Source organism: Cellulomonas edaphi (assembly GCF_030362815.1).
Lineage (GTDB): Bacteria > Actinomycetota > Actinomycetes > Actinomycetales > Cellulomonadaceae > Cellulomonas > Cellulomonas edaphi.
In genome coordinates this window covers 54435-167570 of sequence record NZ_JAUCGR010000004.1, presented here as the reverse complement: position 1 = coordinate 167570, position 113136 = coordinate 54435, and the positions used below count along the sequence as shown (strand labels likewise).

At 72.6% G+C, this 113136-nt stretch carries 106 protein-coding genes and 1 other RNA gene (1 of these 107 cut by a window edge); 41 read left to right on the top strand and 66 right to left on the bottom strand.

What is annotated here, in order from left to right; genetic code table 11:
• Positions 1 to 789 carry the 5' portion of a ferredoxin reductase family protein gene (locus tag QRT05_RS14355; protein WP_289448022.1) on the bottom strand. It extends 570 nt beyond the left edge of the window, so the window shows 789 of its 1359 coding nt (coding positions 1–789); it begins with the start codon at positions 787 to 789; its stop codon lies beyond the left edge, outside the window.
• A 107-nt stretch (positions 790 to 896) separates the two neighbouring features.
• On the opposite strand from QRT05_RS14355, the gene QRT05_RS14350 reads away from it, so the two are divergent.
• The gene (locus QRT05_RS14350) at positions 897 to 1532 is read left to right on the top strand and encodes a TerD family protein (protein ID WP_289448021.1); all 636 of its coding nucleotides are present in this window, start codon (positions 897 to 899) and stop codon (positions 1530 to 1532) included.
• A gap of 50 nt (positions 1533 to 1582) precedes the next feature.
• On the opposite strand, the gene QRT05_RS14345 is transcribed toward QRT05_RS14350, so the two are convergent.
• Positions 1583 to 2989, bottom strand: coding sequence for a dicarboxylate/amino acid:cation symporter (locus QRT05_RS14345; RefSeq protein ID WP_289448020.1), 1407 nt, complete (start codon positions 2987 to 2989; stop codon positions 1583 to 1585).
• A gap of 68 nt (positions 2990 to 3057) precedes the next feature.
• Complete coding sequence (locus QRT05_RS15560) at positions 3058 to 3141, bottom strand: putative leader peptide (protein ID WP_407650369.1); 84 nt, start codon at positions 3139 to 3141, stop codon at positions 3058 to 3060.
• A gap of 166 nt (positions 3142 to 3307) precedes the next feature.
• Between QRT05_RS15560 and QRT05_RS14340 the strand changes: the two genes are divergently transcribed.
• The 3 genes from QRT05_RS14340 to QRT05_RS14330 all read left to right on the top strand — a co-directional run bounded on the left by QRT05_RS14340 (position 3308) and on the right by QRT05_RS14330 (position 4589).
• Entirely contained in the window at positions 3308 to 3619 is a 312-nt protein-coding gene (locus QRT05_RS14340) for a DUF5808 domain-containing protein (RefSeq protein WP_289448019.1), read from the top strand.
• A gap of 118 nt (positions 3620 to 3737) precedes the next feature.
• Complete coding sequence (locus tag QRT05_RS14335) at positions 3738 to 4124, top strand: hypothetical protein (RefSeq protein WP_289448018.1); 387 nt, start codon at positions 3738 to 3740, stop codon at positions 4122 to 4124.
• 27 nt (positions 4125 to 4151) lie between these two features.
• Complete coding sequence (locus QRT05_RS14330) at positions 4152 to 4589, top strand: hypothetical protein (RefSeq protein WP_289448017.1); 438 nt, start codon at positions 4152 to 4154, stop codon at positions 4587 to 4589.
• Between the two features lie 47 nt (positions 4590 to 4636).
• Here the strand turns inward: QRT05_RS14330 and QRT05_RS14325 are convergent, their stop codons facing one another.
• Positions 4637 to 4915, bottom strand: a complete 279-nt coding sequence (locus QRT05_RS14325; protein ID WP_289448016.1) for a GlsB/YeaQ/YmgE family stress response membrane protein — start codon at positions 4913 to 4915, stop codon at positions 4637 to 4639.
• A gap of 91 nt (positions 4916 to 5006) precedes the next feature.
• Here QRT05_RS14325 and QRT05_RS14320 point away from each other — a divergent pair, with 91 nt between their 5' ends.
• Positions 5007 to 5663 (top strand): LuxR C-terminal-related transcriptional regulator, encoded by a 657-nt coding sequence (locus QRT05_RS14320; RefSeq protein ID WP_289448015.1) that lies wholly within the window; start codon positions 5007 to 5009, stop codon positions 5661 to 5663.
• 19 nt (positions 5664 to 5682) lie between these two features.
• On the opposite strand, the gene QRT05_RS14315 is transcribed toward QRT05_RS14320, so the two are convergent.
• The 5 genes from QRT05_RS14315 to QRT05_RS14295 are packed head-to-tail and all read right to left on the bottom strand — an operon-like array spanning position 5683 to position 11719.
• Positions 5683 to 6498, bottom strand: coding sequence for an HpcH/HpaI aldolase/citrate lyase family protein (locus QRT05_RS14315; RefSeq protein WP_289448014.1), 816 nt, complete (start codon positions 6496 to 6498; stop codon positions 5683 to 5685).
• Positions 6495 to 6971: a MaoC family dehydratase gene (locus tag QRT05_RS14310; RefSeq protein WP_289448013.1), complete on the bottom strand. Its 477-nt coding sequence runs from the start codon at positions 6969 to 6971 to the stop codon at positions 6495 to 6497. The genes QRT05_RS14315 and QRT05_RS14310 overlap by 4 nt, the downstream gene beginning before the upstream one ends.
• Complete coding sequence (locus QRT05_RS14305; protein WP_289448012.1) at positions 6968 to 8143, bottom strand: acyl-CoA dehydrogenase family protein; 1176 nt, start codon at positions 8141 to 8143, stop codon at positions 6968 to 6970. The genes QRT05_RS14310 and QRT05_RS14305 overlap by 4 nt, the downstream gene beginning before the upstream one ends.
• Positions 8121 to 10106 (bottom strand): acetyl/propionyl/methylcrotonyl-CoA carboxylase subunit alpha, encoded by a 1986-nt coding sequence (locus QRT05_RS14300; protein WP_289448011.1) that lies wholly within the window; start codon positions 10104 to 10106, stop codon positions 8121 to 8123. The genes QRT05_RS14305 and QRT05_RS14300 overlap by 23 nt, the downstream gene beginning before the upstream one ends.
• Before the next feature lie 5 nt (positions 10107 to 10111).
• Positions 10112 to 11719 (bottom strand): carboxyl transferase domain-containing protein, encoded by a 1608-nt coding sequence (locus QRT05_RS14295; RefSeq protein WP_289448010.1) that lies wholly within the window; start codon positions 11717 to 11719, stop codon positions 10112 to 10114.
• A gap of 103 nt (positions 11720 to 11822) precedes the next feature.
• Between QRT05_RS14295 and QRT05_RS14290 the strand changes: the two genes are divergently transcribed.
• Entirely contained in the window at positions 11823 to 12425 is a 603-nt protein-coding gene (locus QRT05_RS14290; RefSeq protein ID WP_289448009.1) for an SACE_7040 family transcriptional regulator, read from the top strand.
• 31 nt (positions 12426 to 12456) lie between these two features.
• Here the strand turns inward: QRT05_RS14290 and QRT05_RS14285 are convergent, their stop codons facing one another.
• From QRT05_RS14285 to pdhA, 3 genes are read right to left on the bottom strand one after another with little or no spacing between them, the layout of a single operon-like run.
• A complete protein-coding gene (locus tag QRT05_RS14285) occupies positions 12457 to 13884 on the bottom strand; it encodes a dihydrolipoamide acetyltransferase family protein (protein ID WP_289448008.1) in 1428 nt (475 codons plus the stop codon).
• Positions 13881 to 14888 carry an alpha-ketoacid dehydrogenase subunit beta gene (locus tag QRT05_RS14280; protein WP_289448007.1) on the bottom strand — a complete coding sequence of 336 codons (1008 nt, stop codon included), beginning with the start codon at positions 14886 to 14888 and terminating at the stop codon, positions 13881 to 13883. Before QRT05_RS14280 ends, QRT05_RS14285 begins: the two co-directional genes overlap by 4 nt.
• Positions 14888 to 16048 (bottom strand): pyruvate dehydrogenase (acetyl-transferring) E1 component subunit alpha, encoded by a 1161-nt coding sequence (gene pdhA / locus QRT05_RS14275; protein WP_289448005.1) that lies wholly within the window; start codon positions 16046 to 16048, stop codon positions 14888 to 14890. Before pdhA ends, QRT05_RS14280 begins: the two co-directional genes overlap by 1 nt.
• Positions 16049 to 16190: 142 nt before the next feature.
• Between pdhA and QRT05_RS14270 the strand changes: the two genes are divergently transcribed.
• Positions 16191 to 16955, top strand: a complete 765-nt coding sequence (locus QRT05_RS14270; RefSeq protein ID WP_289448004.1) for a CoA transferase subunit A — start codon at positions 16191 to 16193, stop codon at positions 16953 to 16955.
• Positions 16952 to 17650 (top strand): CoA transferase subunit B, encoded by a 699-nt coding sequence (locus QRT05_RS14265; protein ID WP_289448003.1) that lies wholly within the window; start codon positions 16952 to 16954, stop codon positions 17648 to 17650. The genes QRT05_RS14270 and QRT05_RS14265 overlap by 4 nt, the downstream gene beginning before the upstream one ends.
• 1 nt (position 17651) lies before the next feature.
• Here the strand turns inward: QRT05_RS14265 and QRT05_RS14260 are convergent, their stop codons facing one another.
• Entirely contained in the window at positions 17652 to 19082 is a 1431-nt protein-coding gene (locus tag QRT05_RS14260) for a glycoside hydrolase family 18 protein (RefSeq protein WP_289448002.1), read from the bottom strand.
• 224 nt (positions 19083 to 19306) lie between these two features.
• On the opposite strand from QRT05_RS14260, the gene QRT05_RS14255 reads away from it, so the two are divergent.
• Positions 19307 to 20518 carry a GNAT family N-acetyltransferase gene (locus QRT05_RS14255; protein WP_289448001.1) on the top strand — a complete coding sequence of 404 codons (1212 nt, stop codon included), beginning with the start codon at positions 19307 to 19309 and terminating at the stop codon, positions 20516 to 20518.
• Here QRT05_RS14255 and hutI read toward each other — a convergent pair.
• From hutI to hutH, 5 genes are read right to left on the bottom strand one after another with little or no spacing between them, the layout of a single operon-like run.
• Positions 20515 to 21657, bottom strand: a complete 1143-nt coding sequence (hutI, locus tag QRT05_RS14250) for an imidazolonepropionase (RefSeq protein ID WP_289448000.1) — start codon at positions 21655 to 21657, stop codon at positions 20515 to 20517. The two genes, QRT05_RS14255 and hutI, sit on opposite strands and share 4 nt — an antisense overlap.
• Positions 21654 to 22970 carry a formimidoylglutamate deiminase gene (locus tag QRT05_RS14245; RefSeq protein ID WP_289447999.1) on the bottom strand — a complete coding sequence of 439 codons (1317 nt, stop codon included), beginning with the start codon at positions 22968 to 22970 and terminating at the stop codon, positions 21654 to 21656. The genes hutI and QRT05_RS14245 overlap by 4 nt, the downstream gene beginning before the upstream one ends.
• A complete protein-coding gene (locus QRT05_RS14240) occupies positions 22967 to 24142 on the bottom strand; it encodes an allantoate amidohydrolase (protein ID WP_289447998.1) in 1176 nt (391 codons plus the stop codon). The genes QRT05_RS14245 and QRT05_RS14240 overlap by 4 nt, the downstream gene beginning before the upstream one ends.
• Positions 24139 to 25797: a urocanate hydratase gene (gene hutU / locus QRT05_RS14235; protein WP_289447997.1), complete on the bottom strand. Its 1659-nt coding sequence runs from the start codon at positions 25795 to 25797 to the stop codon at positions 24139 to 24141. The genes QRT05_RS14240 and hutU overlap by 4 nt, the downstream gene beginning before the upstream one ends.
• Positions 25794 to 27323: a histidine ammonia-lyase gene (hutH, locus tag QRT05_RS14230; protein WP_289447996.1), complete on the bottom strand. Its 1530-nt coding sequence runs from the start codon at positions 27321 to 27323 to the stop codon at positions 25794 to 25796. The genes hutU and hutH overlap by 4 nt, the downstream gene beginning before the upstream one ends.
• Positions 27324 to 27410: 87 nt before the next feature.
• Between hutH and QRT05_RS14225 the strand changes: the two genes are divergently transcribed.
• On the top strand, positions 27411 to 28145 hold the full coding sequence (locus QRT05_RS14225) for an IclR family transcriptional regulator (RefSeq protein ID WP_289447995.1): 735 nt from the start codon (positions 27411 to 27413) through the stop codon (positions 28143 to 28145).
• Between the two features lie 37 nt (positions 28146 to 28182).
• A complete protein-coding gene (locus QRT05_RS14220; RefSeq protein WP_289447994.1) occupies positions 28183 to 28644 on the top strand; it encodes a phage tail protein in 462 nt (153 codons plus the stop codon).
• Between the two features lie 8 nt (positions 28645 to 28652).
• Here QRT05_RS14220 and QRT05_RS14215 read toward each other — a convergent pair whose 3' ends face one another.
• The 4 genes from QRT05_RS14215 to QRT05_RS14200 form a co-directional block, all read right to left on the bottom strand.
• Complete coding sequence (locus tag QRT05_RS14215) at positions 28653 to 30806, bottom strand: bifunctional polysaccharide deacetylase/glycosyltransferase family 2 protein (RefSeq protein ID WP_289447993.1); 2154 nt, start codon at positions 30804 to 30806, stop codon at positions 28653 to 28655.
• Positions 30807 to 30811: 5 nt separating this feature from the next.
• The gene (locus QRT05_RS14210) at positions 30812 to 31447 is read right to left on the bottom strand and encodes a hypothetical protein (RefSeq protein WP_289447991.1); all 636 of its coding nucleotides are present in this window, start codon (positions 31445 to 31447) and stop codon (positions 30812 to 30814) included.
• A 126-nt stretch (positions 31448 to 31573) separates the two neighbouring features.
• Positions 31574 to 33931 (bottom strand): beta-glucosidase BglX, encoded by a 2358-nt coding sequence (bglX, locus tag QRT05_RS14205; protein ID WP_289447990.1) that lies wholly within the window; start codon positions 33929 to 33931, stop codon positions 31574 to 31576.
• A gap of 213 nt (positions 33932 to 34144) precedes the next feature.
• The gene (locus QRT05_RS14200; protein WP_289447989.1) at positions 34145 to 35440 is read right to left on the bottom strand and encodes an alkaline phosphatase; all 1296 of its coding nucleotides are present in this window, start codon (positions 35438 to 35440) and stop codon (positions 34145 to 34147) included.
• A gap of 380 nt (positions 35441 to 35820) precedes the next feature.
• On the opposite strand from QRT05_RS14200, the gene QRT05_RS14195 reads away from it, so the two are divergent.
• Positions 35821 to 38484: a discoidin domain-containing protein gene (locus QRT05_RS14195; RefSeq protein WP_289447988.1), complete on the top strand. Its 2664-nt coding sequence runs from the start codon at positions 35821 to 35823 to the stop codon at positions 38482 to 38484.
• 57 nt (positions 38485 to 38541) lie between these two features.
• On the opposite strand, the gene QRT05_RS14190 is transcribed toward QRT05_RS14195, so the two are convergent.
• Positions 38542 to 39438 carry an SDR family oxidoreductase gene (locus tag QRT05_RS14190; protein WP_289447987.1) on the bottom strand — a complete coding sequence of 299 codons (897 nt, stop codon included), beginning with the start codon at positions 39436 to 39438 and terminating at the stop codon, positions 38542 to 38544.
• Between the two features lie 297 nt (positions 39439 to 39735).
• Between QRT05_RS14190 and QRT05_RS14185 the strand changes: the two genes are divergently transcribed.
• The gene (locus QRT05_RS14185) at positions 39736 to 40695 is read left to right on the top strand and encodes an HNH endonuclease (protein ID WP_289447985.1); all 960 of its coding nucleotides are present in this window, start codon (positions 39736 to 39738) and stop codon (positions 40693 to 40695) included.
• A 123-nt stretch (positions 40696 to 40818) separates the two neighbouring features.
• Here QRT05_RS14185 and ssrA read toward each other — a convergent pair.
• Positions 40819 to 41188: a transfer-messenger RNA gene (ssrA, locus tag QRT05_RS14180) on the bottom strand.
• 73 nt (positions 41189 to 41261) lie between these two features.
• Complete coding sequence (locus QRT05_RS14175; protein WP_289447984.1) at positions 41262 to 42311, bottom strand: S1C family serine protease; 1050 nt, start codon at positions 42309 to 42311, stop codon at positions 41262 to 41264.
• 123 nt (positions 42312 to 42434) lie between these two features.
• On the opposite strand from QRT05_RS14175, the gene QRT05_RS14170 reads away from it, so the two are divergent.
• Positions 42435 to 43493 (top strand): ATP-dependent DNA ligase, encoded by a 1059-nt coding sequence (locus QRT05_RS14170; RefSeq protein WP_289447983.1) that lies wholly within the window; start codon positions 42435 to 42437, stop codon positions 43491 to 43493.
• Positions 43494 to 43865: 372 nt separating this feature from the next.
• On the opposite strand, the gene QRT05_RS14165 is transcribed toward QRT05_RS14170, so the two are convergent.
• The 5 genes from QRT05_RS14165 to ftsE form a co-directional block, all read right to left on the bottom strand.
• Positions 43866 to 45182: a DUF2207 domain-containing protein gene (locus QRT05_RS14165; RefSeq protein WP_289447982.1), complete on the bottom strand. Its 1317-nt coding sequence runs from the start codon at positions 45180 to 45182 to the stop codon at positions 43866 to 43868.
• 72 nt (positions 45183 to 45254) lie between these two features.
• Positions 45255 to 45725, bottom strand: a complete 471-nt coding sequence (gene smpB / locus QRT05_RS14160) for an SsrA-binding protein SmpB (RefSeq protein WP_289447981.1) — start codon at positions 45723 to 45725, stop codon at positions 45255 to 45257.
• An 86-nt stretch (positions 45726 to 45811) separates the two neighbouring features.
• The gene (locus QRT05_RS14155; protein ID WP_289447980.1) at positions 45812 to 47203 is read right to left on the bottom strand and encodes a M23 family metallopeptidase; all 1392 of its coding nucleotides are present in this window, start codon (positions 47201 to 47203) and stop codon (positions 45812 to 45814) included.
• 2 nt (positions 47204 to 47205) lie between these two features.
• Entirely contained in the window at positions 47206 to 48120 is a 915-nt protein-coding gene (ftsX, locus tag QRT05_RS14150; RefSeq protein ID WP_289447979.1) for a permease-like cell division protein FtsX, read from the bottom strand.
• 9 nt (positions 48121 to 48129) lie between these two features.
• A complete protein-coding gene (gene ftsE, locus QRT05_RS14145; RefSeq protein ID WP_289447978.1) occupies positions 48130 to 48819 on the bottom strand; it encodes a cell division ATP-binding protein FtsE in 690 nt (229 codons plus the stop codon).
• Between the two features lie 222 nt (positions 48820 to 49041).
• On the opposite strand from ftsE, the gene QRT05_RS14140 reads away from it, so the two are divergent.
• The 4 genes from QRT05_RS14140 (at position 49042) to QRT05_RS14125 (ending at position 54420) form a co-directional block, all read left to right on the top strand.
• Positions 49042 to 50256 carry an ROK family transcriptional regulator gene (locus QRT05_RS14140; protein ID WP_289447977.1) on the top strand — a complete coding sequence of 405 codons (1215 nt, stop codon included), beginning with the start codon at positions 49042 to 49044 and terminating at the stop codon, positions 50254 to 50256.
• A gap of 115 nt (positions 50257 to 50371) precedes the next feature.
• The gene (mmsA, locus tag QRT05_RS14135; RefSeq protein ID WP_289447976.1) at positions 50372 to 51919 is read left to right on the top strand and encodes a multiple monosaccharide ABC transporter ATP-binding protein; all 1548 of its coding nucleotides are present in this window, start codon (positions 50372 to 50374) and stop codon (positions 51917 to 51919) included.
• Between the two features lie 29 nt (positions 51920 to 51948).
• Positions 51949 to 53241: a multiple monosaccharide ABC transporter permease gene (mmsB, locus tag QRT05_RS14130; RefSeq protein WP_289447975.1), complete on the top strand. Its 1293-nt coding sequence runs from the start codon at positions 51949 to 51951 to the stop codon at positions 53239 to 53241.
• 63 nt (positions 53242 to 53304) lie between these two features.
• Positions 53305 to 54420 (top strand): substrate-binding domain-containing protein, encoded by a 1116-nt coding sequence (locus tag QRT05_RS14125; protein WP_289447974.1) that lies wholly within the window; start codon positions 53305 to 53307, stop codon positions 54418 to 54420.
• Positions 54421 to 55146: 726 nt separating this feature from the next.
• Here the strand turns inward: QRT05_RS14125 and prfB are convergent.
• From prfB to QRT05_RS14075, 10 genes are all read right to left on the bottom strand, one after another.
• Positions 55147 to 56262, bottom strand: coding sequence for a peptide chain release factor 2 (gene prfB / locus QRT05_RS14120; RefSeq protein WP_289447973.1), 1116 nt, complete (start codon positions 56260 to 56262; stop codon positions 55147 to 55149).
• Positions 56263 to 56322: 60 nt separating this feature from the next.
• A complete protein-coding gene (locus tag QRT05_RS14115; protein ID WP_289447972.1) occupies positions 56323 to 56784 on the bottom strand; it encodes a hypothetical protein in 462 nt (153 codons plus the stop codon).
• Between the two features lie 5 nt (positions 56785 to 56789).
• Positions 56790 to 57227, bottom strand: a complete 438-nt coding sequence (locus QRT05_RS14110) for a pilus assembly protein (protein WP_289447971.1) — start codon at positions 57225 to 57227, stop codon at positions 56790 to 56792.
• Between the two features lie 14 nt (positions 57228 to 57241).
• On the bottom strand, positions 57242 to 57592 hold the full coding sequence (locus QRT05_RS14105; RefSeq protein ID WP_289448247.1) for a TadE family protein: 351 nt from the start codon (positions 57590 to 57592) through the stop codon (positions 57242 to 57244).
• A 35-nt stretch (positions 57593 to 57627) separates the two neighbouring features.
• Entirely contained in the window at positions 57628 to 57879 is a 252-nt protein-coding gene (locus QRT05_RS14100) for a hypothetical protein (RefSeq protein ID WP_289448257.1), read from the bottom strand.
• A gap of 132 nt (positions 57880 to 58011) precedes the next feature.
• Positions 58012 to 58944 carry a type II secretion system F family protein gene (locus QRT05_RS14095; protein ID WP_289447970.1) on the bottom strand — a complete coding sequence of 311 codons (933 nt, stop codon included), beginning with the start codon at positions 58942 to 58944 and terminating at the stop codon, positions 58012 to 58014.
• Positions 58941 to 59804, bottom strand: coding sequence for a type II secretion system F family protein (locus QRT05_RS14090; protein WP_289447969.1), 864 nt, complete (start codon positions 59802 to 59804; stop codon positions 58941 to 58943). Before QRT05_RS14090 ends, QRT05_RS14095 begins: the two co-directional genes overlap by 4 nt.
• A 12-nt stretch (positions 59805 to 59816) precedes the next feature.
• A complete protein-coding gene (locus QRT05_RS14085; protein WP_289447968.1) occupies positions 59817 to 61043 on the bottom strand; it encodes a CpaF family protein in 1227 nt (408 codons plus the stop codon).
• 146 nt (positions 61044 to 61189) lie between these two features.
• Positions 61190 to 63925: a hypothetical protein gene (locus tag QRT05_RS14080; protein WP_289447966.1), complete on the bottom strand. Its 2736-nt coding sequence runs from the start codon at positions 63923 to 63925 to the stop codon at positions 61190 to 61192.
• Complete coding sequence (locus QRT05_RS14075; RefSeq protein ID WP_289447965.1) at positions 63922 to 65142, bottom strand: hypothetical protein; 1221 nt, start codon at positions 65140 to 65142, stop codon at positions 63922 to 63924. The genes QRT05_RS14080 and QRT05_RS14075 overlap by 4 nt, the downstream gene beginning before the upstream one ends.
• A gap of 131 nt (positions 65143 to 65273) precedes the next feature.
• On the opposite strand from QRT05_RS14075, the gene QRT05_RS14070 reads away from it, so the two are divergent.
• Positions 65274 to 66182, top strand: a complete 909-nt coding sequence (locus QRT05_RS14070) for an aldose 1-epimerase family protein (RefSeq protein WP_326522655.1) — start codon at positions 65274 to 65276, stop codon at positions 66180 to 66182.
• Positions 66183 to 66308: 126 nt separating this feature from the next.
• Here QRT05_RS14070 and QRT05_RS14065 read toward each other — a convergent pair whose 3' ends face one another.
• The 3 genes from QRT05_RS14065 to QRT05_RS14055 all read right to left on the bottom strand — a co-directional run bounded on the left by QRT05_RS14065 (position 66309) and on the right by QRT05_RS14055 (position 70703).
• Complete coding sequence (locus QRT05_RS14065; protein ID WP_289447963.1) at positions 66309 to 67958, bottom strand: D-alanyl-D-alanine carboxypeptidase family protein; 1650 nt, start codon at positions 67956 to 67958, stop codon at positions 66309 to 66311.
• A 361-nt stretch (positions 67959 to 68319) separates the two neighbouring features.
• A complete protein-coding gene (locus QRT05_RS14060) occupies positions 68320 to 69375 on the bottom strand; it encodes a hemolysin family protein (RefSeq protein ID WP_289447962.1) in 1056 nt (351 codons plus the stop codon).
• Entirely contained in the window at positions 69372 to 70703 is a 1332-nt protein-coding gene (locus QRT05_RS14055) for a hemolysin family protein (RefSeq protein ID WP_289447961.1), read from the bottom strand. Before QRT05_RS14055 ends, QRT05_RS14060 begins: the two co-directional genes overlap by 4 nt.
• Positions 70704 to 70919: 216 nt before the next feature.
• Between QRT05_RS14055 and QRT05_RS14050 the strand changes: the two genes are divergently transcribed.
• From QRT05_RS14050 to QRT05_RS14040, 3 genes are all read left to right on the top strand, one after another.
• Entirely contained in the window at positions 70920 to 71696 is a 777-nt protein-coding gene (locus QRT05_RS14050; protein WP_289447960.1) for a response regulator transcription factor, read from the top strand.
• A 4-nt stretch (positions 71697 to 71700) separates the two neighbouring features.
• The gene (locus QRT05_RS14045; RefSeq protein WP_289447958.1) at positions 71701 to 72795 is read left to right on the top strand and encodes a HAMP domain-containing sensor histidine kinase; all 1095 of its coding nucleotides are present in this window, start codon (positions 71701 to 71703) and stop codon (positions 72793 to 72795) included.
• 295 nt (positions 72796 to 73090) lie between these two features.
• The gene (locus tag QRT05_RS14040) at positions 73091 to 76888 is read left to right on the top strand and encodes a multifunctional oxoglutarate decarboxylase/oxoglutarate dehydrogenase thiamine pyrophosphate-binding subunit/dihydrolipoyllysine-residue succinyltransferase subunit (protein ID WP_289447957.1); all 3798 of its coding nucleotides are present in this window, start codon (positions 73091 to 73093) and stop codon (positions 76886 to 76888) included.
• A 49-nt stretch (positions 76889 to 76937) separates the two neighbouring features.
• Here QRT05_RS14040 and QRT05_RS14035 read toward each other — a convergent pair whose 3' ends face one another.
• On the bottom strand, positions 76938 to 77897 hold the full coding sequence (locus QRT05_RS14035; RefSeq protein ID WP_289447956.1) for a GlxA family transcriptional regulator: 960 nt from the start codon (positions 77895 to 77897) through the stop codon (positions 76938 to 76940).
• A 92-nt stretch (positions 77898 to 77989) separates the two neighbouring features.
• Here QRT05_RS14035 and QRT05_RS14030 point away from each other — a divergent pair, with 92 nt between their 5' ends.
• Together QRT05_RS14030 and QRT05_RS14025 are read left to right on the top strand one after the other, a co-directional pair.
• Complete coding sequence (locus QRT05_RS14030) at positions 77990 to 78124, top strand: hypothetical protein (protein WP_289447954.1); 135 nt, start codon at positions 77990 to 77992, stop codon at positions 78122 to 78124.
• 69 nt (positions 78125 to 78193) lie between these two features.
• Positions 78194 to 78787: a GDSL-type esterase/lipase family protein gene (locus QRT05_RS14025; protein ID WP_289447953.1), complete on the top strand. Its 594-nt coding sequence runs from the start codon at positions 78194 to 78196 to the stop codon at positions 78785 to 78787.
• A gap of 34 nt (positions 78788 to 78821) precedes the next feature.
• Here QRT05_RS14025 and QRT05_RS14020 read toward each other — a convergent pair whose 3' ends face one another.
• The 3 genes from QRT05_RS14020 to QRT05_RS14010 all read right to left on the bottom strand — a co-directional run bounded on the left by QRT05_RS14020 (position 78822) and on the right by QRT05_RS14010 (position 81454).
• Positions 78822 to 79427, bottom strand: coding sequence for a PadR family transcriptional regulator (locus tag QRT05_RS14020; RefSeq protein WP_289447952.1), 606 nt, complete (start codon positions 79425 to 79427; stop codon positions 78822 to 78824).
• A complete protein-coding gene (locus tag QRT05_RS14015) occupies positions 79427 to 80230 on the bottom strand; it encodes a DUF4097 family beta strand repeat-containing protein (RefSeq protein ID WP_289447951.1) in 804 nt (267 codons plus the stop codon). The genes QRT05_RS14020 and QRT05_RS14015 overlap by 1 nt, the downstream gene beginning before the upstream one ends.
• Before the next feature lie 135 nt (positions 80231 to 80365).
• Positions 80366 to 81454 carry a type IV pilus twitching motility protein PilT gene (locus QRT05_RS14010; protein WP_289447950.1) on the bottom strand — a complete coding sequence of 363 codons (1089 nt, stop codon included), beginning with the start codon at positions 81452 to 81454 and terminating at the stop codon, positions 80366 to 80368.
• 183 nt (positions 81455 to 81637) lie between these two features.
• Between QRT05_RS14010 and QRT05_RS15555 the strand changes: the two genes are divergently transcribed.
• Complete coding sequence (locus QRT05_RS15555) at positions 81638 to 81712, top strand: 50S ribosomal protein bL37 (protein WP_123371254.1); 75 nt, start codon at positions 81638 to 81640, stop codon at positions 81710 to 81712.
• 84 nt (positions 81713 to 81796) lie between these two features.
• On the opposite strand, the gene rsrA is transcribed toward QRT05_RS15555, so the two are convergent.
• Positions 81797 to 82105 carry a mycothiol system anti-sigma-R factor gene (rsrA, locus tag QRT05_RS14005; RefSeq protein WP_289447948.1) on the bottom strand — a complete coding sequence of 103 codons (309 nt, stop codon included), beginning with the start codon at positions 82103 to 82105 and terminating at the stop codon, positions 81797 to 81799.
• A complete protein-coding gene (locus QRT05_RS14000; protein ID WP_407650356.1) occupies positions 82102 to 82896 on the bottom strand; it encodes a sigma-70 family RNA polymerase sigma factor in 795 nt (264 codons plus the stop codon). The genes rsrA and QRT05_RS14000 overlap by 4 nt, the downstream gene beginning before the upstream one ends.
• A gap of 166 nt (positions 82897 to 83062) precedes the next feature.
• On the opposite strand from QRT05_RS14000, the gene QRT05_RS13995 reads away from it, so the two are divergent.
• From QRT05_RS13995 to QRT05_RS13975, 5 genes are all read left to right on the top strand, one after another.
• Positions 83063 to 83548: a DoxX family membrane protein gene (locus QRT05_RS13995; RefSeq protein WP_289447946.1), complete on the top strand. Its 486-nt coding sequence runs from the start codon at positions 83063 to 83065 to the stop codon at positions 83546 to 83548.
• Positions 83549 to 83618: 70 nt separating this feature from the next.
• Positions 83619 to 84908, top strand: a complete 1290-nt coding sequence (gene aroA, locus QRT05_RS13990; protein WP_289447945.1) for a 3-phosphoshikimate 1-carboxyvinyltransferase — start codon at positions 83619 to 83621, stop codon at positions 84906 to 84908.
• A gap of 21 nt (positions 84909 to 84929) precedes the next feature.
• Complete coding sequence (rsgA, locus tag QRT05_RS13985) at positions 84930 to 86003, top strand: ribosome small subunit-dependent GTPase A (protein ID WP_289448246.1); 1074 nt, start codon at positions 84930 to 84932, stop codon at positions 86001 to 86003.
• Positions 86004 to 86223: 220 nt separating this feature from the next.
• Positions 86224 to 87027: an inositol monophosphatase family protein gene (locus QRT05_RS13980; RefSeq protein ID WP_289447944.1), complete on the top strand. Its 804-nt coding sequence runs from the start codon at positions 86224 to 86226 to the stop codon at positions 87025 to 87027.
• Positions 87024 to 87755 carry a class I SAM-dependent methyltransferase gene (locus QRT05_RS13975; RefSeq protein ID WP_289447943.1) on the top strand — a complete coding sequence of 244 codons (732 nt, stop codon included), beginning with the start codon at positions 87024 to 87026 and terminating at the stop codon, positions 87753 to 87755. Before QRT05_RS13980 ends, QRT05_RS13975 begins: the two co-directional genes overlap by 4 nt.
• Here the strand turns inward: QRT05_RS13975 and QRT05_RS13970 are convergent.
• From QRT05_RS13970 to QRT05_RS13935, 8 genes are all read right to left on the bottom strand, one after another.
• A complete protein-coding gene (locus tag QRT05_RS13970) occupies positions 87724 to 88506 on the bottom strand; it encodes an HAD family hydrolase (protein ID WP_289447942.1) in 783 nt (260 codons plus the stop codon). The genes QRT05_RS13975 and QRT05_RS13970 overlap by 32 nt on opposite strands.
• A complete protein-coding gene (gltX, locus tag QRT05_RS13965; protein ID WP_289447941.1) occupies positions 88503 to 90005 on the bottom strand; it encodes a glutamate--tRNA ligase in 1503 nt (500 codons plus the stop codon). The genes QRT05_RS13970 and gltX overlap by 4 nt, the downstream gene beginning before the upstream one ends.
• A gap of 31 nt (positions 90006 to 90036) precedes the next feature.
• The gene (locus QRT05_RS13960) at positions 90037 to 91083 is read right to left on the bottom strand and encodes a hypothetical protein (RefSeq protein WP_289447940.1); all 1047 of its coding nucleotides are present in this window, start codon (positions 91081 to 91083) and stop codon (positions 90037 to 90039) included.
• Between the two features lie 2 nt (positions 91084 to 91085).
• The gene (locus QRT05_RS13955) at positions 91086 to 91985 is read right to left on the bottom strand and encodes an N-acetylneuraminate synthase family protein (protein ID WP_289447939.1); all 900 of its coding nucleotides are present in this window, start codon (positions 91983 to 91985) and stop codon (positions 91086 to 91088) included.
• On the bottom strand, positions 91982 to 93220 hold the full coding sequence (locus QRT05_RS13950; protein ID WP_289447938.1) for an acylneuraminate cytidylyltransferase: 1239 nt from the start codon (positions 93218 to 93220) through the stop codon (positions 91982 to 91984). Before QRT05_RS13950 ends, QRT05_RS13955 begins: the two co-directional genes overlap by 4 nt.
• Positions 93221 to 93345: 125 nt before the next feature.
• Positions 93346 to 94131 carry a fumarylacetoacetate hydrolase family protein gene (locus QRT05_RS13945; protein WP_289447937.1) on the bottom strand — a complete coding sequence of 262 codons (786 nt, stop codon included), beginning with the start codon at positions 94129 to 94131 and terminating at the stop codon, positions 93346 to 93348.
• 28 nt (positions 94132 to 94159) lie between these two features.
• Positions 94160 to 94987 (bottom strand): methyltransferase domain-containing protein, encoded by an 828-nt coding sequence (locus QRT05_RS13940; RefSeq protein ID WP_289447935.1) that lies wholly within the window; start codon positions 94985 to 94987, stop codon positions 94160 to 94162.
• A 75-nt stretch (positions 94988 to 95062) separates the two neighbouring features.
• Entirely contained in the window at positions 95063 to 95449 is a 387-nt protein-coding gene (locus QRT05_RS13935) for a DUF1304 domain-containing protein (protein WP_289447934.1), read from the bottom strand.
• A gap of 54 nt (positions 95450 to 95503) precedes the next feature.
• On the opposite strand from QRT05_RS13935, the gene QRT05_RS13930 reads away from it, so the two are divergent.
• A complete protein-coding gene (locus tag QRT05_RS13930) occupies positions 95504 to 96415 on the top strand; it encodes a 3-methyladenine DNA glycosylase (RefSeq protein WP_407650355.1) in 912 nt (303 codons plus the stop codon).
• Between the two features lie 286 nt (positions 96416 to 96701).
• On the top strand, positions 96702 to 97304 hold the full coding sequence (locus QRT05_RS13925; protein WP_289447933.1) for a flagellar brake protein: 603 nt from the start codon (positions 96702 to 96704) through the stop codon (positions 97302 to 97304).
• A 15-nt stretch (positions 97305 to 97319) separates the two neighbouring features.
• Here QRT05_RS13925 and QRT05_RS13920 read toward each other — a convergent pair whose 3' ends face one another.
• Complete coding sequence (locus QRT05_RS13920; RefSeq protein ID WP_289447931.1) at positions 97320 to 98048, bottom strand: glutamine amidotransferase; 729 nt, start codon at positions 98046 to 98048, stop codon at positions 97320 to 97322.
• A 91-nt stretch (positions 98049 to 98139) separates the two neighbouring features.
• On the opposite strand from QRT05_RS13920, the gene QRT05_RS13915 reads away from it, so the two are divergent.
• The 6 genes from QRT05_RS13915 to QRT05_RS13890 all read left to right on the top strand — a co-directional run bounded on the left by QRT05_RS13915 (position 98140) and on the right by QRT05_RS13890 (position 104055).
• Positions 98140 to 98982, top strand: coding sequence for an SDR family NAD(P)-dependent oxidoreductase (locus tag QRT05_RS13915; protein WP_289447930.1), 843 nt, complete (start codon positions 98140 to 98142; stop codon positions 98980 to 98982).
• Positions 98967 to 99479, top strand: a complete 513-nt coding sequence (locus QRT05_RS13910; protein WP_289447929.1) for a GNAT family N-acetyltransferase — start codon at positions 98967 to 98969, stop codon at positions 99477 to 99479. The genes QRT05_RS13915 and QRT05_RS13910 overlap by 16 nt, the downstream gene beginning before the upstream one ends.
• A 53-nt stretch (positions 99480 to 99532) precedes the next feature.
• Positions 99533 to 102079 carry a DEAD/DEAH box helicase gene (locus QRT05_RS13905; RefSeq protein ID WP_289447928.1) on the top strand — a complete coding sequence of 849 codons (2547 nt, stop codon included), beginning with the start codon at positions 99533 to 99535 and terminating at the stop codon, positions 102077 to 102079.
• Positions 102080 to 102175: 96 nt separating this feature from the next.
• Positions 102176 to 102808 carry a VIT1/CCC1 transporter family protein gene (locus tag QRT05_RS13900; RefSeq protein WP_289447926.1) on the top strand — a complete coding sequence of 211 codons (633 nt, stop codon included), beginning with the start codon at positions 102176 to 102178 and terminating at the stop codon, positions 102806 to 102808.
• A gap of 22 nt (positions 102809 to 102830) precedes the next feature.
• Positions 102831 to 103322, top strand: coding sequence for a Cys-tRNA(Pro) deacylase (gene ybaK / locus QRT05_RS13895; RefSeq protein WP_289447925.1), 492 nt, complete (start codon positions 102831 to 102833; stop codon positions 103320 to 103322).
• Positions 103323 to 103341: 19 nt separating this feature from the next.
• Positions 103342 to 104055: a YggS family pyridoxal phosphate-dependent enzyme gene (locus tag QRT05_RS13890; protein WP_289447924.1), complete on the top strand. Its 714-nt coding sequence runs from the start codon at positions 103342 to 103344 to the stop codon at positions 104053 to 104055.
• 65 nt (positions 104056 to 104120) lie between these two features.
• Here QRT05_RS13890 and QRT05_RS13885 read toward each other — a convergent pair whose 3' ends face one another.
• Positions 104121 to 104258: a hypothetical protein gene (locus tag QRT05_RS13885; RefSeq protein WP_289447923.1), complete on the bottom strand. Its 138-nt coding sequence runs from the start codon at positions 104256 to 104258 to the stop codon at positions 104121 to 104123.
• 70 nt (positions 104259 to 104328) lie between these two features.
• Here QRT05_RS13885 and QRT05_RS13880 point away from each other — a divergent pair, with 70 nt between their 5' ends.
• Positions 104329 to 104694 (top strand): YidH family protein, encoded by a 366-nt coding sequence (locus QRT05_RS13880; protein ID WP_289447922.1) that lies wholly within the window; start codon positions 104329 to 104331, stop codon positions 104692 to 104694.
• The gene (locus QRT05_RS13875; protein ID WP_289447921.1) at positions 104691 to 105002 is read left to right on the top strand and encodes a DUF202 domain-containing protein; all 312 of its coding nucleotides are present in this window, start codon (positions 104691 to 104693) and stop codon (positions 105000 to 105002) included. The genes QRT05_RS13880 and QRT05_RS13875 overlap by 4 nt, the downstream gene beginning before the upstream one ends.
• On the opposite strand, the gene QRT05_RS13870 is transcribed toward QRT05_RS13875, so the two are convergent.
• The 4 genes from QRT05_RS13870 to cimA form a co-directional block, all read right to left on the bottom strand.
• Positions 104991 to 105392, bottom strand: coding sequence for a YccF domain-containing protein (locus QRT05_RS13870; RefSeq protein WP_289447920.1), 402 nt, complete (start codon positions 105390 to 105392; stop codon positions 104991 to 104993). The two genes, QRT05_RS13875 and QRT05_RS13870, sit on opposite strands and share 12 nt — an antisense overlap.
• 4 nt (positions 105393 to 105396) lie before the next feature.
• Positions 105397 to 106473 (bottom strand): lipoate--protein ligase family protein, encoded by a 1077-nt coding sequence (locus QRT05_RS13865; RefSeq protein ID WP_289448244.1) that lies wholly within the window; start codon positions 106471 to 106473, stop codon positions 105397 to 105399.
• A gap of 20 nt (positions 106474 to 106493) precedes the next feature.
• Positions 106494 to 107342: a sensor domain-containing protein gene (locus tag QRT05_RS13860; protein WP_289447919.1), complete on the bottom strand. Its 849-nt coding sequence runs from the start codon at positions 107340 to 107342 to the stop codon at positions 106494 to 106496.
• A gap of 123 nt (positions 107343 to 107465) precedes the next feature.
• Positions 107466 to 109079 carry a citramalate synthase gene (gene cimA, locus QRT05_RS13855; protein WP_289447918.1) on the bottom strand — a complete coding sequence of 538 codons (1614 nt, stop codon included), beginning with the start codon at positions 109077 to 109079 and terminating at the stop codon, positions 107466 to 107468.
• 414 nt (positions 109080 to 109493) lie between these two features.
• Between cimA and QRT05_RS13850 the strand changes: the two genes are divergently transcribed.
• Complete coding sequence (locus QRT05_RS13850) at positions 109494 to 110141, top strand: DUF6069 family protein (protein WP_289447916.1); 648 nt, start codon at positions 109494 to 109496, stop codon at positions 110139 to 110141.
• A 56-nt stretch (positions 110142 to 110197) separates the two neighbouring features.
• Here QRT05_RS13850 and QRT05_RS13845 read toward each other — a convergent pair whose 3' ends face one another.
• From QRT05_RS13845 to QRT05_RS13835, 3 genes are all read right to left on the bottom strand, one after another.
• Positions 110198 to 111307, bottom strand: a complete 1110-nt coding sequence (locus QRT05_RS13845) for a branched-chain amino acid aminotransferase (protein WP_289447915.1) — start codon at positions 111305 to 111307, stop codon at positions 110198 to 110200.
• A gap of 103 nt (positions 111308 to 111410) precedes the next feature.
• A complete protein-coding gene (locus tag QRT05_RS13840; RefSeq protein ID WP_289447914.1) occupies positions 111411 to 112469 on the bottom strand; it encodes a 3-isopropylmalate dehydrogenase in 1059 nt (352 codons plus the stop codon).
• Positions 112470 to 112524: 55 nt separating this feature from the next.
• Positions 112525 to 113136, bottom strand: a 612-nt coding sequence (locus tag QRT05_RS13835) for an ASCH domain-containing protein (RefSeq protein WP_289447913.1), incomplete at its 5' end; no start/stop codon positions are given.

The window sequence follows — 113136 nt, the reverse complement described above, 5'->3', positions numbered from 1 at the left end:
GCCCTGCGCCGCGAAGCGGGCCACGTCCGTGCCGGTGACCCACACGCTCACCATCCCGGGCCCCTCGGGCACCACGGCCTCGACCCGCAGCCCGTGGCGTCCGTGCTGGACGACCGGCAGGAGCACCCGCCACACCAGCACCGCAGCGGCCGTCGCGCTGTACAGGACGATCCAGGCGGCGCGCGCAGGCGGCGAGGAGACGAAGTGCGTCCCGCCGGCCACCTGGTGGAAGAAGGCGAGGAAGATACCCGCGTAGATCGTCACGTGGAGGGCGAACCAGACCTCGTAGCACAGCCGCCTCCGGGCGAGCCGCGCGCTCGACAGCCCCACGGCGAGGAACAGGCCCGTGCCGACCACCGCCCACCACAGGTAGGGCTGCGTCCGCAGCACGCCGGGCACCTCGGCCCACACCGAGACCCCGTCGAGCAGGGCGCCGCCGACGATCATGAGCAGCACGTGGGTGACCACCAACAGCACCACCGTCGTGCCGAGCGAGCGGTGCCAGGAGACCAGCCGGTCGAAGCCGACCGACCTCTCGAACCACGGCACCCGGGCGACGAGCAGCACCTGCACGCACACCAGGAACGACGCGAGCAGGCCCGCCAGCTCCCCCACGCTCGTGAGCGCGCCGCCCGGTGCGGAGGCGACGGCCGGCGAGACGGCCTGCCACCAGAAGGCGAGCACCGCGAAGGACCCGAGCCAGGTGCCGACCAGGGCGCCCGAGACCCGGCGAGGCGCGGGAGCGGACCGCAGGGCGGCGCCCACGGGGGCGATGCGCGTCGTCGTCATGACGGGAATCCTGGCGCGAGACCCTCCGAGGGCGCCGAGTACACCCTGTGCGCCGGCTATGAGCCCTACGGTGATCCGGGTACCCGTTCACGCACCGAGGAGTCTCGATGGGCCTGTTCTCCCGCTCGCAGCAGCCCGCTGCCCCCACCCCGGCCGCGCCGGTGCAGGCGCCCGCCTCCGGGGACGGCCCCGTGAGCCTGAGCAAGGGCGCCCGGATCACCCTGACCAAGTCGCCCACCATCGAGGCGAGCAACGGGTGGACCGCCGCCGGCAAGGACTACGACCTCAAGGCTCTGGTCCGCTACCGGGACGGCCGCGTGGTGTACGTCGGTGCCGCCAACGCCGACGAGGTGCTGGCGACCGCCGACGGCGCGGTGCGGCACTCGGGCGACATCCGCCAGGCGGGTGCGCTCGAGACCGTGACGATCACGTGGCACCCCGACATCGCGTCGGTGGCGCTGTCGAGCTACTCCGCGCTCGAGAACGGGATGGGCAGCTTCCGCAAGTACGGCTGCTACGTGACCATCACCAACGGCGGTCAGGTGGTCGGCCTGGCGGCGGCCGACGCGAGCGCGAAGTGGAGCCAGTACACGCTGTGCTTCGGCGAGGTCCTCCTCAACGAGGACCGCACGTTCACGGTGGTCAACCTCGAGCTCTACTCCAAGAAGCACTCCGAGCACCGGATCGGCTACGTCGGCGACGTCGTGACGATGGACATCGGGCCCAAGGGCCAGAAGAAGTAGGCACCGACGACGATGCACCCGCCGCGGGGCGGGTGCATCGTCGTGGTCGGTCAGCGTGCGGGCTCGAGCTCCCGGTCGGCCGACTCAGCCGGTGCGTCCGTCACCGCGTCGTCCTTGAACAGGTCCTCCGCGGATGCGGACTCGTACTGCTGCAGGTCGAGGATGCCCTCGCGCTTGGCCACGACGGTCGGCACGAGCGCCTGCCCCGCCACGTTGACCGCGGTGCGGCCCATGTCGAGGATCGGGTCGATCGCGAGCAGCAGACCCACACCGGCCAGCGGCAGGCCCAGGGTGGAGAGCGTCAGCGTCAGCATGACCACCGCACCGGTGAGGCCGGCGGTGGCGGCCGAGCCGACCACCGACACGAACGCGATCAGCAGGTAGTCGGTCAGCGACAGGTGGATGCCAAAGATCTGCGCCACGAAGATCGCGGAGATGGCCGGGTAGATCGAGGCGCAGCCGTCCATCTTGGTGGTCGCCGCCAGCGGGACGGCGAACGAGGCGTAGGACCGCGGCACGCCGAGGTTCCGCTCGACCACGCGCTCGGTCAGCGGCAGCGTGCCCACCGACGAGCGGGAGACGAACGCGAGCTGGATGGCCGGCCACGCGCCGCGGAAGAAGCTGGAGATCCGCAGGCCGTTGGTCCGCAGGATCACCGGGTAGACGACGAACAGCACGATGGCGAGGCCGACGTAGATCGCGGCCGCGAACGAGCCGAGCGGGGCCAGCAGGTCCCACCCGTACGTGGCCACGGCGCGGCCGATCAGGCCCAGGGTGCCCAGCGGGGCGAGGCGGATGACCCACCACAGCACCTTCTGGACGATCGCGAGAGCCGACCGCGTGAAGCCCAGGAACGGCTCGGCGGCCTTGCCCGTGCGCAGCGCCGCGATGCCGACGACGATCGCGATGACGACGATCTGGAGCACGTTGAACGAGATCGACGTCTTCGCGTCGACCGCGCCCGCGGTGACGGACGCGTCCGTGCTCGCGCCCAGGCCCAGGAAGTTGCCCGGGATGAGCCCGTCGAGGAAGTCGAGCCAGCTCGCGCTCACGCCCGCCTCCTCGCCCGCCTCGGCGCTGAGCGTGGAGTGGGCACCGGGCTGGAACAGCAGGCCCAGGCCGATGCCGACCGCCACGGAGATCGCCGCGGTGATGGCGAACCACAGCAGCGTCTGCCACGCGAGCCGCGCGGCGTTGGTGACCTGCTGCAGGTTGGCGATCGAGGTGACGATTGCGAGGAACACCAGCGGCGGCACGATGGCCTTGAGCATGGTGACGAACGAGGAACCGATGGTGTCCAGCGTGGTGGTCAGCCAGTTCGGGTCGCCCGAGGCCGTCTCGCCCATCTGCAGGGCGATCCAGCCCAGGAGCACGCCGAGGCCGAGCCCCAGCAGCACCTGGACGGTGAAGGACGGAAGACGAAGACGCCGCGTGGGCGCGGTGGTGGTGTCAGACACGGTGGCCTTTCGGTGGCGCGCCGATGGGCTGCGCCGAGAGGTCTGTTCGGGGGACGTGTGCGCTGGGGTCAGCGAGAGGTGCGCGGACACAGCGCGCTGGCGACACGACGCAGGTCGACGGCGCGACGCTCGGTCAGGTTCCACGTGCTCACGTGGTGCGGCTCCCGGGTGTGGGTGACAGGTGCCGGTCTTCTCCGGCCGTTGGTGCCCAACGCGAGCCCGTGGGACCTTCTTCCCAGATCGACCCGACGAGACCGAGGTCACACACGGGCCCCCCGGGTGGATAGTGGAGTCCTCCGACCAGCGCAGGGAGCCGAGATGTCCTCGAACGACAAGCACCGCAAGAAGCCGCGCGACCTGCAGCGGCTGATCCGCGTGGTCACCTTCGGCCTGGCGCTCGCAGCCATCGCCAAGGAGGTGCGCACCCCCGCCGACGAGCGCGAGTGGCACGGGGTGGTCGTGGGCTTCGTGCCCTACGACTTCCGCGTCCCCACGCTCGCCCGGGCCAAGCAGCGCCTGTGGGATCCGGAGGGCTCGCGGGTCATCAACCCGAAGGTGTTCGGGGTTGGCTGGACGCTCAACGTGGGCAAGCTCGTCTCGGTCGCGCGCAAGCGGATCGCGGCGGCCTGACCGCCCCGGCGACCCGCCGGATCCACCGTCACGCCGCCCCTGCCGGCGGCGCTCGGGTTGCGCACACCCTTCCGCGGCACTCCAATCGAAGGAGCCAAGGTCAAGGGAGGCCGGTCTCATGGACAACCCCATCGTGTGGATCGTCATCGCGGTCGTCGTCGTGCTGCTCGTCGTCGCCGCGGTCGCGTGGAGCCGGCGCCGGGGGGCACGCCGCGTCGAGGTGGAGCGCGCCCGCGCCCAGGAGATCCGCGAGAAGGCGGCCGTCGACCAGGTCGAGGTCCAGCGCCGCGAGGCCGAGGCCGCGCGGCTCGACGCCCAGGCCCGGCTCGCGCAGGCGGAGGCCGACGCCCGTGCCGCCGACGCGGCAGCCCTGCAGAACGAGGCGCGCGCCCGGGGCGAGGAGGCCACGGGGGCGCGGTCCGAGCTCGACGACCAGCTGCGCAGCGCCGACCGGATCGACCCCGACGTCGTCGTGGACGAGCAGCGGGGCGACCGCACGACCTGAGCGGCGCGCAACCGGAGGAGCGATCGCATGGTGTGGTCCAGCCTGGCGAAGACGCTGGCGTGGCCCATGGCCAAGAAGTCGGCGGTGCGGATCGCGGCCTTCATGGCCGCCAACCCGAAGCTGCAGGCGAGCGTGCAGCAGCAGGTGACGCTGGCCTCGAGGCGCATCGCCGAGGCGCAGCGGGCCCGCACGCCCGAGGAGAAGGTCAGCCGGGCGATGGTCTCGGTGCGCGAGCAGGCCGAGTGGGTGCTCGTGCACGAGCCCTCCGAGCACGACGAGGCCCGCGCGCGCGGCTGGCTCGCGCGGGCAGACAAGGTGTCCCAGGCGCTCACGCTCGTCCAGCACCTGCACCGGCGCGAACGGCAGGAGCCGCTCGCCAAGGTGACCGCCTCCGCCGACGCGCTCGTGGCGGAGGTGCTGCTCTCCCTCGTGGACGACGACCCGCCGTCGATCGAGGGCCGGTAAGGGCCCGCACCCGGCCGCACGGGGCGGCCGGGTACGGAACCCCTCGGTCAGCCGGTGATCGAGCGCCGACCGGAGAACCGGATCCACAGCAGCAGCACGATGATCGCGCCGATGAACGAGCCGAGGATGCCCGCGGGCTGCAGGAAGCCGTCGTCCCCGTCCTTGTGGAACAGCAGGTAGCCCAGGAAGCCGCCCACGAACGAGCCGATGACGCCGATCAGGATCGTCATGCCGATCGACATGTCCTGCTTGCCCGGCACCACGAGGCGCGCGAGGGCGCCGGCGATGAGCCCGATGACGATGACCGTGATGATGAGTCCCAGCATGATGACGCCTCTCGATGGTCGGAATGTTCCCTCGACCGAACCACCCCTAGGGCTGGTGCAGTACACCCCTAAGGGGGTTTATCGTGCCGGGATGGCCACGCCCCTCACGGTCGCCCTCGTCGACGACTACGACCTCGTCGTCATGGGCGTGGCCAAGATCCTCGACCAGTACCGTGACCGCGTCGTCGTCGCAGAGCTGGACACCAACGAGCCGGTGCGCGACGTCGTCGACATCGTGCTGTACGACTCGTTCGCGCAGCCCGAGTCCGACCAGCAGGAGCTCGCCGTGCTGGTGCGCAACCCGTGCGCGCGCCGGGTGGTCGTGTTCACGTGGAACTTCCACCCCGACCTGATCGCCGCCGCTCGCGAGCAGGGTGTCCGCGGCTACCTGTCGAAGTCGTTGCCGGCGCGGGAGCTCGTCGCGGCGCTCGAGGCGGTGCACGCGGGCGAGTTCGTGCTCAGCGAGCCGCGCGGCCGGGTCCGGCCCGCCAACGGCCTGGACTGGCCCGGCCGCACCGAGGGGCTGAGCGACCGCGAGGCGGAGATCCTGGCGCTCATCACGCAGGGCATGAGCAACGCGGACGTCGCGATGCTCACCTTCCTCAGCCCCAACACCGTCAAGTCCTACATCCGCTCGGTGTACCGCAAGATCGGCGTCGAGAGCCGGACCCAGGCCGTGCTGTGGGGCGTCGACCACGGGTTCACGCCGGACCACCGGCGCATCGAGCACTGGCGCGGCGGCCCGTAGCCGCGCGCGTCTGCCGGGCTCAGGAGCCCGTGCTCGCACGCGCCAGCACGTGCTCCGCGTGCTTGAGGATCGGGCCGTCCACCAGCCGACCTTCCCACCGGAAGGCGCCGTGCTGCCCCACGGCGGCCGCGAGCACCCCGCGCGCCCAGGCCACCTCGGCCTCGGAGGGGCGGTAGGCGGCGCGCACCACCGGCACCTGCGACGGGTGGATGCATGCGGTCGCACCGAACCCGCTGGCCGCCGCGTCGGTGGCCTCGGCGGCCAGACCGTCGACGTCGTCGATCTCGACGTGCACGGCGTCGATGGCCACCTTGCCGACCGCGCGCGCCGCGAGAAGCACCGTCGAGCGCGCCTGGACCGCCACCGCGCGGTACGCACCTGCGGCGTCGCGGCTCGCGGTCCCGCCCATGGACGCGACCAGGTCCTCGGCCCCCCACATGAGGCCCACGACGTTGGGCACCGCGGCGATCCCGGCGGCCTCGACCACTCCGACGGCCGTCTCGACGAGCGCGACGACGTCGTAGCTCGCCAGCTCGTGCACGTCGGCGGCCCCGGCGGTCTTCGCGAGCATGACCGTGCGGTACGGCGTGCCGACGAGGGCGTGCAGGTCCTCGAGCAGGTCGTCGGTGCCGGCGGGGTTGACCCGCACGATGGTCCGCGCGGGATCGAGGCCCGCGCGCGCAAGGTTGCGTCGGGCCTCCGGCTTGGCCTCCGCCGTCACCGCGTCCTCGAGGTCGAGGATCACGGCGTCGGCGCGGGCCGCCGCCTTCGCGAACCGGTCCGGGCGGTCCGCCGGGCAGAACAGCAGCGCCGGCCCCATCGCGAAGCCCGTCACGGCGCCGCCTCCCGGCACCAGAACAGCACCGAGCGCGTCGCGGTCGCCACCACGACGTCGTCCTGGTTGCGGCCGGTGTGCTCGAGCGTCACGACGCCCTGGCCGGGACGGGACGACGAGAGCCGCTTCTGCGTGACCACCGTCTCGGAGTAGAGCGTGTCGCCGTGGAACAGCGGCTGGGGGAAGCGGACGTCGGTGAATCCGAGGTTGGCCACGATGGTCCCCTGCGTGAGCTGGTCGACGGAGGCACCGACGAGCACCGCCAGGGTCATCATCGAGTTCACCAGTCGCTGCCCGAACGGCTGGCCGGCCGACCACGCCGCGTCGAGGTGCAGCGCCTGCCCGTTCATCGTCAGGGTGCTGAACAGGACGTTGTCCGCCTCGGTCAGCGTCCGGCCGGGCCGGTGCAGGTACCGCACGTCGAGCTCGAGCTCCTCGTAGTACAGCCCCCGCTGCTCGACGTCACGCGTCATCGGGCCGCCCCCACGAACCCCAGCTCCCGGGCGATGACCATGAGCTGGATCTGGCTGGTCCCCTCCCCGATCTCCAGGACCTTGGAGTCGCGGTAGTGCCGGGCCACGGGGTTCTCGTTCATCAGGCCGTAGCCCCCGAAGATCTGCGTCGCGTCGCGTGCGTTGTCCATCGCGGCCTCGCTCGCGATGAGCTTGGCGACGCTCGCCTCGAGCTTGAAGGGTCGGCCAGCGACGATCCGGTGGGCGGCGTCCAGCCAGGCGAGGCGGGCCGCGTGCACGCGCGCCTGCATGCGGGCGATGGTGAACGCGATCTGCTGGTTCTCCCCGATGGGGTGGCCGAACACGTTGCGGCTCTTGGCGTACCGCACGGCCTCCTCGAGGCAGCCCTGAGCGGCCCCGGTGCCCAGCGCCGCGAACGCGACCCGGCCCTCGTCGAGCGTGCGGATGAACGCGGCGAAGCCCCGTCCGCGCTCGCCCAGCAGGTTCGCCTCGGGCACGCGCACGTCCTCGAACCGCAGGGGGTGGGTGTCCGAGGTGTGCCACCCGACCTTGTCGTACGCCGGCAGGACCGTGAAGCCGGGCGTGCCGCTGGGCACCAGGATGGCGGACAGCTCCTTGCGCACCGAGCCGTCGGGCCGCTCGCTCTCCCCCGTCACCGCGGTGATGGTCACGAGGCGCGTGATCTTGGAGCCGGAGTTGGTGATGAACTGCTTGCTGCCGTTGATCACCCACTGCCCGTCGTCGAGCACCGCCGTGGTGCGCGTGCCCGCGGCGTCCGAGCCGGCGTCGGCTTCCGTGAGCCCGAAGCCCGCGAGCGCCGTGCCCGCGGTCAGCATGGGCAACCACTCCTGCTTCTGCGCCTCGGTGCCGTCGCGGTAGACGGGCATGGCCCCGAGCCCGACGCCGGCCTCGAGCGTGACCGCGATGGACTGGTCGACGCGCGCGAGCTGCTCGACGGCGAGGCACAGGTCGACGTAGTCCCGGCCCTGGCCGCCGTACTCCCTGGGGAACGGCAGCCCGAACAGCCCCATCTCGCCCATCTGGGCGATGATCTCGTAGGGCAGCTCGCGCAGCGTGTCGTACTTGTAGGCCGCCGGGGCGACCACCGTGTCCGCGAAGTCGCGCACCTCGTCGCTCAGCCGCTGCTGCTCAGGGGTCAGTCCGTGGCTCATGCCGGGTCCCTTCGTGGGGGGTGGACGTGATGGTGGCGACCACGTGGTCGAGGGCCACCTGCTCGGCCGGTCGGACCGAGAGCGTGACGGCGCCGTCGCAGGGCGCAGTGATGCGGTGCTCCATCTTCATCGCCTCGATGGTCAGAAGAACCTGCCCCGCGACGACCTCGTCGCCGCTGGCCACGTCGATCGAGACCACGGTGCCGGGCATCGGCGCGCGCACCTGGGGATCCGCGGGAGCGTCGCCCCGCGCGCGCGACAGCAGCTGCTCCGCGAGCCACTCCCGGCGCGTGCGGACGCGCAGGGCGAAGGCCGACCCCTGCTCCCCGACCCACGTGACCGGGCCGTCCGTCACCACGGGAAGCCGGTGCACGACACCGTCGAGCTCGAACGAGCCGGGCGCCAGGGGACGCAGGGACAGCGGCCCCGCGTCCCCCACCGTGACCGTGGCGTCGGACCCATCCGTGGCCGGCCCACCCATCACGGAGACCGGCACGCCGCCGACGTCGTACCGGACCGGGCACGCGTCGCCCAGGCGCCAGCCGTCCCCGCGCCACGCAGACCCGGCGCCGCGGCGCGCGTCGCCGCGCCGCGCCAGCACCGCGGCCACGGACGCGGCGGCCGAGGGGGCCCGAGGCACGAGCGTGGGGATGAGCCGGCCCAGCAGGCCGGTGTCGAGCCGTCCGGCGCGGACGTCGGCGTCGGCCAGCACGGCGCGCAGGAAATCGACGTTGGTGCGCAGCCCGAGCACCGTCGTGCGGGACAGCGCAGCGTCCAGCCGCGCGATCGCCTCGCCGCGGGTGGGCGCCCACGCGACGACCTTGGCGAGCATGGGGTCGTAGGCGGGCCCCACGTGCAGGCCCTCGACCAGCGAGCTGTCGACCCGGACGCCCTCGCCCGTCGGCTCCTCGAGCAGCAGCACGGTGCCGGCCGACGGCAGGAAGTCGCGCGCCGGATCCTCGGCGTACACGCGCGCCTCGACGGCATGCCCGGTCAGCACCACCTGCTCCTGCTGCAGGGCCAGCGGCTCCCCGGCCGCGACCCGCAGCTGCCACTCCACGAGGTCGAGCCCGGTGACGAGCTCGGTGACGGGGTGCTCCACCTGCAGGCGCGTGTTCATCTCCATGAAGAAGAACTCCGTGGGCGCCTCGTCGGAGACCAGGAACTCGACCGTGCCCGCGCCGACGTAGCCGACGCTGCGCGCGACGTCGCACGCCGCCGCCCCGATCCGCACGCGGGTCTTCACGTCGAGCAGCGGTGAGGGCGCCTCCTCGATCACCTTCTGGTGGCGCCGCTGCAGCGAGCACTCGCGCTCCCCGAGGTGGATCACGTGCTCGAACCCGTCGGCCAGCAGCTGGACCTCGATGTGGCGAGGCGACCGGACCAGGCGCTCGAGGAGCAGCGTGTCGTCGCCGAACGCCGCCGCGGCTACACGTCGGGCACCCGCGAGCGCCGCCGGGAGGTCCGCGGGGTCGTCGACGACCACCATCCCCTTGCCGCCGCCGCCCGCGGACGGCTTGACCAGCAGCGGGTAGCCGAGCCGCGCGGCCGCCTCGTCGTCGCCGGTGCCGGTGAGCGCGACGCCCGGGATCACCTGCACGCCCGCCGCGGCGACGTGCTCCTTGGCGCGGACCTTGTCCGCCATGACCTCGAGCGCCTTGACGCCAGGGCCCACGAACACGAGTCCCGCCGCGTCGCACGCCCGCGCGAGGTCCGGGTTCTCCGAGAGGAAGCCGTAGCCCGGGTGGACGGCCTGCGCCCCGGAGGCCGTCGCGGCGCGCACCACCTCGTCGATCGACAGGTAGCTCTCGACGAGCAGCGCCTCGTCGGCGCGCCGGACGTGCAGCGCGCCGCGGTCCGCCTCGGTGTAGACGGCGACCGCCCGCACGCCGAGCCGATGCAGCGTCGCGACCACCCGGCAGGCGATCTCGCCCCGGTTCGCCACGAGCACGGTGTCGAACACGGCGCTCACATCCGGAACAGGCCGAGGCGGGACTCGCCGAGCGGCACCCGCGCGCACACGTCGAGCGCCATGCCGAGCACGCGCCGGGTGTCGGCCGGATCGATGATCCCGTCGTCCCACAGGCGCGCGGTCGCGTAGTACGGGCTGCCCTGCGCCTCGTACTGCGCGCGGACGGGCGCGCGGAAGGCCTCCTCGTCGTCCGCGGACCAAACCTCGCCGCGGCCCTCGAGCTGCTCGCGACGGACCGTGGCCAGCACCGACGACGCCTGCGGGCCGCCCATCACGGAGATGCGGCTGGCGGGCCACATCCACAGGAAGCGCGGCGAGTAGGCACGCCCGCACATGGAGTAGTTCCCGGCCCCGAACGAGCCGCCGATCACGACGGTCAGCTTGGGCACGCGCGTCGTGGCCACCGCGGTGACCATCTTGGCGCCGTGCTTGGCGATGCCGCCCGCCTCGTAGTCGCGGCCGACCATGAAGCCGTTCACGTTCTGCAGGAACACCAGCGGGATGCCGCGCTGGTCGCAGAGCTCGACGAAGTGCGCGCCCTTGAGCGCGGACTCGGAGAAAAGCACGCCGTTGTTCGCGACGATGCCGACCGGGTGGCCGTGCAGGCGCGCGAACCCGGTGACCAGCGTCGTCCCGTACTCGCGCTTGAACTCGTGCAGCTCGCTGCCGTCCACGAGGCGTGCGATGACCTCGCGCACGTCGTACGCGGTCTGCAGGTCGGTGGGGACCACGCCGTACAGCTGGGCCTCGTCGGCGGCGGGTGGTCGGCTCTCCCCCACCGGCCACGCCGGTGCGGGGGGCGGCGGGAGGGTCGCGACGATGTCGCGCACGATCGCCAGGGCGTGCGCGTCGTTCTCGGCCAGGTGGTCGGTCACGCCGGACGTGCGGGAGTGCAGCTCGCCACCGCCCAGCTCCTCGGCGGTCACGACCTCGCCCGTGGCCGCCCGCACCAGCGGTGGGCCGCCGAGGAAGATGGTGCCCTGGCCGCGCACGATGACGGTCTCGTCGCTCATGGCCGGCACGTAGGCGCCGCCGGCGGTGCACGATCCCATCACGCACGCGATCTGCGGGATCCCCTCGGCCGACATCCGCGCCTGGTTGAAGAAGATGCGCCCGAAGTGGTCGCGGTCCGGGAACACCTCGTCCTGCTTGGGCAGGAAGGCGCCGCCCGAGTCGACGAGGTACAGGCACGGGAGCCTGTTCTCGAGCGCGATCTCCTGCGCGCGCAGGTGCTTCTTCACCGTCAGCGGGTAGTACGTGCCGCCCTTCACGGTCGCGTCGTTGGACAGCACCATGACGTGCCTGCCGTGCACCAGGCCGATGCCCGCGATCACCCCGGCACCGGGCGCCTCACCGTCGTAGAGGTCGAACGCCGCCAGGGGCGCGATCTCCAGGAACGGGCTGCCGTCGTCCAGGAGCACGTCGATCCGCTCGCGGGGCAGCAGCTTGCCCCGGGCGACGTGACGCTCGCGCGACCGCTCGGGACCGCCCTGGGCGGCCGTGCGGAGCCGGTCCCTGAGCTGTGTCACGAGCGCGCGCTGCGCGTCGTCGTTCGCGCGGAACGCATCCACGCCGGGGCTAACCGTGCTGGTGAGCATCTCCATCGACGCGGTCTCCACGGGGTGCTGGGAGAAGGCAACTCAGTTAGTGGTGACTAACTCAAATGAGGTTACAGTTCTCGCAGCGCGTTGTCCACGAAGGAGCCCGATGGCCCAGCCGCAGGAGATCGAACCGACCCTCCGGGTCCGGGCCAAGGCCGAGCGCCGCGCCGCGCTGCTGTCGTCGGCCGCCCGACTGTTTGCCCGCCGCGGGTTCGACGGCGTGTCGATCGAGGACCTCGGGTCCTCGGTCGGCGTGAGCGGCCCGGCGGTCTACCGGCACTTCGCGAGCAAGCAGGCCGTGCTCGCCGCGCTCCTGGTTGGCGTGAGCGAGGGCCTGCTCACGGGCGGCCGCGAGGTCGTCGACGCGGCCGGCTCCGACGCGACCGCGGCGCTCCGCTCGCTCGTGCAGTTCCACGTCGACTTTGCGCTGCGCGAGCCCGACGTCATCCGCGTGCAGGACCGTGACCTGGCGGCCCTCGCCGTCCCGGACCGCGCCGCGGTCCGGGACCTGCAGCGGCGCTACGTCGACGTGTGGGTGGACGTGCTGCACCGGCTGAGCCCGACGACGGAGCGCCCTGAGCTGCGCCTGCGCGCGCAGGCCACCTTCGGGCTGCTGAACTCCACGCCGCACAGCGCGCGCTCGGTGACCGTGGCCCGCACCCGGGTGCTGCTCGAGGAGATGGCGCTCGCGGCGCTGGGCCGGCCGTAGCGCTGGCTCGCCACCGCGGGCGGCCCTTCGGTCACACCATCGTCAGCACCGACCCCGGCCGGGCGAGGATGCCGCCGACGTCCGCCAGGAAGCGGGCCGCCTCCGCGCCGTCGACGACGCGATGGTCGAACGACAGGCTGAGCGTCATGATCTGCCGCAGGGCGATCTCGTCCTGGAACTCCCAGGGCCGGCGTCGAACCGCACCCATCGCCAGGATCGCCGCCTGACCCGGCACCAGGATGGGCGTGCCCGTGTCGACGCCGAAGACGCCGATGTTGGTGACGGTGATCGTCCCGCCGGCCAGGTCGGCCGGCGTCGTCCTGCCCGCACGGGCCGCATCGGCCAGGGCGTCGATCGCGTCGGCCAGCTCGGCCAGGCGCAGGCAGTCGGCGTCCTTGATGCTCGGCACCAGCAGCCCGCGCGGCGTGGCGGCGGCGATGCCGAGGTGGACGTAGCCGAGCTCGACGATCTCCCCCGCGCGCTCGTCCCAACGCGCGTTGAGCGACGGGTTGCGGCCCAGGGCGAGCGTCATGGCCTTGGCGACGAGCGTGAGGATGGTCAGCCGGTGCCCGGCGAACGCGCGGTCGGCGCGCAGCTGGTCGAGCAGCTCCAGGCTCGGTGTGACGTCGACCGTGAGCGACGTCGAGGCGTGCGGAGCCGTGAAGGCGCTCGCCACCATGGCCGCGGCCGTCTGCCGGCGCACGCCCGCCACGGGGATCCTGCGCTCGCGGGCCGCCTCGGGCGCCGGGCGCTCGGCGGGTTGCGGGCGCGGGGTGCCACTCGCCGCCCGCGGGACGACCGGCGCCGTGCGGTCGGGCGCCACGGCGGTCCTGGCGCCGGTCCGGTCGCCGGTCCTGTCGCCCGAGACCACGTGTAGGACGTCCTCCCGGGTGATCAGGCCGTCCTTGCCCGTGCCCGCCACGCGGTTGAGGTCGACGCCGAGGTCGTGCGCCAGCTTGCGTACCGGGGGCAGCACGCGCGGCCCGGTCGGGCGGCCCGCGAGCGCGACGTGGACGGCCTCAGGCTCGGCGTGGGCCGCCGACCAGGCCGCTGACCGCGCACGCCGCCTCGGTCGCGCGGACGCCTCGACCAGCGGGCCGTAGCCCACGAGCACCGCGGTCCGCTCGGGGGCCGCGCTCGGCTCCTCGCTCGTCAGGGGCTCCGCGTGCTCCGCGTCGGTCGCGCCCGGCTCGGCCATCGCGGTCTCCGCGGCGACCGGCGCGTCGACCAGGATGGTCAGCAGCGGCGCCCCGACGGGCACCGTCGACCCGGCCTCGACCAGCAGCTCGGCCACCACGCCGGCGAACGGCGACGGCAGCTGGACCAGCGCCTTCGCGGTCTCCACCTCGGCCACCACCTGGTTGAGCGCGACCGTGTCGCCCACGGCCACCGTCCACTCGACCAGGTCGGACTCGGTCAGCCCCTCCCCCAGGTCCGGGAGCGTGATCGTCTGGATCATGACGCCCTCCATCCGGTCAGGGAGCTGGCTCTGCCCATCACCTGGTCGACCGCGTCCAGGAGCCGGTCCAGGTCGGGCAGGAAGTGGTCCTCGACCTTGGCGGCGGGATACGGGACGTCGAAGCCCGTCACGCGCAGGGGCGCCGCCTTGAGGACGTCGAAGCACCGCTCGACGATGCTCGCGGCGATCTCCGCGCCCAGCCCGCCGCTGCGCTGCGCCTCGTGCGTGACCACGAGCCGGCCGGTCTTGCGCACCGACGCCTCGAGCGTGTCGAGGTCCACGGGTGACAGCGAACGCAGATCCACGACCTCGATGGAGAGCCCCTCGTCCTGCGCTGCGAGCGCGGCGTCCCGGGCGGTCACGACGAGCGGCCCGTAGGCCGCCAGCGTGACGTCGGACCCGGGCACCACGACGCGGGCCCGGCCCAGGGGAAGCGGATCCCCCAGATCCTCGTCGACCTCGCCCTTGACCCAGTACCGGCGCTTGGGTTCGAGCAGCACCACGGGGTCGTCGCAGGCGATCGCCTGGCGGATCATCGTGTGCGCGTCCTGCGGGTTCGCGCACGTCACCACGCGCAGCCCGGGCGTGTGGGCGAAGTAGGCCTCGGGCGACTCCGAGTGGTGCTCGACCGCGCCGATGCCGCCGCCGAACGGCACGCGCACCGTCACGGGCATCCGGACGGCGCCGCCCGTGCGGTAGTGCACGCGGGCCACCTGCGTCACCAGCTGGTCGAGCGCGGGGTACACGAAGCCGTCGAACTGGATCTCCACGACCGGCCGGAACCCCCGGTACGCGAGCCCGACCGCGAGGCCCATCATCCCGGCCTCGGCGAGCGGGGCGTCCATGACCCGGTCGGGGCCGAAGTCGCGCTGCAGGCCGTCCGTCACGCGGAAGACGCCGCCCAGGCGGCCGATGTCCTCGCCCAGCAGCACCACGGTGTCGTCGTCGTCGAGCGCGCGCCGCAGGCCGGAGTTCAGCGCGCCGACCATCGTCATGGTGGTCATCACCGCTCACCGCCGGTGAACATCGCGAGGTACGCGGCGTGCTCGCTGCGCTGGCGCTCGAGCGTCGGGGACGACTCCACGAACACGTGGTCGAACAGGCTCATCGGATCGGGGTCCGGCAGGCCGTAGCAGCCCTCGCGCATCTCGGCGGCGAACGCGTCGGCCGTCGCCGTGATCTCCCGCGCGCGCTCGTCGGACCACGCGCCACGCGCGCGCAGCAGCCGCTCGACGCGGGCGATCGGGTCCTTGGCCGCCCACCGCGCCGCGTCGGGCGGGTCGACGTACCGGGTCGGGTCGTCGGAGGTCGTGTGCGGGCCCATGCGGTACGTCACCGCCTCGATGAACGTCGGGCCGTCGCCGCGCCGGGCGCGGTCGAGCGCGATGCGGGTGGCCGCCATGACGGCGAGGACGTCGTTGCCGTCGACCCGCATGCTGGGGATGCCCATGCCGGGCGCCCGGTCGGCGACGGGCCGCTGCGCCTGCAGGCCGACCGGCTCGGAGATCGCCCACTGGTTGTTCTGGCAGAAGAAGATGACGGGCGCCGCGAGGCTCGCCGCGAAGACCATCGCCTCGTGCACGTCGCCCTTGCTGGTGGCGCCGTCGCCGAAGTAGGCGATGGCGACCGAGTCGGTGCCGGCCTTGGCGCACCCCACGGCGTAACCGGTCGCGTGCAGCGACTGCGCGCCCACCATCACCTGGGGCGTCGCCATCCCGATGCTGCGCGGGTCCCAGCCGGTCAGCGCCGTGCCGCGCCACACCCGCACCAGGTCCACGGGCCGCGCGCCCCGGCAGTACGCGACGGCGTTCTCCCGGTAGCTGGTGAACACGAAGTCGTCGGCGCGCAGCGCGCGGGCCGACCCCACCTGCGCGGCCTCCTGGCCCAGCAGGGGTGGCCACAGCCCGAGCTGCCCCTGCCGTTGCAGGGCGACCGCCTCGGTGTCGAACCGGCGGACCACCACCATGTCCTCGTAGAGGGCCGTGAGCCGCTCGTCGTCGACGTCCGCGACCACCGCGTCGTACGCGGGCTCCTCGCGGCGCACGCCGTCGGGCGTCACGAGCTGCACGGGGTCGTCGGCCCGCGGGGGCGGGCTGGACGGGGTCTTGCTGGACGGGGTCTTGCTCGACCGGGCACGCCCGGGTGACACATCTGAACGCAACATGTTTCGCTCCGTCTGGTGGCGGAGCCGTCGCTCTTGTGAAGCTAGGCCCCATTGCCTGATGTCCCGCCAACGTAGCCCCGCACCTGTCTCGGCGCGAGCCTCGACACGGCGGAGCACAATGACCTCGTCGAAGGAGGCAGTGATGGACAAGGTCGTCCAGTCCGCCGTCGAGGCGGTAGCCGACATCCCCGACGGGGCGACCCTCGCGGTCGGTGGGTTCGGCTTGTGCGGTATCCCGAGCGTGCTGATCCACGCTCTGCTCGAGTCCGGCGTCACGGACCTGGAGGTGGTGAGCAACAACTGCGGCGTGGACGACTGGGGGCTCGGGCTGCTGCTGCAGGCCGGGCGCATCCGGCGCATCATCGCCTCCTACGTGGGCGAGAACAAGGAGTTCGCGCGGCAGTACCTGGCCGGCGAGCTCGAGGTCGAGCTGACGCCGCAGGGCACGCTCGCCGAGCGCCTCCGCGCCGGGGGCAGTGGCATCGCCGCGTTCTACACGCGCACGGGCGTGGGGACGCTGGTCGCCTCGGGCGGACTGCCGTGGCGGTACGCCGACGACGGCTCCGTGCTCGTCTCCTCGCCGCCCAAGCCGGTGGAGACGTTCGCGGTGCGCGGCGTCGAGCACGAGTTCGTCCGGGAGACGGCGATCACGGCGGACTACGCGCTGGTGCGGGCCACCGCGGGCGACCGCCTGGGCAACCTGGTGTTCCACGCGTCGGCCCGCAACTTCAACCCGCTGTGCGCCGCGGCCGGAGCGGTGACCATCGCCGAGGTCGAGACGCTCGCGCCCGTCGGCTCCCTCGACCCGGACGCGATCCACCTGCCGGGCATCTTCGTCGACCGGGTCGTGGCGCTGTCGCCCGACGAGGCGGCGGACAAGCGGATCGAGCGGAGGACGGTCTCGTGAGCCTGACGCGGGAGCACATGGCGCGCAGGGCGGCGCTCGAGCTGGTCGACGGCTCGTACGTGAACCTCGGCATCGGCCTGCCCACGCTCGTGCCCAACTACGTCCCGGCGGGCGTCGAGCTGGTGCTGCAGTCGGAGAACGGCGTGCTCGGCACAGGCCCGTACCCGTCGTCGGCGGACGTCGACCCCGACCTGATCAACGCGGGCAAGGAGACCATCACGGTCGCCCCCGGCGCCTCGTTCTTCGACTCGGCGCTGTCGTTCGCGATGATCCGCGGGGGCAAGGTGGACGTCGCGATCCTCGGGGCGATGCAGGTGTCGTCGGGCGGGGACATCGCCAACTGGATGATCCCCGGCAAGATGGTCAAGGGCATGGGCGGCGCGATGGACCTGGTCCACGGCGCACGGCGCATCGTGGTGCTCATGGAGCACGTGGCCCGCGACGGGTCGGCGAAGATCCTGCCGCAGTGCACGCTGCCGCTGACCGGGGTCGGCGTCGTCGACCGGGTCATCACCGACCTCGCGGTGCTCGACGTGACGCCCGACGGCCTGGTGCTGCGCGAGTGCGCCCCCGGTATCTCGGTCGCCGACGTGCAGGCGGCCACCACCCTGGTGCCGCTGCGGGTGGCGCCCGACGTCCGGGAGATGGAGCTGGGTGGGGCCGACCCGGTCGGTTCGGCCCCACCCGTTCCGTGAGCTACTTCAGCAGCGGCGACAGCGCGCTGATCAGCGCGTGGTCGTTCGAGTCCTGGCTGATCTCCCACGCCATCGCGCCGCGCAGGTTCAGGGCCTTGATCAGCGTGGTCCGCTCGCCGATCGACCGCGGGCTGGAGTAGGCGATCACGGTCGGCACGGTCGCGGCGCCGGTGGTCAGGTTGGGGTGCTCCGCGGCCGGGTTGAAGAGGTAGGGCTCACCCGCGAGCGGGTTCCAGAAGGCCGTGTAGCCCGCTCCGCCCACGGTGCCCGCCGAGTTCACGTACCCGCCCTCGTCCACCAGGGCGTGGTACGTGGGCTGCGGAGCGACGTCGACGACCAGCGAGTTCGAGTCCGTGCCGGTGTTGTCGAACGCCGAGTACAGGCCGTTGTTCTTCGTCGAGGTGCGCAGGTACTGCTGCGCGTAGAACGGGACGCCCACCACGATCTTGTTCGCGGGCACGCCGTGCAGCAGGTAGTACGCCACGGTCCCGGCCGTGTTCCAGGTCGGGTTCTGGTGGTTCGGATCGCGCGGGTCAGGCGTGAAGAGCGTGTTGTGCGCCGCCACGGGACCGCTCGCGACGTTGAAGTCGTACGTCATCACGTTGTCCCAGTCGAAGTACTTGGAGATCTGCTTGAGCTCGAAGTACTTCGTCGCGCTCGTCGCCGCCGGGAGGGCCGCGGTGAGCAGGTAGTGCTTCCCCGTGGTCTTGCCGTAGGCGTCGAGCTGGCGGCGGAACTCGGCGGCGAGCAGCGTCGCGTTGTGCCGGTCGGCCGGCCCCGGGTTCACGTTCCCGTCGGCCACCTGGGTGGGGTACTCCCAGTCGATGTCGATGCCGTCGAAGATGCCGGCCGCCGCGCCCGGGCCGCCCGCGCCCTCGGGCCAGCCGCCGGCGGGGAGGTTGCCCTTGATGAACGTGTCGATGCACGACGACACGAAGTCCCGACGCAGCTGCGGGGTCGAGGCCAGCGTGGAGAACCACGTCGACTTGGTCCAGCCGCCGAGGGAGATCTCGACCTTGAGGTGCGGGTTGGCGGCCTTGAGCTTGCGGAGCTGGTTGAAGTTGCCGAACAGGTGCTGGTCGGGGTTGCTCGGGTCGTCGGCGACGCCGTCCACGGTGTTCTCGCCGCCCCAGTAGACCTGCTGGTAGTCGGCCCAGGGGTCGAGCACGTCGCAGCTGGCCTTGCCCGTCGCCGGGTCGTAGCCCGGCACGCCGAACGCGTACTGGATGACGTTCAGCTTCGTCGCCGGGATGTCCTTGACGTAGTAGCCGCGACCGTAAACGTCCCAGTCGGCGAAGTAGGCGGTCACCACCTTGCTGGGCCCGTCGGGTGCGGGTTTCGGCGCGGCCTGCGCGGACTGCGGGACGACGAGGGCCACGGTCGCGCCGAGGGCGACCGCGGCCAGCATGGACAACCGGCGGGGACGGAGCATGGGGGTTCTCCCTGACGCTGGATTAGTAAGTATCCCTGCGTTATTGCAGTACCCCCACGATATGGCCCGCTGTCCGATTCGTGTCAAGAGTCCGGTTCGCGCGTCGTCGCCCCCCGCTACGCCGGACGGTCGGCGCCTCCTCCCTTGCGGTGCTCCATTCCCGCGCAACACACTGGCTGCAGCCCCCGGGCACCGTGGCCGGGGCCACTCGCGGAGGCGATCGGATGGGTGACCTCGACCTGGGCCCGTCGCAGTACATCGCCGCCCTGGCCCTCGTGGCGTCCGCCGTGTCGCTCGTGCTCTCGTGGCGCGCGGGGCGGCGCACCGCGCGCATCACCACCTACCGCAGCGCGACCGACCTGGTGCTCGACATCGACCGGATCTTCATCTCCAACCCGCAGCTGCGCCCCTACTTCTACGACGGCGTGGACGTCGACGACCAGGCGGACGACTCGAACCAGATCGCGGCCGTCGCCGAGTTCATGCTCGACTGCTACGAGTGCATCTGGGACATCCGCGGCACGTTCTCGCCCGAGGACCGGCGCTCGTGGGGGTGCTTCGTCCTGGACATGCTCGACGCGTCGCCCTCGCTGACGCGCATGTACGGCGAGCGCAGCGTGCAGGACTGGTACCCCGCGCTGGACAACCTCATGGCGGCGGAGAGGTCGGGCCAGCTCCGCCCCGCCGCCTCCCCGACCGCGGCGGTGCCGATGGCCCCCGAGGCCGACCTCGAGCTCGTCCCGCTCGGCGCCGCCACGGCGCGCCAGGTGTGGGAGTTCCACGACGCGTTGCTGGCGCGCACGTTCCCCGCCGACGAGCTCGAGTCCTTCGAGGAGCTCGCGCGCTCGCTGGGCGACGGGACGGGTGGCACTCTCGCGCTCGACGACGGCCGGGTGGTGGGCGGCGTGGTCGACGAGCGGTACAACGACGCGCGCGTCCGGCTCCTCAGCTACCTCGTGGTCGACCCGAGCACGCGCGGCCACGGCCTGGGTGCGCGGCTGGTGCACCTCAGCGTCGCGGGCGCGCAGGGTGCGCTCGTCGTCGGCGAGATCGAGGACCCGCGTCGGTGGCCGACGACCGCCACGAGCGACCCGGCCGCGCGCGTGCGCTTCTGGGCGAGGCTGGGCTGCCGGGTGCTGCCCCTGCCGTACGTGCAGCCCCGCCTCGCGCCGGGCGGCGACCGGGTGCGGCACCTGCTGCTCGTCGTCATCCCGCCCGAGGGCGACGCCGCGCCGGAGTCCGTTCCCGGGCCGACGGTGGCGGCGTTCCTGCGGGAGTACTTCTGCGTGACCGAGGGGGTCGAGCCCGAGGACGACGAGTACCGCGGACTCGTCGACCGGTGCGCGGTGCCCTCGCTCCGTTTGTGGCCGCTCGACGAGCTCGATGCCGCCCTGCCGCTGGAGCAGGAATCCGGGCTCGAGCACCGGGCCGGCTAGAGCACCATTCCGCGCGCGATCGGGACGCCCGGCCGGTAGGCCAGGTGCCGGTGGCTCGGGGCGTCGAGCACCGCCAGGTGGGCGCGCGCGCCCACGCGCAGGTGGCCGAGGTCGTCGCGCCGCAGAGCCCGGGCGCCGCCGAGGGTGGCCGCGCGCACCGCCTCGGCGGATGTCATCCCCATCTCCCGCACCGCGAGGGCGATCATCAGCGGCATCGACGTCGAGAAGCACGTCCCCGGGTTGCAGTCGCTCGCCAGCGCGACCTCCACGCCCGCGTCCAGGAGCCTGCGCGCATCGGGGTACGGGGACCGGGTCGAGAACTCGACCCCGGGCAGCAGGGTCGCGACGGTGTCGCCCTCGGCGAGCGCCGCGACGTCGGTGTCCCCGAGGAACGTGCAGTGGTCGACGCTGGCCGCCCCCAGCTCGACCGCCAGCCGGACCCCGGGTCCCGGGCCCAGCTGGTTGCCGTGCACCCGCAGGCCCAGGCCCGCGTCGCGGGCGGCGCCCAGCACGGCACGCGCCTCGTCGCCGTCGAAGGCCACGGGCGAGCCGGGCTCGCAGAAGACGTCGGCCCAGCGCGCGTGCGGGGCGCACGCGGCGAGCATCGGCCCCGTGACCAGTGCGAGGTAGTCCCCGCGGTCGATACCCGGCGGCACGACGTGCGCCCCGAGGAACGTCGTCTCGTCGGTGACCTCGCGCGCAAGCCTCAGCAGCCGGCGCTCGTGCTCGACGTCCAGGCCGTAGCCGCTCTTGATCTCGAGGGTGGTCGTGCCCTGCGCGCGCGCCTCGTCGGCGAGGGCCCGCAGGCGCGCCCGGAGCTCGTCGTCCGAGGCCGCCCGGGTGGCCGCGACCGTCGTTGCGATGCCGCCGCCGGTGTACGGGGTGCCGGCCATCCGCGCCTCGAACTCGGCGCTGCGGTCGCCGGCGAACACGAGGTGCGTGTGGGAGTCGACGAAGCCCGGGACCACCGCCGCGCCACCCAGGTCGGTGGCGCGGTCGGCGGGCGGGGCGTCGGCCGCGCGCCCGACCCAGACCACGCGGCCGTCCTCCGCGACCAGCGCCGCGTCCTGCAGCGGGCCGCCCCAGCGCTCGTCGTGCGTGACCAGCTCGCCGATCCCCGTGACCAGGTGCGACGTCATCGGGTCCCCTCCCACGCGGCGTCGATCGCCCTGCCCAGCATGGCCCCCACGTCGCCCAGTACGTGGCGGCCGCCCTCGACCCGCAGCACCCCGTCCACCACGACGGTGTCCACGTCGGCGGAGCCCGCGACCATGACGAGCTGCGCGGGGTCGGCGCCCGCGGTGCGGGGCGTGTCGGTGCGGACCGCGACGAGGTCCGCGGGTCCCCCGGGCGCGAGGCGACCGCCCGTGGGGTCGCCCAGGCTCGCGCGCCCGCCGCGCGTCAGCAGCTCGACGAGCTCGGCCGGCGTCAGGACGCCGCGTGTCTCCCCCGCGAGGCGCTCGTGCAGCTCGACCGACCGCGCCTCGGCGAGCAGGTCGGTGCGCACGTGCTGGTCGCTGCCCACCGACAGGCGTGCGCCCGCGGCGCGCATCGCAGCCCCCGGGGCCATCCCGTCGCCCAGGTCCTGCTCGGTGGAGGGGCACAGGCACACCCCGGTGCGGGTGGAGCCGAGCGCCGCCACGTCGTCGGGATCGAGGTGCACCGCGTGGACGGCGGTCGTCGCCGGGCCGAGCGCGCCCGCGTCGGCCAGCAGCCGCGTGGGCGTGGCTCCGAAGGCGGCCAGGGCCTGCTCGTTCTCCAGGCGCTGCTCGGACAGGTGGACGTGCAGCGGCCGGCCCGCGGCCGCGGCGGCGATGCGCGCAAGGTCGTCGAGCGGAACGGCGCGCACGGAGTGGATCGCGGCCCCCACGGTGAGGGTGTCGTCGGGGCGGATGGCGGCCACGCGGGCGGCCCACGCGTCGGCGTCGGCGTCCCCGAACCGCAGCTGCGCGCCCTGCAGAGGAGTGCCGATGCCACCGGCGAGGTACGCGGTGTCCAGCAGCGTGACGCGCAGGCCGGCGTCGCGGGCCGCCTGCCGCAGGGCCTCGGCCATGACGTTCGGGTCGTCGTAGCGCGCGCCCCCGGGCGCGTGGTGCAGGTAGTGGAACTCCCCCACCGCCGTGACCCCCGCGAGCACCATCTCGGCGTAGGTCGCGCGCGCCAGGTCGAGGTACGCGTCGGGCGTGAGGGTGTCCGCGAGCGCGTACATCTGCTCGCGCCAGGTCCAGAAGCTGCCGCCACCGCCGTGCGTGCGGCCGCGCAGCGCGCGGTGGAAGGCGTGCGAGTGGGCGTTGGCGAAGCCGGGCAGCACCACGCCGGGAAGCCGGTGGTCGCCGGGCTCGGCCGGGGTGCCCGCGGTGACCGTCGCGAACCGCCCCTGGTCGACGACGAACCGCACGTCGTCGGCGAGGCCCTCCGGGAGCCACGCGCGCGCCGCCCAGTACGCGCTCACGCCAGCAGCCGTTCCAGGGCTGCCGCGAGCGCGTCGATGCCGGCCAGGCAGTCGGCCTCGTCGGCGTCCTCGGTGGGGGCGTGCGAGACACCGGTCGGGTTGCGCACGAACAGCATCGCCGTGGGGATGCCCGCCGCGGCGAGGATGCCGGCGTCGTGGCCCGCGCCCGTGCTCAGCCGCGGCGAGCCGCCGAGCACGCCGGAGACGGCGCCGGCGACCGTGTCGGCGAGGTCGGCGTCGAGCACCGTGGCCGGGGTCCAGGACTCCTGCGCGGGCGCGTAGTCCGCGAGCGCGGCGAGCACGGCGTCGACCGCGTCGGCGGACTCGGCGCGAACGTCGAGCCACGCGGTGACCTGCGACGGGATGGCGTTGACGCCGTTGGGGTCCACGCGCACCTTGCCCACGGTCGCGAGCGCGCCGTGCTGCTGCGCGGCCTCGCGCGCGTGCCCGACGAACGCCGCGAGGTCGAGCATCGGGTCGCGCCGGTCAGCCAGGGGCGTGGTGCCCGCGTGGTTCGCCTCGCCGCGCAGCTCGACCCGCCAGCGTCCGTGCGGCCAGATCATCCGCCCCACACCCACGGGATCGTCGCCGTGCACCAGGCCGCGGCCCTGCTCGACATGCAGCTCGACGAACGCCGCGACCCGCCGCAGCGCCTCGTCGTCCGGCCCGAGCGTCCCCGGGTCCCGGCCCGCCGCGCGCCACGCGTCGGCCATCGTGACCCCGTCGGCGTCGCGTAGTCCGAGTGCGCGGTCGGCGTCGAGCACCCCCGTGATCAGCCGAGAGCCGGCGCACGCGACACCGAAGCGGGCGCCTTCCTCGTCGACGAAGTTCGCGATGCCCAGCGGGCGCCGCGGGGTGACCCCGCGCTCCCGCAGCTGGTCGAGCGCGGCGAAGGCGCTGACCACCCCCAGCGGCCCGTCGAACGCGCCGCCGCCCGGCACCGAGTCCAGGTGGCTGCCGGTCACGACCCCCGGCGTCGCGTCGGGATCGCCCCACCACGCCCACTGGTTGCCCGCGCGGTCGGTCATCAGGTCCAGGCCCCGCGACGACGCCTCCCCCGCAAACCACTCGCGCAGGGTGTGGTCCTCCGCGGTCCACGCGAACCTGCGGTACCCACCGTCGTCGGCCCGGCCCACGGGAGCCAGGTCGGCCCAGGTGCTCGCGAAGCTCACGAGCCCTCCCGCATGGGCACGCGCAGCCCGTGGTCCGCCGCAACCTCGTCGGCGCGCGCGTACCCCGCGTCGACGTGCCGCAGGACGCCCATGGCGGGGTCGTTCGACAGCACGCGCGCGAGCTTGCGCGCGGCCAGGTCGGTGCCGTCGGCCACGGACACCTGCCCCGCATGGATCGAGCGGCCCATCCCGACGCCGCCGCCGTGGTGGATCGACACCCACGTGGCGCCGGACGAGGCGGCGACCAGCGCGTTGAGCAGCGGCCAGTCGGCGATCGCGTCGGACCCGTCGGCCATGCCCTCGGTCTCGCGGTAGGGCGACGCCACCGAACCCGCGTCGAGGTGGTCGCGCCCGATGACGAGCGGCGCACTGACCTCCCCCGAGGCGACCAGCTCGTTGAACCGCAGCCCGGCGCGGTCCCGCTCGCCGTGCCCGAGCCAGCAGATGCGCGCGGGCAGCCCCTGGAACGCGACCCGATCCTGGGCCGCGCGGATCCAGCGGCGGAGGTGCGCGTTCTCGGGGAACAGGTCGAGCACGGCCTCGTCGGTGACGGCGATGTCCCGCGGGTCGCCCGACAGGGCCGCCCAGCGGAACGGGCCCTTGCCCTCGGCGAACAGCGGCCGGATGTACGCGGGGACGAATCCCGGGAAGTCGAACGCCCGCTCGTAGCCGCCCTGGCGGGCCTCGTCGCGGATCGAGTTGCCGTAGTCGAACACCTCCGCACCCGCGTCCTGGAAGCCGACCATCGCCTCCACGTGCCGCGCCATCGACTCGCGCGCGCGGTCGGTGAACTCCTCGGGCTTGGCCGCCGCGTAGTCCGCCCAGTCAGCCACGTCGACACCGACGGGCAGGTAGGACAGCGGGTCGTGCGCGGAGGTCTGGTCGGTCACCACGTCCACCTCGACGCCCCGGCGCAGCAGCTCGGGCAGCACCTCGGCGCTGTTGCCGACGACGCCCACGGACAGCGCCTCCCGGGCCTGCTTCGCCGCGGTGACCAGGGTGATCGCCTCGTCGAGGCTGCCGGCCACCTGGTCGAGGTAGCGCTCGCGCACGCGCCGGTGCAGCCGCTCGCCGTCGACGTCCACGATGAGGCAGGCGCCGCCGTTGAGCGTCACCGCGAGCGGCTGCGCGCCGCCCATGCCGCCGCACCCGCCGGTCACCGTCAGCGTGCCGGCCAGCGTCCCGCCGAACCGGCTCGCCGCGACGGCGGCCAGTGTCTCGTACGTGCCCTGCAGGATCCCCTGCGTGCCGATGTAGATCCACGACCCGGCGGTCATCTGCCCGTACATGGTCAGCCCCAGCTGCTCGAGCCGCCGAAACTCGGGCCAGGTCGCCCAGTCGCCCACGAGGTTCGAGTTGGCGATGAGCACGCGCGGAGCCCATTCGTGCGTGGTGAGCACGCCGACGGGCTTGCCCGACTGCACCAGGAGCGTCTCGTCCTCGCCGAGCGTGCTCAGCGTGCGGACGATCGCGTCGTACGCGTCCCACGACCGCGCCGCCCGACCGGTTCCGCCGTACACGACGAGGTCGTCCGGGCGCTCGGCCACCTCGGCGTCGAGGTTGTTCATGAGCATGCGCAGCGGGGCCTCGGTCTGCCAGCTGCGCGCGGTCAGGGTGGTGCCGCGCGGCGCGCGGACGGGGCGGGGACCATTCACAACGAGGCTCCTGTCAGTGCGGCGTCGGCGACCGCGCCCTCGCGGACGGCGTCGGCGGCGGTCTCGAGATCGGGCGAGAGGTAGGTGTCCGGCCCGGGACCGGGGATGCCGCGCGCGCGGAGCAGGTCGCGGACAGCGCCCGTCGCCGGGGACGGCTGCAGCGGCGCCCGCAGGTCGATCGCGCGCGCCGCCGTGAGGACCTCGATGCCGAGCACGCGGGCCAGCGCGTCGATCGAACGGCGGAGCTTGCGGGCCGCGTGCCACCCCATCGAGACGTGGTCCTCCTGCATCGCCGACGACGGGATCGAGTCGACGCTCGCCGGCACCGCCAGCCGCTTGAGCTCCGAGACGAGTCCCGCGGCCGTGTACTGCGCGATCATCAGCCCGGAGTCGACGCCCGGGTCGTGCGCGAGGAACGGCGGCAGCCCGTGGTTGCGCGCGACGTCGAGGAAGCGGTCCGTGCGGCGCTCGGACATGCTCGCGACGTCGGCCACGGCGATCGCGAGGAAGTCGAGCACGTAGGCGACCGGTGCGCCGTGGAAGTTGCCGTTGGACTCGACGCGTCCGTCGGGCGTGATGACGGGGTTGTCGATGGCGGCCGCGAGCTCGCGCTCGGCGACCACCCGGGCGTGCGCGAGCGTGTCGCGCGCCGCGCCGTGCACCTGCGGGGCGCACCGCAGCGAGTAGGCGTCCTGCACGCGCGTGCAGTCCGGCGTCTTGTGGCTCGCCATGATCCCCGACCCCTCGAGGACGGCCCGGATGGTGGCGGCCGAGGCGGCCTGCCCGGGGTGCGGCCGCAGCACCTGGAGGTCGTCGGCGAACACCGCATCGGTGCCGAGCAGCGACTCGACGGACATCGCGGCGGCCACGTCGGCGGTGGTCAGGAGCAGGTCGAGGTCGTGCAGCGCGAGCGTGAGCATGCCGAGCATGCCGTCGGTCCCGTTGATGAGGGCGAGCCCCTCCTTCTCGGTCAGGGTCACGGGCGTCAGCCCGGCCTGGCCCGGCGTCATGCGCGCTCCGGCCGCGTCCCGCACCTCGCCCTCGCCCATCAGCGCGAGCGCGCAGTGGGCCAGCGGGGCGAGATCGCCCGAGCAGCCCAGCGATCCGTACTCGCGCACGATCGGCGTCACGCCCGCGTCGATCATCGCGGCGTACGCGGCGGCCACCTCCGCGCGGACGCCGGTGCGGCCGGTCGCGAGCGTCGACAGCCGCAGCAGCATGAGGGCCCGGACCACCTCGCGCTCGACCTCGGGCCCGGTGCTCGCCGCGTGCGACCGGACGAGGCTGCGCTGCAGGTCGCGCCGCCGCTCGGCCGGGATCGACACGGTGGCCAGGGCGCCGAAGCCGGTGGAGATGCCGTAGTGCGGCTGGGTGTCGGCGGCCAGCCGGTCGACGACGTCGCGGCCCTGCTCCATGGCCGCTCGCGCCTCGTCGGACAGCTGCACTCTTGCGCCGTGCCGCGCCACGGCGACGATCTCGTCGACGGCGACCGGGCCGGTGCCCACGACGACTGTGGTGGTCTGCATGGTTCATGACACCGCCGGTGGAGCACCCGCGCGAAGACCGCGTCGAGCGATACTGTCTGGGATCTCAGACACTCACCGGAGGGCATCGTGAGTTCCGTGCCGGCCGCCGATGCGACCCTGCGCCTGCTCCGCCACCTGTCCCGCACCGGCCCGCTGCCCGCGGCCTCGCTGGCCGCCGCGCTGGAGCTCCCCCGCTCGACGACCTACCACCTGCTGACCGTCCTGGCGGAGCACGGGTTCGTGGTCCATCTGCCCGAGGAGCGCCGCTACGGGCTGGGCCTCGCCGCGTTCGAGCTCGGCTCCGCCTACTCACGCCAGGCGCCGCTGGCCCGCGCGGCCCGGCCGGTGCTCGCGCGGCTCGTCGACCAGGTGGGCGAGAGCGCCCACCTCGCGGTGCTGCACGGCCGCGACGTGCTCTACGTGGTCGAGGAGCGCGCCGTCGGACGACCCGTCCTGGTCACCGACGTCGGCGTCCGCCTGCCCGCCCACCTCACGGCGAGCGGGCGCGCGATCCTCGCCGACCTCCCGTCCGCGCAGGTCCGCGCGCTGTTCCCCTCGCGCGAGGCGTTCGTCGACCGGACGGGCGTCGGGCCCCGGCGGCTGTCCGAGCTGCGGACCATCCTCACCGCGGTGCGGCGCGACGGCTGGGCGTCGGAGCACGGCGACGTGACTCCCGGCTTCGCATCCGTCGCCGTGGCCATGCGCGACCGGACCGGGCACCCCGTCGCCGGGCTCGCCGTGACGTTCGCGCAGGGTGCGGACCCCGCCACCTTTCTCCGCCTCATGCGCGGAGCAGCCACGGAGCTGGCCCGCAGGGTCTAGTTTCGTCGGTGTCCGCTTCGCGATCTGGGGGGTTCACGTGTCGTACGTCGTCGACTTCACCGAGGTGTCCACGGTCGGGCTGGAGTCCTCACCCGTGGCCGACGCGCTCGCCGGCCTGCGGGCCAACGAGGCGCGCTACTTCAAGAACAAGTACGACCACGTCTTCACGACCTTGCCCGCGGCCGCCGCACGGGAGACCGTCGACTGGGTGCACGGCGTCCTCGCCTCCGAGCGCGACCTGGTGATCGCCTCCCCCGCGCTCGAGGCCACCGAGTTCGAGGTGGACGGCGTGCGCTGGGCGTACGTCTTCTACGAGTCCGGCCTGTCGGTCAACGTGCTCTACACGCTCGAGGACGGCGGGAAGCGCGCCGTCGGGTTCAAGCTGTCCGACGGCATGGACGTGCCCGACGAGCTGTCCGCCTTCAAGTTCGCGCGGCAGAAGTCGAAGCTCGCGGGGACCATCCGCGGGTCGTACTTCGTGATCAAGGGCGAGCACTGACCCACGCGTCAGGCGCGCACCACGACCTCGCCCGAGCGGTGCAGCTTGTGCCACGGCAGCCGCACGCCCGCGACGGCACTGGCGATCGACTGGATGACCACCAGGTAGATGAGCTGGCGGTAGAACACCTGCTGGAGCGGCTGGCTCCACATCGGCCGCAGGGTCTCGCCGTCCAGGTGCAGCCCGTAGGCGGTCACCGCCATCTGGAGCACGGCGAAACCTAGCCACACCGCGAGCACCGGCCCGGCGTTGCCCGTGAGCAGGCCGTAGAGCGCGAACAGGTCGATGGCGGGCGCGACCAGCGGCATGAGCACCTGGAAGAAGACGAGGTACGGGATGCCGATCCAGCCCAGCCGGCGCCCTGAGGTCGTGGAGTCGAGCACCGCGCGGCGGTGCTTCCACATGCTCTGCATCGTGCCGTAGCTCCACCGATAACGCTGGCGCCACAGGTCGTTGACGCTGCCGGGGGCCTCGGTCCAGGCGCGGGCGCGCTCCTCGTGCACCACGGTGTACCCGGCGCGCAGGATCGCCATGGTGAGGTCGGTGTCCTCGGCGAGGGTCTCCGAGCTGAGCCCGCCCGCCTCCTCGACCGCCTGCCGCCGGAAGGCACCCGCGGCGCCGGGCACGGTCGTGATGCAGCCCAGCAGGTCCTGCAGACGCCGGTCCAGGTTGAAGCCGGAGACGTACTCCAGGTGCTGCCAGCGCCCCAGCAGTCCCGCGCGGTTGCCCACCTTGGTGTTGCCGCTCACGGCGCCGACCGCGGGGTCCCGCAGCGCCTGGACGAGCAGGCGGATGGTGTCGGGCTCGAACACCGTGTCGCCGTCGAGCATCACGAGGACGTCGTGCGACGCCGCGGCGGTGCCCGCGCGCAGCGCGGCGGCCTTGCCCGCGTTCGCCTGCCGCACCAGCCGGACGCCCGCGAGCCCGAGCGACTCGACGACGTCGCCCGTGCCGTCGGTGGAGCCGTCGTCGATGACGATCACCTCGAGGTCCGGGTAGTTGCTCGCCACCAGGGAGCGCACCGAGCGCTCGATGCCCACCGACTCGTTGTAGGCGGGGACCAGCACGGAGACGGGAGGCAGCGATTCGGGCCCGGCGACGCGGCGCGCCGAGACCCGCACGTGCCGGCGCGCCAGCGCGACGACCATCACCGTCCGGATCATCGTCAGCGCACCGAAGATCAGCATCGACCAGGCCATCACGACGACGAGCCACGACGACGCGTGCACGGCGACCCCCAGCACGCGACCCTGCAGGCTCGGGAGCGTCTCAGCCGGGCGGTTGGCGCCACCCGCGAGCCCGAGCCCGTCGGACACGGTGGTGAACCGGTAGCCCGCCGCACGGTACTTCTCGATGAGCCCGGGCAGCGCCGCGACGGTCTCGGCGCGGTCGCCCCCGCCGTCGTGCAGCAGGACCACCTCGCCGTCGGTGCCGGTCGGGCCGCCGTTCGCGACGATCTGCTCGACCCCCGGGCGGCGCCAGTCCTCCGAGTCCCGGTCGGTCAGCACCACCAGGTACCCGGCGTCCGTGGCGCGCTCCACGGCGCGCAGCTGGGCCGCGTCGAGCGCCCGCGGCGACGAGGAGTAGGGCGGCCGCAGCAGCGAGGTGCTCACGCCCGCCGACCCGGCGAGTCCCAGCTGGCCCAGCGAGAGCTCGAGGTTCGCCCGCCACGACGGCACGGTCGCGAGGTCGGCGTGCGACCAGGTGTGGTCGCCCACCTCGTGCCCGCCCGCCACGATCTTCCGGATGAGCGCGGGGTCCTCGACGGCGCGGGAGCCGACGACGAAGAAGGTGGCCGGCACGTGCTCCCGCGCCAGCACCTCCAGGACCTTCGCGGTCCACACGGGGTCGGGGCCGTCGTCGAACGTCAGCGCGACCGTGCGCTCGGGCAGGGCCACACCGGCCAGGTGGTCGCCGTCGCGCACGATGACCGCGCCCCCGCCCGACGGCGCCGGCACGGGAACAGCCGCCTCCGGCTCGACGGTGCCGGGCTCGCCGACGCTCGACGAGATCGTCTGGAGCCCCAGCGCGAGCGTCAGCACGCCCAGCACCGCCACGAGCAGCACCCAGTGCGCGACCGCCCGGCGCGGCGTCGCGTACTCCGCGTGCACGGCCCGGCGGCGCGAGGGCGCAGCCGAGAGCTCGACCAGCTCGTCCAGCACGCCGGTCAGCCCTTCGTGGGGTGCGGGTGCGGCGTCTTGGTCGCGGCCGGCTGAGGCTTCGCCGTGGGCTTGCCCCCGCCGCGGTCGCCGGAGTGGCCCGGCGCGGTCCCCGAGGCGCCCGGGCGTGCGCTCGGCGTCGCCGACGGCGTGCCGGACGGCGAGGGCGTCGTGGTCGCGGCGGGCGACGGCGTGGCCGTCGCCGGTGCGGTGGGCGACGCGCTGCGCGTCGGGCGCGCGCTGGCGGTCGCCCGAGGACGCGCGGTGGCCTCCGCGGTGGTGCGATCCGTCGTCGCGATGGTGCGGGCCTGTGGTGCCGCACCGCCGCCCGACGCGTCCTCGTCGTCCGATGCGGAGCGGGTGGACGGCGCGCCCGACGGCGTGAGCAGGCTCGACGGCGACCGGGAGTCGGGCCCGGCGTCGGCCAGCGCGGGCGCGACGGGACCCGGAAGCAGCGGGCCCAGGCCGGGGATCACGAGCCGGTTCAGGCCGACCGGGAGGAGGAGAGCCACCACGACGAGCACGGCGTAGAGCCCGCACAGGCCGCCGGCGGCCCACATGATGCGGCGCACCGTGCGCCCACGACGGCCCGAGGGGTCGACGAACACCGGTCGCGACGATCCCGACTCGCCCTGCATGCTCACCTCCCGGCTCAATGACCGCGAGATTCTGCCACGTCGGCGCAAGACAGGGCGATTCGCCCAGGTCAGCGCACGACAGCGGCCCTCGTCGGGACGAGGGCCGCTGCGCGACGCGACGGGCCTAGCGCGTCACTTGACCGTGAACGAGGCGGTCTCGGTGGCGGCGGACGAGTCCCCGCCGAACACCTGGATCTCCCCCGGCTCCACCACGAACTTGCCCCGGTTGTCGTAGAAGCCGAAGTCGCTCTTGTCGAGGGTGAACGTCACCTTCGTGGACTCCCCGGCGTCGAGCGTCACGCGCTCGAAGCCGCGCAGCCGGCGCACCGGCTGGGACAGGCTCGCGACGGGGTCGTGGATGTAGAGCTGCACCACCTCGTCGCCGGCTCGGTCGCCCGTGTTCTTCACGTTCATGGAGACCGTCACGCTGCCGTTGCGCCCCACCTTCGTCTTGCTCAGGGCCGGCTTGGAGATGTCGAACGACGTGTAGCTCAGGCCGTAGCCGAACGAGAACAGCGGCTCGCACGTGGGCAGGTCGCGGTACCGCGAGTTCCACTTGAAGGTCGGGTCGCACGGACGTCCCGACGGCTCGTGGTTGTAGTACGTCGGCACGGTGCCCACGCCCCGCGGGAACGTCACGGGCAGTTTGCCGCCGGGATTGACCTTGCCGTAGAGCACGTCGGCGACGGCGTTGCCGCCCTCGGTGCCCGGGAACCAGGCCTCGAGGATCGCCGCCGGCTTGTCGACGACCCCCGTGAGGTCCAGCGGCCGGCCGTTGAACAGCACCACCACGACGGGCTTGCCCGTGGCGGCGACCGCCTTGAGCAGGTCCTCCTGGTAGCCCGGCAGGTCCAGCTGGCTGCGGGCGTTGGACTCGCCGCTCATGAACCCGCTCTCGCCGAGCGCGAGCACCACCTGGTCGGCGTCGTTCGCGGCGTTGACGGCGTCCTGGATCGACGTCCCGTCCTCGCCGGGTCCGGCGCACACCTCATCGTCGGGCGTCAGGGGCGGGACCGCGTTGTTGGGCGGGTCGAAGTTGTGCGCCAGGTTGCACGCCGCCGTGTACGTCACCGGCGCCGAGCTGGCCGCCTTCAACCCGTCGAGCAGCGTGACGAACTTGGGGGCGAGCTCGTCCGAGCCCCGGCCCGACCACGGGCCGAGCATCTCGTCGACCGTCTGGCCGAACGGGCCGATGAGCGCCGTCGACTTGGTCGTGTCGAGCGGCAGCGCCTCACCCTCGTTCTTCAGCAGCACCATCGAGCGACCCGCGGCCCAACGCGCCTTGGCGAGGTCGGCCGGCTTGCCGTAGCTCGCGGCGTTGCTGGCCTTCTCGACGTCGACGTACGGGTGCTCGAACAGGCCCGCGCGGAACTTGACGCGCAGGATGCGCTTCACCGCGTCGTTGAGGCGGGTGATCGAGATCTTCCCGTCGCTCAGCAGCTCCTTGCCGTAGTCGCGCAGGTAGGTGCTGACCATCTCCGAGTCGGTGCCGGCCATCAGTGCCGCGGCGCCCGCGTCGGGGCCGTCGGCGGCGATGCCGTGGCCGCACGGGCCCTCGTCGGGCTTCACCGGCGGGCAGGCCCGCAGCTCGGCGACGGCGGTGTAGTCGCTCTCGATGAAGCCGTCGAAGCCCCACTCCTTCTTCAGGATGTCGGTCTCGGTGTACTTGTTGGCGCACCCGGGAACCCCGTTGAGGGAGTTGAAGGAGCACATCACCGTGTCGGCGCCGGCGTCGATGGCGGCCTTGAACGGCGGGAGGTACAGGTTGCGGAGCCGCTGCTCCGACATGTCAGTGGTGTTGTAGTCACGCCCGCCCTCGGGCTGGCCGTAGCCGACGTAGTGCTTCACGCTCGCAACGACCTTGTTGCGCGCGCTGTAGTCGGTGCCCTGGGTGCCCTTGACGCGGGCCGCCGCGAACACCGAGCCCAGGTACGGGTCCTCCCCCGCGCCCTCGACGATGCGGCCCCAGCGCGGTTCGTGCGAGACGTCGACCATGGGGCTGTAGACCTGCTTGAGGCCCTGGATGGCGGACTCCTTCGCGCCGACGGCGGCGTCGGTGCGGCCCACGGCGGGGTCGAAGGAGCTCGCGGCGCCGAGAGGCACCGGGAAGATCGTCCGGTAGCCGTGGATGGTGTCGTAGGCGAACAAGATGGGGATGTGCAGCCGGGACTGCTCGACGGCGACGTGCTGCAGGTGGTTGATCTGCTCGGCGTCGACGAGGCTGAACACCGATCCGACGCCGGCCTTGGCGTCGGCGTCGGTGACCTGACCGTCGGAGAGTAGCTGGACCTGCTGGAGCTTCTCCTGCGTGGTCATGCGCGCCAGCAGCCGGTTGACCCTCTGCTCGATCGTCTTGGCGGCTGGTTGCCGCGTGGGTGCCAGCGCCTGGTCCTCGCTGGACACGTTGGCCGCGATGGCCGTTCCACCCGCCGCGAACGCCAGCGCGAACGCCGTCCCGATCGCGGCGGTCCTTCGTCCGATCCTTGCCATGGGGAACACCTCCCTGTGTATTTGTTGTGAGTCCCCCCGGACTTGTCACTGTCGTCCTGTCGGGCGAATCGCGCACTTTGCGGGGGCCTGCGTCCTCCGGCGCGGGGGCCATGCGCGGCACCGCTCGGGCAACACCCGCGCAGCGCACCCGCGACGCCGAGGCGGCCGACGAGCTCGTCGACCGCCTCGGGCTCCTTCAGTTGGCCTGCGGGGCTACTTCTTCCCGCGCATGGCATGCAGCACGACGTCGAACACGTTCGTGTTGTCCTGCACGCGCGCGAGCCGCTCCGCCCCCGGCCCCTGGGCCGTCAGAGGCGTCGCGGCGCCGGTGTGCGCGCCCGTCGTCCAGTCGATCGTGAACTGCAGGTTGCTGTTCGCGATGTCGAACGGCCCGTCCTCGAGGCTCTGCACCACGCCGGGCTTCGTGCTGGCCGGGTCGCCGGACTCGTCGTCCGCGCTGACGTTCTCGATGGCCAGGCCGCCGGTCTCGTGGTCGCCCACCACGACGATCAGCGTCCCGGGGTGCCGCTTCGCGAAGCTGGTCACCAGCGCCACCGTGTCGTCGAGCGCTTCGCCGGCCTTCAGCGTGAGGCCCGCGTTGTTGGCGTGCTCCATCTCGTCGATGCCCTCCTCCTCCACCATGAGGAAGAAGCCGCGGCGGTGGTCGGACAGCACGTCGAGCGCCTTGGCCGTCATCGTCGCCAGCGGCACCACGGGCGCGTACTCGTCGCCCTGTCCCTCGGGCGCCTGCTCGAACATCTCCTCGTTCGCGAACAGCCCGAGGATCTGGTGGGAGCGCGTGGCCCTCAGCTGGGCGGCGGTGCTGACGTAGGTGTACCCCTCGCGCTTCGCCAGCGTGACGAGGTTGCCGATCTCGCTGCGGCTGACCTCGGGTCGCGGGTCGGCGGGGTCGTCGGGGTAGGCGCCCGGGTTGCCCGTGGGGTACCACCAGTCCTCGCCGCCGCCGAGGATCACGTCGGGCTTGGTCTCCTCGATGAACTGCCGGGCGATCTCGCTCTGGTCGCCACGGTCGGGCACGTGGGACCCGAACGCGGCCGGTGTCGCGTCGGTGACCTGGGCGGTGGTGACCAGCCCGGTCGCCTTGCGCAGGTCGTTGGCGTGCTCGAGCAGCGTCTTGACCGGGTTGCCGTCCACGTCCACCGAGACCGCGCCGTTGTAGGTACGGACGCCGGTGGCGAACGCGGTCGCCGCCGCGGCCGAGTCGGTGACCGCCTCGTCGGGGTCCAGGGAGTCGGTGTGGGTCCAGCCGGCGTAGCGCAGCGAGTCCATCGCCAGCTCGCCGTCCTTGCCGACCGAGTGGAGCCGGATGGCCTCGCGGGCGGCGATGCTCATGCCGTCCCCCACCATCAGGATCACGTTCTTCGCCGCGGTGGCGTGGCCGCGGTCCTTGCCATGGTCGTGGCCGCCGATCCCCCCGGCGGCCAGCCCCGTCGCGAGCGCCCCGGCAGCCGCCGTGGCGATCCACGCGCGTCGTGCGTTGGTCTGCATCGTGCACCCCCAGCCGGACGACGTTGTCCGGGTTGGTGTGGGCGTCGGCTTCTTGGCGCCCGATGGTCCATCGTCGGGCGCTCGCCCACGGCGCGCATCTCCGGGCCCGCGTGCGCGCCCGAGCCGGTTCCGTCCCCCTCTGGCGCGAAAGGGGGGTTTGCACTTACTGTCCTGTCAGTAGCCAAACGGACGAGGCAAGGTCGCCCCGTCCGGCTGCCGGTAGTACCGGACTCACAAGCAGTACCGGACTCACAAGCAGTACCGGACTCACAAGGTCGTGATCGTCCTCACGCGGGTTGACCCCCGTGCACCTGCTCCTCCCTTGCACCGACGCGTCCCGCGACGCGCCGGCCTCCTCCGACCTCCAAGGAGCCTCACCCATGTCCCCATCCACTGGGGGCGCCACGCACGTGGCACCCACGTCGCTCTCGCGGCGCCTGATCGTCGTCATGCTCACCGCGGTGGCGTTGCTCGTGTCGCTCGTCACCGTCACGCCGCTCGTCCCGGCCGCGCACGGCGCCGGACCGCTGATCTCCCAGGGCAAGCCGGTCACGGCGTCCTCGGTGGAGAACGGCGGGACCGCCGCGGTGAACGCCGTCGACGGCAACACGGGCACGCGCTGGTCCAGCGCCGCATCCGACCCGCAGTGGATCCAGGTCGACCTGGGCTCGACGGTCGCCATCGACCAGGTGGTCCTCAACTGGGAGGCGGCCTACGGGCGCGCCTACCAGATCCAGGTCTCCGACTCCGCCACGGGCCCTTGGACCAACGTCTACTCGACGACCACCGGTGACGGCGGCGTGGACACCCTCGCGGTGACCGGCTCGGGCCGCTACGTCCGCATGAACGGCACGCAGCGGGCCACGGGCTACGGCTACTCGCTGTGGGAGTTCCAGGTGTTCGGCGCTGGGACCCCGCCCACCACCACGTGCGACACGAGCGTGAACGCGGCCCTGAACAAGCCCTCGTCGGCCTCGTCGACGGAGAACGCGGGCACCCCGGCCTCCGCCGCCTTCGACTCGAGCACCACCACCCGCTGGTCCAGCGCGGCCTCCGACCCGCAGTGGATCCAGGTGGACCTGGGCAGCACGCAGAGCATCTGCCGCGTCGTGCTCAACTGGGAGGCGGCCTACGGCCGCGCGTACCAGGTCCAGACGAGCGACTCGTCGACCGGTCCGTGGACGACCATCTCCTCCACCACCACCGGTGACGGCGGCATCGACTCGCTGGCGGTCACCGGCAGCGGTCGCTACGTGCGCCTGACCGGCACGACGCGCGCCACGGTCTACGGCTACTCGCTGTGGGACGTACAGATCAACACAGGAGGCGGCACCACGAACCCGACCACGTGCGCGGCCCAGCCGACGGTCCCCGACTTCGGCCCCAACGTCCGCATCTTCGAGGACAGCACGCCCGACGCCACCATCCAGGCCTCGCTCAACGAGGTCTTCGAGGCGCAGAAGGACACGCAGGCCCACCAGTTCCACGACCGGCGTGACGCCTTCCTGTTCAAGCCGGGCTCGTACAACGTGTACGCCAACATCGGCTTCAACACCTCCATCCAGGGCCTGTCTCAGAACCCCGACGGCACGACGATCAACGGCGGCGTCACCGTCGACGCGTTCAACGCCAGCGACGCGGGCAACGCGACGCAGAACTTCTGGCGCAGCGCCGAGAACCTGACGATCAACACCAACGGCGGGCGCAACCGCTGGGGCGTGTCCCAGGCGGCGCCGTTCCGCCGCATGAACGTGCTCGGCGGGCTCGACCTGTTCCCGGCGTCGTACGGCTGGTCGTCGGGCGGCTACATCTCCGACACCCGAGTCTCCGGCTCCGTGGAGTCGGCCTCGCAGCAGCAGTGGTACAGCAAGGACAGCACGTTCGGCAGCTGGAGCGGCTCCAACTGGAACATGGTCTTCTCGGGCGTGAACGGCGCCCCGGCGACCAACTTCTCCACCTCGCCCAGCGGCGTGCACCACACGAACGTGGGCAGCACGCCCACCTCGCGTGACGTCCCGTACATCTACTTCGCCAACAACGAGTACCGGCTGTTCCTGCCGGACCTGCGCACCAACGCGAACGGCCCCAGCTGGGCCGTCGGCGCGCCGACCCCGGGCACGTCGGTGAGCTTCAGCCAGGTGTTCGTGGCTCGTCCGTCGGACAGCGCCGCGACCATCAACGCCCGCATCGCGGGCGGCTGCCACGTCGTGTTCTCGCCCGGCATCTACAACCTCGACGCCCCGATCGTGGTGAACCGGGCCAACACGGTGCTGCTCGGCATGGGCTACGCCACGCTCGTCCCGCAGGGCGGCGTCACGGCCATCTCGGTGGGCGACGTCGACGGCGTCCGCGTCAAGGGCATGTTCATCGACGCCGGCACCACCAACAGCACCTCGCTGATGACGGTCGGCACCACTGCGGGCATCGGCACCAGTCGCGCCGCCAACCCGGTGACCGTGCAGGACGTCTTCTTCCGCATCGGCGGCCGCGTGGCCGGCAAGGCGACCAACTCGCTGGTGGTCAACAGCAGCAACACGATCGTCGACCACACCTGGATGTGGCGCGCCGACCACGGCAACGGCGGCACCGTCGGCTGGACGATCAACACGGCCGACACCGGCCTGGTGGTCAACGGCAACAACGTGCTCGCGACCGGCCTGTTCGTCGAGCACTACCAGAAGTACGAGGTCATCTGGAACGGCCAGGGCGGACGGATCATCTTCTTCCAGAACGAGAAGCCCTACGACCCGCCGAACCAGGCCGCGTGGATGAACGGCTCCAACCAGGGCTACGCGTCGATCAAGGTCGCAGAGTCGGTGACGTCGTTCCTCGGACAGGGCCTCGGCAGCTACGTGTTCTTCCAGGCCAACCCGGCGGTGAACCTGTCGCACACGTTCGAGTCGCCCGTGAATGCGAACGTGCGCTGGCAGAACATGGCCATCGTGTCGCTCGGCGGGGTGGGAAGCATGTCCCACGTGATCAACGACGCCGGGCCGGGGGTGAACAGCTCGACGAACAATGCGTACATGCTGAGCTACCCGTGATATTCCTCAGGTGACGGACGCCGGCCGGCCCGCATTGGCGGGTCGGCCGGCGTCTTGTCACGGCACGTTCGCGCCGCCGTTGACGTTGATGACCTCGCCCACCACGAAGCTGGACTCCGGCGAGGCGAGGAACACATACGCCGGCGCCTGCTCCACCGGTTGGCTCGTCCGACCCAGCCAGGACGACTCCCCGAAACCATCCAGCTTCTCGCTCGGCTGCCCGTCGGTGACCTGCAGCGGCGTCCACACCGGCCCCGGCGCGACGGCGTTCACGCGGATCCCGCGCGGCGCGAGGTCCGCGGCGAGCGCCTTGGTGAAGCCGATGATCGCGAACTTGGTCGAGGCGTAGTTGATGATCATCGGCGAGGGGTTGTACCCCTGCACCGACGTGCTGTTGATGATCGTCGACCCGGGCGGCAGGTGCGGCAGCGCCTCGCGCGTGATCCAGAACATCGCGTAGACGTTGGTCTGGATGGTGCGGTCCAGGTCCTGCTCGTCCAGCTCGTCGAACGACTGGTGATACACCTGGTGCGCGGCGTTGTTCACCAGGATGTCCAGCCCACCGAGACCCTCCACCGCATCGGCAACGAGCGAGCTGCAGAACTCGCGGTCGCGGATGTCCCCGGGCAGCAGCACCGCCTTGCGTCCCGCCGCCAGCACGTGGGCCGCGATGGCCTCCGCGTCGACCTGCTCCTCCGGCAGGTAGCTCAGGGCCACGTCCACGCCCTCGCGCGCGAACGCGATGGCGACGGCTGCGCCGATCCCGGAGTCGCCGCCGGTGATGAGAGCCTTGCGCCCCGGGAGCCTTCCAGTGCCGCGGTAGGTGGTCTCGCCGTGGTCGGCCTTGGGGTCGAGCTCGGCGTCGAGGCCCGGGAGCGGCTGCCAGGAGGCGTGCGGCTTGATGTGCGCGTGGCGCTCGACCGGGTTGTCGAAGGTGAGTTGGTCCGGCGACATGCGGGTCTCCTTCGCGGCAGTCGGCATGACGCGGAGTCGCATCGATGCCCTGCGCGTGACGATAGTGGCGAGCAGGACACGAGTGCTCGGGTGCCTCCGTGGGTGATGCATCGGCTTGACGGCTTGGACGTCACCAAAGCCCGCGCCGGCCATCGTCTCTCCCAGTACACAGACGATCGGTCGGCTCTCTGCCGCGCTATCTGGGGAGATCTCGCGTCCGCCGCCGACACCCGCCGACGGACCCGTGCCAAGCTTCGTCCCATGGAGAGTGGGTCCCCGCGTCGCGCCTGGTTGCTCATGGCGGCGGGCGACGACCGGGGCCACGGCGGGAACGTCGGCTACGACGACCAGGTCGACGCCTACTACTCCTGGGACAGCAATGTCCCCAATCACAAGAATCTCGCCGTCGGGGATCCGATCGCCCTATGGGACAAGCAGCGCTTGCTCGGGATCTCAGCTATCGAGGCGATTGAGTCGTCTCCCGGCACCAAGCTGCTCAGCCGATGCCCGGAGTGCGGCACGACGCGGATCGGTTCGCGAAAGAATTCCGTGCCGCAGTTCAGGTGCATGAAATGCCGTCACGAGTTTGCGACGCCGCGCGGCGACCTAGTCGAGGTGACGCTGTACACCGCGCGGTACGACGCAGCCTGGACGTCTCTGGAAGGCGTCTTGAACGAGCGAGAGGTTCGAAGCCTCGCCGTCAACTCTCGCGAGTTCAACGCGATGCGCCCGCTCGACTGGGCAGCGTTGCGTCAGGCGCTTCTCACGAAGGACGCGGACCGCGCAGTCGCTCGCGTGACCGCACGCGCCGACCTCAGCTGGCATTCACCGTCGGACGCGGGCGTCGGACTCGTTCACGGCTTCGGTCGGGCACTTGTTCGAGTCCGCCGGGGCCAGCAACAGTTCCGGTCGAGCCTGCTCGCCACCCAAGGCAGCGTGTGCGCGTTCACGGGCGCGGCCCCGCCTCGCGTCCTGGAGGCCGGGCATCTGTACAGCTACGCCCAGGTCGGCACGCACCACAAGCACGGCGGGCTCATGCTGCGACGGGACATCCACCGCCTGTTCGACGACGGCATGCTCGCGGTGGAGCCAGCGAAGCTCCGGATCGACGTAGCGCAGCCCCTGGCCGCCTACCCGCAGTACGCCCGGCTTCACGGCGAGCGTCTGACGCTGCGACTGCAAGACGAACAGGTCGACTGGCTCGGCAAGCACTGGGACGAGCATCGAGCGGCCGGAGGTCAGCGCATCTTCGGGTAACAAGCCCGAGCGCGACGGTAGAGGCGGCTTCCGGACTTCCGAACACGCCAGAGTGCTCGGGCAATGCTCTGCGCCCGTACGCATACGAATGCCCGGCCTCCGAGGGAGGCCGGGCATCGCACGACGTGGAGGTGGCGGGAATCGAACCCGCGTCCGATGACGAGAAACCAGGACTTCTCCGGGTGCAGTCTGCTGATGATTTTCTCGGCCCCCATCTCCCCGCAGACAGGAAGATGGACGGGCTCAGTCAGCTAAGAGTCCCGGCCGTCACACTGACGATGACGACCAGCAGTGGCTCTCTAAATGACGCTGGTTACTGAGTCGAGAGCGTACTCAGGCCAACGGACTTCGAAGACTCGCTCAGGCGGCGAGTGCGAAGTCGGTGCGCTTGGAATCGGCACCTATTGGTTTGCACGGATCGTTTACGAGATAACCGTGCATCCTCGACCCGCTTCTCCTGGTTCGACGATCACCGTCGAAACCGATCACCCCCATGTTCAGTTTTCAAGCGACCCCGAGGGGCCGTCGCCCAGTCTACCCGCACCAGCGCGACCGGTCATCGTGAATCACACCACCGCGCCGACGTCGAGGGCCGGGTCGAGCCGAACCGCCACCGCGAGGGCGTCGGCGATCGAGATCGCGTAGGCCACGGTGTACCGGCCGTCGGTCGCCATCGCCGTGGTCATGCCCACCACCTCCCCCTCGTCGTCCAGCACGGGGCCGCCGGAGTCGCCCTCGACCACCGGTGACGAGAACGCCAGCAGGCCGGAGACCGACTCGGTCGACGTCGTCACCGTCTGGTCCAGCGCGAGGACCGAGCCCGACGCGGCCACCAGCGAGCCGGCGCCCTCGGCGTTGCCGACGGCGGTCACCGCGTCTCCCACTGCCGCGCCGGAGTCGTCGTCGAGCGTGACGGTGGCCAGGTCGGAGGCGTCGGCGAGCTGGAGCACCGCGACGTCGGCGCGGGCGTCGGTCGCCACCACGGTCGCGGTCCAGGCCTGGCCGGTCGACGGGTCCGCCACCTCGATCGCAGTGGCGCCGTCGATGACGTGGTTGTTGGTCAGCACCACCCCGTCGGGCGTCAGCACCATCGCGGTGCCCGCGGAGACGACCTGGCGGGCGTCGGCCGTCGCGGTGACCGTCACGACGCCCGCCGCCGAGACCGTCGAGACCCCCGGCCACGACGGCGCCGCAGGAAGGTCGGCGGGCACGTACGCGGGGGTCTGCGGGTCGGACTCGGCCGACGAGGGTGTCGAGGGGCTGCGTTCCAAGGCGATCGCGCCGCCCGCGCCCACAGACAGGCCGACGACGAGTGCCGCGCCGATCGCCGCCCCGCGCTGCAGACGCCCACGGCCGGATGCACCGACAAGCACCGGCGCGGGAACTGGAGCGTCCACGCCGGCCAGCAACGAGGCGGGCAGCGACGACGGCGACGAGCCCGACGACGCGGTCAGCGAGACGACAACCGGGGCCGGGACGGCAGAAGGCCCAGGCGGTGACCCGGCGTTGGGCAGTGACGCCAGCAGCGGCGCGAGCATGCCACCCTCCGGCACGTCGTCGTCCCACCGGGCAGCTGGATCGCCTGTGGGCTGAGTGGGTTCGCGGTGCTCGTCCATCGTCCCGGCCTCCTTTCCGGCGCCCCGGCGGCGCCGTCAGGGAACAGACAACTGCGCGAACCCGGCAAACCTCTGGGGCGAACCCGTGAGAATCCTGTGGGTGATCCGGTGCAGGATGACGGGATGGACCTTCCCGTGATGCCGCCGGTCGCGCCGATGCTCGCCAAGTCCGTCAAGGAGATCCCCGACGTCGGGCACGTCGAGCCCAAGTGGGACGGGTTCCGCACCATCGTGTTCCGCGACGGCGACGAGGTGGAGCTCGGCAGCCGCAACGAGAAGCCGATGACGCGCTACTTCCCCGAGCTGGTCGAGTCGATCAAGGCCAACACCCCGGACCGGTGCGTGCTCGACGGCGAGATCATCATCGTCACGGGCGACCGGCTGGACTTCGACGCGCTCCAGCAGCGCATCCACCCCGCCGCGAGCCGGGTGAAGCTGCTGTCCGAGCAGACCCCGGCGAGCTTCGTCGCGTTCGACGTGCTGGCCCTCGACGACGAGGACCTCACGCACACGCCGTTCGCCGAGCGGCGGCGCCGCCTGGAGGACGCCCTCAAGGACGCCAAGGCGCCCGTCCACATCACGCCGGCAACCAGCGACCTGGCGACCGCGCAGCAGTGGTTCACCCAGTTCGAGGGCGCGGGGCTCGACGGGGTTGTCGCCAAGCCCGTCGACGGGATCTACCAGCCCGACAAGCGGGCCATGTTCAAGATCAAGCACGAGCGCACCGCGGATTGCGTGGTCGCCGGGTACCGGTGGCACAAGAGCGGCGACATCGTCGGCTCGCTGCTGCTGGGCCTCTACACCGACGACGGTCGGCTGCAGCACGTGGGCGTCGTCGCGAGCTTTCCGATGGCCCGGCGCGCGAGCCTGGTCGAAGAGCTGGCGCCGCTGCGCACCGAGATCGAGGACCACCCATGGGGCCAGTGGGCCGACCAGAGCGCGCACGAGGGCAAGCGCATGCCCGGCAGCGTGAGCCGCTGGAACGCGGGCAAGGACCTGTCGTTCGTGCCGCTCAATCCGGAGCTGGTGGTCGAGGTGGCCTACGACCACATGGAGGGCGACCGCTTCCGGCACACCACCCAGTTCCGCCGCTGGCGCACCGACCGCGACGCCGAGAGCTGCACCTACGACCAGCTCGAGGAGCCGGTCCGCTTCGACCTGGCCGACATCCTGCGCGGCTAGGGCGGCGCCCCGAGGCTGCGGTTGCCACCAGTCAGGCGCTCCGTCGCCTCAGCGACCGGACGTCCGGCGCTCAGTCGCCCCCTCCGCCGCCACCGTCGGAGCAGCCGCCATCGAACCCGCCGTCACCACCCCCGTGGAATCCGCCGAAGCCGTGGTCACCGCCGAACCCGTGATGCCCGCCGAAGCCGTGCCCGCCGCTCCCGTGATGCCCGCCGGCCGCGCTCCCGGTGCCCCAGCCATCTGACCCGCCACCCCCGAACCACACCCCGCCATGGCCCGACCCGCCGTCACGCCGTCCGACCGACTTCTGCCCGGACGACTGGCGCACCAGCCCGATCACCACGAGCACGACGGCCATGGTGATGACCAGCCCTACCACGACCCACCGCCTCCCCCGCCGGCTCCCCCGCCTGCACCGGCATCGCCGCCGAACCCGCCGCCACCGCCGGCCCCCATCCCGGAGCTGAACGAGGAGTGGTGCGACGGGCTGAAGGAGGAGTGGTGGTGGTGCATCGGCGGCCGCACGTGGTTCCAGAAGACCGGGAGCATCCCCGCGAAGAACATCGCCTGGTGCCACGCACGCTCTCGCGCGGACATCGCGTCGTCGGCCGGCCTCAACGGCACCATGCTCCAGTTGGCACGCCCGCGCGGGCCGGACGGCGCCACGGGGTCCATGCGCAGGTACCCCTGCGCGGCGAGGGACATCACCTCCGCGGGCGGCTCGCCCGGGCCGGACCCCCTGCGCACCATGGCAATCACGATCGCGACGACGACCCCGACGACCCCGAGCCCGATCACGACGCCAACCCCTGCCGCCGCGCCCTCGACGCCAACTCCGCCGCTCGACTCCTCGACCCACTCCCCATCAGGGCCCAGCACGAACGACGGCGGCAACCCGTCGTCGCCCAGTTCCAGGTCGCCGGAGGGAAGCCCCTCCTCGGCCCAGGTATCGTCCGAGCCGCCCTCGGACGGCTCGAACACCGCCGAAGCCCCGGGGAACGTCCCCGCGGGCCACCCGGCCACCACGGTCAGCGCCTCCCCCGGCTCGAGCGCGTCCTGCGTGAACGTCGCGCCATCGGCCGTCACGTCCGACGACGAGCACGACGCGGTGGTCCCGAGCTCGCCGGCGAAGCAGCGCGCCCGCTCGACGGCGGCCGGCCCGCTGACGGTCACCGACACGTCGGACAGCGGCAGCTCCCAGTCCGGCCCGATCGGGTCCCAGTAGAGCTGGTCGCCGTCGCCCGTGGTCTTGGCGGTGTTCACGAGGTCGGTGACCGTGTACTCGACGTGGTACTGCTGCAGCCCGGCGACGTCCCCCTTGGCCGGGTCGCCGATCCGCACCTCGACCGCGTCGCCCGTGTCCCGGACGTCGAGGCCTGCGGGCGCGCCGGTGGGGCTGGATGCGCTGAAGTCGTCGATCCCGTACACGCGCACGCGGCCGTCGTCGGTCGATTCCCGCTCGGGGATCGTGAGGAACGGCCCGTGGCCGGGGGTGTTCGCGAAGTCGAGCGTCAGGTCGAGCTCGACGTGCGCGGTGCCGTCGGCGTCGAGCGCAACGGACTCCGCGTAGTGGGTGATCTGCTGACCACCATCGGCGGCAGAGGCGGCAGAGCCGGCAGTGGCAGCCGAGGCGGCCGACGGCAGCAGCACGCCGACCAGCCCAGCGACCGCGACAGCGACGCTTCTCATTCTTTCCCCCTCGCGTCCGCCAACGGCGGTTACGCGAAAGGTAAAGGCGGGACCAGGTTCGTGTCTAGCGACTCACCGGTCGCGCTTCTCCCGCATGGCCTTGATCGCCTCCATGTTGTCCTGGCGCTCGCGCAGGGCCTGCCGCTTGTCGTACTCGCGCTTGCCTCGCGCCAGGGCGATCTCGATCTTCGCGCGGCCGTCCAGGAAGTACAGGGACAGCGGGACGATCGTCTGCCCCTTCTCGCGGGTCTTGGCCTCGAGCCGGTCGATCTCCTCGCGGTGCAGCAGCAGCTTGCGCTTGCGTCGCGGGGCGTGGTTGGTCCAGGTCCCCTGCGAGTACTCGGGGATGTGCACGCCGTGCAGCCACAGCTCGTGGCCGTCCACCTCGCAGAAGCCGTCGATCAGCGACGCGCGACCCATGCGCAGGGCCTTGACCTCGGTGCCGGACAGGACGATACCCGCCTCGAACACGTCCTCGATGGTGTAGTCGTGCCGGGCCTTGCGGTTGGAGGCCACGAGCTTGCGCCCTGTCTCATTGGCCATGATCGTCGTCCCTCGCGTCAACAACGGCGCCCAGCGCGCCAGCGGACGAGCCTACCTTCGCTGCACCGCAACCACGCGAGCGGAAATCAGAGCCCCAGGTAGGGCCGGGGGTTGGTGGTCGCGCCGTTGATGTACACCTCGAAGTGCAGGTGGCATGCGGCCGACGTCCCGGTGTTGCCCGCGTAGCCGATGAGCTGCCCACGCTCGACGTACTGCCCGGAGCTGACCACGCCGCGGTTGAGGTGGTTGTAGCTCGACATCAGGGAGTTCCCTTGGTACGAGCCGTGGTCGATCATCACCTGGTTGCCGTACCCGGTGCGGAACCGGTCCCAGAGCACGATCCCGTCGCGGCCCGCGTACACCTTGGTGTCGCAGTACGTGCGCAGGTCGATCCCGGCGTGCAGGCGCACGTAGTGCAGGATCGGGTGGAAGCGCATCCCGTACTCGGACGTCACGTGGATGGGGTTGACGCTGGTGGGGTTGCTGAACACCGCGCCGGACGGGGTCACGGTCGAGCCGCCGCCGCCGCCGCCGTTGCTGGCGGGGGGCTTGTTGTGGTGCTTCTTCGCCTCCTCGGCCGCCTTGCGCGCCGCCTCGGCCTTCTTGCGCGCGATCTCCCGGTCGCGAGCCCTGGCCTGCGCGGCGAGGTGCTTGAGCTCGCTCTTGATCCGGCCGGCCTCGGCGTCGGCGGCCCGGATCTGCTGGAGCACCTGAGCACGCTGCGCCTCGAGCGACGCCTGCTTCGTCTTCTGCTCGGCCAGCAGCTGATCCAGCTCGGCCCGGGCCTGCGCCGCCTTGGTCGCGGCCGTCTTGGCGGTCGCCAGCTTCTGGTCCGCCTGCTGCTTGAGCTCGCCGATGCGCACCTGGACCGCACCCAGGCGCACGTGGGCGCCCTTGTTGGTCGCCTCGGAGGTCTTCAGGCTGTCGAGCACCTGGGCCTGGGTGCGCAGCGCGGTGGTCATCTGGCCGTAGCGCTCGATGAAGTCGTCGGTGCTGCTCGCGTCGAGCACCACCTCGATGCCCGACACCGTGCCGCCCGTGCGGTACGCCTCGCGCGCCATCTGGCCGATCGCGGCGCGGGTCTTGGCCGCGTCGTCGGAGTCCTTCTTGATGGTCTGCGCGAGGCTGACCTTCTGGTCCTTCGCGTCCTGCAGGCGGCCCGCGATGATCTGAGCCTCGCGCTGTGCCTTGTCCCGCACGGCGTTCGCGGCGTCCAGCTTGGCCTGCGCCCCCGGGATCTTGCCTTTGATCTCGAGCAGCCGGTCCGACGTCACCTGGATGGCGGCGTTGACGCCCTCCATCGCGTCCTCGGCGTCGGCCCGCTCCTTGGCGTTCTGCGCCCGGGCCCGCTCGGCGGCCGCGCGCTTGTCGTCGATCGAGTCGCCCGCGGCCGGCGAGGCGGTACCGGCGAACACGAGCGTGGCGGCGACGGCCGCGGTGGCCAGACCCGCGACGAGACGAAGCTGAGGACGGCGCATGCTCACACCTTCGTGTATCGACTGAGCGTGACCAGGGAGGAGATCGCGGCGAGCAGGATGGCCGCCCCGATCAGGAACGGCGCGACCGTCATGACGTCGGCCGTGGTGACGTACGGGATCCAGCCCACCGACGTGCCGAGCCAGTCGGTGATGAGGTACTCGACCCCCAGCCACAGCCCACCGACAGCGAGCAGCGAGCCGATGGTCGCCGCGATGGCTCCCTCGAGCATGAACGGCAGCTGGATGAACATGGTCGAGGCGCCGACCAGGCGCATGATGCCGGTCTCGCGGCGACGCGAGAGCGCGGAGAGCCGGATGGTCGTCGTGATGAGCAGCACCGCGGCGACCAGCATCACCGCGGCCAGGCCACCGGCCAGCAGCGTCGCGCGGTCGAGCACCAGGAACAGGCGGTCGAACAGCCGGCGCTGGTCCTCGACCGCCTCGACGCCCTGCTTGCCGGTGACCACCTCGGAGACCACCTGGTACTTCTCCGGGTCGGTCAGCTTGATGCGGAACGAGGAGTTCATGTCGTCGGCCGTGGTCGCCGAGGCCCAGAACTGGTCCTTGAACTGACGCTGGAACGAGGCGAACGCCTGCTCCTTGGTCTCGAAGTAGATCTTCTGGATGTACGGCTTGACCTCGGGCGCGTCCAGAGCGTCCCGGATCTCCTGCTTCTGCTCCTCGGTCACCTCACCGCCGGCGCAGGTCTTCTCCGAGGAGTTGGACGGGCACAGGAAGACGGAGACCTCGACCTTGTCGTACCAGTCGTCCTTCATCTTGCCGATCTGCATCTGCAGCAGCGCGGCGCTCCCGACGAAGGTGAGGGAGACGAACGTGACGAGGATGACCGAGATGGTCATCGACAGGTTGCGACGAAGACCGATCCCGATCTCGGACAGGATGAACTGAAGGCGCACCGCTCCCCCTCAGCGATCCGAGCCGTACACGCCGCGCGACTGGTCGCGCACCATGGAGCCGGTGCTCAGCTCGACGACCCGCTTGCGCATCTGGTCGACGATCTCGTCGTCGTGCGTGGCCATGACCACGGTGGTGCCGGTGCGGTTGATGCGGTCGAGCAGGCGCATGATCCCCAGGGAGGTGGTCGGGTCGAGGTTTCCCGTGGGCTCGTCGCACAGCAGGATGGGCGGACGGTTGACGAACGCGCGCGCGATGGCCACGCGCTGCTGCTCGCCGCCGGACAGCTCGTGGGGTCGCCGCTTCTCCTTGCCGGCCAGGCCCACCATCTCGAGCGTGTCGGGCACGGTGGTCAAGATGTGGTGGCGCGGCTTGCCGATCACCTGCAGGGCGAACGCGACGTTCTCGAAGACCGTCTTGTTGGGCAGCAGGCGGAAGTCCTGGAACACGGCGCCGATCTGGCGACGCAGCTGCGGGACCTTCCACGACGAGAGGGTGCCGAGCTCCTTGCCCGCGACGAACACCTTGCCCGCGGACGCCCGCTCCTCGCGCAGCACGAGTCGCAGGAAGGTCGACTTCCCGGAGCCCGACGAGCCGACGAGGAAGACGAACTCGCCGCGCTCGACGTCCAGGGACACACGGTCAAGCGCCGGTCGGGCGCCGCGCGCGTAGACCTTGGTGACATTCTCGAAACGGATCACAGTGCTCGGCTCGCTCGGGGACTCGGGGTACGGCCACGGGCAGCGCGACGCCGAAGCACGCGCGGCCGAATCGAGGGTAGGCACAGGCATCCGACCACCCCGCCGATGACACGCCGCAACCCACCTGTGAGTGCAAGCACCCATGCGTGCACGCTCCGTACGCAAATGTCGGAACAGCGTTCAAGGCTTGACGACAGCAAACCCGCGGCGTAGACATACGCCATGCCTGCGACCTCAGGCGGCAATGTGGCCGCTTCTCGTGACACGGGCTCGCAGAAAGCGCTCCGTGAGCGCAACACGCAGCTCGTGGTCACCACCCTCGGCGCCAACGGCCCGCAGACCCAGGCGGCGCTCGCGCGTCGCACGGGTCTGTCCACCGGCACCGTGTCCAACATCGTCCGCGACCTGACGGCCCGCGGCCGGGTCACCACCAGCAGCGTCATCAGTGCCGGGCGCCGCTCGATCGAGGTGACGCTCGTTCCCGACGGTCGCGTGGTGGTGGGGGTCGACGTGGGTCGCACGCACCTGCGGGTCATGGGCCTGAACACCGCGCGCCAGGCGTTCGGCATGCGCAGCGCCGCGTTGAGCGAGTCGCACCGGCCCGCGGACACGCTCCCGATGGCACGCCGGATGCTGGACGCGATGCTCGAGGAGCACGGCATCGACCGCGCCGACGTGATGCTGTGCGGCCTCGCGTTCCCCGCCTCGCTCGAGCCCTCGACGGGCGCGGTCGTGCAGGCCAGCGTGCTGCCGCACTGGGCCGGCCTCAACCTCATCGAGGCGACCACCAGCGCCTTCGCGCTGCCCGTGGTGCTCGAGAACGACGCCAACCTCGGCGCGCTCGCGCACGCGGGGAACGGGCGGTTCGTCGACACGCACTGCCTCGTCTACCTCAAGGTCGGCACCGGGATCGGCGCGGGTCTCGCGCTCGACGGCCGGCTCTACGAGAGCCTGTCGGGCATCTCCGGAGAGATCGGGCACAGCCAGGTGGTCGACGGCGGAGACGTCTGCACGTGCGGCAACCGTGGCTGCCTGGAGACCGTCGCCTCCACCCGCCGGCTCATCGCGGACCTCGCCTACATCCGGCCCGGCAGGCGCGTCGACCTCGACGAGGTGATCGATGCCGCCACCGCCGGGGAGCCCGCCGTCCTGCGCCTGCTGCACGACGCGGGCGTGGTGATCGGCAAGGCCCTCGCGCCCATCTGCAACCTGCTCAGCCCCGATGTGGTGGTGGTGGGTGGACCCATGGCGCGCGTAGGAGGACCCTTGCTCGAGGGGCTGGTCCAGTCGGCCCGCCAGCGTTCCCTGGCAGCAGCCACGGCGCACACCGAGTTCGTCCTGTCCGACCTGGCAGACGATGCCGAGGTCCACGGCGCCTGTCTCCTGGCGCTCCGCAAGGTCCTCACCGAAGGTGACGATTTGGTCTCAAACAGATGAGGGTATGGACACGGTCGTGTGTTCATAGGTTGACCGCAAGACCAGCCGTGTCTAGTGTCTGTCCCGGCCCGAAGATGGGCTTCCGAAATGCAGAGTCGCGTCAGGAGTTGTCTAGATGACGTCAGGACCGGTCATCCTCGAGATGAGGGCCATCACCAAGCTGTTCCCGGGGGTCCGCGCTCTCGACGAGGTCTCCATGACCGTCGCTGCCGGCGAGATCCACGCGATCTGCGGCGAGAACGGCGCGGGCAAGTCGACCCTCATGAAGGTGCTGTCCGGGGTGTATCCGCACGGCACCTACGAGGGCCAGATCATCTACCAGGGCGAAGAGGTCCGCTTCAAGGACATCAACGCCTCGGAGCACGCGGGGATCGTGATCATCCACCAGGAGCTCGCGCTCATCCCCGAGCTCTCCATCACGGAGAACATCTTCCTGGGCAACGAGGTGCGCGGGCGCTTCGGCATCGACTGGGACGAGGCACGCCGCCGCGCCGTCGAGCTGCTGGCCCGCGTGGGCCTGCGCGAGTCGCCCGACGAGATCATCAAGAACATCGGCGTCGGCAAGCAGCAGCTCGTCGAGATCGCCAAGGCGCTGTCCAAGGACGTCAAGCTGCTCATCCTCGACGAGCCCACCGCGGCCCTCAACGAGGACGACTCCCAGCACCTGCTGGACCTGCTGCGGGGTCTGCGCTCCAAGGGCATGACCTGCATCATGATCTCGCACAAGCTGAACGAGATCGAGGCCATCGCCGACTCCATCACGATCATCCGTGACGGCAAGTCGGTCGAGACGCTCGACGTCGCCGGCGGCGGCATCAACGAGGACCGCATCATCCGCGGGATGGTGGGCCGCTCGCTCGAGTCCCGCTTCCCCGACCACACGCCCAAGATCGGCGAGAAGTTCTTCGAGGTCCACGACTGGACGGTCGAGCACCCGCTGGTGCCGGGCCGGCTCGTCTGCAAGAACTCGGACTTCTTCGTCCGCCGCGGCGAGATCGTCGGGTTCGCCGGCATCATGGGCGCCGGCCGCACGGAGCTGGCCCGGTCCATCTTCGGACGCTCCTACGGCCGCTTCCTGCGCGGCACGGTCAAGATCAACGGCGAAGAGGTCAACCTCCACACCGTCCAGCAGGCGATCGACCACAAGATCGCCTACGTCCCCGAGGACCGCAAGGCCCTGGGGCTCAACCTGCTGGACAGCATCGAGGAGACGATCATCGCCTCCGGGCTGAACAAGATCACGCGCTACGGCGTGATCGACCCGGACGCCGGCCACGCCGCCGCCGAGTCCTACCGGACCTCGCTCAACATCCGCACGCCCAGCGTCGCGCAGGGTGTCGCCAAGCTCTCCGGCGGCAACCAGCAGAAGGTGCTGCTGGGCAAGTGGATGTTCCCCGACCCGGACCTGCTCATCCTCGACGAGCCCACCCGAGGCATCGACGTCGGTGCCAAGTACGAGATCTACGGACTGATCCAGCGTCTGGCCAACGAAGGCAAGGGCGTCATCGTCATCTCGTCGGAGCTGCCCGAGCTCCTCGGCCTCGCCGACCGCATCTACACCATCTTCGAAGGGGCCATCACCGGCGTCGTCGAGAAGGAAGACGCGACCCAGGAGAACCTCATGCGACTGATGACCGGCTCCTCGTCGGCCCAGGCCAGCTGACCCCGCGCACCGACAGGAAAGATGAACCGATGAAGGAAGCATTCAAGCAGTTGCTGGGCGGCGGTATCCGTCAGTTCGGCATGGTGATCGCGCTCGTCGCGCTCCTGGTGTTCTTCCAGTGGCGCACCGACGGCAAGGTGCTCACGCCCACCAACGCCCAGAACATCATCAACGGCAACTCGTACATCCTGATCCTCGCGGTCGGCATGGTGCTGGTGATCATCGCCGGGCACATCGACCTGTCGGTCGGATCGGTCGCGGCCGTGACCGGCATCGTGGTGGCGCTCGCCATCCGTGACTGGGGCATCTCGTGGTGGGTCGGCGTGCTGCTCGGCCTCGGCGTCGGCCTGGTCATCGGCATGTGGCAGGGCATGTGGGTTGCCTACGTGGGCATCCCAGGCTTCATCACCACCCTCGCAGGCATGCTCATCTTCCGCGGTGCCCAGCAGGTCATCGGCAAGAGCAACTCGGTGCCCGTCCCCGAGGGCATCCAGAAGATGGGCTCCGGCTACCTGCCCGAGTGGGGTCCGAACACCGGCCTCAACAACTCGACGCTGCTGCTGGGCATCCTCGCGATCGCCTTCATCATCTGGTCCGCGCTGCGCCAGGTCGCCAAGATCCGCCGCAACAACCTCCAGGACGTCGCGCCCATGGCGGTCATCCTGCGTGCGGTCATCCTCAGCGCCGTCGTCGCCTACCTGACCTACCTGTTCGGCTCGGGCCGTTCGGGCACGTCGTTCCCGATCTCGGGCTGCATCCTGCTCGTCCTGGTGATCGTCTACAGCTTCGTCGCCAACCGGACCATCATCGGCCGCCACGTCTACGCCGTCGGTGGCAACCGCTCCGCTGCGGCGCTCTCCGGCGTCAACATCAAGCGCGTCAACTTCTTCGTCATGGCCAACATGGCCGTGCTCGCCGCGCTCGCCGGCATCGTCTTCACCGGACGCTCCACCTCCTCCGGCCCGTCCGACGGCGTCGGCTGGGAGCTGGACGCGATCGCGGCCGTCTTCATCGGTGGCGCCGCCGTCTCCGGCGGTGTCGGCACCGTGGTCGGGTCCGTCATCGGTGGTCTGGTGATGGCCGTCCTCAACAACGGCTTGGCGCTCCTGGGTGTCGGGTCCGGGCAGACGCAGATCATCAAGGGTCTGGTGCTGCTCGCCGCCGTCGCCTTCGACGTCTACAACAAGGTTCAGGGTCGCCCGTCAATCTTCGGATTGATCTTCAAGGGCAAGAACAAGCGTGCTGAGGAGCTCGTCTCCGAAAGCAACGAGGAGTCCGCCTCGGTCGCAGTGGCCGATGGCGAGACGGCCGCTCGCGGCTGAGTCACCACCCGAACGGAAAGACACCCTGCACCCAGTCCGGGTGCCCAACAGAAAGTAGTTCCCATGAAGAAGATCGCCGTAGCGCTCATCGCTGCGAGCACGGTCGGAGCACTGGCGCTCACCGGGTGCTCCTCTGACGACCGCGACTCCGAGGCGACGCCGACGTCGTCCGGCTCGGCCGCGGCCCTGCCCGGCTTCCCGGCTGACGCGACGATCGGTGTTGCTCTCCCGCAGAAGACCTCGGAGAACTGGGTGCTCGCCGAGCAGCTGTTCAACGACGGTCTGAAGGACGCCGGCTTCAAGCCGATCGTCCAGTTCGGCAACTCGGGTGTTCCGGAGCAGCAGAACCAGATCCAGGCCATGACCGAGCAGGGCGCGAAGGTCATCGTCGTCGGTGCCATCGACGGTTCGCAGCTGGGCAGCCAGCTGCAGGCGGCCAAGGACGCTGGCGCCTACATCATCGCCTACGACCGCCTGGTGAAGAACACGCCCGCCGTCGACCAGTACATCGCGTTCGACAACTTCAAGGTCGGCGAGCTCCAGGGCCAGGCCCTGCTCGACGGTCTGGGCAAGCTCAAGGGTGACAAGCCCTACAACATCGAGCTCGTCGCCGGTTCGCCCGACGACGCCAACGCCACGCCGTTCTTCGAGGGCGCCATGAGCATCCTGCAGCCGAAGATCGACGACGGCACGCTCAAGGTCGTCTCGGGTCAGACCACGTTCGACCAGGTCGCGACGCAGGGCTGGAAGGCCGAGAACGTCCAGAAGCGTTTCGACACCATCATGTCGGCCAACTACGCGGACGGCACGGAGCTCCAGGGCGTCCTGTCCCCGAACGACACCCTGGCCCGCGGCGTGCTGACCTCGGTCAAGCAGGCTGGCCAGACCGAGGTCCCGGTCATCACCGGCCAGGACTCCGAGGTCGAGTCGGTCAAGCTCATCATGCAGGGCGTGCAGTACTCGACGATCTACAAGGACACGCGTGAGCTGGTCGCCGAGACCATCAAGGCGATCCAGGCCGTCCAGAAGGGCGAGCAGCCGGAGATCAACGACACCAAGTCCTACAACAACGGTGTCAAGGTCGTCCCGTCCTACCTGCTCGAGCCGAAGATCGTGACCAAGGACAACGCTGCCGAGGTCTACGCGAACGACGCGACGCTGGCCCCGCTCACCAAGTGAGCTGACCAGTAGCACGTAGGAAGGCCCCCCGGCGCTGCGGCGCCGGGGGGCCTTTCTCGTTGTGCCTGGCTTCCGGGCGACCTTGTGGTTGTCCGCGGTTGGCGGGCCGAATCCGTGGACAACCACCGGTTCGATTGGATCCGGGCTCCTGCCCGCGGGCCCGACGATGCCGACCCCGTGGTTGTCCGCGGTTACGGACTCGGGTCCGCGGACAAGCACCGGTTCGCGCACTCGGAGGCCGCTCCCCCACCGGCGCGGCCGACCTCGTGGTTGTCCGCGGTTACGGCCCTCCGTCCGTGGCCAACCACCCGTTCGCACGCACTCGCACGCCGGCTCCCCCGCCGACGCGGCCGACCTTGTGGTTGTCCGCGGTTACGGACTCGGGTCCGTGGACAACCACAGGGTCGAGTGGATCCGCACGCCGGCTCACGGGCCGACGATGCCGACCCGGTGGTTGTCCGCGGTGACGAACTCGGATCCGTGGACAACCACCGGTTCGCGCACTCGGAGGCCGGCTGCCCCGCCGACGCGGCCGACCTTGTGGTTGTCCGCGGTTGCCGGGCCGAATCCGTGGACAACCACCGGCTCGGCAGGTGCCCCTCCCCCGGTCACGCGCGGCCAGGCACGTCGGCATGGCCGCAGATGGGAGCGACCCCGCCGTCGTCCGCGCGGCCCGTCTGGGCGCGCAGGCGACGACGGGGTCGTCGGGGATCGCGGAGCGGGCGATCAGCTGGCGGCCATCTCCTGCTCCTTGCGCCACCGGATGCCTGCCTCGATGAAGTCGTCGATGTCGCCGTCGAACACCGCGGCCGGGTTGCCCACCTCGTGCTCGGTGCGCAGGTCCTTGACCATCTGGTACGGCTGGAGCACGTACGAGCGCATCTGGTCGCCCCAGCTGGCCTTGATGTCGCCGGCCATCTCCTTCTTCTTGGCGTCCTCCTCCGCCTTGCGCACCAGCAGCAGGCGGGACTGGAGCACGCGCAGGGCCGCGGCGCGGTTCTGGATCTGCGACTTCTCGTTCTGCATGGAGACCACGATCCCCGTGGGGATGTGCGTCATGCGCACGGCGGAGTCCGTGGTGTTGACGGACTGGCCGCCGGGGCCTGACGAGCGGAACACGTCGACCTTGATCTCCGACTCCGGGATCTCGACCGAGTCGGTCTGCTCGATGAGCGGGATCACCTCGACCGCCGCGAACGACGTCTGGCGACGCCCCTGGTTGTCGAACGGGGAGATGCGCACCAGGCGGTGGGTGCCCGCCTCGACGGACAGGTGCCCGAACGCGTAGGGCGCCTTGACCTCGAAGGTGGCGGACTTCAGCCCGGCCTCCTCCGCGTAGGACGTGTCCATCACGGTGGTCGGGTAGTTGTGGCGCTCAGCCCAGCGCAGGTACATGCGCAGGAGCATCTCGGCGAAGTCGGCGGCGTCGACGCCACCGGCACCGGCGCGGATCGTCACGACCGCCTCGCGCTGGTCGTACTCACCGGCGAGCAGCGTGCGGACCTCGAGCTCACCCAGGTCCTTGCGGATCTTGACGAGCTCGGCCTCCGCCTCGGCGAGGGTGTCCTCGTCGTCCATCTCGACGGCCATCTCGACGAGGGTCTCGAGGTCGTCGATGCGCCCGCGGAACTTGCTCACGCGGTCGAGCTCGGACTGCGCCGCGGACAGCGCGCTCGTGACCTTCTGCGCCGCCTCGGGGTCGTCCCAGAGGTTCGGCACGGAGGCCTGCTCGGACAGGGCCGCGATCTTGGCCTTCAGCGTCTCGGGGTCGCTCACTGCCTGGATGGAGCCCAGGGTGGTGCGCAGATCGCGGAGCTCGGCGGGGAAGTCGGTGGTGGCCACAACCGTCCAGGTTACCCGCTCGGGGCGGGCTCGCCTGCGCCGACTCGGAGTGACGTCGCCTCACCGTGCGCTGGCGTCGGACTCCGCGGAGATCGTGATGCCGTCCTTCCACGGCTTGAGCACCCAGGACCAGAAGACCGGGTGCACCACGGCCACGAGCTCGACGTGCGCCGTCGCGCCGTCGTCGACCGCGCTCGCGTCGTAGGCGAACCGGCTCCACCGTGTCGCTGCCGCCGGGTTGTCGTGCAGGTAAGCGCCGACCGCGCGGCGGACGCTCGCCGTCGAGACCTCTGCCGGCTCGGTGCGCGGATCCCCGCGGCCCGCGCCGGAAGCGAAGTAGGCGTCGTCGTCGACCGCGTCGGCCGCCTCCAACGCCATCACGTCGGCGAGCGCGAGCAGCCGCTTGCGCTCCAGGTGCACGCCCGCCGCCGACACGACGACGGACACGAGGAGCATCGCGACCACGACGAAGCCGAGCGTGAGCAGCATGATCTGCCCGTCGTCGCCGCGCCGGGCCCTCATCCCGCTCATCCCGCCGCCACCCGGAAGTCGTCGACCGGTGCGGCGCGGGTCGCGCTGACGGGGATCTCGAGGGGCACCACGTCGCGGACGAATCCGGGGACGAACGGCAGCCCGACGACGACCTCGACGCGCGCCTCGACATCGCCGCCCGGCGTCAGGCACGGGTGCCGCGTGCAGCTGATCTGCAGGGCATCGGCGGGCGCGTCGTCGAAGCCCTGGTCCGCGAGCGCGATGCCCACCGACGCGAGGGCACCATGCACCGCCTGGCTCGTGTCGTCGGACCGGACGTAGACGCGCGCCGCCTCGCGCGCCGCGCCCTCGGCGGCGAACGTGGCGGCCTCGACCCGGCCGAGCACCAGCACCAGGTACACGAGCGGCACCAGCAGCACCAGCGTCACGCCCAGGAACTCGACGATCGCGCTGCCGTCATCTCCGCTCGCCACAGCACCCCACGGCCTCACGGGACCTCCGCCAGGGCATGTCCGTGGATGGTGAGCGATCCGCCCGAGCCGATCAGTCCGATCAGCGGCCGCGGGGCGTGCACCTCGACCTCGACGAGCTCGAGCCCGTCGCGGTGCACGCGGGCCGCGCTCACGTCCTGGCTGAACCTCGCCGACAGCGACTGGCTGAGCAGCGCGCGTGTGCGAGACGCGGCATCGGCGGGGTCGTTGCCCGCGAGCGCCCCGTACCGAGCGCCTTCGCTCGCGCAGTCGACGAGCGTGTTGCGCACGTGGAGGACCAGCGTCAGCTGCAGGACGGAGACGAACACGACCGTCACGAGGCCGCCGATGAGGGCGAAGTCGACGATGGCCGAGCCGGCGTCGCCGGTCGGAAAACTCCGTGTCAGGGCGCGACGTCGCTGAGGGCGTCGGAGAAGACGTCGCCCAGCGTCGTCTTCGCGAGCGCCCACAGCACGGTCACGAGGCCGGCGGTCATCAGCGTGACGAGCACCCATCCCGGGACGTCGCCTCGGTCGTCGTCGCGCAGCGCGTGCAGCCGGTGGGTCAGCGTGACCCAGGCTGTCGCGGCCAGCGCGTGCGGCCGCAGCCGCGCGAGGCGGCCCTGCGGGGGCGGGGTGGTGGTCTGCGTCGCCATGGTGGTCCTTCGTCTCGTCGGTGGTGGCCGGTCCGGCGTGGCGTGCCAGGGGCGTGTCGTGGTGGTGCCGAAGTGGATCTCGTCCCCGCGAGGCGGGGGTGACCCCGACGGGCGCACGCGCGCGGCGGCCGCTCACAGGCCCATCCGCAGGACGACGGCGGACGGGAAGACCGCGAAGATGACCGTGACTGGGAGGATCAGGAAGACGACAGGAATCATCATCACCAGCTCGCGCTTCCCGCCCGACTCCATGAGCGCCCTGCGCCCCTCCTCGCGTACGTCCTGCGCCTGCGCGCGCAGCACGTCGGCCAGCGGCGTCCCCCGCTCGAGCGCCACGGCGACGCCCTCGGCGAAGCGAGCCAGAGGTGACAGCCCGGTGCGAGCCGCGAGCCGGTCGAGAGCCGTCGTCACCGGCGTGCCCGACCGCGCGTCGGCGAGCGTGCGTGCCAGCTCGGCAGTGAGCTCGCCGTGCGAGGTGCGCACCACGCGCTCGAGAGCGCCCACCGCGCCCTCCCCGGCCGTGACGGCGAGGGCGATCAGCTCGGCCACGGTCGGCAGCTCGGCGAGCATCCTCGCCTCGCGGGCGCGCACCTGCCGCGTGAGCGCCCAGTCCCGCGCGAGCAGCCCGGTGACTCCGCACACGCCGACCAGGACCACGAGCGGCGGGAGGTCCGTGTGGCGCGACGCGGCCAGCACCAGGGCGAGCGCGAGTCCCACGGCGAGGCCGAGCACGCCGCCCACCACCTGCCCCGCACGGAACTGCTCGACGCTCTCCGCACGGCCGGCCCGCGCCAGACGTCGCCGCAGGTCCGCCGTCGGCGACCCGATGCGCGTCACCAGGCGGATGCCGTCGGCCATGACGGGTGCCGCGAGGCGCTCGAGCGCGGTGAGCGGTCCCCGCGCCACCGGCTCCCCCAGCAGACCGGAGGACGTCCGCTGCGGTCGCAGGTACGGCGCGAGCCGCTGGTCCAGCGTGATGCGCCGCGAGCGCAGGCGGGACACGACGAGCGTGAGCCCGAGACCGCCGAGCATGCCGATGGCGGCGCCCGTCACCGCCGGGCTCACCGCAGCACCCGTGGTTCCTCGGGAAGCCGCGCCACGCGGAGCATGAGCAGATAGGCGACGAGCGTGCACGCGCCCCCGAGCACGAGCACCGCGAACCCGGCGACCGTGTCGTAGGCCTCCGCGGCCTCGGTGCGCGTGGAGAGGAGCGCGAGCACCAGCCACGGCGCGGCTACCGCCAGGCGCGCGGCGTTGACCGTCCACGACTGGCGTGCCTCCAGCTCGCCACGGGCGCGCAAGTCGTCCCGCAGGAAGGTCGACAACGTCCGGAGCAGCCGCCCGAGGTCGGTACCTCCCACGTCGCGGGTCAGCCGCAACGCCTCGACGATCCGGTCCGCGACGGGATCGGCGAGCCGAGCCTTGAGCCGGTCGAGGCACGCACCGAAACGGCCCGTCGCGCGGTAGTCCTCCGCGAACGCCCGGAACGGTGCCTGCAGCTCGGCGGGCCCGCGCTCGGCCAGCTGCGCGACGGCCTCCGGCAGCGACAGGCCCGCGCGGATGCCGGACCCGAGATGGTCGACCACGTCGGGCCAGAGCTCGCGCAGCCGTACCCGGCGCCGTCGGGCGCGGCCGCGCAGGATGCTCCACGGGCCGAACGCGGCGAACGTCGCGAAGCAGACCGCGATCGAGGGCGTCCGCGTCACGGCCAGGCCGGTGGCGAGCACGACGACCGCGAGCAGCGCACTCGCCGCGACGAATCCGCCGGGTGTGACCCCGGTGACGCCGGCCTGCACCAGCGTGTCCTGGGTGCGGGCACGCCAGGTGGGCGCCAGCCCTGCGTCGACCGAGGCCTCCCGCGGCCAGAACGACCACCACACGCAGGCGAGGCCCGCACCGAGCACGAGCCCGACGACCACTCCCATCCGCTGCCGCCCTCAGTCCCGGGCGCGCAGCAGCGCGGCGAGGTCGATGCCGAGCCGCGCGAAGCGCTCCGCATGGGGCGGGAATCCCTCGCCTCGGACCAGCCGCTCACCGCGGGTCACGAACAGCTCGGCCGTCTCGACGACCCCCTGCTCCACGCGCCCGGGCACCGCCACGATCTCGCGCACCGCACGGCGACCGCCGGCATCCAGGTCCAGGTGCACCACGAGGTCGACCGCGGCCGCGACGGTGGGCACCACGAACCGGTCGGAGACGTTCTCCCCCGCGAGCAGCGGCAGGGTGCACAGCTTGGTGAGCGCCTCGCGCGCCGAGTTGGCGTGGACGGTGCACATCGCCGGCACCCCTGCGTTGAGCGCGATCAGCAGGTCGAGCGCCTCGGCCTCGCGCACCTCCCCGACGATGAGGCGGCTGGGGCGCATGCGCAGAGCCTCCTTGACCAGGCGGCGCAGCGGGATCTCGCCCGTGCCCTCCAGGCTGGGCTGGCGGCACTGCATCGCCACCCAGTCGCGAGCCGTCAGGCGCAGCTCGAAGACCTCCTCGCAGCTGATGACCCGCTCGCGCGGCCCGATCGAGCCCGCGAGCGCGTTGAGGAGCGTCGTCTTTCCCGCCTGCGTGGCCCCCGAGACCATGACGTTCAGCCCCGCGCGGACCGCTGCGGACAGGAACGCGGCGGCGTGCGGCGTGATGCTGCCGAGCCCGACGATCTCGTCGAGCGACGACGCCCGCACCACGTACTTGCGGATGTTGACCGACCAGTCGCGCCGGGTGATGTCCGGGATGACCGCATGCACGCGCTCGCCGCCGGGCAGCGAGGCGTCGACGAACGGGCTGGACAGGTCGAGCCGCCTTCCCGAGGCCTTGAGCATCTTCTCCACCAGGTCGCGCACCTGCGCGTCCGTCAGCATGGTGGTGGTGAGCTCAGACTCGCCCTTGCGCGCGACAAACACCTGGCTCGGGCTGTTGATCCAGATCTCCTCGACCTCGGGGTCGTCGAGATATCGCTGCAGCGGCCCGAGCCCCGCGACGGCGTCGACCACCGCCTTGTGCGCCGCGGCGGGATCCGGCAGCGGCGGCACGGAGCCGACGACCGAGCGCTCGTCGTAGTCGGCCATCGCGTCCGTGACCAGGGCGTGGACGCCCGGACGGTCGCGGACGGGGTCGAGCCCGCGACGGCGGATGAGCTCGCGCACCTCGCCCTCGAGAATCGCCACGCCGTCCATCGGCCCCCCGCCCGGTTCCTACCCATTCGCCCCACTACGTGGTGCCGAACCCTAGGGGAACCGAAGGCCCCGCACGGCCCGTTGTCCACAACCGGCGACAACGTCACCCTCGCGGGTGAACGCCATCAATGCGAGCGAGCGAACGCCTACCGCGCCGCCGGTGCCCACAGCACGGCCGTCCGTCCCACGCCCGCCAGCCGCCGCGCCTCCTGCGCGGTCCGCGTGCTCGCCCTCCCCCGGGCCAGCGCGTCGAGCGGCTCCGGGAGTGCCACGCGCAGCCCGCACCGCTCGGCGATCCCCGCAGCGATCTCCAGCAGGGCGACCCCGCCGCGCAGGACGCGCAGCACGGGCAGGCAGGTCACCACCGCGGTGAGCACCGCCAGCTCTCCGTGCTCGTCGATGCGGGCCGCGTCGGCGAGCGTCGCGGCGATGCGCGTCAGCTTGGGCGGCTCCGGCTCGAGGTGGAACGAGCTCTGCAGGAACGGACCGGCGCCCGGCCCCACGAGGCGCAGGATGCCCTCGCCGAGCACACAGCCGTCCAGCACGCCCCCGCGCGCGGCCGTCGCGATGGCCTCGGCGGAGGCGGCCCGGGTGCGCGCGCTGCGGTACGACCCGGCCCACAGGAGCAGGTCGGTGGCGGGCCCGCCGAGAGGCACGCGCCGGTCGGCCATGGCCCGCAGGACTCCACCGAGGTCGGCGTCTGGGTCCTCGATCGACGTGATCACCTCAGGCTGGAGGTGCACGGCAGCGACGTCGGGGTGCGACGGCAGGTGCAGCAGCGCCGAGCTCGAGGCGCCGTGGCCGCGCCGCCCCCAGACGAGGTGACCGCCCCAGTGGTCGACCACGGTGCTCGTGTCGAACCACCAGCGCACCGGGTCCTCCGGCCGTCCGTCGGCCGGTTCGGGCGTCGCCGCGGTCCACAGCGCGAGCGGCCCGACGGTCGTCGGCCCGTTCACCCAGGTGTGCGGCTCGTTCGCACCCCACTGCCAGGTCCGGGAGGCCTCGGTGCGGTCCAGCCAGATGAGCGCCTGCTCGCCGAGCGCGCCCGACGCCCGCAGCGCGGCTCGGTCGGCCGGGTCGACGCGCATGATCGCCGTCGCCACGTCCCGGCCCGTCAGCGGTGCACCGGCGTCGACCTGCGCGCGCAGGCGTGCGAGGAACGCGTCGACGGACACCGTGCCATGACCCGCGGTCGGCAAGGCGAGGATCCCGACGGGCGGCCCGGAGAACAGGCGGCCCAGCTCGTGCAGTCGCGCCCCGACGAGATCGCTCGGCAGCCACCGCTCCACGGTGTGCTCCCACGACCAGCTCACCGTCTTGTGCTCGATGTAGGTCCCGTCCGCCTGCAGGAAGCGGGACATCGGGTAACCCTCGTACCGCTGCGACGGCACACCGGGCGGGATCGTGGACGGGTCGTGGGTGTACGCGATCCGCCTGACGGAGCCGAAGTCGTGCGTCGTCGTCGGCTGCTCACCCAGCCACCTGCCCACCAGGTACGACAGCCCGTCGTCGCTCCGCGGCAGGGCGTGCCCGACGCCGGACGGGACGTCCCTCAGCCGCACCATGCCGTCGACGGCCCGCTCGACCTCGAGCGGATCACTCGGGTCGTGCAGGACGTGCACGAGCAGGTCGACGAGCTCGTCGGTGGTGCGCACCGGCTCCACGGGCCGCGGCGCCACGTCCACCGGCACGGGCGGCGTCCACGCCTCCGTGACAGGTGCGGGCGCCGAGCTGGTGGTGCCGCACAGCGCGAGCAGGCGCTCGACGACCGGGCCGACGCCGCTCGGCACCTGGTCAGCGACCGGAGCCACGACGGCGCCGCACGCGGCAGGGTCGACGAGCCCGGACTTCACCGCGGAGGTCAGCAACGCCAGGTGCTCGCGCACGGCCCCCTTCTCGGGCCGCACCAGCACATCGGGCGTGACATCCAGGAGGGCGCCGGGGTCGAGCCGCCCGGCGCGGAGCAGCAGCGCCGCCTGGGCGCGCCCGATCGCGGCCGACGGGGGCGCCCCGGCGGCGACCAGGTCGAGGTAGGCGGCCTGCCGCTCGCACGCCTCGTCGAGCGTCACCTGGATACGGCCGTGCACCAGAGCCCAGCCGCGCAGGTCTCCCGTGCGGGTGCCGCCCGCCCCGGCCAGCGCCGCGAGGCACCCGTCGACGACGGCCGGGCGCCGCGCGGCATCGTTGGCGCCCCACGCGTCGAGCAGGCCGGCCCACTCCTCCTCGCTGTGCACGCTGCGGTCCGGCGCGAGCTCCAGGTTCCGCGCCCACGTCCCGTCGCTGCCGTATGCGTCCCCGATGCGGCGCCCGACGTCCGGGATGCTCCACAGGCGGTGCAGCAGCTCGTCCAGCGACGGATCGGCGGCGCGTGCTGCGGGCAGCGACGCCCAGCGCATGCCGCCCAGCAGCCCGCTCGCGTACAGCGGATCGTCGGGCGCTTCAACCAGCCCGGTCAGCACCAGGTGGTGCACGGGCCCCCAGCTGACGGCGCGGCCGTGCAGCAGGCTGCCGACGAGCTTCGCGCGCCACGCCGGCGGGTGCGGCTCGACGAGCGCGCACACCTCCTGCCCCGGCTTGTCCTCGGCCACCCACCACGCCGACGCGATCTCGGTGGCCACCTGGGCGGGGGCCGCGGCGAGCGCGGCGCGGACGATGAAGAGCGCGGCGCGAGCCGGCCACTCCTGCGAGGGCACCCCGCGAGGATCGGCGCCGGAGAACCTCCAGTCGTGGTCGAACAGCGGGGCCACCGACTCGAGCGCGGCCAGGACGGCGGCCTTGCGCGCGGGCGGCACCTCCCGTGCGGCAGCGAATGCGCCGGGCAGGTCCGCCGCGCGCAGGGCGCTGCAGATCCGGGCCAGGTCGTCGCCCACGGGCTCGCTCATGCGCCCTCCTCCCGCCACAGCCGCGCAGCCAGCACGTGGGCGCACGGTCCTCTGTCGCCCCGATGCTCCGCGTACCACCGGCACGTGCACGTCTCCTGGCCAGACGCGAGGTGCACGGCGTGCTCTCCGTAGGAGCCCGCCACGAGGATCCGGTCGCCCTCGGCGCGTACCTTGCCCGCTGCGACGAGCCGACGCGCCTTGCTCGCGCGGGGCGCCTCGTCGAGCACGGAGCGCCCGAACGGCAGCGCGCGCGCGAAGTACCGGCCCTGCGCCAGGTCGTACCCGACCAGCCCCCGGCGCGCTAGCTCCACCTGAGGGTCGTCGGCCGACAGGTCGTCGAGCAGAGCGCCCTCCCCCGAGAACCCGCGGGACGCCGCCGGGCTCAGCCCCAGTCCCAGGCGCGCACCGGGCAGCGTGACCTCCCACCACGAGGCCGCGCTGGACCGCGACGTGGTGCCGAACACCCGCAGCGCGGTGGCGTGACGCAGGACCGGCTCGAGCACCCGCAGCCGGTGCGGCGCTCCCACCGAGGCGGCCCCGGGGACCGGGCTGCTGCCCAGCCGCAACCCGCCTCCCACCGGCTGGGCCCACAACGGCTGGTCGCCCACCCGGGCGGGCAGCGAGCGCAGGAACGCGCGCGCCTGCGACGCGTCGAGCTCGGCCAGCAGCGTCATCCGGGACGCCAGCGCCTGCAACTCGGCCAGCGAGCGGAGCCATCGCGAGGGCAAGTCCACGATGCGCTCGTGCGCCTGCCCGTCCAGCGTCGCCACCTCCAGCCCGGTCCGGCCGACGACGATGCGGAGCGGATGCTGGCGGCGGACACCGGCCAGCAACCGCCGCACCGTGGGCCCGAGGTCGACGTTCGTGGTGCCCGACGCGCGGGTGGTGGAGGTCAGCGCCTCGTCGAGGAGGTCGAGCCGGGCCGCCACGCCGCAGCAGGCGGACAGCGACTCGAACCGGACGGTGCCGTCCTCCACGGTGATGATGGGGTCCGCGAGCGCGATCTTGGCGCGGATCGCTGACGGATGCTCGTAGAAGCGGGTCGCGGCCACCTCGCCCACGCGCAGCAACCCGCTCGCGACCACGTCGGCACGCTCCGCGAACGCATCGAGGAACGTCCCGGAATCGGTGCTCGCCAGCCCGAGCGCCGCGTGGTCACCCTCCGCCCGGAGCGTGGACGACGTCGCGTACCGGTAGTCGACGAGCACGGAGGCCATGCCTGGTCATCGGCCGTGCGGACGCCCGACTTGACCGAGCCGGGCGACTGCCGGCGTCACCCGCCCGGACGGCTCGCCGACGCGGACGAACAAGCGGGCACGGCGGCGCGCGCGGCCACTACCGTGTGGGCGTGACCAACCCGACCGGCCTCCAGCACACCCTCCGTCTCGGCGATCAGCACGCCGTCGTCACGGCCGTCGGCGCCAGCCTGCGCGAGTACCGCGTCGGCGCGCGGGACGTGGTGCTGCCGTTCGACGAGGACGCCATCGCCCCCGCGTTCTCGGGAGCCGTGCTCGCGCCGTGGCCCAACCGCCTCGCCGACGGCGAGTTCGACCGGGACGGTCGCACCTATGAGGTGCCGGTCACCGAGCACGGCCGGCGCAACGCCCTGCACGGCCTGGTCGCCTATGTGGCCTTCGACGCCGTCGAACAGGCCGACGACGGCACGTCCGTCACCCTCGAGCACACGATCGTGCCCACGCCCGGCTACCCGTGGGCCGTGCGCGTGCGCGTCACGTACACCCTCACGGCCGACGGCCTCGTGGTGCACACCGCGGCGCAGAACCTGAGCCCCGGGGTCGCGCCGTACGGCGTCGGCTTCCACCCGTGGCTGTCACCGGGCGAGGCCTCGGTCGACGGGTGCACGCTCACGCTGGGCGCCTCGCGGCACGTGACGGTCGACGAGCGCCTGCTCCCCACGGGCCACGAGCCCGTCAGCGGCGTGTTCGACCTGCGCGGCGGGACCGCGCTGCGCGGCATCGCCTTCGACGACGCCTGGGTCGAGCCGGACCGGGACGACGACGGCCTCACCTGGGCGCGCCTGGCGTCGGGCGACGGGCGCACGGTCGCGATGTGGGCCGACAGCGGCTGCGCGGCGTGGCAGGTCTGCACCGGCGACGGGATCCCGCTCATCGAGCGACGGGGCGTGGCGGTCGAGCCGATGTCGTGCATCGCGGACGCGTTCCGCACGGGCGACGACCTGGTGGAGCTGGGCGGGGACGACGTGCACGAGATCACCTGGGGCCTGCGCCTGGAGTGAGGCCCGACGGGGGTCCGGGCGACTCAGCCCAGGCCCCCGTCGGGGTCCGGGCGCCCAGCCCAGGCCCGATGGGGGTCCGGGCGACTCAGCCCGGCGGCATGCGCACCGCGCGGTCCGACGGCCCGATCAGCCGTAGTACTCCCCGTCGGCCTTGACACCCTTGAGGTACTCCCAGTGCCAACGCTCGTACGGGCCGCTGCCGCCCGGGCGAGCCCACGAGGGGTTCTCCCAGCCGAAGGCCTTGGCGTTCTCGTTGAGCCAGTCCCACCGCTCGCCCGACGTGAGCGTCCCGCAGAAGTCGACGGCGAGACCCCAGCCGTGGTTCGACTTGCCCGGGGTCGCCGCGAAGCTGCCGCGGCTCGCCTTGACGCTGCGCTGCTGGGCCAGGGTCCGGTAGCCGGACACGAGGCACATGTCCGCGCCGAAGCGGGCGACGTAGGCGGCGTTGAACTCCGCGAGGCTGGAGGCAGCGTCGGCCCGCAGCTGCGTGTGCGAGTCCCACAACGTGCACAGGAACGTCTCGGGCAGCAGGCCGTTGCTCGCGCCCTCGTGCCCGGCGTTCGGGTTGCAGCCCGGGAGCGGCGAGCGGACCTCGCTGCGGCTGGCCGCGGCCGCCAGGGCCCGGACGGGGACGCCACCGTCGACCGGCATGAGCGAGGCGGGCGGCAGGAGCGAGGCGGGAGCGGCGGTGAGCGCGCTCACCGTGCTGGGCAGCGTGGCGTTGGTCAGCGGCTCGCCCGACAGCACCTCGGCGCCGGCGATGGCGCCCTGGCTCACGGGGATCACGACCGTCACGCCGGCGAGCGCCGCGAGCACGCCGAGGCGCATGGCGGCACGGCCCGGGCGCCGACCCGGGTGCGCGGGGATCGGGTGCGACGAGGCGCGGGGCGCGCGACGGGTGCGCGCTGCCGCCACCTCTCGCGCCGGCGCGGGAGCGGACTGCGCGGCCTCGATGACGCCAGCCGCCGCGGGCTCGCGGACCCCGGAGGGCGCGGCCTGCTCGGGCGCGGGAGCGAACTGCTCGTCGGCGGCGAGCGCCGGCGCCTCGTCGTGCTCGGTCAGGGCCGGGAGGGCGATCGTCGCGGGCTCGTGGGACGCCTCGACGTCCGCGCGCGGCGTCTCGGGCTCGCTCAGTCGCTTGTCCACCGGGCGGATGTCGGACAGCCACGAGCCGCCGACCTGCCCGGGCACCATGCCGGCGGGGGCGGCGGTGGACGGTGCAGCCTGTCCCGCGTGGGACGGCACGTAGCGGGCCGCCTGGAAGGCGGTCATCGGCCGCTCGGCCGCCGGGGCCGTGGCGGCGGTTGGCGCGGAGGTGTCGCGCACGAGCGCGTCCTGCAGCGGCGTCTCCCGAACCGGCGTCTCCCGCACCGGCGTCTCCCGCACGGGCATCGCCGCGCGGGCGTCCAGCGGAGCGGTGACGCCCCCGGCGCGCACGGTGTGCCCCTGGGCCGTGCCGCGCGGCGGCTGCTCCTGGGGGCGGGGTGCGCGGGCGGGGTGGTCGACCACCTGCCGCACCGTGTTGTGGTGCTGCTGGGCCGGCGCGGCCGGCTGCGGCGTCCGGCCCGCGGTGATGGCCGCGCCGGAGGTCCAGGAGGGCACCCGGGCCGCCGTGTCGACGGTCGCGCGGGGCTGCGCGCTGCGGGGCTGCTGCACGGACTGGGCCGACGGGGCGCGGCGGGTCGCGGGCTGCGGTGCGACGCCCGGCGCGGAGGCGTTCGCGGCTGCCTGCTCCTGCGCGCGCCGCTCCGCCTCGCGGATCTCACGACGGGTCATCGGCGCTGCGGGAGACACGTTCTCGGTCGACCCCACAGCACCTCCCGTTCGTTGAGCGGGCCGCACGACGCACGACCCCTGACTGACTCGACGCTGACGCAGTCCGGGCTCCGCCTCGACCTCCGTCCGGCACGGCGCGAACCGCACCCGCCGACGTCGACGCCGGCGCGATCACGAAACCATAACGGCTCGTGAGATCGGTTCCAAGCCCCTGGACGGGTGTCCAATGGCCCCCCGAGGCATCCGATCGGCGCGGCGATCGCGACACGCCGCACGACACGCCGCAGATCGCGCGACAGCCCGGCCCTTGCCCCTCCGATCGGGACACATCGGGCCATTTGTGAAGGGTCTGTAGAACTCGTCAGCGGCGAGCGCCGGGACCCTGCTCGCGCTGCATGGCGTCGCGCACCTCGCCCACCAGTTCCTCGAGGATGTCCTCCAGGAACACGACGCCGACGATCACGCCGTCGTCCTCGACACGGGCCAGGTGGGCCCCGGACCGCTGCATGGCGGCCAGCGCGTCCTCCACCTCGTCGTCCGGGCCCACCACGGCCAGCGCTCGCACGCGCCACGGCGGCACGGGCTCGTTGCGGGTGGACGCGTCGGCGTACAGGACGTCCTTGAGGTGCAGGTAGCCGACCGCGGCGCCCCCGTGGTCCACCACGGGGAACCGCGAGAAGCCGGTGCGAGCCACGAGGTGCTCGACGGCGTCCGGGGTGGCGCCCAGCGACAGGGTGGTCAACGCGTCGGTCGCGACCATCACGTCGCGGGCGGTGCGGTCCGAGAACTCGATCGCGCCGCGCAGGAGCCCCTGCGAGTCCTCGAGCAGTCCCTCGGCCTGCGACCGCTCGACGATGGACTGCACCTCCTCGGCCGTGAACGCCGAGGAGACCTCCGCCTTCGGCTCGACTCCGACCGCGCGCAGGGCGTGGTTGGCGAGCCAGTTCAGGCCCAGGATGATCGGGCGCACCACGCGGGCCACCCACACGAGCGGCGGGCCGAACATCAGCACCGCACGGTCCGGCCCCGCCACCGCGAGGTTCTTGGGCACCATCTCGCCCAGGACCACGTGCAGGTAGACGACCAGGAGCAGCGCGACGACGAACGCGATGGGGTGCGTGAGGTCGGGGCTGAGCCCCAGCGCCTCGAGCGGCTCCTCGATGAGGTGCGCGATGGCCGGCTCCGCCACCACGCCGAGGCTCGTCGAGCACACGGTGATGCCCAGCTGCGCGCACGCGAGCATGAGCGAGACGTTCTCCATCGCCCAGAGGACCGTGCGGGCGCGGCGGTCGCCCGCCTCCGCGCGCGGCTCGATGGCGCTGCGGCGCGCGGAGATGATGGCGAACTCCGCGCCGACGAAGAACGCGTTCGCGGCCAGCAGGGCCGCGGCGATCAGAAGAGCAGTGGTGCTGCTCATGCGCCCTCCCCCTGCTCCGGGCCCGACTCGTCGTCATCGAGCGCCACCACCCGCAGGCGCTCCACGCGCCGGCCGTCCATGCGCTCCACCTGGAGCAGCACGCCGTCGACGTCGATCGCGTCGCCCTCGGTAGGGATGCGGCCCAGGCGGGCCATGAGCAGGCCGCCGAGCGTCTCGTACGGTCCCTCGTCGGGCACGCGCAGGCCGGTCGTCTCAGTGAGCTCGTCGGGCCGCAGCACGCCGGGCAGGTGCCAGGACCCGTCGGCCGCGCGCGCGGCGGACGTGCGCCGGCGGTCGTGCTCGTCGGCGACGTCCCCCACCAGCTCCTCGACGACGTCCTCGAGCGTCACGACGCCCGAGGTGCCGCCGTACTCGTCGACCACGACGGCCATCTGCAGGCCCTGCTCGCGCAGCTCGACCAGCAGGGGACCCAGGTGCACGGTCTCGGGGACCTGAGGGGCGTCGACCATGAGCGCGGCCGCGGGCACGTCGGCGCGGCGCTCGAACGGGACGGCAATGGCCCGCCGCACGTGCACCAGCCCGACGATGTCGTCGTTCGAGTCGCCGATCACCGGGAACCGGGAGTGGCCCGTGGCGCGTGCGAGGGCCGTCACGTCGGCCGCCGAGTCGTCGCGGCGGACCACGACGAGCCGCTGGCGGTCGGTCATGACGTCGACCGCCGTGAGCTCGAAGAAGTCGATCGAGTTGGTGAGCAGCGTCGCGGTGGACTCGTCGAGCGTGCCCTCCTTCGCCGACCGGCGCACGAGCGCCGCGAGCTCCTGCGGCGAGCGCCCGCCCGAGAGCTCCTCCCGCGGCTCGATGCCGAAGCGTCGCAGCAGGGTGTTGGCGCTGCCGTTGAAGAAGGTGATGACGGGGTGCAGGGCCGTGGTGAACCCGCTCTGCAGCGGCACCACCGCGCGCGCCGTGGCCATGGGCCGGGCGATGGCGAAGTTCTTGGGCACCAGCTCGCCGATCACCATGGAGAACCCGTTGACCAGCACGAGCGCGAGCACGACGGCCAGGACGCCGCTGAGCGCGGCGCTCACCCACCCGTCGAACCAGCCGCGCAGCATCCGGGCCACCGCGGGTTGCGTGGTGTAGCCGAGCAGGACCGTGGTCAGCGTGATGCCCACCTGGGCGCCCGACAGCTCGGTGGACAGCCGGCGCAGCGCGCGCAGCACGCTCTGGCCACGGCGGTCCTCGCGGGAGGTCTGCTTCTCGACGACGCCAGGGTCCAGCGTCACGAACGAGAACTCCCCGGCGACGAACACCGCGGTGCCGAGGGTGAGGAGGATGCCGAGGGCGACGAGGAGCCACTCGCTCAGCACAGTGGGCCCCGGCTGCTCGGGGCGGCGGACAGTTCAGTGAGGTGGCCGGCATGGTCGAGCGCGAGGACGTGGCCTCGGGCGCGACGCCGGCAGCGACTTGAGCTGCTCATGGTGGTGCCCATCATAAGTGGGCGCACCCGCGCCGCCAGCGTTCGTCCACGGGCGGGACCGCCGCGGCACCGCTCGCGCTCCCCGGCGCTGTGCCACTCTGGGCTCATGATGACCACGAACGGGGCGAAGGCGCCCTCGTCCGCCCGGCCCGGCACCACGGTGCTCGTGGTCGAGGACGAGCCGGCGATCGCGCAGGCGATCGCCCGACGGTTCACCGCCGAGGGCTGGGCCGTCGAGGCGGTCGGCGAGGGGCTGGCCGCGGTCAGCGCCGCTGCCGCGCTACAGCCGGACGTCGTCGTGCTCGACGTCATGCTGCCCGGCATCGACGGCCTCGAGGTCTGCCGCCGCATCCAGGCCGACCGGCCTGTGCCCGTGCTCATGCTGACCGCGCGCGACGACGAGACCGACATGCTCATCGGCCTGGGCGTGGGCGCCGACGACTACATGACCAAGCCGTTCTCGATGCGCGAGCTGGTCGCGCGCACGAAGGCCCTGCTGCGCCGCACCGAGCGCGCCGCGCGCGCGGCGGAGATCGCGCAGGCGTCGCAGCCGGACCCGCCCGTCGCGATCGGGGACGTGGTGATCGACCGCGCCCAGCGACGCGTGCAGCGGGCGGGCGCCGAGGTGCACCTGACGCCCACCGAGTTCGACCTGCTGCTCGCCCTCGCGGCGACACCGCGCACCGTCCTCACGCGTGAGCGCCTGCTCGCCGAGGTCTGGGACTGGGTGGACGCCAGCGGCACCCGGACCGTCGACTCCCACGTCAAGGCGCTGCGCCGCAAGCTCGGCCCGGACCTGATCCGCACGGTGCACGGCGTGGGCTACGCGTTCGAGCCCGCGGCGGCCGACGGGGCTGCCGGCGACGGCCAGGACGGCGCCTGAGCGCATGCCTGCGCCTCGTCACGTGCGCGGGCAGCAGCGGCTGCCCGACGTGCGCCCGCTCGACCGGTTCCGCTCCATCAAGATCAAGCTGGGCATCCTCGTCGCGGCCACGGTGACGCTCGCGTCGTTCATCACCTGGGTGGGCCTGTCACGGCACCTGGGGCCCACGCGCACGCTGCCCCTGGCGATCGCGATCTCGCTGGTCGTCACGCAGGTGCTCGCGCGCGGCATGACCTCGCCCCTGCGCGAGATGACGTACGCCGCGCGCCAGATGGCGTCGGGCGACTACTCCTGGCGCGTGCGGGCCACGAGCGCCGACGAGGTGGGTCAGCTCGCCTCGGCGTTCAACACCATGGCCGACGACCTGCAGCAGTCCGACCAGTTCCGCCGCGAGCTGGTGGCCAACGTCTCGCACGAGCTCCGCACGCCCGTGACCGCGCTGCAGGCCCAGCTGGAGAACATCGTCGACGGTGTCGACGAACCCGATCCCGCCACCATGGAGGCCGCGCTCGCCCAGACCGAGCGCCTCGGTCGGCTCGTGACCTACCTGCTGGACCTGTCCCGGCTGGAGGCCGGCGACGCCCCGCTGGACATCAGCCAGGTGCGGCTGTCGGAGTTCCTGCAGGAGGCGGCCGACGGCGCGCAGCTCGTCGGCGCGGCGAAGCGGTTGCGGTTCACGGTCACCGTGGAGCCGGCGGACCTGACGGTCCCGGGCGATCCCGAGCGCCTGCACCAGGTGGTGGCCAACCTGCTGCACAACGCGGCGCGGCACTCCCCCGTCGACGACGAGGTGCGCCTCGTGGCCAGCCGCGTGGGCGGCGACGTGCGCATCGACGTGATCGACAACGGGCCGGGGATCGCCGCCGCGCAGCGCGCGCAGATCTTCGAGCGGTTCGTCCGCGGCAACAACCCGGCCACCACCGGGCAGACCTCGACGGGCGGCACGGGGCTGGGCCTGGCGATCGTGCGGTGGGCCGTCGAGCTGCACGGCGGACGCATCGAGGTGGCCGACACCGAGACCGGCTGCACCATGCGCGTCACCCTGCCCGCCGCGGGCGCCCCACCCACGGGCGAGATCGCGCTCACGACGCTGTCGTAGGCCTGTCGTAGGCCCGTCGTAGGCACCGTCTCGCGCGGGCGGCGAAGACATGACCTGGCAAACGCGCCGCCGACCCGCGCTTGAGCAGGGCAAAGGCCGATCCTTGCCCGGCTTTGACCCGCGTGTGTCAAGGGAGTGAAGAGCGCTGGTCCAGCGTCCAGGTTGGCCCTCTCGGGCGACGTTCGGGCGGTCGGAGGCCGTAGGGTTGAGAGCAACAGAACCGGCAACGACGCGGACGAGCTCCGCAGCGGAAGTGGGCGATCCTCGCGTGTCCCAGAAGGCGGAGCCTGACTCGATGCGCGCCGATTTCGGCGCCAACGAATGGCTCGTGGACGAGTTGTACGAGCAGTACCTGAAGGACAAGAACGCGGTGGATCCCGCGTGGTGGGACTTCTTCGAGGGGTACAAGCCCGCGGAGAGCGACGGCCAGTCCGAGGGTGCGAGCACCGACGGTGCAGGGCAGGACGGCAAGGTCGCCGCCCCGAAGCCCGCGCCGCAGCCGCCCGCCCCCGCGGCCCCGACCGGCGCCCAGCGCGCGGCGACGCCCCCGGGCGCGCCCACCGCGCCGGACGCCCAGCAGCCGACCGCGCAGCAGCCGACCCCGGTCGCGAAGCCGTCGCAGGAGCCCGTGCCGCACACCTCCCCCGTCGCCACGGCCCAGCCGGCGACCGCGCCGTACGCTCAGGCCGCGCTCAAGTCCACGCCGCAGGCCGACGAGGCCACGGACGCGGTCGAGAAGCTGCGCGGCCCCGCGGCACGCGTCGTCGTGAACATGGAGGCCTCGCTCGAGGTCCCCACGGCCACCTCGGTGCGCGCGGTCGCGGCCAAGCTCATGGTCGACAACCGCATCGTCGTCAACAACCACCTGGCCCGCGGACGCGGCGGCAAGATCTCCTTCACGCACCTCATCGGCTTCGCGCTGGTCGAGGCGCTCGAGCAGATGCCGGCCATGAACGCCGCGTACACGCCGATCGACGGCAAGCCCGGCGTCACGCAGCCGGCGCACGTCAACCTCGGCATCGCGATCGACCTGGCCAAGCCGGACGGCTCGCGCCAGCTCATGGTGCCGTCGATCAAGAAGGCCGACACGCTGGACTTCGCCCAGTTCTGGGCCGCCTACGAGGACGTCGTGCGCCGCGCCCGCGGCAACAAGCTCACGGTCGACGACTTCGCGGGCACCACCATCTCGTTGACCAACCCCGGCACCATCGGGACGGTCCACTCGGTCCCGCGGCTCATGCAGGGCCAGGGCACGATCATCGGCGTCGGCGCCATGGACTACCCCGCGGAGTTCGCGGGCACGTCCGAGGACCGTCTCAACAAGATGGGCATCTCCAAGGTCCTGACGCTGACCAGCACCTACGACCACCGGATCATCCAGGGCGCCCAGTCGGGCGACTTCCTGCGGATCCTGGGCGTCAAGCTGCTGGGCGAGGACGGCTTCTACGACCGTGTGTTCGCCTCGCTGCGGGTGCCCTACGAGCCCGTCCGCTGGGTCCGGGACACCTCGAGCGACCCCGACGCCGAGGCGATCAAGCCCGCGCGGATCGGGGAGCTCATCCACGCCTACCGCTCGCGCGGTCACCTCATGGCGGACACCGACCCGCTCGCCTACCGCCAGCGCAAGCACCCGGACCTCGACATCCAGAACCACGGCCTGACGCTGTGGGACCTGGACCGGTCGTTCCCCACCGGCGGCTTCACGGGCAAGCCCAACGCCAAGCTGCGCGACGTGCTCGGCCTGCTGCGCGACTCGTACTGCCGCACCACGGGCATCGAGTACATGCACCTGCAGGACCCGCGCCAGCGCCGCTGGCTCCAGGAGCGTCTGGAGTCGGGCTGGGCCCGCACGCCCCGCGAGGACCAGCTGCGCATCCTGCGCCGCCTCAACGCCGCCGAGGCGTTCGAGACGTTCCTGCAGACCAAGTACGTGGGCCAGAAGCGGTTCTCGCTCGAGGGCGGCGAGTCGGTGATCCCGCTGCTGGACGCGATCCTGTCCAAGGCGGCGGACAACGGCCTCGACGAGGTCGGCATCGGCATGGCCCACCGCGGTCGCCTCAACATCCTGGCGAACATCGCGGGCAAGTCCTACGCGCAGATCTTCAGCGAGTTCGAGGGCAACGCCGACCCCAAGTCCGTGCAGGGCTCCGGCGACGTCAAGTACCACCTCGGCACCGAGGGCACGTTCGTGGCGGAGTCCGGCGCGACCACCCAGGTGTACCTGGCGGCGAACCCGTCGCACCTCGAGGCCGTCGACCCCGTGCTCGAGGGCATCGTGCGCGCCAAGCAGGACCGCATCGACCTGGGCGGCGACGGCTTCTCGGTGCTGCCGATCCTCATCCACGGCGACGCGGCCTTCGCGGGCCAGGGCGTGGTGTTCGAGACCCTCAACCTGGCGCAGCTGCGCGGGTACCGCACGGGCGGCACCATCCACGTCATCATCAACAACCAGGTCGGCTTCACCACGGGCCCCTCGTCGTCGCGGTCCTCGCAGTACGCGACCGACGTGGCCAAGGGCCTGCAGGTGCCGATCTTCCACGTGAACGGCGACGACCCCGAGGCGTGCGTGCGCGCCGCGGAGCTCGCGTTCGAGTACCGCGAGCAGTTCGACCGCGACGTCATCATCGACATGCTGTGCTACCGCCGCCGCGGGCACAACGAGGGCGACGACCCGTCGATGACCCAGCCGCTCATGTACAACCTCATCGAGGCCAAGCGCTCGGTGCGCAAGCTGTACACCGAGACGCTGGTCGCCCGCGGCGACCTGACCATCAGCGACGCCGAGCAGGCGCTGCAGGACTACCAGCAGCAGCTCGAGCGGGTGTTCGCCGAGACGCGCGAGGACGGCTGGACCCCTCCCCCCGCCGAGGCCGAGGCCGTCGCAGGCCTCGAGCGCCCCGAGTCGCAGCTCGAGGACGCGGGCGTGATGGTCGGCTGGAAGACGGCCGTCGACGCCGGGATCCTGGAGCGGATCGGGCGCGCGCACGTGCGTCCGCCCGAGGGCTTCACGGTGCACCCCAAGCTCGCGCAGCTGCTCACCAAGCGCGAGCAGATGTCCCGCGAGGGCGGCATCGACTGGGGCTACGGCGAGCTGCTCGCGTTCGGGTCGCTGCTGGTCGAGGGCACGCCCGTGCGGCTGGCCGGCCAGGACTCGCGGCGCGGCACCTTCGTGCAGCGCCACGCGGTGATGCACGACCGCGAGACCGGCGCCGAGTGGACCCCGCTGCTCTACCTGTCGGGCGACCAGGCCAAGTTCTGGGTGTACGACTCCTCGCTGTCGGAGTACGCCGCACTCGGCTTCGAGTACGGCTACTCGGTGGAGCGTCCCGACGCGCTCGTGCTGTGGGAGGCGCAGTTCGGCGACTTCGTCAACGGCGCGCAGACGATCATCGACGAGTTCATCTCCTCGGCCGAGCAGAAGTGGGCGCAGCGCTCCTCGGTGGTGCTCCTGCTCCCGCATGGGTACGAGGGCCAGGGGCCGGACCACTCGTCGGGCCGCATCGAGCGGTTCCTGCAGCTCTGCGCTCAGGACAACATGTTCGTCGCGCAGCCGTCGACGCCCGCGTCGCACTTCCACCTGCTGCGTCGCCAGGCCTACCAGCGCCCGCGCAAGCCGCTCGTGGTGTTCACGCCCAAGTCGATGCTGCGCCTCAAGGCCGCCTCGTCCGCGGTGGAGGACTTCACGACGGGCACGTTCCAGCCGGTGATCGGCGACGAGCTGGCGGCCGCGAAGGCCTCGCAGGTCGACCGCGTGCTGCTGTGCTCCGGCAAGGTCTACTGGGACCTGCTCGCGCAGCGCGTGAAGTCGGGCGACGAGCGCACGGCGATCGTGCGCTTCGAGCAGCTCTACCCGCTGGACGCCGAGTCGGCCCGTGCGGCGCTCGCGCCGTTCGACGGTGCCGAGCTGGTCTGGGTGCAGGACGAGCCGCGCAACCAGGGCCCGTGGTCGTTCATCTCGATGCACCTGCCGCAGCTGCTGAACCGCACGCTGCGGGTCGTCTCCCGCGACGAGTCCGCGTCGCCCGCGGCCGGCTCCGCCAAGAAGCACCAGGCGCAGCAGGCCACGCTGGTCGAGCAGGCGTTCGCTCGCTGACGGCAGCCGCCGCCTGAGGGGCCGCACCCGATCGATCGGGTGCGGCCCCTCAGGCGTTCGCGGGCTCGCAGGAGAAGGTGCGGCGGTACGCCTGCGGGCTCGTGGACAGCGTGCGCGCGAAGTGGTGGCGGAGAACGGCGGCCGTGCCGAAGCCCACCAGGCGCGCGATCTCGTCGATGCCGATCGAGGTCTGCTCGAGCAGCTCCTGCGCCCTGACCACCCGCTGGCGCGCGATCCACGCCGCCGGCGTGGTGCCCGTCTCGGCGCGGAAGCGGCGCGCGAACGTGCGCTCCGACATCAGCGCCCGGCCGGCCAGGTCGGGGATGGTGAGCTCGGTGTCGAGGTTCTCGACGATCCACGTGAGCAGCGGGGCCAGCGTGTCCCCGTCGCAGGGCAGCGGGGTGTCGACGTACTGCGCCTGGCCACCGTCCCGCTGGGGCGGCACCACCATCCGCCGGGCGATGTTGGCCGCCGTCGCGGCGCCCAGCTCGCGCCGCACCAGGTGCAGCGCCGCGTCGATGCCGGCCGCCGTGCCCGCGCTGGTGATCACACGGTCCTCGTCGACGAACAGGACGTCGGGGTCGACCCGGGCCGACGGCGTCTGCAGCTGCAGGTTCGCGGCGTGCATCCAGTGCGTGGTGCACCGCCGCCCGTCCAGGAGCCCCGCCTCACCCAGGGCAAAGGCCCCGCTGCAGATGCTCATCACCCAGGCGCCGCGCGCGTGGGCGTCGCGCAGCGCCTCGAGCACCGGCTCCGGCACGGGCCCGGGCAGCTCGCCGTAGGCGGGCACGACCACCAGGTCGGCCTCCCGGGTGGCCTCGAGCCCGCGGTCGATGACCAGGGCGAACCCGGTCTTGGAGGCGACCACGCCGGGCTCGGGCGTGCACACCGTGAAGTCGAACCGCGGGCCGCCGGTGTCGCTGCGGTCGATGCCGAACACCTCGCACGCGACGCCCAGCTCGAAGGGCGCCACACCGGGCAGGACGATCACGGCGACGGAGTGCAGCATTCCGTCAGGATGTCCGACGGATGGCAGGAAATCAATGCCTGGCGACGTTCCTGCCACTCGATGCGACGGGCCTCCGGACGAAGACTGCACACATGACCTTCGTCGGGATCGTGATCGTCCTGCTGCTCGCGTGGGCCGCGGTGCGGACGGTGGCACGGGTGCGCGGCGACGGGCTGCGCGACGAGCCCCACGTCGCGCGCTGCCCCCGGTGCGGCGACACGCGCTGATCGCGCCGCCTGTGCGTCGGGCCCCTGAGAGACTGGGGGCCGGTTCGGCTACGCGAAGGAGTGGTGCAGGTGGGTGAGCTGCGGCTCGTGGTGATCGGCGACGAGCTCGTCGCCGGGGCCGGGGACCCCAAGGCGCTCGGCTGGGTGGGGCGGGTAGCAGCCCGTACCGCCGCGCCCGAGCGACTGACCACCATTGCGCTCGCGGTGCCCGGCGAGACGACCACCGCGCTCGGCTCCCGCTGGGAGGACGAGGTGCGCCGCCGGCTCGACCCGGCCGCCGACAACCGCCTCGTCGTGGGCCTCGGTCGCGCGGACCTGGGCGCCAACCTCTCGCTGGCGCGCAGCCGCCTCAACCTTGCGAACATCCTCGACGTCGCGGACCAGTGGAAGCTGCCCGCGTTCGTGGTCGGTCCCCCGCCCGGATCCACGGCCGACGGCGACCGCCTGGGCGACCTCTCGGCCGCCTTCGGCGACGTCGCGACCCGGCGCCGCGTCCCCTACGTCGACACCTTCACGCCCCTCGCCGCCCACGAGCAGTGGCTCGGCGACATGGCCGCCGGCGACGGCGAGCTGCCCAGCCAGGCCGGATACGGGCTCATGGCCTGGCTCGTGCTGCACACCGGCTGGCACTCCTGGCTCGGGCAGCCCGACGACAGCGTGTAGCAGGAGCGCCACGAGCACGGGTCGGTACATCGGCTCAGCGCAGCGCGTCCCGCAGCACGCGGCGCGCCTCGTCCAGCGTCCGTCGCACCGCCTCGAGAGCCTGCGTGTCGATCGTGCCGTGCGCGGAGGCGCGTCGCAGGTCGGCCCGCACCTCGTCCCGGAACCGCGTGAGCAGCCCGTCCGCCTCGGCCAGCCGCGCGTGCGAGTCGCGCCGGGCGGACTCGCCCGACGAGTGCCCCGGCACCGCCGTCGCGCGCGCCTTGCGCGCCTGGGCCTCCAGGTCGGCACGGAGCCCACGCATGGAGCCGCGTACGTCGTCGCGCACCTGGAACGCGCGGTCACGCACGGTCTCGGAGATGCCCTCCTCGAGGTCGGTCAGCTCGTCACGCCGCTGGGCCAGCTCCGCGCGGCCCGCGTCCGTGAGCGCGTACGTGCTCTTGCGCTCCTCGTCGGTGCGCGTGACCAGGCCCTCGTCCTCGAGCCGGGACAGCCGCGGGTAGATGGTGCCGGCGCTGGGCCGGTAGGTGCCGCCGAACCGGGCCGACAGCTCGGTGATGAGCTCGTAGCCGTGCTTGGGGCCGGGCTCGAGCAGCGCCAGCAGGTACAGGCGCAGCTGGCCGTGCGCGAAGACCGGTGCCATCACTGCGCGCTCCGCAGCACCGTCACGTGGCCCGAGACGGTGTTCGCCGAGACGTAGCAGCCGCCGTCGCCGGTGGTCATGTCGACCTTGCGCTGCGCGGGCTTGCCGTCCTTGTACTCGTGACCGTCGATCACCAGCCGCCCGGACACGGACTGCGCCTGCACGCGCACGCCCTGCTCGGCCGGCACGCGCACCGTGACGTCGCCCGACACGGTCGAGGCCGAGATGGTCGACGCGCCCGACGTCACGTCGAACGTCAGGTCCCCGGACACCGAGTTGGCCTGCACCTGAGTGAGGTCGCCCGACGCCGCGAGCTCGCCGGACACGGTGTTGAGCTTAAGCGCGCCCGTGTGCGCCCGGACGACGATCTCGCCCGAGACGGTGTTGGCGTGCAGGTGGCCGCGCGTGACGTCCGTGACGAGCGAGCCCGACACGGTCGAGACCTGCGCGTCCTCCACGACCCCCGCGAGCAGGCCCTCGGCGCTCACCGTGCCGACCTTGGCGCGCACCGCACGCGGGATCGCGATGTGCACGTCGGCCCGGTCCTTGTCGCGGAAGTTGCGGAACTTCTCGACGAAGCCCTCCCAGCCGCCCAGGGTGAACGAGTACCCGACGCGCAGCTCGCCGTCACTGAGCGTGACCTCGAGCGGTCGCCCGTCGACGGCGTGCACCTCGATCCGCGTGGTCGGCTCGTCGTGGGCGACCACGTCGACGCGGCCTCCCACCAGCTGCACGCGCAGCGCCTCGACCTGCTCGACCTCGATGATCTGCGGGCCGGCGACGACCCAGGACTCGGTTGGCATGGCGCCTCTCCCCTTCGCGATATATCTCGTCTTCGCAAGACACGTTATATCGCGTCTCACGCGAGGGCAACCCCCGACGACGAACGCCGCGCGGCCCGGAGGCGGCGCGGCGTTCGAAGGGGTGCGAGGCGACGGCTAGGAGACCAGTCCCGCGCCGCGCAGCTCGACGAGCAGGTCGTGCGGGTTGGAGGAGGCGCTGACGGCCTCGTCCTGCGTGATGACGTCGTCGCGGACGAGCTCGAACAGGTGCTGGTCGAACGTCTGCATCTTGTAGTAGTCGCCCTCGCGGATGAGGTCGATCATCGGCGGCGCCTCGGACGGGTCGAGGATCGCCTCGGCCGTGCGGCCGGTGTTGATCATCACCTCGATGGCCGGGCGACGGCCGTTGCCGTCCGCGCGGCGCACCAGGCGCTGGGAGACGATGCCGCGCAGCGCCTGCGCGAGGGCCACGCGCACCTGCTTCTGCTCGTGCAGCGGGAAGAAGTCGACGATGCGGTTGATCGTCTCGGGGGCGTCGATCGTGTGCAGCGTCGAGAGCACCAGGTGGCCGGTCTCGGCGGCAGACAGGGCCGCGCGCACGGTCTCGATGTCACGCATCTCGCCGACGAGGATCACGTCGGGGTCCTGCCGCATCGCGGCTCGCAGGGCGGCGGTGAAGTCGGCGGTGTCCTGGCCGATCTCGCGCTGGGAGACGATCGCCTTCTTGTCCTGGTGCAGGATCTCGATCGGGTCCTCGATCGTGACGATGTTGACCTCGCGGTAGGTGTTGATGAGGTCGACCATCGACGCGAGCGTCGTCGTCTTGCCCGAACCGGTGGGGCCCGTCACCAGCACGAGGCCGCGGGGCTCGAGCGCCAGCTCGCCCACCACCTCGGGGACGTGCAGGTCACCGAGCGACTGCGCACCCACGGCGACCCGGCGGAAGACGAGGCCGTAGGTGCCGCGCGCCTGGTAGGCGTTCACGCGGAACCGGCCGACGCCCGGCAGCGAGTACGCGAAGTCGGCCTCGTGCGTCTCCCGGAAGTGCGCGACGAGGTCGTCGGGCAGCACCTCCTCGAGCATGCGCTCCGTGTCGGCGGGCTTGAGCTCGGGCACCTGGAGCTTGCGCAGTCGGCCGTCGACCCGCACGCGCGGGGACGAGCCCACCTTGCAGTGCAGGTCGGAGCCGCCCGTGCTCGCGAGGGCGTGCAGGAACGGGATCACGGACTGGGTCTGCTGCGTCACCCCCCATGAATCGGTCAGCGGGGCGCACGACTTGAGCGTCGCGCGGCGCCCGACGTCGGCCGCCGTGGACGATTCCCCTCTGCGCCGGGGTGTGTGGGAGGATGCAGGGTCGTCGTGCACGCCGTGCGCCCGACCCTGCAACTGGCAAGCCGCCGGCAAGATGCACAACCCAGAGGAGATCCCATGAGCAAGCGTGGTCGCAAGCGCCGCTCCCGTGCCGGGAGTTCCGCGAACCACGGCAAGCGTCCCAACGCCTGAGGCGTCGGGCGCGGCCGTCCGCGAACTGGTGAAGGCCCCGGAAGCGCAGCAGCGCACCGGGGCCTTCGTCGTCCGTTCAGAAGGTCAGCTCTCGCTCACGATCGTGGTGCGCACCTGCACCGTCACGAGCTGCGCGCGGATCTTGTCCCGCAGCTGGTCGGGCGCCGACTCGTCCTGCGCGTAGCACCGGCGCACCAGCTTCTTCACCACGAGCTCGATGTCGTGCTCTTCGAGGCAGCCGCCGCACGCCTGCAGGTGGCTGCGCACCCGCTCCGCGTCCGGCTCCTCGAGCTCGGCGTCGAGATAGGCCCAGAGCTCGCTCACGGCCTCGTCGCAGCCGCAGTCCTGCGCGACCGGGTCCGTGACGGATCCGGGTTCGGTCCACTCACTCATCGTTCACCCTCCGTGCCAGCCGGAGCAGCGGCAACCAGACCACGTCCTCGCGCGTAGTCGGCGAGCAGCTCCCGCAGCTGCCCGCGCCCCCGGTGCAACCGCGACATCACGGTCCCGATGGGCGTGCCCATGATCTCGGCGATCTCCTTGTATGCGAAGCCCTCCACGTCGGCGAGGTAGACCGCGATGCGGAACTCCTCGGGGATGCGCTGGAGGGCGTCCTTCACGTCGGAGTCGGGCAGGTGGTCGAGCGCCTCGGCCTCGGCCGAGCGCAGGCCCGACGACGTGTGCGACTCGGCGCGCGCGAGCTGCCAGTCCTCGATCTCCTCCGCGTGCGACTGCTGCGGCTCGCGCTGCTTCTTGCGGTAGGAGTTGATGTAGGTGTTGGTGAGGATGCGGTACAGCCACGCCTTGAGGTTGGTGCCCGGGCGGTACTGGTGAAACGCGGCGAACGCCTTGGCGAACGTCTCCTGAACCAGGTCCTCGGCGTCGGCCGGGTTGCGCGTCATGCGCAGGGCTGCGCCGTACAGCTGGTCCAGGTACACCAGCGCCTCGGCTTCGAACCGTGCATTGCGGGCCGCGTCGTCCTCGGACTCAGGCGCCCGGTTCGTGGTCCCGTCGAATTCCTCGCTCATCGCCCACGAGCCTATGCCGGAAACCCGGACGTCACCGCGCGGTTCCACGGGCGGGTGCCACGGGGCGAGGTCGGCGGGCTGGAACGGGGACGGCACGGCGTCGACGGGTCGCGTCGAGGCACGTGCGGTCGGACGTGTCGGAGCGGCACAGGGCATGCGTGGCACAACCTCGGCGGGTGCGCGAGCATTCCCCGTCCGTCGCCACCCGCGCTCCGGCGTCGCGGCCCCACGCGCGCGGGACTAGCGTGGCGGGCAGGAGCCGCGCACGCGCCGCGGCTACGTGCCACGTCGCCCTCCGGGCCGACGACGAGGGGAGTCGCTCGTGCTGCTGCGCCGCATCGCCCGCCCGATGTTCGCCACCTGGTTCATCTCCGAGGGGCTGGACGTGGTCCGCCATCCCGCGGCCCACGCCGCCGACGCGCGCGGGGCGCTCGCGATGCTCCAGCGTCGGGTGTCGGTGGACGTCCCCGTGCTCAGCGAGCGGCAGCTCACGACGGCCGTCCAGGCGCACGGCGTCGCGATCGCCGCCGCGGGCGCCCTGCTCGCCCTGGGCCGCGCTCCGCGCACGGCCGCCCTCGCCCTCGCGGTCCTGACCGCGCCCCTGATCGCCGTGAACCTGCCGGACAAGACGGCCGACGGCCGTGACCCCCTGCTCCGCAGAGCGCGGCGCGAGCGGCTGGTGCGTGCCCTGGCGTTCACGGGCGGCGCCGTCCTCGCGGGCGTCGACCTCGAGGGCCGCCCCGGCGTCGCGTGGCGGATCTCGCAGGCGCGCTCCCGGCACGGGCACGACTCGCCCGCCGGCGACTGACCGCCGCACCCCGTTCCGCCCCGCGAGCGCCGATCGGGCCGGTGAGCCCCCCGCCGCTAGCCTGGACCGCATGACCACCGCCGCCACGCTCCCGCACCTCTGGCCCGCACCCCTGGCCGACCGCGCGCTGGACGCCACCGTGGAGGTCCCGGGCTCGAAGTCGCTCACCAACCGCTTCCTCGTCATCGCCGCGCTCGCGTCCTCCCCCAGCCGCCTGCGCGGCGCGCTGCTGTCCCGCGACACGCTGCTCATGGCGGCCGCGCTGCGCCAGCTCGGCGTCGGCGTCGAGCAGGACGGGCCGGACCTCGTGATCACGCCCGGACCGCTGCGCGGCGGGGTCACCGTCGACTGCGGGCTCGCGGGCACCGTGATGCGCTTCCTGCCCGCGATCGCGGCCCTCGCGGACGGCCCGGTGCGGTTCGACGGCGACACCGCCGCGCTCGCGCGTCCCATGGGTCCCGTGCTGGCCGCGCTGCGCGCGCTCGGGGTCCGGGTCGACGAGCACGGCGAGGCCGGACGGCTCCCGTTCACGGTGCACGGCCGCGGGTCCCTGCCCGGCGGCCAGGTCGACGTCGACGCGTCGCAGTCCAGCCAGTTCGTCTCCGGCCTGCTGCTCGCTGCGGCCCGCTTCGACCACGGGCTCACGCTGCGCCACACCGGCCCGACGCTGCCGAGCCTGCCGCACATCGAGATGACCGTGGACACCCTGCGCGCGGCGGGCGCCACCGTCGACGCCACGCGGCCCGCCATCTGGCAGGTCGCGCCCGGGGTGCTGGCGGGCCGCGACGTGCGCGTCGAGCCGGACCTGTCCAACGCCGCGCCCTTCCTGTGCGCCGCCATGGTGGCCGGCGGCGCGGTGCGCGTGCCGGGATGGCCCGCGACCACCACGCAGCCGGGCGGGCTGCTGCCCGGCTACCTCGAGCGCATGGGTGGAGCGGTGAGCCTGGACGGCGACGTGCTCACGGTGCGCGGCACCGGCGTGGTCCGCGGCGTCGACCTCGACCTGCACGCCGCGGGAGAGATCGCGCCGACCCTCGCGGCGCTCGCGGTGCTGGCCGACTCCCCCACGCGCCTGCGCGGCATCGCCCACCTGCGCGGGCACGAGACCGACCGCCTCGCGGCGCTCGCGGCCGAGATCACGCGGCTCGGCGGCCAGGCGGAGCAGACGGCCGACGGGCTGGTCATCACGCCGCGCCCGTTGACCGGCGGTCCGTGGCACTCCTACGAGGACCACCGCATGGCCACCGCCGGCGCCCTCGTCGGCCTGCGGGTGCCGGGCGTGGAGGTCGAGGACATCGCCACGACGGGCAAGACGATCCCCGACTTCGTCGGCTTGTGGTCAGCGATGCTGGACGCGTGAGCCAATGACGATCCCCGCGTGATGGCACAGCGGCGCTACGACGAGCGCGACGTCCGGCTCCGTCCCGGCCGCGGCTCGCGCCCGCGCACCAAGCAGCGGCCCGAGCACGCCGACGCCGTCCCCGCGCTGGTGACCGGCGTGGACCGGGGGCGCTACACCGTGCTCGTCGACCCCGGCGGGCCGGACGAGCACCGCACGGTGGCCATGAAGGCGCGTGAGCTGGGCCGCGACCGCGTGGTCCCGGGCGACCGCGTCGACCTGGTGGGCGACTCCTCCGGCGACGAGGGCAGCCTCGCGCGCATCGTCCGCATCGGCGAGCGCCGCACCGTGCTGCGCCGCACGGCCGACGACACCGACCCGGTGGAGCGGATCATCGTGGCGAACGCCGACCAGCTGGTGATCGTCACCGCCCTGGCCGACCCCGAGCCGCGCACACGCATGATCGACCGCTGCGTGGCCGCCGCCTACGACGCGCGCATGGACGTGCTGCTGGCGCTCACCAAGTCCGACCTGGCCGACCCCGCCGAGCTCGTCGCGATGTACGCCCCGATCGGCGTGAAGGTGGTCGTGACCCGCACGTCCGGAGCCGCTGACGAGCGGGTCATCCACGGCCTCGACGACCTGCGCGCCGCGCTCGCGGGCCGCATGTCGGTGCTCGTCGGCCACTCCGGCGTCGGCAAGTCGACCCTGGTCAACGCGCTCGTGCCCACCGCCCTGCGCGCCACCGGGATCGTCAACGACGTGACCGGCCGCGGGCGCCACACCTCGACGTCCGCCGTGGCGCTGCGCGTGCCGGACGCGGACGCCGGCGGGGGGTCGGCTCCCCCGACCTGGGTCATCGACACCCCGGGCGTGCGCAGCTTCGGCCTGGCCCACGTCGACCCGCAGCACCTGCTGGGCGCGTTCCCGGACCTCGCCGACGTGGCCGACGAGTGCCCGCGCGGATGCACGCATGCCGACGACGCCCCCGACTGCCTGCTCGACGAGTGGGTGGCCGACGCGCCCGACGACGAGACCCGCGCCGCCCGCGGCGCGCGGCTGGAGTCGTTCCGCCGCCTCCTGGCCAGCCGCCTGGGCGACACCGACCGCTCCTGACCGGCCCGCGCCGCGCCCCGCTCCGCGACCCAGCCAGCCCCGCCCCGTTCGACCTCGCCGCCGAGCCTCACGTGACGGCCGCCATCGCCCGCCGACCCGCCCACAACTTGAGGCTCGGCCGGGTGGAGGCAGCAAGAAGGGCGGGCACGGGGCCCGCGGGGCGTCCCACGCCTCGCGCCGCGCCGCTGCCCGGCAGGGTCGGACCACTAGCGTGGGCGCCATGAGCCTGCGCCCCGGGTACGACGACGACCTGCGCCTCGCGCACGTGATGGCCGACCAGGTGGACGGCCTGACCATGTCCCGGTTCAAGGCCCTCGACCTTCGGGTGGAGACCAAGCCGGACCTCACGCCGGTCTCCGACGCCGACCGCGCCGCCGAGGACCTCATCCGCGGCCAGCTGTCCCGCGCGCGCCCGCGCGACGCCGTGCACGGCGAGGAGGGCGCGGACACGGGCCACGGGCCACGGCGCTGGGTCGTGGACCCGATCGACGGCACCAAGAACTTCGTCCGCGGCGTGCCGGTGTGGGCCACGCTCATCGCGCTCATGGAGGGCGACGAGGTGGTGGTCGGGCTCGTGAGCGCACCGGCGCTCGGCCGGCGCTGGTGGGCCGCGCAGGGAGCCGGGGCCTGGACCGGCAAGTCGCTCGCGGCCGCGAGCCGGCTGCAGGTCTCGGCCGTGGACCGCCTCGCGGACGCGTCCCTGTCCTACTCGAGCTTGTCCGGCTGGGAGGAGCGGGGCAAGCTCGACGGGTTCCTGGACCTGACGCGATCGGTGTGGCGGACGCGGGCGTACGGCGACTTCTGGTCGCACGTGCTGGTCGCCGAGGGCGGCGTGGACCTGTCCGCCGAGCCCGAGCTGGAGCTGCACGACATGGCTGCCCTGGTCCCGATCGTCATCGAGGCCGGCGGCACGTTCACCTCGATACGCGGCGTCCCGGGCCCGCTCGGGGGCTCCGCGCTGGTCAGCAACGGCCTCCTGCACGACCAGGCCCTCGCGCTCCTCGATCCGCTGCCCGCGTCGTGAGCCCGTCGGAGCGCGCGGGATCGTTCGACCGCGGCGCAGCGCACTACGCCGCCAGCCGCCCCGACTACCCGGCGGAGGCCGTGGCCTGGGCCGTGCCCCAGGTCGCGCGCGACGTGCTCGACCTGGCGGCCGGGACGGGGAAGCTCACGGCCTCGTTGGTGGCGCGGGGGCTCGACGTCGTCGCGGTCGAGCCGTCCGACGCCATGCGCGCCCAGCTGTCCGCCGCGCTCCCCCGCGTCCGCGCGCTGGCGGGGACCGCCGAGGCCACCGGGCTGGCCGACTCGTCGGTCGACGCTGTGACCGTGGGCCAGGCGTGGCACTGGTTCGACCCGTCGGCGGCCGCGGCCGAGATCGCGCGCGTGCTGCGGCCCGGGGGCCGGCTCACCGTGCTGTGGAACGTGCGCGACGAGACCGAGCCGTGGGTGGGCGCCTTCACCGAGCTCGTCCACCGCGGCGACCCGCTGCCCACGCATTTCGAGGAGCCCGTTCTGGGGCCGGCGTTCACGTCGCCCGAGGCGGCCCGCTTCCCCTGGACCCAGTCGTTCCGTCCCGCCGACCTGCGCGCCCTCGCGGCCAGCCGGTCGTTCCTGCTGATGATGGCGCCCGACGAGCGCGAGGCGCGCCTGGCGGAGGTCGACCGCCTCGCCGCCACCCATCCGGACCTGGCGGGCCGCGACGTCGTCGACCTGCCCTACGTCACCTACGCGTGGCGGGCGACGCGACGCTGAGGCCCAGCACCGCCGGCAGGTCGTGCAGCGACACGATCGTCGGCACGTCGGCAGCGGCGATCGTCTCGGCGCTGACGGGGAGGCGGCGCCCGTCGGGCCGGTCCAGCCATATGCCCATCAGGCCCGCGTCGCGCGCGGCGACGGCGTCCACGTCCAGCTCGTCGCCCACGTAGGCCGTGCGCGCGGGATCCGTGCCCAGCCGGCGGCACGCCTCGAGGAAGACGTCCGGGTGCGGCTTGCCGTAGCCCAGGGTGTCGACCCCGACGAGCATGGGCACGGTCGCCAGCAGTCCCGCTCGCTCCAGCTTCTCCGTCTGGTAGGCGGTCGCCGCGTTGGACAGCGCGCCCACGGCGAGCCCGGCCGCGAGCAGGGAGTCGACCACCTCGACCGCGTCGTCGTGCGCGGCCCACGCGTCCCGGAAGCCGCCGTCGAACACCACGTCCCACGCGGCGAAGCCCTCCTCGTCGAGCACGGGCCCGCCGAACGCGGCGTGCAGCTCGTTCGCGCGCGCCATCCGCTGCTGGACGTAGCCGATGTCGCCGCGCGTGTAGGCGGAGTAATGGCCGTTGACGTCCGCGCGCCACATCGCCACGAGCGCGTCGTCCCGCTCGCGCGCGGACGCGGGCGCGAGCGAAGGCAGGAAGCGGCGGGCCACCACCGACAGCGCGTGCGCGAAGGCCTCGCGCGTGGCGACCAGGGTGTCGTCGATGTCGAACAGCACGCCGTCGACGGCGGAGGCGGCCGCGCTCACAGCGTCGCGCGCAGCGCCGCGATCCGTGCGAGGGTCGACTCGCGGCCGAGCAGCTCCATCGACTCGAACAGCGGCGGCGAGACGCGACGCCCGGTCACGGCGACCCGCAGCGGCGTGTAGGCGAACCGCGGCTTGATCGCCAGGCCGCCCTCGTCGACGAGCGCCACCTGCAGGGCCTCCTGCGTGGCGGCCGTCGTGAATTCGGGCAGCTCGGCGAGGACGCCTGCGGCGGCATCCAGCACGGCGGCGGACTCCTCGCGCAGAGCCGCTCGCGCGTCGTCGGCCACCGTCAGCTCGTCATCGGGCGTGAACAGGAAGCCGAGCATGCCGACCACCTCGCCCAGCAGCGTCATGCGCTCCTGCACGAGCGGCGCCGACGCGGTCAGGAGGTCCTGGTGCGGCGCGGACAGGTCCGCGAACGAGTCCGCGGGGACCAGTCCGGCCGCGTGCAGGTAGGGCACCAGCCGGTCGCGGAAGTCGTCGGCGGCGAGCATGCGCACGTGCTGGGCGTTGATGGCCTCGGCCTTCTTGAGGTCGAAGCGCGCGGGGTTCGGGTTGACGTCGGCGACGTCGAACGCCGCGACGAGCTCGTCCACCGAGAACACGTCCCGGTCCGCCGACAGCCCCCAGCCGAGCAGCGAGAGGTAGTTGAGCAGTCCCTCGGGCGTGAACCCGCGCTCGCGGTGCAGGAACAGGTTCGACTCGGGGTCACGCTTCGAGAGCTTCTTGTTTCCCTCGCCCATGACGTAGGGCAGGTGGCCAAACTGCGGCATGACCGTCGCGACGCCGATGTCGAGCAGCGCGCGGTAGAGCACCACCTGGCGCGGCGTCGAGGACAGCAGGTCCTCCCCGCGCAGCACGTGCGTGATGCCCATGAGCGCGTCGTCCACCGGGTTCACCAGCGTGTAGAGGGGCTGGCCGTTGCCCCGCACGATGACGAAGTCGGGCACCGAGCCGGCGCGGAACGTCACGTCACCGCGCACCAGGTCCGTGAACGTCACGTCCTCGTCGGGCATGCGCACCCGCAGCACGGGCTCGCGGCCCTGCTCCCGGAACGCCAGCTTCTGCTCGTCGCTCAGGTCGCGGTCGAACCCGTCGTACCCCAGCTTGGGGTCGCGTCCCGCCGCCCGGTGGCGGGCCTCGATCTCCTCGGGCGTGGAGTACGACTCGTACGCGTGGCCCGCCTCGACCAGACGGCGGGTGACGTCGGCGTACAGGTCCAGGCGCTGCGACTGCCGGTAGGGGGCGTGCGGGCCGCCCACCTCGACGCCCTCGTCCCAGTCGAGCCCGAGCCAGCGCAGCGCGTCGAGCAGCTGGTGGTAGCTCTCCTCGGAGTCACGTGCCGCGTCGGTGTCCTCGACCCGGAAGACGAACGTGCCCCCGGTGTGCCGGGCGTAGGCCCAGTTGAACAGCGCGGTGCGGACCATGCCGACGTGCGGCAGGCCCGTCGGGGACGGGCAGAAGCGCACGCGGACGGACGACGAGGCGGTGGTGGTCACCGGTCAAGGGTAGGCGGTCGGGACGGGCGCCTCAGGACGCCGCTCGCGCGCGGCTACGGCCGGTCGCAGGCCGCAGCGCGAGGACGCTCGACAGGTGCTCCCGCACGTCGGGCGCCGCCGTGCCCGTCCACCAGTCGTCGGGCACGGGGCGGGCCTGGATGCGGACGCCCGTGGAGGCGTGCAGCGCGTCCAGCAGCACGTACGCGGTCGAGGGCAGGCACACGACACGCTGCGGCGGCCGCAGGCCCCGCAGCCGCATCTCGACCGGCAGCCCCGCCTCGTCCACGCGCACGCCCGGGAGCTGGGCGAGCCGCGCCACCACCGCGGGGTCGCAGCGACGGTGCGGGAGGTAGGCGACGGGTCCGAACTCCGCAAGGCTCTCCACCCAGGCCACGTACGGGTCGGCCCGCACCCAGCCGTCGGCCACCAGGCCGGAACCCACCACGATGGTGGGCTCGGTGGGTGCCAGCGGCGGCCGCTGGGTGGCCAGCCACGCGAACCGGTGCGTGACCACGTCGACACCGAGCCCGTGCAGGGCCGTCGTGAGCGGCACGTCGAGCGGCATCGCCGTGAACATCGTCAGGCGCCCCGCTCCGGCCAGGGCGCGCAGCCGGCGGGTCACGAGGGCGCCGAGCGCGTAGCGCGCCCTGCCCGTGAGCCCGCCCGCGCGGCGGCTGGCCCGGACCGCCGGCGCACCGGCCACGAGGGCGCGCGCCAGGGTGACCGTGGCCAGGCCGTCGTCGAGCAGGACGACCCGGCCATGCGCGCGCCGGCGGACGAACGCCGCCTGCCACTGACCGGAGAACGCGTCACCCACCAGCCACGCCCCGCGCGGCACGTCGTCGACGTCGCGCGCGGTGGCTCCCAGGTGCATCTCGACGCCGTCGGGCAGTCCCGCCGCGTCGAGCGTCCGCGCGGCCGCGTCGAGCGCCGGGACCCCGGAGCGAACCCGGATCTGCGTGCGCCCACCGGCCAGGCCGGCCGCGTGCGCCTCGAGGGCGCCCAGCAGCTGCAGGGGCGACTCGACGACGGCCGCCGAGACGCCGCCGGCCGCCGGGGTGCTCGACGCGGCGACCATGCTCAGGCGCCCACGCGACGCAGGCGGGACATCGGGGCCAGCTCGCCGGGCATCACGCGCTTGACGCCGTCGCCGAGCGCGTCCTGCAGGATCCGGATGTCTCGCACCAGGTGCTCCAGGCCGGCGGGCTCGAGGGAGGAGGCCTGGTCCGAGCCCCACATCGTGCGGTCGAGCGTGATGTGCCGCTCCACGGCGACCGCGCCCAGCGCGACGGCGGCGAGCGAGATCTGCAGACCGCGCTCGTGGCCCGAGTAGCCCACCGGGACGCCGTACCGCTCGCGCAGGGTGTCGATGGTGCGCAGGTTGGCCTCCTCCGGCGGGAGCGGGTACGTGGACGTGGCGTGCAGGATCACCAGCTTGTCCGTGCCCAGGATCTCCACCGCGGCGTCGATCTGCTCGAGCGTGGACATGCCCGTCGAGAGGATGATCGGCTTGCCCGTGCGGGCCAGCTCACCCAGCAGCTCCGTGTCCGTGAGCGAGGCCGAGGCGACCTTGTGCGTGGGGACGTCGAGGTCCTCCAGGAACTGCACCGACGGCACGTCCCACGGGGAGGCGAACCACTGCAGCCCGCGCTCGGCGGCGTGCTGGGCGACCTTCTGGTACTGCTCGCGGTCGAACTCCACCCGGTAGCGGTAGTCGAGGTAGGTCATCTCGCCCCAGGGCGTCTGCCGGATCTTGTCGCGCATGTCGACCGGCGTGCTGATCTCCGGGGTGCGCTTCTGGAACTTGACGGCCTGCGCGCCCGCGTCTGCGGCCACGTCGATGAGCCGGCGCGCGATGTCCACGTCGCCGTTGTGGTTGAGGCCGATCTCGCCGATGACGTACACGGGCTGACCGTCGCCGACCAGGTGCTGGCCGATGCTGACGGGCGTGATCTCGGTACGGGCGTCGGTGGCGGTCATGCGGGTGATCCCTCCAGGGTCGTCGTCACGGCCGGGCGGTCGTGACGGGTCGTTCGTGTGGTGGTGCGCGCTGCGACGATGCGGTCGCAGACCTCGCGGACGGCGCCGTCCCCGCCGCGCCGGTCCAGGACCAGGCGGGCGGCGGCTCGGACACGGGGGTGGGCGTCGGCGACGGCCACAGGCCAGCCGACGCGGGCCATGGCGCCGAGGTCGTTGATGTCGTTGCCGACGTAGGCGACCCGGCCGGGGTCCAGGCGGTTGACGGCGATCCACTCGTCGAGCGCGGAGACCTTGTCCGCGATGCCGTGCAGCACGTCCACGCCGAGCTTGTCGGCACGCGCGCGCACCACGGGGTTGCGCTCGGTGGACAGGATGAGCAGCGGCACCTCCGCGCGGCGCAGCAGGTCGACGCCCATGCCGTCGCCGCGGTGCACGCGGACCGACTCCACGCCGGCGGCGTCCACCCACGCGTGGTCGTCGGTGTGCACGCCGTCGAAGTCCGTGACCAGCGCGTCGACGTCGAGCGCGGCGACCGCCGGTGCCGCGAGCGCTCGCGCGACCTCGAGGTCGGCCGGCTCGTCGATCTCGATGGCGGTGCGCTCGTCGACCGGCTGCAGCGCGACCCGGCCGAAGAACCGCGTCCCGGCCTCGCGCAGGCCGCTGGTGCGCATCACGTAGAAGGCGCCCGTCTCGCGGAAGTGCGGCGCGCGGTCCTGGCGGCGCGGGCGGTAGTCGAGCGTGTGCCCCACGGGCCTGACGTCACCGTCGGCGAGCACCCACTGGAAGTCGTGCGTCGGCGCCACCGCGACGACCACGTCGGCCTCGTCGGCCCGGACCCGCGCGACGGCGGCGCCCAGGTCCGCCGGGTCGACGAACGGCGAGGTGCACTGCAGCAGGACCGTGACGGCGAACTCCTCGCCCAGCACGTCGAGCGCGTGCAGCACCGCCGACTCGGACGAGGCCCTCGCGCCCGACAGCTCGGCGGGCCGCTCGACGACCTCGGCGCCGTGGCGACGCGCCTCGACGGCGATGCCCGCGTGGTCCGTCGAGACGACGACCCGCGTGACGCCCTCAGCCGCGAGCGCGGCGTCGACGGCACGCCCGACGAGCGAGCTGCCACCGACGTCCGCGAGGTTCTTCAGCGGCACGCCCACGGAGCCACCCCGCGCGGGGATGACGACGAGCACGCCTGCAGCCGCCTGCGACGACTCGCCGGACGGACGGGAACCTGACATGCCGCGAACGTAACGACGGGCGATGACCCACGGTCGACGCCGGGGCGCCGGTCGGACGAACGCTCGGTACGCCGGGTGAACGACGGCTGAACGACGCGCCCGAACGCGTTCCCGTGGCGGCTCGCTCAGGCGCGGCGCAGCACCGGGTTCCTCAGCACGCCGATCTCCTCGACCTCGACCTCGACGACGTCCCGGTCCACGAGGGGACCCACGCCGGCCGGGGTGCCGGTGAGGATGACGTCACCGGGCAGCAGCGTGAACACCTCGGAGACGTACGAGACGAGGTAGGCCACGTCGAAGACCATCTGGGACGTGCGGCCGTCCTGGCGCGTCTCGCCGTTGACGCGGGCGCGCACGGCGAGGTCGTCGACGTCGAGCCCCGGAACGATCCACGGGCCGATGGGGCACGAGCCGTCGAACCCCTTGGCGCGGGTCCACTGGTCGTCGCTGCGCTGGATGTCGCGCGCGGTCACGTCGTTGGCGACGGTGTAACCGAAGACGTGGTCGAGCGCGCGCTCCACCGGCACGTCCTTGGTGACCTTGCCGATGACCACGGCGAGCTCGGCCTCGTGGTCCACGTGCTCGGTCCAGTAGGGCAGCACGATCGGGTCGTCGGGGCCGATCACGGAGGTGTTGGGCTTGAGGAACAGCAGCGGCGCAGCGGGCAGCTCGTTGCCCAGCTCGGCCGCGTGCTCGGCGTAGTTGCGTCCCACGCCGATGATCTTCGAGCGCGGGATCACGGGCGCGAGCAGGCGCACGTCGTCCTGGTCCAGCTTGATCCGCTCCCCCGTGGGCTGCACGGGCATGTAGAGCGGGTCGCCCGTCACGACGACGAGCTCCTCCTGGCCGGGCTCGCCGTCGACGAGGGCGTAGCGGGGATCGTTGCCGGTGGAGAATCTCGCGATGCGCACGCCCGCAGCCTAGTGCGGGCCTTCCGGGTCAGGCGCGGGCGAGCACCTCGCCGTGCAGCACGGTGAACCAGCCGTCGGGCTGGTTGCCCCACTCGCGCCAGGCGTCGGCGAGCAGCTCCAGGCCCACCTCGTCGGCCAGCCCGTGCTCGATGGCCTGGGCCGCGAAGCTGGAGGCGACCGACCGGTCGGCCCACAGGCCGGCCCACCACGCGCGGTCCTCCGGCGTCGCGTAGCACCAGACGCCGGCGCTCGGCGCGATCCCCGCCGGGTCGAACCCGGCGTCGCGCACCCAGGACAGGAGCCGCCGGCCCGCGTCCGCCTCGGCGCCGTTGGCCTGCGTGACCTCGTGGTAGAGCGCGAGCCACTCGTCCAGCCCGTCCGACGGGGGGAACCACGTCATGCCGTCGTAGTCGGCGTCGCGCACGGCGACGATCCCGCCCGGGCGGGTCACGCGCCGCATCTCGCGCAGCGCGGCGACGGGGTCGGTGAGGTGCTGCAGCACCTGGTGCGCGTGCACCACGTCGAACGAGTCCGACGCGAAGGGCAGCTGGTAGGCGTCGGCGACGTCGAACGTGACGTTCGCGTCGGCATCCTTCGCCGCCGCACGCGCGATCTCGATGACCGCCGCCGACGTGTCGACGCCGACCACCTCGCCGGGCGCGAGCCGCTGCGCAAGGTCGATGGTCACCGTGCCCGGACCGCAGCCCACGTCGAGCAGGCTCTGGCCGGCGCTCAGGTGGGGCAGCAGGTACGCCGCGGAGTTCTCGGCCGTCCGCCAGCGGTGGGAGCGCAGGACGGACTCGTGGTGCCCATGGGTGTAGACGTCTCGTTGGGCGGGGGCCGCGTCGGTGCTCACAGTGAACTGTAGGGGCTCGGACAGCCCATTGTTCAAGGCCCGGGACGTATTCGTCCGGGATGCGAGACCGCTGCCCTAGGTGGCCAGCTCGAGGACGGCCAGCAGCACGGCGACGGCCGGCACCACGCCCTGCACCGCCGCGGCACGGGCCATCTCGGGCTTCGGGACCACCAGCACGAGCGCCGCGGCGACCATGGAGCCGCACCCGAAGATCACGAGCGCCAGACCGGTGGTCCGCTCGGCGCCCGCTGCGAGCGCGACGCCGACGAGCGTGCCGACGGCGAGGAACAGGTTGTAGAAACCCTGGTTGAACGCCCACGGCCGCACCGCGTCGACATCCTCGGTGCGTGTCCCGAACCTGCCGTGGACCGCGGGCCGTGCGAACAGCAGCGACTCCATCGCGAAGAACACCACGTGCAGCAAAGCGGCCAGGGAGGCGAGGACGAGACAGATGGCGAGCATCGTCGCAGTCTGGCGGGGTGCGGGCCGCCGGACAAGGCGACCTACCCTGGTCCGGTGACGATCGCGCCGGACTCCCCCACGCTTACGCGGCTCCCCGCCCGCGCGTGGGTGCGGGCGTCCGACGAGCACGCCGCGCGCGCCGACGAGCTCACCGCCGCGCACCGCGCCCGTCGCGCACGCGGCGAGCGGCACGCCGTCGAGGACTTCCTGTTCGAGTACTACCCCACCAAGCCGGCCGCCCTGCGCGTGTGGCACCCCGGCGCCGGCATCGTGCTCGAGCCCGGCCCCGAGGGCCCGTCACCGCTGGGAGGCCGACGCTGGTACCGCACCGACGACGACGGCGCGGTGACCCTCGACGTCGAGGCCTTCCTCGCGGACCGCGCCGACACCGTCCAGTTCGTCACGGCCCTCTTGGCGGCGACCTCCGCTCGGCAGCCGTTCACCGGCTGCTTCGGGCTGCACGAATGGGCGATGGTCTACCGCGAGGCCGACGACGCGCACCGCCACCCCCTGCCGCTCCGGCTGGGTTCGGCCGGGACGGACGCCGTCGTCGAGGCGCACAAGATCCGCTGCTCGCACTTCGACGCCTTCCGCTTCTTCACCCCCGAGGCGGTCGACCGGAACACGCTCCAGCCCACCCAGCTGGACCGGGTCCAGATGGAGCAGCCCGGCTGCCTCCACGCCGCGATGGACTGCTACAAGTGGGCCACGAAGCTGGGTCCGCTGGTTCCCGGCGAGCTGCTGCTCGACTGCTTCGAGCTGGCGCGCGAGATCCGCCGCACCGACATGGCCGCATCCCCGTACGACTTCTCGTCGTACGGGCTCGCACCGATCAGGATCGAGACTCCCGAGGGCAAGGCCGAGTACGTGCGGCTCCAGCGCGACTACGCGGCACGGTCGACCGGGCTCCGCGCCCGGCTGCTCGCGGCGAGTGCCCACGCCGCCCCATCCGCTTCGTCGGTCTAGCCCGGGCGGGACGACGGCGCCCCCTCGGTTACCCGCGGCCACGATTGAGGCATTCGGGTGTGACCTTGGTTACAACGCGCCCGATGTCTGTCGTATTTGGGTCGGACAACTTCGTGGCAAACGGACCGGGCGCGCCGGAGGTCCCGGGCGCGCCGCAAACTCATCCTCTGCACCGTCGGAGGGCGTCCCTACACTCGACCGCGCGCGGCCAACCGACCGCACGAGCGGCCCAGAATTGCCGCACAGGCGGCCGTCCGGCCCGCGTCGACGAGAGGGGTGACCCAGCATGCACGACCTCGCACGCTGTGCCATCACCGACGGCGACAGCACCCTCGAGGGGTACGTCGTCGCGTTCGCGGCCGGGACCATGAACATCCGCTCCGACCACTGGGCCACCGGCCCCATCGCCGTCGGCGACGACGTCGAGGTCACGGTGCTCGACGAGGTCCGCGGGCTGGTGACCTACGTCGGCTGCTTCGCCCGCGTGAGCGCGCTGAGCCTCCAGATCACCGACGTGGTTCCCCGTTCCGTCGTGCAGCGGCGGCAGGCCGCGCGCGTGCGGGTCGCGGAGAAGTTCCAGGGCCTGGTCGCGTCACCGGACGAGACGATGCGCGCGGTGCCGTTCGTCACGGTCGACATCAGCGCCCACGGTGCGCGCATCTCCACCAGCGCGCGCCTCGAGAAGGGCGACCTGGTGGCCTTCGACTTCTGGACCGGCTACCGGACCATCCCGCTCGAGGCCGAGGTGCTCTGGGCGCAGGAGACGGGCACGGGCACGTGGCACTACGGCTGCCGCTTCGTGAGCCTCGAGGAGCGGGACTCCGATGCCATGTTCCGCTACGTGGCCCAGACGCAGGGGGCCCAGCGCCGCGCGCGGCTGCAGCACTGATCGCTCGCCCTCCGATCAGGAACGGGCGAACAGCTTCACGAACCGGCGCAGGATCGCGTGGACCGCGCCGACCTGCGCGGCGGCGACCCCGGCGAGCACCTCGTCGGCCTGCCGCGGCTCGTAGTACCCGTAGTCGCGATACACGCGGATGCGGGTGCTGATCCCCTCGACGTCGAGCTCAGGGTGGAACTGGGTGGCGTACAGGTGCGAGCGCACCCGGAACATCTGCACCGGGCACGCGGGCGACGAGGCGAGCAGGGTCGCCGACGGCGGCAGCGTGCGGCACGCTTCTTTGTGACCGACGAACGCCTCGAACGAGTCGGGCATGCCGGCGAGAAGCGGGTCGGCGCGGCCCTCGTCCGTTAGGGAGATCGTCGTCGGGCTGATGGGCTCGGAGTAGGTGCCGTCGATCACCGCGCCCTGGTGCACGCCGAGCGTCCCGACGCCGTAGCAGGCGCCCAGGAACGGGAAGTCGGCCGGCACCAGCCGGTCCAGCAGCGCCGACATCTCGGCCTCGACGCGCACCTGCACCGGCGACTTGTCGCTGCTGCTGGCGTCGAACGGGCTGCCGCCCACGATCACGCCCGAGATCGCGGCGAGGTCGATGGCGGGCATCGGCACGGCCTCGAGGCGCACGCGCACCAGCTCGTCGGGCGTCAGACCGCTGTAGCGGAGCATGGCCTCGTACTCGCCGTCCGCCGCGACGTCCTCGGCGCGCGAGGCCAGCAGCACGAAGGGCAGCATCCGTCGACGCTACACACGCCGCCCGCGGTCCACCTCTTCGCGGCAGCCCCGGGGGCTGCCATCCGTCCGCCGGACGGGCCACACTGGCCGCGTGGCCACCACACGGACCGTCCTCGTCACCGGAACGTCCTCGGGCATCGGCCTGTCGACCGCGGCGCTCGCCGCCCGCGCGGGCTGGCAGGTGGTCGCGACGCTGCGGGAGCCCGCACGCGCGCAGGCGCTGACAACGCGGGCCGAGGCAGAGGGCGTCGTGCTCGACGTGCGCGCCCTCGACGTGACGCGCACGGCCGAGGTCGAGGCGCTCGTCGACTCCGTCGTCGAGACGTACGGCGGGCTGGACGCCGTGGTGAACAACGCGGGGATGGGCCTGGTGGGGACCCTCGAGACGCTCGACCTCGACGACTACCGCCGCGCGATGGAGGTGAACTACTTCGCGGTGGTCGCGCTGTCCCGAGCGGCCATGCCGCACCTGCGGGCGAGCCGCGGCCGGCTCGTGACGGTCGCGAGCGTGGGCGGCGTCGTCGGGCAGCCGTTCAACGAGGCCTACTGCGGCGCCAAGTTCGCCGTCGAGGGCTTCCTCGAGAGCCTGCACCCCGTCGCGGCGGCTGCCGGGGTGGGCGTCGTGGTGGTGGAGCCGGGCGCGGTCGCCACGTCGTTCGCCGCGAGCGCCGTGCGCGACCGGGACGCCCTGCTCGCGGCCGCCGGCCCGTACGAGGGTGCGCTGCGGGCCTACCTCACGCGGACCGAGTCGGTGTTCGCGGACGCGCAGCACCCGGACGAGGTGGCCGCGGTGATCCTCGACGCCCTGCAGGCCGAGGCGCCCCCGTTCCGTGTGCAGACCTCCCCCGTCGCCACGGCGTTCGCCGGGATGAAGCTCGCCGACCTCGACGGTTCCCGGGTCACCGGCACCACCCGGCGATGGCTGGACGGCTGACCGTCCGGGAGGCGAGCGGCGAGGACGCGGCCGCGTGCGCCCGGATCTACGCACCCTTCGTCCTGGGCACGGCGGTCACGTTCGAGACCGAGGCCCCGCCCGCCGACGAGCTGGCCCGCCGGATCGACGCCGCGCACGTCTGGCTCGTGGCGGAGATCGACGGCGAGGTGCGCGGCTACGCGTACGCCGGCACGTTCCGCGCGCGGCCCGCCTACCGGTGGACGTGCGAGGTCAGCGCCTACGTCGAGCAGGGGCACGGGGGCGGCGGAATCGGGCGCGCCCTGTACGCCGACCTCCTCCCCCGCCTGGCGGCCCGCGGCTACCGGACGGCCGTGGCGGGCATGACGGTGCCCAACGAGGCGAGCGCGGCCCTGCACCGGACGTTCGGGTTCGAGCCGGTCGGCACGTACCGCGAGGTGGGGTGGAAGCTCGGCGCGTGGCGGGACGTGCACTGGGTGCAGCTGATGCTCTCCGACGCGGACGGCCCGCCCGGCTGACCGGTCCGGGCACGGGCCGGGCGAGCGCCCCTGGCCGTGCGAGGATCGGGCCCGTGCCCACCCTCGCCGACCGCATCCCGGCCGACCCGACCGACCCGGACGCGCTGTACGAGGCGTTCGCCGGCTGGGTGACCGAGCGCGGGCTCTCGCTGTACCGCCACCAGGAGGAGTCCCTGCTCGCGCTGGTGAGCGGCGAGCACGTCATCGTCAGCACGCCCACCGGCTCGGGCAAGTCGCTCATCGCCACCGCGGCGCACTTCGTCGCGCTGGCGCAGGGACGGCGCACCTACTACACCGCGCCGCTCAAGGCGCTGGTCAGCGAGAAGTTCTTCGCCCTGGTCGAGGCCTTCGGGTCCGCCAACGTCGGGATGATGACGGGCGACTCGTCGGTCAACAACGACGCTCCGATCATCTGCTGCACCGCGGAGATCCTGGCCAACCTGGCGCTGCGCGACGGACCGGACGCGGACGTGGGCCAGGTGGTCATGGACGAGTTCCACTTCTACGCCGACCCGCAGCGGGGCTGGGCCTGGCAGGTGCCGCTGCTCGAGCTGCCGCGCGCACAGCTGGTGCTCATGTCCGCGACCCTCGGCGACGTCACGTTCTTCGCCGACGACATCCGGCGCCGCAGCGGCCGCGAGGTCGCCGTCGTGGAGACCGCGGAGCGCCCGGTGCCCCTCAACTTCGCGTACGCGGTCGAGCCGCTGCACGAGCTGCTCGACGACCTGGTCAAGACGCGCCGGTCGCCCGTCTACGTCGTGCACTTCACCCAGAAGGACGCCGTGGAGCGCGCCCAGTCGTTGCTGTCGACTCCGCTGGCCAGTCGCGAGAAGCGGGATGCCATCGCCGACGAGCTGGGCGCCTTCCGGTTCGGACCGGGCTTCGGCCGGACGCTCAGCCGCCTGCTGCGGCACGGCGTCGGCGTGCACCACGCAGGCATGCTGCCCAAGTACCGGCGCGTCGTGGAGCGGCTGACCCAGAAGGGCCTCCTGCCCGTCGTCTGCGGCACCGACACGCTGGGCGTGGGCATCAACGTGCCGATCCGCACGGTGGTGCTGACCAGCCTGGTGAAGTACGACGGCGTCCGCATGCGGCACCTGTCGGCGCGCGAGTTCCACCAGATCGCGGGACGCGCGGGGCGGGCCGGGTTCGACACCGTGGGCGAGGTGATCGTGCTGGCGCCCGAGCACGTCATCGAGAACCGCAAGCTGCTGGAGAAGGCGGGCGACGATCCGAAGAAGCTCAAGAAGATCGTGCGCAAGAAGGCACCCGAGGGGCATGTCAACTGGACCGACAAGACCTTCGAGCGCCTGCGTGACGCGCCGCCCGAGCCGCTGACGTCCAGCTTCCAGGTGTCGCACGCGATGGTGCTGCACGTCCTGGCCCGCCCGGGCGACCCGGTCGCCGCCATGACCCGGCTGCTGACGGACAACCACGAGCCCGCCGGGGCGCAGGGCAGGCACGTCCGCCAGGCGATCGCCGTGTACCGCTCGCTCCGGGCCGCCGGCGTCGTCGAGCGCCCCTGGGTCGAGGACACCACGGCGCCCCACGGCCGACGCAGGACGGTGCGGCTCACGCACGACCTCCCCTCCAACTTCGCGCTGAACCAGGCCCTGTCCCCCTTCGCGTACGCCGCGCTCGACCTGCTGGACCGCGAGGACCACGCGTACGCGCACGACGTGGTCAGCGTCCTGGAGGCGACCCTCGACGACCCCCGCCAGGTGCTCGCGGCGCAGGAGAACCGCGCGCGCGGCGAGGCCGTCGCCGCCATGAAGGCGGAGGGCATCGAGTACGACGAGCGGATGGCGCTGCTGGAGGGCGTGAGCTATCCGAAGCCGCTCGCCGAGCTCCTCGAGGCGGCCTTCGCCACGTACCGCCAGACCAACCCGTGGGTGGCGGACCTCGCCCTGTCGCCCAAGTCCGTGGTGCGCGAGATGCACGAGCGCGCGTCGACCTTCGCCGAGTACGTCTCGCACTACCAGCTGGACCGGACCGAGGGCATCCTGCTGCGCTACCTCGCCGACGCCTACCGCGCGCTGCGCCAGACCGTCCCCGAGGACGCCCGCACCGAGGAGCTGTGGGAGCTCATCGAGTGGCTCGGCGACCTGGTGCGCCGCACCGACTCGAGCCTGCTCGACGAGTGGGAGCGGCTGTCCAACCCGCTCGACGAGCATGGCGCGGATGCCCCCGGAGGCGTCGACCAGGACACCCCCGAGCCGCTCAGCGCCAACCCCCGCGTGCTGCGGGCCCTGGTGCGCGGGGCGATGTTCCGCCGCGTCGAGCTCGCGGCCCGCGAGGCCTACGGCGCGCTCGCCGCGCTCGGCGACGTCGACGAGGACGGCGAGCCGTGGACGTCCGAGCGGTGGTCGGCGGCACTCGATCCGTTCTACGACGAGCACGACGAGATCCTCACCGGCCCGCCGGCCCGGGGGCCCGCCCTGTTCCAGGTCACGCCCAGCCCCGGTGTGTGGCGGGTCCGCCAGGTGCTGGACGAGGCCGAGGGCGACCACGACTGGCGGATCGACGCGCTCGTCGACCTCGACGCGTCCGACGAGGTGGGCGAGATCCGGTTGCGCATCACGGCGGTCGGAGCGCTCTAGCACCGCGGGAATGAGGCAAGGCTTTCCTGTGTTTGTGCAGGTCAGGGGAGGCTTTGCTTCGATGACAGACTCGACTTCCCGTTCTACGGTGACCGCATGAGCCCGCTCTCGGCACACCTCATCGACCCGCGCCCGGCACCCACGTCGCACCCGGACGCCGGCGGGGCGCGCACGACGGCAGCGCCTGTCGCCGCTGTACCCGTGAGCGCCGCGCCCGTCACCGCCGAACGCCTCAACCAGCTGCGCGCCGGCGTGCTCGGCGCCAACGACGGCATCGTCTCGGTTGCCGCCATCGTCGTCGGGGTCGCCGGCGCGTCCGCCAGCACATCCTCGATCGTCACGGCAGGCGTGGCTGGCCTCGTCGCCGGTGCGCTGTCGATGGCCACCGGGGAGTACGTCTCCGTGAGCTCGCAGCGGGACGCCGAGCGTGCGGGACTGGCGACGCCCGACGACGAGCTGACCAACCCCTGGCACGCGGCTGTCGCATCCCTCGGGGCCTTCGTGCTCGGCGGACTCATCCCGCTGCTCGTGGCGCTCGCCCCCTGGGGCGCCTCGGTCGTGCCCGCCGTCTTCGTCGCGGTGGTGCTCGCGCTCGTCGTGACCGGCGCCGTGAGCGCGCGGATCGGTGGCTCGCCCGTGCGGCGCGCCGTCGTCCGCAACGTCGTCGGCGGGTCGATCGCGATGGCCGTCACCTACGCCGTGGGCGCGCTGGTCGGTCTCGCGCTCTGAGCCGCGGCCTAGGCTGCTGGTCGTGACGAAGAAGCACGCCGCCGGGACGCCCGCCCTGATCGCGCTGGACGCGGCCGGCGTCGCGCACACCGCGCGCGCCTACGAGCACGACCCGGCCTCGACGCTCGGCTACGGGCTCGAGGCCGCGCACGCGCTCGGTGTCCCGCCCGAGCAGGTCTTCAAGACGCTCCTCGCCGACGTCGACGGCGTGCTCGTCGTCGCCGTGGTGCCCGTGACCGGTCAGCTGGACCTCAAGGCCCTCGCGCACGCGCGCGGGGCGAAGAAGGCGGCGATGGCCGACCAGCACGCGGCGGAGCGTGCCACCGGCTACGTCGTCGGCGGCATCTCGCCGCTCGGCCAGCGCGTGCGGCACCCCACGGTGGTCGACGAGACGGTGTGGCTTTTCGACACCGTGCTCGTCTCGGGCGGCCGGCGAGGGCTCGACGTCGAGCTCGCGCCCGACGACCTGGTGCGGCTCACGGAGGCGGTCGTCGCGGACATCGCCAAGGACTGACCCGGTACCGTTCGCACCCATGGACGAGGACGCGCGCCGCGCGGTCGCGGTGCGGCTGCAGCACGTGCGCCGGCGCGTGACGGACGCCGCCCTCGCGGCCGGCAGGGACCCCGGTGACGTGCGGCTGCTGCTGGCGAGCAAGACCATGCCCGCCGACGTCATCGAGGCGGCGGTGCGGGCCGACGAGGACCGCGAGGCGGGCCTGGACCGGGTGCTGCTCGGCGAGAACCGCGTCCAGGAGCTGGTGGCCAAGGCGCCCGCGCTCGTGTCGCTGGCACCCACGTGGCACGTCATCGGTCCGCTGCAGTCGAACAAGGTCAACGCCGCGTTGCGGTGGGCGTCGTGCGTCGAGTCCGTCGCCTCGCTGGAGCTCGGGCAGCGCATGTCCGAGCGGGCCGGACCGGCAGGCCTCGACGTCATGGTGCAGGTCAACGTGTCCGGCGAACCCACCAAGCACGGCGTCACCCCCGACGAGGCCCGCGATCTCGCGCTCGGCCTCGCCGCGCTGCCGCACCTGCGGCTGGTGGGGCTCATGACGATCGGGGCCAACTCCCCCGACGAGCGCGTGGTCCGCCGCGGCTACGCGCGGCTGCGGGAGCTGCGCGACGAGATCGCGGCCGGCGTGCCCGGTGCCAGCGCGCTGTCGATGGGCATGTCCCGCGACCTCGAGCCGGCGATCGCCGAGGGCGCGACGGTGGTCCGGGTCGGGTCAGCGGTCTTCGGCGCGCGCTGACCCGGCAGTGCCCGGCCGTGCCCGTCAGCGCCCGTCAGCGCCCGTTAGCGCCGGGCAGCGCCCGGTCAGCGTGCGCGGGCAGGCCGGCCGCCGCGCAGCAGAACCTCCTGGCGCGCGCGCAGGGAGCGGCGGCGACGCGTCGCGACCTCGCGGGCGCGGAGCACCGACATCCGGCGCAGCTCTCGGTCCAGCTCGGGGCTCATGTGCTCTCCTTCGGTCGCCCCCCAGGAGACCCGGACCCGCACCCAGATACGTGGTCGCCATACTGGGGTCGTGGACTCCCCCGACTCGCGCCGTCCGCACTGGGTCTTCGGCGTCGGCACCGAGCCCGACCCTCGGTTCAGCCTCGCCAACGAGCGCACCTTCCTGGCCTGGATCCGTACGGCGCTCGCGCTGCTGGCGGGCGGTGTCGCGCTCGAGGCGATCGAGCTGCCCATCTCCGGCCCGTGGCGGACCGCGGCAGCGGTCCTGCTGATCGTGCTCGGCATCGCCGCGCCCGCGTGGGCGTGGTGGGGGTGGGCCCGGGCGGAGCGCGCGGCGCGGACGTCGGCGCCGCTGCCCGCCCCTACCGGCTCGGTGCTCCTGGCCGTGGGCGTGGTGGTCGCGGGCCTCGTCGTGCTCGTCGGCAGCCTGCTGTGAGCGAGCCGTGGCCGGCGCGGCACGAGGGCGACGCGGGTCTGCAGCCGCACCGGACGCAGCTGGCATGGCGCCGCACCGCCCTCGCGCTCCTCGGCGGGTCCGTCGTGGCGGTCAAGGTGCTGGAGCCCGTGCTCGGGCCGGGCGCCCTCGCGCTCGGCGCCGTCGGGCTCGTCCTCGCGGCAGGGCTCGCCTGGGCGTCCTACCGGCGCGCCAGCCAGCCCGTCGCGGGCGCGCGCCTGGTGACCACGTGCGCACTGGTGACCGTCCTGCTGGGGCTCGGCGCCCTCGCGTTCGCGCTAGGCCGCTGACGACGCCGCGAGCCGCGGGTCCGTCGGCACGATGACCTTGCCCAGGGGGAACAGCGAGATCGGCACCATCTTGAAGTTCGCGATCCCGAGCGGGATGCCGATGACGGTGAGGCACAGCAGGATCCCGGTGGAGATGTGGGCCAGCGCGAGCCAGAGGCCGGCCACCAGGAACCAGATGACGTTGCCGATGACCGACCACGCACCGGCGGTCGGCTTGTCGACCGCCGTGCGGCCGAACGGCCACAGCACGTAGCCGGCGATCCGGAACGACGCGATCCCGAACGGGATGGTCACGATGAGGATGCAGCAGAGGATCCCGGCGGCGATGTAGCCGAGGGCGAGCCAGAAACCCGCCAGCACCAGCCAGATGATGTTGAGGATCGTCTTCATGGCGTCACGGTACGCGGGCGGTCCAGGCGTCGTCCGCGAACTTGGTGCGCGCCAGGTCCTGGGCGAGGGCGAGCTCCCCCTCGTGCAGCTCGCCGTCCACCACCGTGTACCTGGAGCGGAAGTGGGCGGCGAACGCCTCGATGACCGCCTCGCGCGGCAGGTTGGTCTGCGAGCGCACCGGGTCCACCCGCTTGTTGGCGGACGCCGTGCCCTTGTCGGACAGCTTCTCGCGCCCGATGCGGAGCACCTCGAGCATCTTGGCGGCGTCGATGTCGTAGCTCATCGTCACGTGGTGGAGCACCGCACCGCCCACCATGCGCTTCTGCGCGGACCCGGCCAGCTTGCCCGCCGGGGAGGCGATGTCGTTGAGGCCCGTGACGAACGCCTGCACCCCGACGTCGGCGAGCGCGCCCAGCACCCACTGGTTGAGGAACGCGTACGACTCCTCGAACGTCATGGCGTCCACCAGAGAGGCGGGCACCACCATCGAGAAGGTGATGCAGTTGCCCGCCTCCATAAACATCGCGCCGCCACCGGAGATGCGCCGCACCACCGTGATGCCGTACCGCTGGGCGGCCTCGAGGTCCACCTCGTTGCGCAGCGACTGGAACGAGCCGATGATCACAGCCGGCTCCACCCACTCCCAGAACCGCAGCGTGGGCCCGCGGCGGCCCGCGGCCAGCTCGGCGGTGAGCACCTGGTCGAGCGCGGCGTGCACCGCGGGCGGCAGGGGACCCGGGTGGATGAGCTCGAACGTGTGGTCGGACCAGGCCGTCGAGTACCCGAGCGCACGCCGGACCGCGAGCGCCACCGACCGCGCGTCGAAGCCGACCATCGCCACGGGTCCCGCGAGCCGTCCCGCGCCCTCGGCCGCGGCGAGGCCGTCGGCCACGGCCTGCGTGAGCCGAGAGGGCGAGCTGTCCTGCGGGAGTCCGTCGAGCGAGGCGCCGAGCACGCCGAGGGCCTCGTCGGGCTCCAGGAAGAAGTCCCCGCTCACCACGACGTCGTGCAGCGCGCCGTCGCGCACGTCGAGGTCGACGGCGACGAGCTTTCCTCCCGGCACCTTGTACTCACCGTGCATCTTGGACTCACCGTGCATCGTCACCCCAACGCCTCCACGGCCAGCCGTGCGCGACCCTGCACCATCGCGTTGAGAGTCGTCGCGTCGCCCAGGGTGGCGAGCGCCGCCTCGGTGTCCGTGCCCTCCGCGAGCGCGGTGGCCGTCCAGGTGACGATGGTGTTCCCCACCAGCATGTGGCCGTGGAACGACGGCAGCCGCGTCGTGCCCTCCGAGCGGGTCAGCTCCTGGACGATCGACGGGTAGACGCCCTGGCCCTCGATCGCCGGTTCGGCGGCCCACGCCACCTGGGGGGCATCGGGCTTCGTCTGCGCGTAGGCGGGGCACGCGTCCACGGTGGTCACCAGGTCACGGAACGCGTCGCGCGCGGCGTCCGCGTCGGCGAGGACCGCGACCCGCTGCTGCCACGTGAAGGCATCGTTGAGCGACGAGCGTGCGTCGAACTCGTCGGGCGGACGGGCGACCACCGTGACGGCCGTCGTGCACGTGGCCGGGTCGATGCTCGCGCCGGCCGGCAGGCCCCATGCCACGGTGCCGGGGCCGACCCCGGCACGCACGCCGCCCTTCGCCGCGGGCACGCTCACCGCCAGGTCCTGCGGGGTGACGAACAAGGTGGGCAGCGTCGCCGCGTCGAACACCGCGTCCTCGCCGGGCACCGGTGCGGGGGTGGAGCCCGCGGCGCTCGGCCCCGTCCTGGTCAGCGACGGGCTGGGGCCGACGGGGATGTCCGACGCCGCCGCCGGCACGTCGGTGGCGGCCGGCTCCGTCGGGTGGTCCGCCCACGGCTGGAGCACCACCAGGACGACGACCGCCAGCCCCGCGACCACGACGAGCCACCACCACCAGCTCGAACGACGTCCGAGCTCCTCCACGGCCGTGGCTGGTCCGGGGGGCTGCGGCTGCGTGCCGGCCAACGGGCCGCTCCCCTCGTCGTCGTGCGTGCTGTTCTCTTGATCCGAGGCTATGCCGCGACGTCGCGCGCCGCAGGGATGGCGTCAGCGTGGCGCGACGCCACGGTTGCGCAACCCCCAGATGGCGGAGTCGGTGAGCGCCTCCCAGGCGGCCTCGAGCAGGTTGGGGCCCACCCCCACGGTGCTCCACGACGTCTGGCCGTCCGCGGTCTCGATGAGCACGCGCGTGACCGCGTCGGTGCCGTGCATGGAGTCGAGGATGCGCACCTTGAAGTCGATGAGCTCGAACGCCTCGAGCTCGGGGTACACGCGGATGAGGGCCTGACGCAGCGCGTGGTCGAGGGCGTTGACGGGTCCGTTGCCCTCCCCCGTGGTGACGTGCCGCTCGCCGCCGGCGTGCAGCTTCACCGTCGCCTCGGCGGTCGCCGGAGTGCCCCGGCTGCCGCTGCGCTCGACGATGGTGCGCCACGACTCGACGCGGAAGTACTGCGGGCGCCCGCCGTCGATCTCCTCGACCAGGAGCAGCTCGAACGAGGCGTCCGCGGCCTCGTACGTGTACCCGTGCGCCTCGGCGTCCTTGACCCGCTCGGTCACGCGGCCCAGCAGCTCCGCCCGCCCGGACAGGTCGAAGCCCAGCTCGCGACCCTTGAGCTCGATCGACGCGCGGCCCGCCATGTCGCTCACGAGCATGCGCATGTCGTTGCCCACCTGCGCCGGGTCGATGTGCTGGTAGAGGTCCGGGTCCACCTTGATCGCGGAGGCGTGCAGGCCCGCCTTGTGGGCGAACGCGCTGGCGCCCACGTACGGCGAGCGCGCGAACGGCGAGATGTTGGTGATCTCGCTGATGGCGTGCGCGATGCGGGTCAGCTCTGGGAGGCCACCGGGGCGTTCGCCGTCCGTCGCGAGCACAGCGTGGCCGTACTTGAGCTCGAGGTTGGCGACCACCGCCAGCAGGTCGGCGTTGCCGGTGCGCTCGCCGTAGCCGTTGACCGTGCCCTGGATGTGCCGGGCTCCTGCCTCGACGGCGGCCAGCGTGTTGGCCACGGCGCACCCCGAGTCGTTGTGCGCGTGCATGCCGAGGATCGCGTCGGGACCGACGAGCTCGCGGATCTCATGCACGATGTCGGAGACCCAGGCGGGAACCATGCCGCCGTTGGTGTCGCACAGCGCGACCACCTCCGCGCCCGCCTCGAAGCCGGCCAGCACCGCGGCTCGCGTGTATGCGGGGTCGAAGCGGTAGCCGTCGAAGAAGTGCTCCGCGTCCACCACGACACGGCGTCCTTCGCGGACCAGGTACGAGACGGTGTCGGCGATCATCGCGATGTTCTCGTCGCCCGTGGTGCGCAGCGCACGCTCGGCATGCCGCAGGTCGTGCTTCGCGACGAGCGCGACGACCGGCGCCTCGGAGTCGACGAGCGCGCGCACCTGCGGGTCGTCGACCGCCCGCACGCCGGGCTTACGGGTGGCGCCGAAGGCCGCGAGCTCGGCGTTGCGCAGGTCGAGCTCCTTGGCGGCGCGCTTGAAGAACTCGGTGTCCTTGGGCACGGCACCGGGCCAGCCGCCCTCGATGAAGCCGACGCCCAGCTCGTCGAGAAGGGGGGCGATCGCGAGCTTGTCGGCGACCGACAGGTTCATGCCCTCCTGCTGCGCGCCGTCGCGCAGCGTCGTGTCGTAGACGTGGAAGGGGTGTGCGGTCACGATCGGCTCTCTTCGGTGCTGGTCCTGCGGTACGTGCGGGGTGCTCCGTCGCCCAGGGGCCGCGGGGGTGGTGCGGTAGCGGGGCGACGACAATGCCGGCCGAGCGGGGTGTGCCGACCAACAAAAAAACCCCCCGAGGTACGGGAGGTCTGCGCGTCGACGGGTGGGTCGACGCGCTACTCGATAATGAGCGCCAGGCTTCGAACGGTGGTCACGCGCTCATCGTGGCACACGTCCCGGCGCCCGGTCACCCGTTCCACCCCGTGGACATCACCGTCTTCCGCCCCAGACGCGCGCGCCGCGTGCCTTCACCGCGCTGTGCCGGCTCCACCTCGCTACGTTGGCGGGGACGAGACGACTGCCGGACACCTGCCCGTCCCGGAGGCGCACGGCACCCAGACCGAGGAGCCCGCCATGTCCGTCCCCCCGGACCAGCCCCCCACGTCGCGCATCCCGGCCGCCAGCCGGTTCGACCAGCCGGGCGCGGTGCCACCGCCCGGCACCCCGGGCGCGGGCGGACCGCCCGTGAGCCAGCCGCCCCCGAGCCAGCCGCCCGCCGTGCCCCCGGCCGGCTACGCGGCGACGCCCACCTCCGCCGCGCTGCCCGAGCCCGCGCCCGCGCCGGCGCGCTCCGAGCCGCGCCTGACGGTCGCGGCCGGGCAGTACTGGGGCGGGGTCGCCGCGACGGCGATCGTGGCGGCGCTCGTCGGGGTGGCCGGCACGCTGATCTTCGAGTCGATCCTCGACATCGACCTGGTCACCCAGGACCCGTTCGACACCGGCTCGACCATGGGCGCGTACGTGGTGGGCGCCGTGGTGGGCGCCGTCGTCGCGGGGGCCCTGCTGCACCTGCTCGTGCTGACCACTCCCCGACCGCGGGCCTTCTTCGGCTGGATCATGGGGCTGGCCACGCTGGTCGTCGCGCTCGTGCCGCTGACCTGGACGGACGACGTCCAGCGAGCCGCGTGCTCCGGCGTGGTCAACCTGGTGATCGGCATCGCCATCTGGTCGCTGCTCGCGGGCGTGCTGGCGCGCACCATCCGCAGGATCCCGGCCGCCTGACGACCGACGCGACGAAGGCCGCCCCCGTGCTGCGGGGGCGGCCTTCGTGCTGTCGGTCAGGCCAGGCGGTGCAGCCAGCTGTGCCGGTCGGTGGCGCGCCCGTACTGGATGTCCGTGAGCTCGGCGCGGATCCGCGTGGTGACGGCACCGGCATCGCCGTCGCCCACCACGAGGTCGAAGTCGTCGCCCGCGAGGCGGCCGATCGGCGTGATGACCGCCGCCGTCCCGCACGCGAACACCTCGGCGATCGAGCCGTCGGCGAGCCCCGCGCGCACCTCAGCGAGCGGCAGGGGGCGCTCGGACACCTCGTGGCCGGCGTCGACGAGCAGCTGGATGATCGAGGACCGCGTGACGCCCTCGAGGATGGAGCCAGAGACGGGCGGCGTCGTGACGCTGCCGTCAGCGCCCACGAGGAACACGTTCATGCCCCCGAGCTCCTCGAGCATCGTGTTGGTCGACGCGTCCAGGAAGCACACCTGCTCGAAGCCCTTGTCGTGCGCGTTCTGCTGCGGCAGCAGGCTCGCGGCGTAGTTGCCGCCGCACTTGGCCGCGCCGGTGCCACCCGCTCCCGCCCGGTGGAACTCCTGGTCCACCCAGATGGCCACGGGTCGCACGCCGCCCGCGAAGTACGGGCCCACGGGCGAGGCGATCACCAGGAACTCAGCCTCGAGCGACGGACGGACGCCCAGGAACGACTCCGAGGCGTACATGAACGGGCGCAGGTAGAGGCTCGTCTCCTCGCCGGACGGCACCCACGCGAGGTCGGTCCGCACGAGCGCCTCGATGGCGCCGAGGAAGTCGGCCTCGGGGAGCACGGGCAGCGCGAGCCGCTGCGCCGACCGGGCGAACCGGGCGGCGTTGTCCCGCGGCCGGAACGTCCAGACGCTGCCGTCCGGGTGTCGGTACGCCTTGAGGCCCTCGAAGATCTCCTGCGCGTAGTGCAGCACGGCGGTGGCCGGGTCCAGCTGGAGCGGGCCGTACTGCTCGACCCGGCGGTCCTGCCAGCCGGAGGCGTTCGTGAACGAGATGCGAGCCATGTGCTCCGTGAAGACGGTGCCGAACTTCGGCGCGGCGAGCGCGGCGGCGCGCTCCTCGTCCGGAACGGGGCTCGTGGTGCGGTGGACCTCGAAGAGGTCTGCCGACGTGGGGTGCGCGAGGGTGCTCATGAGAAGGGGCCTTTCACCAGGGTCGAGTTGACGGTACCGGTGACGACGGCCGGGAGGACAGCGGTGCCGCGTCGGACGAGGTCCGAGGGGCCCAGCCGGGAGATCAGCCCGCGATGCGCGCGGCGAGGTCCTTGCCCACCTCGGCCGTCGACCGTACTCGGCCGCTGCGCTCGGCGATGTCGGCCGCGACGGCAGCCTCGACCGTGCGGGCCTGTGCCGCGAGGCCCAGGTGGTCGAGCAGCAGCGCGACCGAGAGCACGGTCGCCGTCGGGTCCGCCTTGCCCTGCCCGGCGATGTCCGGCGCGGAGCCGTGCACCGGCTCGAACATGCTGGGGCTGGTGCGGTCGGGGTTGATGTTGGCGGACGCGGCCAGGCCGATGCCGCCCGTGATCGCCGCCGCGAGGTCGGTGAGGATGTCGCCGAACAGGTTGTCCGTGACGATGACGTCGAACCGCGCGGGGTTCGTCACCAGGAAGATGGTGGCGGCGTCGACGTGCAGGTAGTCCACGGTCACGTCGGGGAACTCGGCGTTGACGGCCTCGACGGTGCGCCGCCACAGGTGCCCGGCGTGCACCAGGACGTTGTGCTTGTGCACCAGCGTGAGCTTCTTGCGCGGGCGCACCGCGGCGCGCGCGAACGCGTCCCGCACCACGCGCTCGACGCCGAACGCGGTGTTGATGCTCACCTCGTTGGCGATCTCGTGCGGCGTGCCCACGCGGATGGCGCCGCCGTTGCCGACGTACGGCCCCTCGGTGCCCTCACGCACGACGACGAAGTCGATCTCGCCCGGGTTGCCCAACGGCGTAGGGACGCCCGGGAACAGCGTGCTGGGGCGCAGGTTCACGTAGTGGTCCAGCGCGAAGCGCAGCTTGAGCAGCAGGCCTCGCTCGAGCACCCCGCTCGGCACGGTGGGGTCGCCGATCGCGCCCAGCAGGATCGCGTCGTGCGTCCGGATCGCGTCCAGGTCGGTGTCCGTGAGCGTCTCGCCGGTCGCGTGCCAGCGGCGCGCGCCGAGGTCGAACTCGGTGGTCGCGACGCCCACGCCGGAACCCGCGAGGGCGGCGTCCAGGGCCAGCAGTCCCTGCTCGACGACCTCGGTGCCGATCCCGTCGCCGGCGACGACGGCGAGGTTGATGGTCCGAGGATCCGAGTGGCTGCTCATGCGGCCACCCTACCCGGGCGTCCCACCTCTCGGGACGCGCATCTCACCTGATGGCCTAGTCGACCGCGGGCGTCGGGCCGTCCGTGGGGTACACCAGCTCGAACCGCTCCACCACGTCGGCGCCGTCCTCGACCTCCGTGGTCCGGATCAGGGCACGCGGCTCACCCGCCGCGTCGAGCACGATCGCGAGGTCGCCCACGCGGGGCAGCTCGTCGAACTGCTCGCGCGGCGCCGAGGTCTGCGCCCGGGTGCCGTCGAGCACCTGGGCGAGCGCCTCGTCGGCCTCGCTCCCCACGCCGAACGAGAACGAGGGCGGCGGCACGACGTCGAGGGGCGTGCCGCCGACGATGGTCTCCATCTTGCCGAAGCCGACGTGGCCGCGGGCAGCCTGCCAGAACGCGCTGATCCTGTCGTCGGCGTCCGTGGCGATCCCGGCGCCCTCGTACAGGTCGTCCCCGCCGCTCGCGCTCCCGGTCGTCTCGTCGCTCATCGCCACCCCTTCGTCGTCGTTGGCCCCATCCTTGCGCACCACGCCCACCTGCACCCGCGAACGCCGCACGGCACCCCGCGGGGGTGCCGTGCGGGTCGTGCTCGGCGTGCTGGCGCGCTGCCGCCTCGCCGAGCGCGGGTCGCGCGACGCGAGCGCGCGTCGCGCGCGGCCCGCACC

Excerpts from the sequence above, each read along its gene's own strand:
- QRT05_RS14350 (WP_289448021.1), top strand. The coding sequence starts at position 897 with ATGGGCCTGTTCTCCCGCTCGCAGCAGCCCGCTGCCCCCACCCCGGCC.
- QRT05_RS14340 (WP_289448019.1), top strand. The coding sequence starts at position 3,308 with ATGTCCTCGAACGACAAGCACCGCAAGAAGCCGCGCGACCTGCAGCGG.
- QRT05_RS14335 (WP_289448018.1), top strand. The coding sequence starts at position 3,738 with ATGGACAACCCCATCGTGTGGATCGTCATCGCGGTCGTCGTCGTGCTG.
- QRT05_RS14330 (WP_289448017.1), top strand. The coding sequence starts at position 4,152 with ATGGTGTGGTCCAGCCTGGCGAAGACGCTGGCGTGGCCCATGGCCAAG.
- QRT05_RS14325 (WP_289448016.1), bottom strand. The coding sequence starts at position 4,915 with ATGCTGGGACTCATCATCACGGTCATCGTCATCGGGCTCATCGCCGGC.
- QRT05_RS14320 (WP_289448015.1), top strand. The coding sequence starts at position 5,007 with ATGGCCACGCCCCTCACGGTCGCCCTCGTCGACGACTACGACCTCGTC.
- QRT05_RS14310 (WP_289448013.1), bottom strand. The coding sequence starts at position 6,971 with ATGACGCGTGACGTCGAGCAGCGGGGGCTGTACTACGAGGAGCTCGAG.
- QRT05_RS14305 (WP_289448012.1), bottom strand. The coding sequence starts at position 8,143 with ATGAGCCACGGACTGACCCCTGAGCAGCAGCGGCTGAGCGACGAGGTG.
- QRT05_RS14295 (WP_289448010.1), bottom strand. The coding sequence starts at position 11,719 with ATGGAGATGCTCACCAGCACGGTTAGCCCCGGCGTGGATGCGTTCCGC.
- QRT05_RS14290 (WP_289448009.1), top strand. The coding sequence starts at position 11,823 with ATGGCCCAGCCGCAGGAGATCGAACCGACCCTCCGGGTCCGGGCCAAG.
- QRT05_RS14285 (WP_289448008.1), bottom strand. The coding sequence starts at position 13,884 with ATGATCCAGACGATCACGCTCCCGGACCTGGGGGAGGGGCTGACCGAG.
- QRT05_RS14280 (WP_289448007.1), bottom strand. The coding sequence starts at position 14,888 with ATGACCACCATGACGATGGTCGGCGCGCTGAACTCCGGCCTGCGGCGC.
- pdhA (WP_289448005.1), bottom strand. The coding sequence starts at position 16,048 with ATGTTGCGTTCAGATGTGTCACCCGGGCGTGCCCGGTCGAGCAAGACC.
- QRT05_RS14270 (WP_289448004.1), top strand. The coding sequence starts at position 16,191 with ATGGACAAGGTCGTCCAGTCCGCCGTCGAGGCGGTAGCCGACATCCCC.
- QRT05_RS14260 (WP_289448002.1), bottom strand. The coding sequence starts at position 19,082 with ATGCTCCGTCCCCGCCGGTTGTCCATGCTGGCCGCGGTCGCCCTCGGC.
- QRT05_RS14255 (WP_289448001.1), top strand. The coding sequence starts at position 19,307 with ATGGGTGACCTCGACCTGGGCCCGTCGCAGTACATCGCCGCCCTGGCC.
- hutI (WP_289448000.1), bottom strand. The coding sequence starts at position 21,657 with ATGACGTCGCACCTGGTCACGGGGATCGGCGAGCTGGTCACGCACGAC.
- hutH (WP_289447996.1), bottom strand. The coding sequence starts at position 27,323 with ATGCAGACCACCACAGTCGTCGTGGGCACCGGCCCGGTCGCCGTCGAC.
- bglX (WP_289447990.1), bottom strand. The coding sequence starts at position 33,931 with ATGGCAAGGATCGGACGAAGGACCGCCGCGATCGGGACGGCGTTCGCG.
- QRT05_RS14200 (WP_289447989.1), bottom strand. The coding sequence starts at position 35,440 with ATGCAGACCAACGCACGACGCGCGTGGATCGCCACGGCGGCTGCCGGG.
- QRT05_RS14195 (WP_289447988.1), top strand. The coding sequence starts at position 35,821 with ATGTCCCCATCCACTGGGGGCGCCACGCACGTGGCACCCACGTCGCTC.
- QRT05_RS14190 (WP_289447987.1), bottom strand. The coding sequence starts at position 39,438 with ATGTCGCCGGACCAACTCACCTTCGACAACCCGGTCGAGCGCCACGCG.
- QRT05_RS14185 (WP_289447985.1), top strand. The coding sequence starts at position 39,736 with ATGGCGGCGGGCGACGACCGGGGCCACGGCGGGAACGTCGGCTACGAC.
- QRT05_RS14175 (WP_289447984.1), bottom strand. The coding sequence starts at position 42,311 with ATGGACGAGCACCGCGAACCCACTCAGCCCACAGGCGATCCAGCTGCC.
- QRT05_RS14170 (WP_289447983.1), top strand. The coding sequence starts at position 42,435 with ATGGACCTTCCCGTGATGCCGCCGGTCGCGCCGATGCTCGCCAAGTCC.
- QRT05_RS14165 (WP_289447982.1), bottom strand. The coding sequence starts at position 45,182 with ATGAGAAGCGTCGCTGTCGCGGTCGCTGGGCTGGTCGGCGTGCTGCTG.
- smpB (WP_289447981.1), bottom strand. The coding sequence starts at position 45,725 with ATGGCCAATGAGACAGGGCGCAAGCTCGTGGCCTCCAACCGCAAGGCC.
- QRT05_RS14155 (WP_289447980.1), bottom strand. The coding sequence starts at position 47,203 with ATGCGCCGTCCTCAGCTTCGTCTCGTCGCGGGTCTGGCCACCGCGGCC.
- QRT05_RS14140 (WP_289447977.1), top strand. The coding sequence starts at position 49,042 with ATGCCTGCGACCTCAGGCGGCAATGTGGCCGCTTCTCGTGACACGGGC.
- mmsA (WP_289447976.1), top strand. The coding sequence starts at position 50,372 with ATGACGTCAGGACCGGTCATCCTCGAGATGAGGGCCATCACCAAGCTG.
- mmsB (WP_289447975.1), top strand. The coding sequence starts at position 51,949 with ATGAAGGAAGCATTCAAGCAGTTGCTGGGCGGCGGTATCCGTCAGTTC.
- QRT05_RS14125 (WP_289447974.1), top strand. The coding sequence starts at position 53,305 with ATGAAGAAGATCGCCGTAGCGCTCATCGCTGCGAGCACGGTCGGAGCA.
- QRT05_RS14115 (WP_289447972.1), bottom strand. The coding sequence starts at position 56,784 with ATGAGGGCCCGGCGCGGCGACGACGGGCAGATCATGCTGCTCACGCTC.
- QRT05_RS14100 (WP_289448257.1), bottom strand. The coding sequence starts at position 57,879 with ATGGCGACGCAGACCACCACCCCGCCCCCGCAGGGCCGCCTCGCGCGG.
- QRT05_RS14090 (WP_289447969.1), bottom strand. The coding sequence starts at position 59,804 with ATGGGAGTGGTCGTCGGGCTCGTGCTCGGTGCGGGCCTCGCCTGCGTG.
- QRT05_RS14085 (WP_289447968.1), bottom strand. The coding sequence starts at position 61,043 with ATGGACGGCGTGGCGATTCTCGAGGGCGAGGTGCGCGAGCTCATCCGC.
- QRT05_RS14080 (WP_289447966.1), bottom strand. The coding sequence starts at position 63,925 with ATGAGCGAGCCCGTGGGCGACGACCTGGCCCGGATCTGCAGCGCCCTG.
- QRT05_RS14075 (WP_289447965.1), bottom strand. The coding sequence starts at position 65,142 with ATGGCCTCCGTGCTCGTCGACTACCGGTACGCGACGTCGTCCACGCTC.
- QRT05_RS14065 (WP_289447963.1), bottom strand. The coding sequence starts at position 67,958 with ATGACCCGTCGTGAGATCCGCGAGGCGGAGCGGCGCGCGCAGGAGCAG.
- QRT05_RS14060 (WP_289447962.1), bottom strand. The coding sequence starts at position 69,375 with ATGAGCAGCACCACTGCTCTTCTGATCGCCGCGGCCCTGCTGGCCGCG.
- QRT05_RS14050 (WP_289447960.1), top strand. The coding sequence starts at position 70,920 with ATGATGACCACGAACGGGGCGAAGGCGCCCTCGTCCGCCCGGCCCGGC.
- QRT05_RS14045 (WP_289447958.1), top strand. The coding sequence starts at position 71,701 with ATGCCTGCGCCTCGTCACGTGCGCGGGCAGCAGCGGCTGCCCGACGTG.
- QRT05_RS14040 (WP_289447957.1), top strand. The coding sequence starts at position 73,091 with ATGCGCGCCGATTTCGGCGCCAACGAATGGCTCGTGGACGAGTTGTAC.
- QRT05_RS14035 (WP_289447956.1), bottom strand. The coding sequence starts at position 77,897 with ATGCTGCACTCCGTCGCCGTGATCGTCCTGCCCGGTGTGGCGCCCTTC.
- QRT05_RS14030 (WP_289447954.1), top strand. The coding sequence starts at position 77,990 with ATGACCTTCGTCGGGATCGTGATCGTCCTGCTGCTCGCGTGGGCCGCG.
- QRT05_RS14020 (WP_289447952.1), bottom strand. The coding sequence starts at position 79,427 with ATGGCACCGGTCTTCGCGCACGGCCAGCTGCGCCTGTACCTGCTGGCG.
- QRT05_RS14015 (WP_289447951.1), bottom strand. The coding sequence starts at position 80,230 with ATGCCAACCGAGTCCTGGGTCGTCGCCGGCCCGCAGATCATCGAGGTC.
- rsrA (WP_289447948.1), bottom strand. The coding sequence starts at position 82,105 with ATGAGTGAGTGGACCGAACCCGGATCCGTCACGGACCCGGTCGCGCAG.
- QRT05_RS14000 (WP_407650356.1), bottom strand. The coding sequence starts at position 82,896 with ATGCCCTGTGCCGCTCCGACACGTCCGACCGCACGTGCCTCGACGCGA.
- aroA (WP_289447945.1), top strand. The coding sequence starts at position 83,619 with ATGACCACCGCCGCCACGCTCCCGCACCTCTGGCCCGCACCCCTGGCC.
- rsgA (WP_289448246.1), top strand. The coding sequence starts at position 84,930 with ATGGCACAGCGGCGCTACGACGAGCGCGACGTCCGGCTCCGTCCCGGC.
- QRT05_RS13980 (WP_289447944.1), top strand. The coding sequence starts at position 86,224 with ATGAGCCTGCGCCCCGGGTACGACGACGACCTGCGCCTCGCGCACGTG.
- QRT05_RS13960 (WP_289447940.1), bottom strand. The coding sequence starts at position 91,083 with ATGGTCGCCGCGTCGAGCACCCCGGCGGCCGGCGGCGTCTCGGCGGCC.
- QRT05_RS13955 (WP_289447939.1), bottom strand. The coding sequence starts at position 91,985 with ATGACCGCCACCGACGCCCGTACCGAGATCACGCCCGTCAGCATCGGC.
- QRT05_RS13950 (WP_289447938.1), bottom strand. The coding sequence starts at position 93,220 with ATGTCAGGTTCCCGTCCGTCCGGCGAGTCGTCGCAGGCGGCTGCAGGC.
- QRT05_RS13935 (WP_289447934.1), bottom strand. The coding sequence starts at position 95,449 with ATGCTCGCCATCTGTCTCGTCCTCGCCTCCCTGGCCGCTTTGCTGCAC.
- QRT05_RS13925 (WP_289447933.1), top strand. The coding sequence starts at position 96,702 with ATGCACGACCTCGCACGCTGTGCCATCACCGACGGCGACAGCACCCTC.
- QRT05_RS13920 (WP_289447931.1), bottom strand. The coding sequence starts at position 98,048 with ATGCTGCCCTTCGTGCTGCTGGCCTCGCGCGCCGAGGACGTCGCGGCG.
- QRT05_RS13910 (WP_289447929.1), top strand. The coding sequence starts at position 98,967 with ATGGCTGGACGGCTGACCGTCCGGGAGGCGAGCGGCGAGGACGCGGCC.
- QRT05_RS13900 (WP_289447926.1), top strand. The coding sequence starts at position 102,176 with ATGAGCCCGCTCTCGGCACACCTCATCGACCCGCGCCCGGCACCCACG.
- QRT05_RS13890 (WP_289447924.1), top strand. The coding sequence starts at position 103,342 with ATGGACGAGGACGCGCGCCGCGCGGTCGCGGTGCGGCTGCAGCACGTG.
- QRT05_RS13885 (WP_289447923.1), bottom strand. The coding sequence starts at position 104,258 with ATGAGCCCCGAGCTGGACCGAGAGCTGCGCCGGATGTCGGTGCTCCGC.
- QRT05_RS13870 (WP_289447920.1), bottom strand. The coding sequence starts at position 105,392 with ATGAAGACGATCCTCAACATCATCTGGCTGGTGCTGGCGGGTTTCTGG.
- QRT05_RS13865 (WP_289448244.1), bottom strand. The coding sequence starts at position 106,473 with ATGCACGGTGAGTACAAGGTGCCGGGAGGAAAGCTCGTCGCCGTCGAC.
- QRT05_RS13850 (WP_289447916.1), top strand. The coding sequence starts at position 109,494 with ATGTCCGTCCCCCCGGACCAGCCCCCCACGTCGCGCATCCCGGCCGCC.
- QRT05_RS13845 (WP_289447915.1), bottom strand. The coding sequence starts at position 111,307 with ATGAGCACCCTCGCGCACCCCACGTCGGCAGACCTCTTCGAGGTCCAC.
- QRT05_RS13840 (WP_289447914.1), bottom strand. The coding sequence starts at position 112,469 with ATGAGCAGCCACTCGGATCCTCGGACCATCAACCTCGCCGTCGTCGCC.